Below are 110,595 nucleotides of genomic sequence, written 5' to 3'. Positions count from 1 at the left end.
TTGACCTCGCCGCAGTCGGGGCAGAAACGGTGCCCGTCCGGCACCTCGCGCCGGCGCTGCACCTCGCGCCCTTGCTTCTCCAGCAGGCGCTTGGCGTAGCTCGCTTTCGACCGGACGTTGTAGCAATCTTTGCAGTAACTTCCCCGACCGGACGGCCGCTTGCTGCTGGCACAGAAGAGGTCGAGCGGCTTCCACTCGCCGCAATCGCGACAGCGGCGCCGCCCGTCCTCATCATCGTTCGGAATAGGCATGTCCGTTTTGGCCGGATATGTCCTATTCTCCCCCTTTTTGTACATACCCGCGGACGAACTCTTCTGCGTTTTCTTCCAGAACAGAGTCGATTTCGTCCAGCAGATCGTCGACGTCCTCGGTGATCTCGGCGTGCCGCTCGGCTACCTCAGGGTTGGCCTCGGTGGTGGTTGCCTCGATCTCCTCGTCCTGCCGGCCCTTGCCGGATTGCGACTGTCCGCCGGTGTCCCGAGTTGCCATCAGGGTCCCCCTTCTCAGCCACCCGAAGCCCATGACATCGGGTTGGGAAAAACCTACCTCGTGGTTACGACAAAACCACTCAGCGACTGGTGATCACTTCGAGGAGATCCTTGGCGCTCTCGCACTTGTCGAACAGCGCGCCCACATGCTTCTTGGTTCCCCGCTCGGGCTCCATCATCGGGACCCGCACCAGGGATTCGCGGCCGACGTCGAAGATGACGGAGTCCCAGCTGGCCGCGACCACTTCGGACGCGTACTGCGCGAGGCAGCGCCCGCGGAAGTAGGCGCGCGTGTCCTCCGGCGGCTCGGCCATGGCCCGCTGCACGTCGTCGGGGTCGAGCAGGGTCTTCATCGAGCCGCGGGCGACGAGCCGGTGGTAGAGGCCTTTTTCGGGTCGCACGTCGGAGTACTGCAGGTCGACGAGTTGGAGCTTCGGCGACGACCATCCGAGGTTCTCGCGCTCGCGGTAGCCCTCGAGGAGCCGCAGTTTGGCGACCCAGTCGAGGGTGTCGGCGCATTCCATCGGGTCGCGGCCGAGTTTGTCGAGCATGTCTTCCCACCGGTCGAGCACGTCGAGTGTCTGTGCGTCGGCGTCGTCGCCTTCGCGTTGTTGCACGAACTCGCGGGCGCGTTCGTAGTAGGCCCATTGGAGGTCGAGGGCCGTCAGTTTGCGTCCGTCGCGCAGCCGGATGAGGTGTTTGAGGGATGGGTCGTGGCTGACCGCTTTGAGTTCGCTGACCGGGTCGGCGATGCCGAGGTCGCCGCTGAACACCTTTTCCTCGATCATGTTGAGCACCATCGAGGTGGTGCCCATCTTGAGGTAGGTGGCGATCTCGGACAGGTTGGCGTCGCCGATGATGACGTGCAGGCGGCGGTATTTGTCGGCGTCGGCGTGGGGTTCGTCGCGGGTGTTGATGATGGGCCGCTTCAGCGTGGTCTCGAGTCCGACTTCGACCTCGAAGAAGTCGGCGCGGGAGGAGATCTGGAAGCCGGCGCCGGAGCCGTCCTGGCCGAGGCCGACGCGTCCGACGCCGGTGAAGATCTGGCGGGTGACGAAGAACGGCGTGAGGTGGGCGACGATGTCGGCGAAGGGTGTCTGGCGCCGCATGAGGTAGTTCTCGTGGGAGCCGTACGAGGCGCCTTTGTTGTCGGTGTTGTTCTTGTAGAGCTGGATGCGGTGGGTGCCGGGGATCGTCGCCGCGCGCCGGGATGCTTCGGCCATGACGCGTTCGCCGGCTTTGTCCCACTTGACCACGTCGAGCGGGTTGGTGCATTCCGGCGTGCTGTATTCGGGGTGGGCGTGGTCGACGTAGAGGCGGGCGCCGTTGGTCAGTATGACGTTGGCCAGGCCGAGGTCTTCGTCGGCGAGGGCGTCGGCGGGGTCGTAGGCGGCGCCGCTGTAGGTGAAGCCGCGGGCGTCGCGCAGGGGTGATTCTTCTTCGTAGTCCCACCGGGCGCGGCCGCCGCGGTTGAGTTCGGGCCGGGCGCCGTACGCGTTGACCACCTGTGACGAGGTGACCATGGGGTTGGCGCCGGGCTGCCCGGGGACGGAGATGCCGTACTCGACCTCGGTGCCCATAATTCGTCGAACGCTCATGCGACCACCCCAACTGCCACGATGCCCCGGTAGCTCATGTATTGAGCCTAGACTCTCTCGCGCCGGTTCTCGCCCCGCCCTGTGCCCGCTGCGGCACTCTCGGTGGTCGGCGGCGGGTCGCCGGCCACCGAAATGTCGATCTTGCGGGTGAGCCGGCGGCCGAGGTTCACTCCTGGTTGTTCCACGATGCGGTACGAGAGGCCGGCGAGGGCGAGGACCGCGATGAGGTACGAGATGCCGGTCAGGACGCGGATGGCCACGGGTTGTGTCCCGAGGGCCGGGACGATGTGCGGCAGCAGGAAGAGCACGATCACGTGGAGCAGGTACAGCGAGTAGCTGACGCGGCCGAGCCAGGTGAGCGCCGCAGGGGTGTTCCGCTGCCGCAAAACGTACGCCAAAAGGAATGTGGCGGCCACGGCGGAAACGGTGATCGCGCCGAGTTCGGCGGCGAGGGCGACCGTGACGACGCTCAACGCGACGGCGGCCGGCCCGGGTCCGGTTTGCCGGTGTTGCCATCGGTAGATGACCGTCCCGGCGAACATGACGGCGAGCAGCAGCAGGCCTTGCCGTGACGAGGTGACCGTGCTGGCCGCCGCCGGGTGCCCGTTCAGCCCGGGGAACACGACGAATCCGATCCCGATCGCCCCGGCCACGAGTTCGAGCCGCCGCGTCAGATAAAGGATCAAGGTCAACCCCGCCAACCCCAGGAGTACGACCCCAAGCGCGCGACGATCGTGTCGGGAGTGCGCGATCAGCGCCGTGGGTGGCCCGCTCCAGGCGATCAGGGCGAGGCCGGCGGCGTACCAGGCGCTGTGGCGGTGGATCCGCCACGCGAAGAGCCCGGCCACGATCAGGTAGAACACCATCTCGTAGGTGAGGGTCCAGAAGACTCGCACGACGCCGCGCACGCCGAGCAGGTCGGGCATCATCGTGAGGTGCGCGAGCACCCCGGTCGCCGTCTCGGCCCGCAGGGACGCGTGCCAGTGCAGCAGCCCGGCGGCGGCGAGCACGGCGAACAGGGCGATGGTGGCGAGGTAGGCCGGGTAGACGCGGCAGAGCCGTCCGATCCAGAACCGGCGCAGGGAGCCGTGCCGTTCCAGCGACATCGGGATGACGTAGCCGCTGACCAGGAAGAACAGCAGCACGGCGTACTTGCCGAGGTTGATCTGCCGCATGATCGCCAGGTGCGTGTCGAGGCCGATGATCTGCGGGCTGAGGTGGAACAGGACAACCGTGAGCGCCGCGTAGCCCCGGAGCGCGTCGAGCCAGCCGAGCCGCATGCGTGGTCAACGAGAACGCGGGCCGGAGGAAACCCCCGGCCCGCGTCTTTCGATCGTTTTCTACAGGTACTGACCGGTGTTGCTGGCCGTTTCGATGGAGCGGCCGGCTTCGGCGCCCTTGCCGCCGGAGACGAGCGTGCGGATGTAGACGATCCGCTCGCCCTTCTTGCCGGAGATGCGGGCCCAGTCGTCGGGGTTGGTCGTGTTGGGCAGGTCCTCGTTCTCGCGGAACTCGTCGACGCAGCTGTCGAGCAGGTGCTGCAGGCGCAGCCCCTTCTTGCCGGAGGTGAGGAATTCCTTGATGGCCATCTTCTTGCCGCGGTCCACGATGTTCTGGATCATCGCGCCCGAGTTGAAGTCCTTGAAGTAGAGGACTTCCTTGTCGCCGTTGGCGTAGGTGACCTCGAGGAAGCGGTTCTCTTCGGACTCGGTGTACATGCGGAGCACGACTGCCTCGATCATGGCGGCGACCGTGACGTCACGGTCGTTGCCGTGCTCGTTGAGGTCGTCGGTGCTCAGCGGCAGGTTGGACAGGATGTACTTGCCGAAGATGTCCTTCGCGGCCTCGGCGTCCGGACGCTCGATCTTGATCTTCACGTCGAGACGGCCGGGGCGCAGGATCGCCGGGTCGATCATGTCTTCCCGGTTGGAGGCGCCGATCACGATCACGTTCTCCAGGCCCTCGACGCCGTCGATCTCGCTGAGGAGCTGGGGGACGATCGTGTTCTCCACGTCGCTGGAGACACCTGAGCCACGGGTGCGGAAGATCGAGTCCATCTCGTCGAAGAACACGATCACCGGCGTGCCCTCGCCGGCCTTTTCCCGGGCCCGCTGGAAGACCAGGCGGATGTGCCGCTCGGTCTCACCCACGTACTTGTTGAGCAGTTCCGGGCCCTTGATGTTGAGGAAGTAGCTGGTGTGCTTCTCCTCGCCGCGCCGCTCGGCGATCTTCTTCGCCAGCGAGTTGGCGACCGCCTTGGCGATCAGGGTCTTGCCACAGCCGGGCGGGCCGTAGAGCAGGATGCCCTTCGGCGGGCGCAGCTGGTGCTCCCGGAACAGGTCGGCGTGCAGGAAGGGCAGCTCGACCGCGTCGCGGATCTGCTCGATCTGCGAGTGCAGGCCGCCGATGTCGGTGTAGTCGACGTCGGGGACCTCCTCGAGAACGAGCTCTTCGACCTCGCTCTTGGGGATGCGCTCGTAGGCGTAGGCCGAGCGGGGCTCGATCATCAGCGAGTCGCCCGCGCGGAGCTTGCTGATCTCGAGCGAGTCGGCCAGCAGGACGATGCGTTCCTCGTCGGCGTGCGAGACGACCAGTGCACGGTCGCCACGCTGGCCGTCGGGGCCCGCGAGGACCTCCTTGAGGGTCACGACCTCGCCGCTGCGCTCGAAGCCGAACGCGTCGACGACGTTGAGCGCGTCGTTGAGCAGGACCTCCTGCCCGCGCTGCAGTTCCTCGACCTCGAGGGACGGGGAGACCGCCACGCGCAGCTTGCGGCCGCCGGTGAAGACATCGACGGTGCCGTCCTCGTGGGCCGACAGGAATACGCCGTAGCCGCTGGGCGGCTGGGCGAGCCGGTCAATCTCTTCCTTGAGAGTGACGATCTGGGCTCGGGCTTCCTTCAGGGTCGCCACGAGCCGGTCGTTGTTCTCGGTCAGTCGGGCCAGCTGCGCCTGCGTTGCCGCGAGCCGTTCCTCAAGCTGCCGGACGTGTCGTGGGCTCTCGGTCAACTTCCGCCTAACGAGGGCGAGTTCCTCTTGCAGGAACGCGACCTGGCTGGAGAGATCGTTGGCCTCTTTCTCCCAACGTGCGGCGCGTGAGTCCGCCTCGTCGCTACGTGCCACGTCCCACCTCCCCGGGGGCTCGAACGTCTTGGGATAACACTAGCCGCTGCGGGCCGGATTTCGACCCATGCAACACCCTCGTCACCGAGTCTTGATCCATTCGGCTGGTGCCCGCAAGGAGTTTGTCGGAGGCTTCCGGTACGGTCGGCCCGGGTCATCCATAGGAGGTAACAGGTGTCGGCACCGGCCGGAAGTGACGAGCTGCAGGTCTGGGTCGATCAGGACCTTTGCACCGGCGACGGCCTCTGTGTGCAGTACGCGCCCGAGGTGTTCGAGTTCGACGTCGACGGCCTCGCCTATGTCAAGGACGACGCCGGTGAGCTGCTGCTATCCCCCGGTGCGCGGGTGAGCGTGCCGGCCTCGCTGCGCCTCGAGGTGATCGATTCGGCCAAGGAGTGCCCGGGTGACTGCATCCATGTGGTGCGCTCCTCCGACAACGTCGAGGTGGCCGGTCCCGAGGCCGCGTGAATCCGTTCTCACGCAACGGCTGGAGCGTTCCGGGCACCCCTCGACGGCCGCTCTGAAACCACGAAAAAAGTCACACGCCGGAAACCCATCCGACCACCCCGCCCGCCGCCCTGAATCGGACTAAAGACGGCGTTTCCGGTGTGTCGCTGCCTACAGAGTGGGCCTGCCCACCAACGAGGCGACCACGCGGGAGAACTCCTCCAGGCGGGCGATCTGGCCGGGGCCGCCGTCGTCGAGGGTCTTGCCGAAGCGCAGCGCGTCGTGGCGGATCTGGGCGCGGGACTCGCCCTCGTCGAGGCCGGGCGGCGGGACGGCGTCGTCGACCGAGCTCAGCAGCAGGTAGACATCGATGCTGTCGACCCGGGCCTGGCCGTTGGAGGTGCGGGTCAGGCGGCGCCGGCAGCCGACCTCGGTGACCGTGGACAGCGGCACCACCCGCAGCGACGAGGTCATCGAGCCGACCGGGCCGTCCCCGGGCGCCACATCCTCCCCGTGCCAGAGCACGAGGCGGCTGCCGTCACAGATGACGACCTCCTGCCAGACGCCGTTGACCTCGTTGACGAAGCGTTCCAGGGTGAAACACAGCACGGAGGCGCCGCGGAGCACCCCGAACAGGGCGTCGAGGGCCACTTCGGGGTCGCGCAGGTAGGCGCGGGCGGCGGAGTCGAGGTCCTGGTAGGGCGACCAGTCGGGGAAGACCGCCGGCATCTCGTTGCTGCCGCCGAACGGCGGAGAACTCATCGCGCCCACCCGATCCTCCCCGAGCCGTGCCGCTGCCGAACTGGAAGCTACCCGACGGCTGCGCGCCGCGTCACATCTTGAGAGCCAAGAGGCGTCATTCGATCGGTGAGCGGTCCTGGTCGGCCTCGGCCGCCGCGGCCAGCGCCGCCTGAGCCGCGCGCCGCAGCGCGTACGCCTCGGCGCCCTTGCTGGGCTTGCGGCGCCGCGGCGGGGCGGTGACGCCGGGCGCGAGCTTGCGGGCCGAGACGAGGAACGCCGTGTGCGCGATCATGCGGTGGTCGGGGCGGACGGCCAGGCCCTCGGCGTGCCAGTCGCGCACCAGCGATTCCCAGGCGCGCGGCTCGGTCCAGCCCCCGCGTTCGCGCAGGGCCTCGACGAGCTCGGACAGCTGCGGGGTGGTGGCCACGTAGCCGATGAAGACACCGCCGGGCACGAGCGCCTTCTCGACCATGTCGAGGGTCTCCCACGGGGTCAGCATGTCGAGGACGATCCGGTCGAAACCGGTCTCGGGGTTCGAGGCGACGTCGCCGGAGTGCAGGTGCCACGCCGGGTGCGGGCCGCCGAAGAACGACTCGACGTTCTTGCGGGCGATAGCGGCGAAGTCGTCCCTCAACTCGTACGAGTGAAGCTCTCCGCTGGTGCCGACGGCGCGCAGCAGCGAGCAGGTCAGCGCGCCCGAGCCGACGCCGGCCTCGAGCACCTTCGCGCCCGGGAAGACGTCACCCATGGCGACGATCTGGGCGGCGTCCTTGGGGTAGATGACCTGGGCGCCGCGCGGCATGGACAGCACATAGTCGCTGAGCAGGGGGCGCAGGGCCAGGTAGGCGGTGCCGCCGGAGGAGGTGACGACGCTGCCGTCGGGCAGGCCGATGAGCGCGTCGTGGTCGAGGGCGCCGCGGTGGGTGTGGAACTGTTTGCCCGGCTCGAGGACGATCGTGTGCATCCGATTCTTGGGATCGGTGAGCTGGACGCGATCACCCGCCCGGAACGGCCCGCGGTGCGCGGGCTGCGATTCGTCGACGACAGGGGCAGGTGTAATGGTCACTACTTCTCTTTCTGCTTCGCTTCACGCTTTGGGTCGGTCCGGTTCGGGCCGGGCCGGCGCGGTTCGAGCACGTGAGCGACGTCGCCGACGCGCAGCACTCCCACCACATCCTCACCCGAGGTGATGACGTATTGCGCGGCAGGGTGGGCCTGCAGCGCGCGCACCACCTGCTCGCCGCTGAGCCCGAGCGCAAGCGCGGGCACCGCGTCGCGTGAGCGGGCCACGCTGTCGACGGCCACCCACGGGCGCCGGTCGACCGGGACGCGCTCGGCGGCGACCGGATCGACCAGTGCGGTGAGATTACCGGCCGAGTCCGACACGGCCAGCACCACGTTGGGTCGCGGGTCCTCCGAGCGGCGCCGCTGGGCCTCGCCGAGCGGGGTGCCGGCCGGCACGGTCAGCAGCGGGCGGGCCAGGGCGGCCAGGTCGACCAGCGGGAAACGGCGGGTCATGCGGGCCAGCCGGATCGACTGGCCGGCGCCCTGCCACAGGGTGAGCACGACCAGCAGCACGAACAGCAACCCGACCAGGGTGAGCGTGCCGGCCCGGTAGAACCAGATCGCGGTCATGGCGGTGCCGAACGCGATCAGCCGGCCCGCCCAGCCGGCCGCCTCGGTGGCCCGGTTGCGGTCCTTGAGCAGCGCCCACAGGCCCGCACGCAGGGCCCGGCCGCCGTCGAGCGGCAGGCCCGGCAGCACGTTGAAGATCGCCACGAGGACGTTGCTGGCGGCGAGCTGGAAGGCGATCTGGCCGGCCATCGTGCGGTCGGGCAGCACCACGAACGCCGCCGTGGCCAGGCCGCCGAGCACCAGGCTGACCGCCGGGCCGGCCAGGCTGACCAGGGCGTCGACGCGCGGGGTGGGGGCGTCGCGGTCCATCTCGGTGTAGCCGCCGAGCAGTTCCAGGGTGATGCCCCGTACCCCGATCTTGAAGCGGCGGGCGGTGAGGGCGTGGCCCAGCTCGTGCAGCAGCACCGAGCCGAGCAGGCAGACCACGAAACCGAAGCCCACCACGTACGCCAGGGGGCCGGGCAGGTCGAGCTGGCCTCGCACGTAGTTGCCGTAGACGACGGTCACGAGCACGGCCAGCAGGAGCATCGAGGAGTTCACGAAGATCGGGATGCCCAGCACCTGGCCGACCGGCCGGGCGGCACGCCCCGACCGGCGCCGCCGCCGCGCTCCGCTGCTGCCCGCCGCGCTGTCATTCACGTGCTAGATGCTACGGAAGCCGCCTGGGAACTCCCGGAGCACGTTTTGTCGTACCCCTGCCCTAGCCTTCTACCCATGACAGCACCGACGGTCTCGCCCGCTGACGCCGCGTCGCCCCATCAGGGTCCGTCGTTGTCGCCGTCGCGGGCGGCCGACTTCAAGACCTGCCCCCTGCTGTTCCGCTTCCGCACCATCGACCGCCTGCCCGAGCAGCCCAGCGCCGACCAGGTCCGCGGCACCCTGGTCCACGCGGTGCTCGAGAGCCTGTTCGACCTGCCGGCCGCCGAGCGCACCCCCGAGGCCGCGGCCGCCCTGGTCGCCCCGTCCTGGTCACGCCTGCTCGAGCAGGAACCGGCCCTGGCCGAGATCTTCGCCGCCGCCACCACCGGGGGCACCGCCGACCCGGCCGCCCCCGAGCTGCTGGCCGACGCCGCCGCGGCTGCCGGGCGCGCGGCCGACGCCGCCGGGCGCGCGGTCGACCCGGCGGCGGTCGCCGCCGAGGCCGACGCCACGGGCGGGGTCGTCGACGGCGACGACCAGGCCCGCCTCGCCGCGTTCCTCGCCAGCGCCCAGGCGCTGCTGCCCGGCTACTTCGCGGTCGAAGACCCGAGCCGCCTCGAACCGGCCGAGCGCGAGACGCTGATCTCCACGCTGGTCGACGACGAGTTGCTGATCCGCGGCTACATCGACCGGCTCGACGTCGCCCCCGGCGGTGACCTGCGCGTGGTCGACTACAAGACCGGCGGCGCGCCGCGCGAGGCGTTCGAGGGCCGCGCCCTGTTCCAGCTCAAGTTCTATGCCCTGGTGCTGTGGCGCACCCGCGGGGTGGTCCCCCGGGTTCTGCGCCTGGTCTACCTGAAAGACGCCGAGGTCTGCGACTACAGCCCCGACGCCGACGAGCTGCAACGCTTCGAACGCACCCTGGTCGCCCTGTCGCAGGCGATCGAACGGGCCAAGAAAGACCAGAACTTCCTGCCCAAGAAGAGCCGGCTGTGCGGCTGGTGCAGCCACCAGGCCCACTGCCCCGAGTTCGGCGGCACTCCCCCGCCCTACCCGGTCGCCCCGGCCGAACCGGTGCGGCTCGGCCCCGCCGACGACGACCGCCTGGCCTGACCCCTAGGGTTGCCGCCATGCGCTCACCGGCCGACGGCAGCCCGCCCCGCGACGGCAGCCCCGCGCGACCGCTGCGGGTGCTGCTGGCCGACGCGGCGCCCATGCAGCGCTCCGGTCTGCGCGCGATCCTGACCGCCGCGCCGCAGGACGGTCAGGCGCCCGAGATCGTCGTGGCGGCCGAGACCGGCGACGGCGGCGAGGCCGTCGACCTGGCCCGCCGCCTGCTGCCCGACGTCCTGATCACCGATCTGACCCTGCCCCGCACCGACGGTCTGGCCGTCACCCGGGCGGTCACCGAGGCCGGCCTGCCCGTGCGCGTGCTGATCCTGGCCGCCCACGACACCGACGAGGACGTGCTCGCCGCCATCACCGCGGGCGCCGCCGGCTTCCTGCGCAAGGACGCCCCCGCAGGCGAGCTGGTCACCGCCGTCCGCGCCGTGGCCGCCGGCGGCGCCGTCATCACCCCGCCCACCCTGGCCCGCATCCTCGCCCGCGTGGCCGAGGCCCTGCCGGCCCCCGAGACGACCACCACGTCCAAGCTGGACGCGCTGACCGACCGCGAACGCGAGGTCCTCGTGCACGTCGCCCGCGGCCACTCGAACGCCGAGATCGCGGCGGCCCTGCAGGTCAGCGAGACCACCATCAAGACCCACGTCGGCCACGTCCTGACCAAGCTGCGCCTGCGCGACCGAACCCAGGCGGTAGTGCTCGCCTACGAGACCGGCCTGGTCAAGCCCGGCGCGTGAAGCCGGTGCTCAGTGGTCGCGGCGGGGGTTGGGGACGGGGCCTCGGCTGTGGGGCCAGTCGGGCGGGGTGAAGCGGGTGCGCTTGCGGCGGGCTGACTGCTGGCGGCGGCGGGCGGAGTTCTCGAGGTTGAAGCGGTCGTCGGGGAGCATCAGGCGGCCTTCCGGTCGAGGATCGCGCGGTTGATCTCGATGTCGCCGCTGGCGGTGCGTACGCGCAGCTCGAGCAGCGGCTGGTCGGTCGTGGTGGCGGGGGCGGGCTGCGGGTTCAGGCCACTGATCGTGCGGCCGGAGGCCGTGTTCAGGTCGAGCCACACGTTGACGCCGGCGGCGATGCCGATCGACACGTCGCCGGAGGCGGTCTTGAGCTCGCTGCGGCCCTGGGTGAGGCGGCCGACCTCGACGTCGCCCGAGGCGGTCGAGACGCGCAGGCTGCGGCCGACGGCGCCGAGGCGGATGTCGCCGCTGGCCGACTTCACGCTGACGTCACCGGTGACGTCACCGACGCGCATGTCGCCCGACGAGCTCTCCAGGCTCGCCGAACCGCCGACCAGGCCGAGCCGGATGTCACCGCTGGCCGAGTCGATGTGGACGTCGGCGGCAGCCGAGTCGATCTGGACGTCGGCCGAGGCGACGTCGAGCGTGACGGCCGACCAGTCGCCGGTCGCGGTGAGGTCGGCCGAGGCGCTGCGGCCGGTCACCGAGCTGCCGGCGGGCGCGTGGACGGTGATGGCCAGCTTGGCCGAGCGCCGCCACATCCACGCGTTGTCGGCGCCCGGCACTTCGATGATCACGGTGTCGCCCTCGAGGACGACCCGGGTCTGTTCGGCGGCGTCGCGGGACGCGTCCTTGCCGTCCATCGGCTCGACCGTGACCAGCACGTCGTCGCGGGACTCGGCATACAGCCGGATCACGCCGGCGCGGACCTTGAGAGCGACGGTGACGGGGGTGGGGTGCTGGAACTCGTACATGAGGGGTCTCCAAAGAGGATGGGAAGGGATCAGGCCTGGAAGAAGCCGGTGACGCGCTTCGAGGAGCCCGAGGGGGAACCGGGCGGGTTGAAGGGGAACGACGGCGGCGCCGAGGCTTGGACCGCCGCGGTCACCGCCCGCACGAGCCAGGCGTTGACCGAGATGCCCTCGGCCGCCGCGGTCTGCTCCACGTGGGTCTTCAGCGATTCCGGCATGCGCAGGGTGAGCCGGGACAGGTCGCCGCTGTCAGGTGGCACCGGAGCGGCGGGCGGCGACGGCGGCACCGGCGGCGAGGGTGCGTGCTGGGTGACCACGAGGTCGGCCTCGCGGCCGCGCAGCCGCACCTCCACGCTCGCCTCGGGCAGCCGCGTGGTGATCTCGGCGGCCGCGTCGGACAGGGCTTCGAGCAGGGCGAGCCGGGCGGACGCCTCGAGCGCGTGCCCGAGCAGTTCGGCGGCCCGGGTCGTCTCGGGCCCGGCCGGTGCGGCGGCGGCCGCGAGGTCGCCCCGCAGGGTCTCGAGGTAGGGCGTCAAATCCATGACACCACTATGACGTCAACTCTGACGTCATGCAAGCGTCACCGTGACATCTCAGGGTCCACCCTGAGAACCCCCTGGGTGCTCCCCGGACGCCAATCTCCGCGTCCGTGTACGACCGTGGGCTGACGTCAGCGTGCCGTCACCCCGCAACGATGAAGCGGACGGGCCGGCACCGGCCCGCACGACCAGGGGGCAGCAGAATGATCGGGACGAAGGCGCCGGAGGCGCTCGCGGCGCGCGCCGACGATGTGTGGAAGGTCTACGGGTCGGCCGAGGCGCGTGTGGTCGCTCTGCGCGGGGTGAGCGCGAGCTTCGCACGCGGGAGGTTCACGGCCATCATGGGCCCCTCGGGCAGCGGCAAGTCGACGCTGATGCACTGCCTCGCCGGCCTCGACACGGTCACCCGCGGCTCCGTGCACATCGGCGGCACCGAGGTCACCGGCCTGGGCGACAAGGCCCTGACCCGGCTGCGACGCGACCGGGTCGGCTTCATCTTCCAGCAGTTCAACCTGCTGCCCACGCTGACCGCGGCCGAGAACATCCGGCTGCCGCTCGACATCGCCGGCAAGAAGCCCGACCCGCAGTGGTGGGACACCGTGATCGGCACCGTCGGCCTGGGTGACCGGCTCAACCACCGGCCGAGTCAGCTCTCCGGCGGCCAGCAGCAGCGGGTGGCGTGCGCGCGGGCGCTGATGAGCCGGCCCGACGTCATCTTCGCCGACGAGCCCACCGGCAACCTCGACTCCAAGGCCGGCGCCGAGATCCTGTCGTTCCTGCGCTCCAGCGTCATGGAGCACGGCCAGACGATCGTCATGGTCACCCACGACCCGGTCGCCGCCAGCTACACCGACCGTGTCGTCTTCCTCGCCGACGGCGCGATCGTCGCCGAGCTCGACAACCCGACCCCCGAGTCGGTGCTCGAGCAGATGAAGGCCGGGGAGGTGCTCGTCTGATGCTGCGCGCGACACTGAAGAGCCTGCTCGGCCGCAAACTACGGCTGGTGCTCTCCGGTCTGGCCGTCGTGCTGGGCGTCATGTTCGTCGCTGGGGCGTTCGTCACGACCGACACGCTGAGCCGCACCTTCGACAACCTGTTCACCGAGGGCTACGCGACGACCGACGTCGCCGTGAAGGCGAAACCCAGGATCGCGGTGTCCGAGATGGACGGCGAGCAGGTCGAGACGCCGCTGCCCGCGGCGCTGGCCACCACGATCGGCCAGGTGCCCGGGGTGGCGAAGGCGACCGGCGTGGTCGCCACCGACGGCGCCCGCGTGATCGGCTCCGACGGCAAGGTCGTCACCAGCTTCGGCCCGCCGCGCATCGGCATGAACTGGGTCGGCACCGACGAGCTGATGCAGCTGCGCCAGGGCCGCGGCCCCGAGAAGGACACCGAGATCGCCGTCAACGAGGCGGTCGCCAAGGCCGCCGGCATCAAGGTCGGCGACCAGGTGGCCGTGCTCACCCAGCTGCCGAAGAAGACGTTCACGCTGGTCGGCGTCTGGGGTTACACCGAGGGCCGCGACAGCATCGGCGGCGTCCAGGAGGTCGCCTTCACCACACCGGTCGCCCAGCGCTCCATGCTCGGCCAGGCCGGCGTCCTCACCCAGGTGACCGTGCGCGTCGCCGACGGCGAGAGCGCCACCGCCGTCCGGGACCGGATCGCCGCCCAGGTGGGCGCGGGTTACGACGTGAAGACCGGCAAGCAGCTCGCCGAGGAGAGCTCCGCTCAGTTCAAGGAGGCGCTCGGCTTCTTCAACAACATCCTGCTGGGCTTCGCCGGGGTGGCCCTGTTCGTCGGCACGTTCCTCATCCTCAACACGTTCTCGATCATCGTGGCCCAGCGCACCCGGGAACTCGCGCTGATGCGCGCGCTGGGCGCGGGGCGCCGTCAGGTGATCGGCTCGGTGCTGCTCGAGGCGGTCGTGATCGGTCTGGTCGCCGCCGCCCTCGGCCTCGGCGCCGGCGTCGGGGTGGGCGCGCTGCTGGTCACCCTGTTCGGCTCGATGAGCGGCGGGCTCGACCCGGCACCGGTCGGCGTCCCGCTCGCGGCGATCCTCAGCTCGCTGATCGTCGGGGTCGTGGTGACTGTCGTCGCCGCGGTGCTGCCGGCCCTGCGCGCCTCCCGCATCTCGCCGATCGCCGCCATGCAGGACGTCGCCACCCCCGACCGGCCGCTGACGCGGGTCACGGTCACCGGGGCGATCATCGGCGCGGCCGGCGCGGCCACGCTCGGCGTCGGGCTGTACGCGACAAACTCCCTGTGGCTGATCCTGACCGGGGTGCTGGTCACGTTCATCGGGGTCGCCCTGCTCACGCCGCTGATCTCCAAGCCGGTCGTGGGCGCGCTGGGCCGGCTGTTCTCGTGGTCGGTGCCGGGGCGTCTGGGCCGGCTCAATTCGGGCCGCAACCCGAGGCGTACGGCGATCACCGCGGCCGCCCTCATGGTCGGCATCGCACTGGTCACCGGCGTCACCGTGGTCATGGACTCGGCGAAGCAGAGCCTGGCCGCCCAGGCCGAGAACACGATCAAGGCCGAGATCGTGATCGGCGGCGACCAGAACGGGCCACGGCCGCCCACGTTCGACGAAGGCGTGCTCGCCCGGACGGCCGCGCTGCCCGGGGTGCGGGCCGCCGCGGGTGTCTGGAACGACCAGGCGGTCATCGACGGTGAACGCACCTATGTCAACGCCACCGACGACCTGGCCGAGCTCGCCGAGGCGTACGGATCACCGGCCCTGCCCGCCCTGACCAGCGGGCAACTGGCGGTCAGCAACCAGGAGGCGGCCGAACACGGCTGGGCCGTCGGCAGCGCGCTGACCGTGCAACTGCCGCGCGGCGAGCAGCACCGTTACACGATCGCCGCGACCTACGACGAGGACGCGATGCCCGGCAGCTATCTGTTGCCGGCCGCCGCGACCAGGGAGTTCGGCATCACCCAGCCGGTCTTCGGGTTCGTGCGGCTCGCCGAGGGCGCCACCGTCGCCCAGGTGCTGCCGCAGGTCAAGGCCCTGGTCGCGGACAGCCCCGAGGTCAACGCGACCGACCGCAGCAGCTTCATCAACCAGCAGACCGGCGACTTCGACACGGTCATCACGATGGTGCAGATCCTGCTCGGCCTGGCGATCCTCATCGCGGTACTCGGCGTGGTCAACACCCTCGCCCTGTCGGTGCTGGAACGCACCCGGGAGCTGGGGCTGCTGCGCGCCGTCGGCCTCGGCCGGGCCCAGACGATGCGCATGGTCACCGTCGAAGCCGTGGTGATCTCGGTCTTCGGCGCGCTGCTCGGCGTCGTGGTCGGCAGCGGCCTGGGCGCGGCCGTGGTGCGGGCCCTGGAGAGCGAGGGCATCACCGACCTGGTGCTCCCCTGGACCCAGATGGGGCTCTACCTCGGCCTGGCCGCCCTGGTCGGGGTCCTCGCGGCGGTGCTGCCGTCGATCAAGGCGGCCCGGCTCAACGTCCTGGCCGCCATCGCCCACGACTAGAACTAGAGAAACACGACCAGAGATCAGTGCTCGGGTTGCAGCAGACCCCGGTGCACGAGCAGGTCGGCCAGATAGGCGGGGTCCACCCCCACCAGCGAGGTGCGCAGGTGGACCCCGTCGGTCGGCGGCAGCTCGAGCTCGGAGGGCACGGCCAGCACGGCCGCGCCCGACGCGAGCGCGCTGGAGACGCCGGTCGGCGAGTCCTCGATCGCCACGCAGTCCTCGACCGGGACGCCGAGCAGCTTGGCGGCGGCCCGGTAGGGCTCCGGGTCGGGTTTGGGCATGGTCACCTCGTCGCCGCAGACCACGACGTCGAAGTTCTTGCGGCCGAGCGTGTCGAGGGCGGCCTCGACCAGCCGGCGGCCGGTCGAGGTGACCAGGGCGGTCGGCAGCCCGGCGAAACGCACCGCGTGCAGCAGCGCCTGAGCCCCAGGGCGCCACACCAGCCCCGCGCCGAACAGTTCGAGCACCCGGTCGGTGAGCCACCGCACGTCGGGCGCCTCGGGCCGGTCGGGCTGGCCCAGGTCGTCACGCAGGATCCGCATGCTGGCGGCCATGCTGCTGCCGATCATGGCGTGCCGGGCGGCCGGGGAGAGCGTGCCCCCGGCCCGCACCGCCAGCTCGTGCAGGGCGATCTCCCACACCTTCTCGCTGTCCACCAGCGTGCCGTCCATGTCGAAGAGCACCGCGGCCGGTCGTCGGGCGTTCAGGATGAGCCTCCAGGGTCACAAGGGTGTATGTCGTACCCATTCTCTCCCGCCGACCCGGCACCTCGTGGCCGTTAACTCCATCACTGTCCGACCACCCGCGCCGCGGCGTAGGTTCGCGGCATGAAGCGCGTATCGCTCGCCGGGCTCGACGTGTCCCGTCTCGGCCTGGGCTGCATGGGCATGTCGGCCTACTACACCGGCCGCGGCACCGACGACGCCGAGTCCGTCCGCACCATCCACCGCGCCCTCGAGCTGGGTGTCACCTTCTTCGACACCGCCGAGGTCTACGGGCCCTACGCGAACGAGGAACTCGTCGGCCGGGCGCTGGCCGGGCGGTGGGACCAGGTGCAGATCGCCACCAAGTTCGGGCTGGTCTCCCATCGGGGCGACGACGACGACGACCGCACCCGCACGATCGACAGCCACCCCGACAACATCCGGGCCGCCCTCGACGGGTCGCTGCGCCGCCTCGGCACCGACCACATCGACCTCTACTACCAGCACCGCGTCGACGAGAAGGTGCCGATCGAAGAGGTCGTGGGCACCCTCGCCGACCTCGTGCAGGCCGGCAAGATCCGGCACATCGGCCTGTCCGAGGCGGGCGCCGACACGATCCGCCGGGCCCACACCGTGCACCCGATCACCGCCGTGCAGTCGGAATACTCGCTGTGGACGCGCGACATCGAGGCCCGCATCCTGCCCACGCTGCGCGAGCTCGGCATCGGCCTGGTGCCCTACTCCCCGCTCGGCCGCGGCTTCCTCACCGGCGCCATCCGCGACACCAAGACCCTCGACCCCGACGATTTCCGGCTGTCCACCCCGCGCTTCGAGGGCGAGAACTTCGAGCAGAACCTGCGCATCGTCGACGAGGTCGAAGCCGTCGCCCGCGAGGCCGGCGCCACCCCGGCCCAGGTCGCGCTCACGTGGGTGCTCGCCCAGGGCGACGACATCGCCCCGATCCCCGGCACCAAACACGTGAAACGCCTCGAGGAGAACGCCGGCGCCGACGCGCTGCGGCTCACCGCCGACCAGTTGTCCCGGCTGACCGCCATCCAGCCGCCCGCCGGCGAGCGCTACGCCAACATGAACGAGATCGCCCGCTGAACGCCGAGGCCGTCACCGTCACGACGCCGCGCCCGGTGCGGCGCCCCCTGCTCGTGCAGCGGTGGACCGATCTGGCGTTCCTGCACTGGCCGGCCGACCCCGCGCTGGTCGCACCGCTGCTACCGGCCGGCACGGTCCCCGACACCCTCGACGGCGTCACCTACGTGGGCCTGATCGGCTTCCGCATGCGGGACGTCGGCTTCCTCAACGGCCCCGGCGTGCCCTACCTCGGCGACTTCTGCGAGACGAATGTCCGCCTCTACAGTGTGGACGAACAGGGCCGGCGGGCGGTCGTCTTCCGCTCCCTGGAAGCCGAACGGCTCGTCCCGGTGCTCGTCGCCCGCGCCTGGCTGCGCCTGCCCTACATGTGGGCCCGCATGCGCCTGACCCGCGACGGCGACGTGCTCACCTACAGTTCCCGCCGCCGCTGGCCGACCACGCCCGCCGCGACCAACGAGATGACCGTCCGCGTCGGCGCACCCGTCACCGAGCCGACACCCCTGGAGAACTTCCTCACCGCCCGCTGGGGCCTGCACACCACCACGTGGGGCCGCACCCGCCACCTGGCCAACGACCATCCGCCCTGGCCCCTGCACCGCGCCGAGCTGCTGTCCCTGTCGGACACGCTGATCGCCGCATCCGGCCTGTCCCAGCCGAACACACCCCCGGTGAGCGTCCTCTATTCACCCGGCGTAGCGGTCACCTTCGGAAAGACCACTTCAGACGTACGAGACTGACACCTGCGACAACCGCGCGACCGCCGCGAGACGTCGCTGCGGCCGGCGCCGTCGCCGGTCACGGCCGTCGCGACGCCGCGGGCCGGACGGTGGTCACGCGATGAGCGCTTCGGTGTACTGCTCGGCCACGGCCCCCGGGTCGGCCAGCTCGTCGCCGATCGCGGTCAGCCCGAAGTCGACGACGTCGGCGCCGAGCTCGCGCAGCAGCCGGGCCAGGAACGCCTCGGCCGTGTCGGCCTGCGGCTGCGTCTCGCCCGTGACGACCGGGACGGCCAGCACCCCGGCCAGCGCGTTGGCCGGCAACTGGTCGAGCAGCACCTTGAGCGCCCCCGAGAACGTGCCGCGGTAGGTGGGCGTCGCCACGATCAGCAGTGCGGCGTCCTGCACGTCGAGCAGCGCCTCGCCGGTGGCCGCGTCGGCCGGCACCAGCAGGCGCGGCCCCAGCTCGGCCACGTCGACGGTCACGAACCCCGCCTGCCCGCGGCTGAGCGCGATCCGCTCCCCCAGCGCCCGGGCCAGCGACAGCGTCCTGGACCCGGGACGTGGATGCCCGGAGATGACCACCACGTCCGGCATGGTGCCTCCTCGACACAAACGCGCTTGCCGTCATCATCGTGCGCGTCCGCGAAGATTGCCATACGTCGAAGCTGCGACTACTGTCCGCAACCCGGCCCGGCATTCTCACTGCCCGCCTTCAGCGTTCCCACAGGTGAGCGACGCACAGTAGAGGGGTCACTCCTTCCGGTTACTGGAGGTACCCGCGTTGATCCTGGCCCTCGTGAGCCTGGTTCTCCTGCTGCTGCAGATCCTGCTCGTGGCCCGCGCCGTGCTCGACTGGAGCACGGTTCTCGCCGGCCCCGCCACGGCGGGCGGTTTCCGCGCCCGCCTCATGTCGGGCGTCTACCGCGTCACCGAGCCGATCCTCGCGCCCGTGCGCCGTGTCGTTCCCCCGCTGCGCCTGGGCGGCGTCTCGATCGACCTGGCGTTCCTCATCGTCTTCTTCGGCATCGTGGTGATCCGCGCCATCATCTAGCCACCGGCGGGGGTGCTCGACCCACAGGTTCTCCTCGACGTAGACGCCACGGTCGCGTTCCACGTCGACGCGCACCAGGTTGAGCGCCTCCGGCACCACATAGTCCCGGCTCACCGGGAAAACCATCCCCGTCCACTCCTGCCACTCGGCCACGGTGCCCTCGATCACCATCGACGCGGGCGCCGGGCCGAGGATCCGAGCGCCCATCCGCTGGTGGGTGCGGATCCACGGGGCGATCGAAAGCCCGTCGGCGCGCTGCCACGTCGCGTACTCGGCCATCGGCACCGTCGGGTAGCGGTGCTTCCACGTCGGCCGCAGCGGAGCCACGACGTGCGACAGCCCCTCGGCGTAGGCCCGCACCCCGGCCTCGTGCCCCTCGACCGCCCGCACGAGCGCGCCGTCGTAGCCGGTCGGCAGGTCCTCGACCGTCCCGTCCCAGGCCATCGGCACGCCCCACCCGCCGGCCATGACCGCGCCGTCGTCGTCGAGCACGAGAATGTCGAACCGGCCGAAGTAGTGCCCGACCCGCTCGATGTGCCGCTTGGACACGTCGTCGTGAAAGATGAACTCGGGCCAGCGTTCCTTGAACGCCGCGCTCGGGTCGGGTCCCTCCGCCCGCGCAACGATGCGCACGTCAGGCCCCGGCGAGCAGCGCGTCCAGCTTCGTGAAGCTGCTTGCCCAGCCCTCGCGCGCGTTGCCCTCGATCTCCGCCGGGATCGGACCCTGGACCAGCTCGAGACGCGTACGGCCGTCGGGCTCGTCGTGGAACTCGAGCCGCACCCGCAGCACGACCCCGGCGAACTCCTCCTCGCCGACGAGCAGCTCGTTCTCGATCACCTCGACGAAGACCGCGTTCGTCGGAGACGTCAGCGACGGGTCGTCGTCGTTGACCATCGTGAACCGCTCGACCCCACCCGGCCGCGCGTCGATCTCGACCGTCTCCCGCGGCACCGACCACCCCACCGGCCCGAACCACGCGGCCAACTGGTCGGGATCGGTGAAGGCGCGGTACACCAGCGCGCGCGGGGCATCGAAGACTCGCGTGATTCTGAGCTCGGTCATGACCGCATAATCTAGACCTTGGTCGGCAGGCGGCGGTGAAGCTCCGCCAGCAGCACCTCGGGCGCCGGGGACATCAGGCCCACATCCACGAGGTACGTGTCGCCGCGCCGGCGCGGCGCTCGGCCGGGGCCGTCGCCGGGCTCGGCGAAATCGGCGTCGGCCGGGGTGATGACGAGCTCGGTGAACGGGCCGCGATAGCGCAGGGCCACCTCGGCGATGCCGGCCCACGGGATGTGCACGGGCCGGCGGCCGGTGGCGGCGAAGTCGAGCCCGCGCATCGAGCTGTGCAGCCAGCCCAGGCGGTTGCCGACGACCACGATGATCAGGGCGGAGAGCACCACCGGGACGATCAGGGCCAGCTCCAGGCCGACGATCAGGTCACCGGCCGTCGGCGGGTCACCGATCGCCACCCGCAGCAGCGCGAAAAGGCCCAGCGTCGTGACCCAGACCGCGGCGATCACCCAGAGCATCGTCACGTAGACCATCGCCCGGGGCTGGAAGAACGTCACCGTGTCGTCGTCGGGTCCGAGCACCTCGTCGATGTGCGCCACGTTGAAAATTATGCCCGCTTTATCGCGAGATAGAGGTGATTATGGGTGGATGACCGTGACGCGGTTGAGGGAGGACGGAACGGCGTCCTGGACGAGCGCCGCCCAGCTTCTCGACGAGTACCGCCAGCACTACGGGGCCAACCCGGCGCCCGAGGCCGTCACCGCCTGGCTGCGCGAACAGGTCGAGGCCGCCCGCACCCGCGTCTACCTGGCCGGTCCCGCCGAGGGAATCTGCACGGTGGCCGTCGTTCCGGCCGCACTGACCCTGCGCACCGTCTGGCTCGTGCGCGATCTCTACGTGCGGCCGGAAGCCCGGCGTCGCGGGGTGGCCCGGGCGCTGCTCGCCGCGGTCGCCGAGGAGGCCCTGGCCAGCGGGGCCCACCGGCTCTCGCTGCAGACCGAGTCGGCCAACGTACAGGCCATCGAACTCTACGGGCGGATCGGGTTCGAACCGCTCGCCGAGGTCACCCTGATGGACAACGTGCTCTAAACCTTGTTCTAGACAGCGACCGACTCGCGGGCGGCGAGAGCGGCGGCCTCGGCCTTGTTCTGCCGCTCCTTGCGCGTCGCGTACTTGTAGAGACGGAAGATCAGCAGCAGCTCGAACGCGATCATCAGCGCCGACGACAGGATCGCGACCGGGATCGTGAGCTTCAGGACCGGGCCGACGATGAACACGAACATCATGAACTCGATACCGCTGAACAGGTGCGGGCGCACGCGGTGACGTACGAGGAAGTTGCGCAGACGCCACACCGCCGACTCGTTGCCGGTGGGCTCGGGCGCGACGACCGGGCCGGACTCCGACTCCTCGTCGTCCACGATCACGCGCTCCTGGTTCAGACCGGCGCGGACCTTGCCCATCTGCAGGGCGTTCAGATAGCGGAACATGTCGAGGAACACGACGACCGCGCCGACCCACAGGTACGTCATGTTGTTCGTGGCCGCATACTGACCGCCGAACAGGCCGACGGCACAGATCGCCACCCGCAGCCGGTCGAACACGTAGTCGAGCCACGATCCGAACGCCGAACCCGTGCCGTTCAACCGGGCGATCTTGCCGTCCATGCAGTCCAGGACGAAGCTGAGGTGGAACAGCAGAGCGCCCACCAGAACCCAGACGTAGTCGGCCCGCCAGAACGAGTAGGCGCTGGCCAGGCCGACCACGAACGCCAGCGAGGTCAGCACGTTCGGCGTGATCGAGCGCCACGGTTGCACCAGCCACACCAGGCGGGAGGCGAGCGGGTCGACGAGACCGACGGTCCACCACGCGTCCCGCTGCTTGTACGTGCGATCGCGGATCACTTCAAGGGGATACCGCTGCGCCATTCCGCCACTCCTGAATGAACCAGAACATGAACTATTTGCCGCGCGGACCTTACTAGAAGAAGAACAGGTTCGACAGGCGACCCAGGGCGTGTCGACCAAAAGTGACAATCCGTGAACAAATCGGTACTAACCGGAGGGAATCGACATCCGTGGACGCCACTGACGTCGCGAACGATCTGGAAGCCGTACTCCTGACCGAGGACCAGATCCTCACCCGCGTCGGCACCCTCGCCCGGGAACTGCACGAACTCTACGGACCCCGAACCCCGATCCTGGTCGGCGTGCTCGGCGGCGCCGCGACCTTCACCGTCGACCTGGCCCGCGCCTACCCCGCCCAGCTCGAGATCGGCTGGATGGCCGTCAAGTCCTACAGCACCCACAACCGCGCCTCCGGCTCCGTACGCCTCCTCAAAGACTTGGACCTCGACATCACCGGCCGCGACATCGTCATCGTAGACAGCGTCATCGACACCGGCCTGACCATGAGCTGGCTCATCGCCAACCTGGCCCAGCGCTCCCCCGCCTCGGTCGCCGTCTGCGCCCTGCTCCGCAAACCCGAGACCGCCCGCTTCGCCGACACCCCGACCTACGTCGGCTTCGAGGTCGGCGAGGGACTGATCGTCGGCTACGGGATGGACCACAACGGCCTCTACCGGAACCTGCGCAGCGCGGCCCTGCTCTCGAAGGCGCGGTACACGTCCTGAGGCTCCGGACACGTCCTGAAGCTCCGACGACGCACCCCCGGCACCGGGACGGCCTTCGCCTGGAACGGCAGCCCGGGGCGCGGGGTCGTACCGGCGGGGAATTTGATCTTTGTCTTTGGAGCAAATGCCGGAATTGAGGGCCGCGGCTACTCGTCCGGGTGCGGCGCGGCCGCCGGGTGACCTCGCGCGGGCGCACGTAGGCTGTCACCCATGACTGAGTTCGACGGCCTCCCGCTGCTCCGATCCCCCGTGGCCATCGCCGCCTTCGAGGGCTGGAACGACGCAGCGGACGCATCGACCGCGGCCGTGGAACACCTCGAACAGGTGTGGCAGGCACGCGAGATCTCCACCATCGACCCGGAGGACTTCTACGACTTCCAGGTCAGCCGGCCGACGATCACGATGGCCGAGGGCGAGACCCGCAAGATCGAATGGCCCACGACGCGGTTCACGGTGGCCAGCCCGCCCGGCTCCGACCGCGACGTCGTGCTGATCCGCGGCATCGAACCGAGCATGCGCTGGCGCACCTTCTGCGAACAGGTGCTGGAGCTCTGCCACAGCCTCGAGGTCACCCGGATCGTGCTGCTCGGCGCGCTGCTCGCCGACGTGCCCTACACCCGCCCGCTGCCGATCAGCGGCTCGGCCACCGACCGTGACGCGGCCGAGAAGTTCAACGTCGTCCCGACCCGCTACGACGGCCCGACCGGCATCGTCGGCGTGCTGCACGAGGCGGCCGGGCGCGCCGACCTTGAGGCGTTGTCGTTCTGGGTGCACGTGCCGCACTACGCGAACAACCCGCCGTGCCCCAAAGCCACCCTCGCGCTGCTGAGCCGCCTCGAGGACGTGCTCGATCTCCCCGTGCCGGTCGGCGACCTCGCCGAGGAGGCCGACGAGTGGGAGAAGCGCGTCCGCGCCGCCGCCGAGCAGGACGCCGAGCTGGGCGAATACGTTCGCGAGCTGGAGGAGCGCGTCGGTGACGAGGGCATCCAGCCGCTCACCGGCGACGAGATCGCCAGCGAGTTCGAGAAGTACCTGCGCCGCCGTGGTGGCTCGGCCGGCCCCACCGCCGGCTCCTGGTAACCCCTGACACGCCCGGGCTCATGCCGTGACCCGGGCGTGTCGCTGCGACCTGCGACACATCGCTTGAGGCATCCTAGGAACCTAGGGTCAAGGAGGTCGTCATGACGATCAACCCGGGGGCGGCGGAGTTTCCGCATCGGCAGATCGCCGCCCAGCTCAAGGAACGCATCCGCCGCGGCGACTGGCAGCCGGGCGAACGCCTGCCGTCGATCCCCGCGATGGCCGAGATGTTCGGCGTCGCCAAGCAGACCGTCCAGCGCACCGTCGACCAGCTCCGCGTCGAAGGCATCCTGATCACCAAGCCGGGCTCGGGCACCTACGTCCGCGGCACCCGCCGACGGCTCAACCGGCTCTCCCGCGGCCGCTACGGCGCGCACCGGGGTTACCACGCCGATCTCGCCGCCCGCTATCGCCAACAGCTTGTTTCCGTACGCCGTGAGCCCGCCCCGCCCGAGGTCGCGGACGCGTTCGGCGTGCGCGACGGCACCGAGATGCTCGTACGACGTCACATCGTGCGCACCGACGACGTGGCCGTAGAGGTGGGCGCGTCCTGGTTCCGGGTCACCGACACGAACGGCACCTCGTTGGAGCGGGCCGAGGCGTTCGGACGGCCGCTCTACCAGGAGGCCGAAGAGGTGCTCGGCAAACGCTACGCGTCGGCGACAGACACGATCAGCGCCCGCCAGCCGAGCCGTGACGAGGCCGAGATCCTGCAGATCCGCCCCGACACGCCGGTGCTGCACCTGCTGCACGTGGCCTTCGACGAGTCCCGCAAGCCGATCGAGGTGGCCCAGGCGACGTGGCCGGGTCCGATGACGACCCTCACCGAGGAATACAAGATCCCGGCTCCGACGCCGGAACCAGACCCCGATCCGGGTCTGGCCCTCGCCTGACCGGCCGCGGCTGGGCCTTGGACAACGTCAACCCGTAGCGGTCCCCCGCCGCGCGCGACCGTCGCGCCGGCACAGGGCCGGGCGGGAGCGGCTTCGGGGTTGGTGGCGCCGGCGCCTCCGGATCCGGGCAACCCCAACTGTCCGAACCAGTATCCGAACCAGTACAGGTCCGGCCCGTACTGGGTGGGCAACCCTCAACGTGGCAATACGGACGGGCCAGCTCCGGCCGAACCAGATCTGGTTCTGACCCCGGACGGCAAAAACCCGGGGCGCCCCTCACGGAGCGTCCCGGGCTTCGAGTCAACGGCGTCGGACCGCCGGTGATTCAGGTATTGCCAGGTCAGCCGATGGGGCTGAGCAGGCCGAGGCCCTGGTTCCGCTCGCCGTTCGGGCTGAGCAGGTTCAGGAGGCTGACCTGCGTGTAGTTACGGTTGTCCTCCTGGTTCAGGCGGTAGTCCAGGTCGTAGTTGGTCGAGCGGTAGTCGAAGTCGTAGTCGAGGTCGTAGTCGTCCCCGTACGGGCCGTTGGCAACGGCGGCGGTGTGGCCGTCGTGCGAAACCGCAGCCTGCGCGGGGCCCGCCAGAACGAGGCTCGCGCCGGTAGCCAGGAGCAGACCCGCAAGGTACATAACCGGACGACGCATGACATATTTCCTTTCAAGTGGAAGTAGGACCGAAGAAAGTTTGACCGTTTCGCTACCAAAATGTGGCTGATTTTAGATAGGACCGACCATCTGCGTACAAATTCCTCAAACCGCCCAGTAACTCAAGATCACCGTCTAAAGTCCTCGCGGGGCGGCTCACGCCCCAGCCGCGACGGTGGCCCGGAACCCGGCTACACGCGCTCATCGCACGCTCGATCAGCGCCTGATCGCACGCCGAAGAGCCTCCAAAGCCCCGGCAATCGCACCAAAAACGCGACACGCCGAGAAAACCGCCCGCCACCCAGCCCACCGAACCGACACGCCGGGCAACACGGCACTACCCAGCCGCTTCGCCGTTGCCCACACGAGGTGCCGGCCGGGGACGCGAACTGTGGGCTGGAGGGCGGGGCCGCACACGGCGGGCGGCCTGACCGGCTGACCCGAAGTCCAGACGACCCGGAGACCGGGACGACGCGCGAAGACCAGAGGATCGGAAACCGGGCGACCCGGAGACCTGACGACCCGAACGGCGCGCAAACCCGAAGGGGGCCCGACGGCGCAAAGCTGGGCGGGGCGAAGGCCGGGGCCAGGTCGGGCGACGCGCCGGCCGGGCCGGGACCACCGGGCGACGCGAAGGCTGGGGCGGGACCGCCGGGCGACGCGAAGGCCGGGCCGGGACCACCGGGCGACGCGAAGGCTGGGGGCGGCACCGCCGGGCGACGCAACGGCCGGGACGGCGTAATCAGGGTCGAGTGGAAAGGGCTTGCTGGTGTGGTGACGAGGCGAGACGCATCCGTCCGGGCCGGCCGAACGATCAGCGGCATGCCGTGCGTGCGACGTGGTGGGAGGGCGTCACCAAGAAACGCCGCGCGGCGAGGAGCCGCGCGGCGTTGGTGGTGCGGAAGAGCGCCGGATCAGAGGCGGACGCCGAGGAGGGCGTCGACCGTCCGGGCCATGAGCGCCGGCGCGCCGTCGTCGTCGCCGATGCCGGCCAGGGCCGCCTCGGCCCACGCGTCGACGACCGCCAGAGCGGCCGGCGAGTCGAGATCGTTCGCCAGGGCCTCGCGGACGGCGGCCAGCAGGCCCTCGCCCGACGGGCCGGCCGACGCGGCGGCGGCCGAGCGCCAGCGGGCCAGGCGTTCCTCGCCGGTTTTGAGGACCTCGTCGGTCCACTCGCGGTCGGTGCGGTAGTGGCCTGACAGCAGACCCAGCCGCACCGCCATCGGGTCGACGCCGTCGCCGCGCAGGCGGGAGACGAAGACCAGGTTGCCCTTGGACTTCGACATCTTCTCGCCCTCGAGGCCGATCATGCCGGCGTGCACGTAGTGCGACGCGAACGGCGCCTCCCCGGTCAGCGTCTCGGCGTGCGCCGCGGAACACTCGTGGTGGGGGTAGAGCAGGTCGTTGCCGCCGCCCTGCACGTCGATGCGGTTGCCCAGGCGGCCGAGCGCGATCGTCGCGCACTCGATGTGCCAGCCCGGACGGCCGGGGCCCAGGTCGCCGCCCTCCCACGCCGGTTCGCCCTCGCGGGCCCCGCGCCACAGCAGCGGGTCGAGCGGGTCACGTTTGCCCGCACGCGACGGGTCGCCGCCGCGCTCGGCCGACAGGACCGTCATCTCTTCGCGCGACAGGTTCGACTCGTAGCCGAAGCGGGGTGCCGCGGCGATCGGGAAGTAGACGTCACCCGTACCGTCGTCGAGCTTGTAGGCCGCGCCCGCGGCCAGCAGCTCGCGCACGTGGGCCGCGATCTCGGGAATCGACTCGACGGCGCCGATGTAGTGGGCCGGCGGGATGATGCGCAGCGCCTCCATGTCCTCGCGGAACAGGGCGGTCTCGCGCATCGCCAGGACCACCCAGTCCTCCCCGTCACGGGTGGCCCGCTCGAGCAGCGGGTCGTCGATGTCGGTCACGTTCTGCACGTAGTCGACGTTCAGCCCGGCGTCGCGCCAGAGCCGGTTGACCAGGTCGAAGGTGATCATCGTGGCGGCGTGCCCGAGGTGGGTGGCGTCGTAGGGCGTGATGCCGCAGACGTACATCGTGGCCGTGGAGCCGGGCGTGGTCTCGGCCACCTCGCGGCGAGCCGAGTCGAAGAGGCGGGGCGGCTGCGCCGTTCCCGGCAGGTTCGGCACGTCGTGCCCGGTCCAAGCGTCCATGCCCAGAACCCTATCCAGCGCCCGATGCGCTCGGCCGGAGAGAGTGACCTTAATGACGGCGCGGGGCGGGCGGGCGGGCGGATAGCACGTTTACGCGGTCTCGATGGAGATCTCGGCGTGCAGAGTTGTTCCGAGGAACAGGGGGCGCACCGCATGACCGACCGGATCACGGCCGACACCGTCGCCGAGGCGGTCGGGCTGCTGCACGCCAACGGCGCCGAAACCGCCCGCACGCTGGAACGCGCCGCTCAGATCGGGCGCGCGGCCGGGGTGGGCCGGGTCACCTTCGAGCCGGGCTGGTCGTCCTCCTACCTGGAGGTCGACGGGCTCGGCCGGCATCTGGAGGTGGTGCCTGCGAATGTTGCCATGAACCGCGCCGCCGCCGCGGACGAGGCGATCGACGACCTTTCCGCACGACGCGCCACCGTTGAGCAGACCCTCGTACGGCTTCGGGCCGCGGCCGCGTTGCCTCCGGCCGGCACGGTTCTGTTCGCGGCCGCCTGCGCGGTCGGGGCGAGCGGACTGTCGATCATCCTCGGCGTGCGGCACGCCGAGACGGTGGCCGTGATCGCCGTGTCGGCCGCCGTCGGGGCCGTGATCCGCCGCCTCATCGGCCGGCTCGGCGGGAACAACTTCTGGCAGGCCGGCGCGGCCGCGCTCATCGCCGGGCTGATCGGCGCCGCGTGGGTCGTGCTCGGCGACAGTTCGGCGTTGCGGCTGGCCGCGGTGTGCCCGTGCATGGTGCTCGTGCCCGGCCCGCACCTGCTCAACGGCGCGCTCGACGTCGCGGCCAACCGGCTTCCGCTGGGCCTGGCCCGGCTCACCTTCGCCACCGTGACGCTGCTGTGCATCAGCACCGGTCTGCTGCTCGGCCTGGCCGCCGCCGGCGCCGATCTGGCCCTGGACGCGCCCGGTCGCGACATCCCGCTGCCGTTCGACGTCGTCGTGGCCGGGGTCGTGGCGGTCTGCTACGGCATCTTCTATTCCGCGCCGCTGCGCATGCTCTATTGGCCGCTGCTCGTCGGCGGCCTCGCGCACGGCGTGCACTGGGTGGCCCAGGAGAACCTGCACTGGAACGGCGCCAGCGCGTCGGGCCTGGCCGCACTGGTCGCCGGGGCCATTCTGGGCCCGGTCTCCCGCCGGTTCCGCATGCCGTTCGCGGCCATCGGGTTCGCCTCGGTCGTGTCGATGATGCCGGGCCTGCTGGTGTTCCGCGCGATGAGCGGCCTCGTGCAGCTTCAGCACGCCGACGGCGCTCGGGCCACGGCCCTGCTCGCCCAGGCGATAAACGACATCACCATGGCCACCGCCACCGTGTTCCTGCTGGCCCTCGGCCTGCTCATGCCGGCCGCCGTAGACCGCGTGATCCGTCGCAGGAGGACCCGGTGAGCGCGGAGCCTAGACCGGCGGCCACGGGATGGCGGGCCAGTCCTGCGGCGGGTCGGGGAATCGCCCGGCCCGCAGCAACCGGCGAGCACGCCGCCGCACCTGCTGCACCTCGGTGATGGTGAGGTGTTCCTCAAGGACCGGACCGAGGGCGGAGTCGAGCTGGGCGATCAGGTCGGTCAGCACGTCCTGCGCCTCGTCGATCAGCGGCTTGCCCGTCCAGCCCCACAACACCGTACGAAGCTTCTTCTCGACGTGGAAGGAGACACCGTGGTCGACGCCGTGGATCGAGCCGGTCGCCGGGTAGAGCACGTGCCCGCCCTTGCGATCCGCGTTGTTGATCACCGCGTCGAACACCGCGAGGCGGGCGAGACGCACGTCGTCGGCATGAGCCAGGGCGTACGCGTCCCCGTCCTCGTCACGTGCGTTGGCGACCGCCAGCCAATCCTCGGGCACGTCGTACGCCGGGACGAAGCCGATCAGGGACTCGGCGGTGTCAGGTTCGTCGATCCAAAGCTGCAGGGCGCCGACCCCGAGCGGCCCCTCGCGCAGGATCGTGGGCGGTACGACGTCCCACCCGGTGGCGCGTGAGACCAGGTAGGCCGACACCTCGCGCCCGGCCAGGGTGCCGTCGGGGAAGTCCCACAGCGGCCGCTCGCCCTGCACGGGCTTGTAAACGCAGCGACGGGTCAGCCCGTCGAGGGTGATCTCGGCCCGCAGGGTCGTGTTGGAGGCGTCGACGAGACGGCCCTCGATCTCGAGCCGGCCGCGGGCCAGCAGGTCGAGAGCGTCGGCCTCCGTGAGCACCGAAGCGGGCCCGTCTGTCACCGGTGGTAACCGTTGTGCCGGGGGCAGAGGTGGCCGGCCGGGTCGAGCGGCTGGCCGCAGAGCGGGCACGGCGGCCGGCCGGCGGCCACCACGCGACGGGCGCGGTCGATGAACGCGCGGGTCGCCTCGGGCGTCAGCCGCACGCGGAGCCGGTCGAGGTCGTCGTCGGGCTCGTCGTCCTCGGACTCGTCCTCCTCCTCGACGGCCGCGTCGTCGTCGGGGCCGAGCTCGATCTCGACCTCGGACTCGCCGGCCTCGATCGCTTCGATGACCACCGTGCTCGTGTCGACGTCGAAGGCCAGCCCGAGGGTGCCGACCCGGAACTCCTCGTCGACGGGCACGTCGAGCGGCTCGTTGTCGTGGCCGGTCAGCACGGGCGCCTCGGGCAGCGAGACACCGAAGCGTTTGTTCGCCTCGACGAGCAGTTCCTCGAGCTTCTCGGCGAGCAGCGACACCTGGACCTTCTCCAGCGCGACGCTGACCACCCGGCCGCCGCCGCGCGCCTGGAGGAAGAAAGTCCGGTCGCCCGGCTCGCCCACCGTCCCGGCGACGAACCGCTCCGGCGGCTCGAACGAGTGCACCTGGTGGGTCATGTCGTCAACCCTATCCGCGAACCCGCGAGGTCGCGCAGCCCCGCACAGCCGGGTTCGCCCACGGCGCAACGGCGGCCACCAGTCGTAACACGCCGATCACACTCCGGCGACCGCTCCCCCACCGACTACGGCGTCCGAGGACGTCGAGGCGGCCGGGGGCGGGACCAACGACGCAAGATCCGCGCCGTCGTTCAGTCGTACGACGAAAGGCCTGGTCGGGGTGTATCTGATGGCGCTGATCGAGGCCGGGTCGGCGACGATGCGCTGGAACTGGTCGAGGTGCAATCCCATCGCGTCGGCGACGATGGCCTTGATCACATCGCCGTGGCTGCACGCCACCCACAGCGCGTCCGGGCCGTGCGACTCGGTCACACGGGCGTCCCAGTGGCGGATCGTGGCGACCGCCCGCGCCGACATGGCCGCCATCGCCTCGCCGTTCGGGAAGACCGCGGCGCTGGGGTGCTGCTGCACGACCGGCCAGAGCGGGTCCTTGGCCAGCTCCTTGAGTGGACGGCCTTCCCAGTCGCCGTACCCGCACTCGGTCAGGCCCTCGTCGATCACCGGGGTGAGGCCGGGCAGGGCCAGCTCGACAGTCTGGCGGCAGCGGATCAGCGGGCTGGTGACCACGGCGGCGATCGGCAGCACACGCAGCCGCTCAGCGGCCCGCTTCGCCTGGTCGCGGCCGGTGTCGTCGAGCTCCACGGGACGACGGCCGGCCAGCTCACCGCTGGCGTTGGCCGTCGTGCGCCCGTGCCGGAGCAGCAGAACAGTAGCCACTACGACGCCACGCCGGATTCTTCGTACGCCTCGGCGATGATCCGCAGGGTGTCGATGCCGCTCTTCAGGTCGCCGACGTAGGGGCTGATCGACAGCGTGCCCACGCCCGCCGCGGCGTACTGCTTGATCCGCTCCTTGGCCTGGATCTTGTTGCCGAGGATCGAGGTGCGTTCGATGAAGTCCTGCGGCACGGCCTCGGCCGCCTCGGCCTTCTTGCCACTGAGATAAAGCTCCTGTACGCGGGCCGCCTCGTCGGCGTAGCCCATGCGCACGGCGAGCTGGTTGTAGAAGTTCTGCTCCTTGCTGCCCATGCCGCCCACGTAGAGCGCCGCGTAGGGCCGCACCACGTCGGCGCACCACGCGAGGTTGTCGCCGAGCACGACCGGGACGCTCGGGGCCACGTCGAAACCGGTCAGCCCGAGCTGGCGTTTGGCCCGGCCGCGCTCGATGTGCTGCAAGTATTCTCCGGCCGCGTCGGGCGCGAAGAAGATGGCCAGCCAACCGTCGGCGATCTCACCGGCGAGCTCGAGGTTCTTGGGGCCGACGGCGGCGAGGTAGATCGGGACGGCCTCGCGCGGCGGGTGGAAGCCGAGCCGCAGCGCCTTGCCGGGGCCGTCGGGCAGGGGCAGCGTGTAGTGCTCGCCGTCGTAGGCCACCGGCTGCCGCGCGACCGCCATCTTGACGATGTCGACGTACTCCCGGGTGCGGCCCAAGGGCTTGGCGAACCGTACGCCGTGCCAGCCCTCGGAGACCTGCGGGCCGCTGACGCCCAGGCCGAGCCGGAACCGGCCGCCGGAGAGGGCGTCGATGGTCGCGGCGGTCATCGCCGTCATCGCGGGCGTGCGGGCGGGGATCTGCATCACCGCCGCGCCCAGGTCGATCTGCTGGGTCTGACCGGCGATCCAGGAGAGCATGCTCACCGAGTCGGAGCCGTATGCCTCCGCGGCCCACACGACCGAGTAACCGAGTCTGTCCGCCTCCTGCGCCATCGCCAGGTGGTCGGCGGGCGTGGTCCACGCCGCCTGATAGCCGAGGTTGAGTCCGAGCCGCACGACGTATCCCCTCCCGCACATGAACAGTCACCTGAAGACTACTTATCGCTCCGAGTCGACCTTGCGTCCGGTAACCGACGGGCTTGACGAGCCCGTCGGCATTTCGCTATGGGCAGTCTCTGAATAAGGTTCACTCATGCTGCAACGACCGCTCGGCCGTAGCGGGCTGGCGGTTTCGCGGCTCGCTCTCGGCACCATGACCTGGGGGCGTGACACCGACCCCGACGACGCGGCCGCGCAGCTCAAGCTTTTCCTCGAGGCGGGCGGCACGCTGCTCGACACGGCCGACGTCTACGGCGAGGGTGACGCCGAGGCGGTGATCGGCTCGCTGCTCGACCATCTCGTCCCGCGCGACGAGGTGGTGATCGCCACCAAGGCCGGCCTCACCCCGCACGGCTACCGTCGCCGCGACGGCTCCCGGGGCAACCTGCTGCGCTCGCTCGACGCCTCGCTGCGCCGCCTCGGCACCGACTACGTCGACCTGTGGCAGGTGCACGGCGTCGACCCGATGACCCCGCTGGAAGAGACCCTGGGCGCGCTCGACCACGCGGTGAACAGCGGCCGCGTGCGCTATGTCGGGGTGTCGAACTTCGCCGCGTGGCAGACCGCGCGGGCCGCGACCTGGCAGGCGGCCTATCCGGGCCGGGCGCCGGTGGTGGCCGCCCAGATGGAATATTCGCTGCTCGAGCGGGGCATCGAGCGTGAGCTGCTGCCCGCCTCGGCCGCGCTCGGGCTCGGCGTGCTGGCCTGGTCGCCGCTGGGCCGGGGCGTGCTGACCGGCAAATACCGCAACGGCCGCCCGCTCGACTCGCGTGCCGCCACGCCCCATCTCGCGCCGTTCGTGCAGACCTACCTCGAACCGCGCAGCTCGAGCATCGTGCAGGCCGTCGTCACCGCCGCCTCCGGCCTGGGCGTCTCCCCGGTCGAGGTCGCCCTGGCCTGGATCCGCGACCGCCCCGGCGTGGCCGCGCCGATCCTGGGCGCCCGCACGTCGGGCCAGTTGCAGGGCGCGCTGCAGAGCGAAGACCTGACCCTGCCGGCCGAGATCGCGGCCGCCCTCGACGACGTCTCCGCGATCGACGTGGGCTATCCGGAACGCGAAGGGGTCGGCTACCCGGACGGCGAGGGCTGACCCGTCGTCCTGCTGCGCGCCGACACCTACCGGCGCGCCGTCTTCCTGCTGCTGGGCGCCTCGCGCTGGATGGTCGGCCTGAAGCCTGGCCCTGGCCGCCGCGACGCTCGGATATCACCTGCGCCGCCGCCCGGGCCGATCCTCCGGCGCGGGGGTGGTGCCCGTGCCGGAGAGCGCAGCGCGTTGACGTTGTCAGTCGCGGCGCGCCCGGCCGGTCATGCCGACCAGCCGGGTCGCGTCGGTGCGGCGCGGCCCGGCCGTCGTCGGTGGGGACATCGGGACCGCCAGCTCCTCGGGCAGGGTCACGACGGCGGTGATGCCCTGGACGGCCGACGGGCGCAGCTCGACCGCGATGCCGCGCTGACCGGCCAGCACCGCGACCACGAAAAGGCCGAGACGCGCGCTGGTGGCCGGGTCGAACTCGCCCGGCTGGGCGAGCCTGCGGTTGGTCTCGTCCAGCACCGACGCCGACATGCCGAGGCCCCGGTCCTCGACCTCGACCACGACGCCGCCCGGGACGGGCCGGGCCGACACCCGCACCGGCGTGCCCGGCGGGGAGAAGCCGGTGCCGTTCTCGAGCAGCTCGACGAGCACGTGCCCGAGGTCGGCGACGGCCGGCTCGGGCACCTCGACGTCGGCGATGTCGCCGATCTCGACGCGCTCGGCGTGTTCCACCTCGGTCGCCACCCGGTTGACCAGGGCCGGCAGCGGCTCGGGACCGCGCCCGCGGCGGCTGCGGGCCGAGCCGGAGAGGATGACGAGATGCTCGGCGTGCCGGCGCATCTGGACGGCGAGCTGCTCGGCCCGGAAGACCGAGGCCTCGGCGTCACCCGTGCGGCGCAGGGCGGCGAGCTGACGATCGATCAACGACTGGTTACGGCGCGCGATGTTGACCAGGACCCGGTTGATGTCCTGGCGCAGGGCGGCCTCGCCGGCCGCGGCGGCGACCGCGCTGCGCTGCACCTCGTTCAGCGCGGCGCCCACGTCGGCGATCTCGTCGTCGCCCATCGGGTCGCCGCGCCGTGACGGGCCGCCCGGGGAGCCGTCGCCGAGCGACCGGCCGAGCCCGTCGTCGTCCGCGTCGATGCGCTCCCCGGCGCGCAGCCGCGCGATCATCTCGGGGAGCCGGTGGTGGGCCAGGTCGATAGCCGCCGTCCGCAGCACGGCGAGCCGCCGTACCGCCGAACCGCCGAGGCGGACCGAGAGCACCAGTGCCGCCACGATGGCGAGCAGGCCGAGAACGCCCGAGGTGCCGAACCGGACCAGGATCCGGTCCCGTTCCACCTGCGCGAACTCGGCGGCCTTGTCGTAGCCGTTGGCGAGGAAGCCGTAGAACTGCATGACGGCCGGGTCGAAGGCGGCCTTCCAGACCTCGCGGGTGGCCGCCAACGGCCGCCCGGCGTCGCCGTCGCGCAGGATCCCGTCCTCGACCGCCCGCAGCCCCGCGAAGGTGCGGCTGCTGAGCATCGTCTTGAAGGCGGCCTGGTCCGGCGCGGGCAGGGTCGAGCCCGCGGTCGGGATCTGGAAGCGCAACGCCCCGACGATCTCGGTGAGCTGCCGATGCTCGCTCGCGTCCAGCCGGCCCGCCGTCGTCGCCGCGGTGACCAGGGCGTCCTCCTGCTGCAGCAGCTCGCCGGCCCGGCGCAGGCCGACCGAGGTGCGCATGATGCGTTCGACGACCGGGTCGCTGGCCGCGGCGGCCGCGCTGGACACGCTGAACGCGTAGCCGATGACGCTGGTGTACGAGCTGACGACCGCGGTCCGGTTGAAGTAGCGCGTGTCGACCTGCACCCGCACCGCGGCGACGGAGCCGACCGCCTTGTCCAGGTCGGCGATGCGGGCCCGGGTGATGTCGGCTGAGATCCCGCTGCCCCGGAAGCGCCGGGACAGCTCGCGGAACGTGGCGATCGCCTCGTCGGTGGCGGCCCGCGCGGTCCGCAGCGTGGTGCTCGACGGGCTGCCGCCGGCCAGCACCCAGGCCGACGCGGTGCGTTCGGTCTGCAGGGCGGCCACCAGCCGGTCGCAGGGCACGCTGACGTTGTCCCGGGTGTTGTAGCTCTCGCGCAGCGCCGAGGCCTCGCCGATCGCCGCGTTCACGTCGAAGGCCCACAACCCGGTCAGCGCGACGACGGGCACCGCCAGGGCCAGGATGATTTTGGAGCGGATCGACCTCGGTTTTCTGCGCATCGGACCTCCGCGAGATCGTCCACCGTGGATTGACCTCAGGCATGATCCCGCTGGCGGCCCTCGGTTCAAAGCCGGAGTCGTGTCGGGAAGACGACAAATCGATCCGGGCCGGTCGCCTGTGACGATTGCCGCAGCCGTCGGCCGACGGAGTCCGGCCCGACCGCCCTTACCTGGGCCGACGCCCGGCTGTCTCTGACCGGGGGTGAATACGCGCTGGTCAGAGCTTGTCGACCACCCGGGAACGGGTGCACCCTATGGGTCATGGATTACGAATACGCGCCCTTGCGGTTGCCCTCGAACGTCGATCGCTTGACCGCGATGGCGCAGTTGGCCATCCAGGCGGAGTTCTCGGGATGGGAGCTGGCCCGCGTCCAGCTCTTCCGGGACGGCACCCGCAAGGTGATGCTCCGCCGTCGTGTTCAGCCCACCCCGCAGCCGGGGCTGAGTTACTGAGAAGGGCCCGTCCTGACGGACAGGCCCTTCTTCAGTCACAACCGAATCTCAGTGCTGGTGACCAGCGTGATCGTGGTCGTGGTCGTCCTCGTCGGGCAGGAACGGGTGTTCGTCGAGCCGCCCGACCAGCAGATCGCCCTGCTTCGGCGCGAACGGGCCCTCACCGTCGGAGTCCTCGAACTCGTCGAGGTCGAGCGGCTCGGTGATCTCGGTGACCGTGAGCAGGCCGTCGAGCGGCTCCAGCTCGGGCACGTCGAGCGACGACAGCGACCCGTCACCGGCCTGCAGCAGCTCGAGCACGGCCTCCCCGACCGTCTCGACCGGCCCGGCGTCCTCGTCGTCGGGCACCGAACTGCGGCGCGCCTCCTCGGCCCGGCGCAGCAGCGCGGACACGCTGGGCACCCGGTAGTCGCGCCGCTGCCGCACCGAGAGCACCTGCGGGTAAGGGTCGGCCGACTCGGCGTCCTCGGTCCCGCCGACACCCAGGCCGAAGCGCTGGTCGGCCTCGTTCGGGTCGATCGCCTCCACGTCCCAGGGCGTCACCTCGCCGTACGCGTCGAGAAGCTTCTCGTCGTACGCGAAGGAGGTGTTGTTCAGGTTGACGTACGCCTGCCAGACGCCGTCGTCGTCGACACGGCCCTCGGCCGCCTTGACCGCCGCGAGGTGGGCGCGGGCGGCCTCGATCACCTGCTCGAGGGCAGCGTCGAGCTCCGCGTTCTGGTCGGTCATCGGTATGGGTCCTTCCACATATCAGCTGTTCCGCAGCAGTCGGTCGAGCACACGCACGCCGAACTTTAGTCCCTCGACCGGGACGCGCTCGTCGATGCCGTGGAACAGCGAGGCGAAGTTCAGGTCAGCGGGCAGCCGCAACGGGGCGAACCCGAAGCAACGGATGCCGAGGGTCGCGAACGCCTTCGCGTCCGTTCCCCCCGACATCAGGTAGGGCACGGTACGCGCCCCCGGGTCTTCGGCGCGCAGCGCCGCGCCCATCGCGTCGACCAGCTCGCCGCCGAACTCGGTCTCGACCGCCGGCTGCTGGTGCACGTGTTCGATCTCGATGCCGTCGCCGACCAGCTCGCGCAGCTCGGCCAGGAACTTGTCGGCCTCGCCGGGCAGCGTGCGGCAGTCGATGGTCGCGGACGCCCGGCCGGGGATGACGTTGTCCTTGTAGCCCGCCTCGAGCCGCGTCGGGTTGGCCGTGTTGCGGATCGTGGCGCCGATCAGGTTGGCGATCGGGCCGAGCTTGGCGATCGCCACCTCGGGGTCGGCCGGGTCGATGTCGATCTGCAGGGCGTCGCCGACCTGCTCGAGGAAGGCCTTGACGGTTGGCGTGACCACGGTCGGGAACCGGTGGCGGCCGACCCGCGCGACCGCCTCGGCCAGCGTGGTGACCGCGTTGTCGTCGTGGATGAACGAGCCGTGCCCGGGGCGGCCGGTCGCGTGCAGGCGCAGCCAGTCGAGGCCCTTCTCGGCGGTCTGCACCAGATAGAGGCGCAGATCGTCGTTCACCGTGTAGGAGTAGCCGCCGACCTCGCCGATCGCCTCGGTGCAGCCGTCGAACAGATCGCGGTGGTTCTCGACCAGCCACTGGGAGCCGAACTGCATGCCGGCTTCCTCGTCGGCGGTGTAGGCGAGCACGATGTCGCGCGGCGGCACGTAACCGGTGCGGGACCAGTCACGGACCACGGCGAGCATCATCGCGTCGAAGTCCTTCATGTCGATCGCGCCGCGGCCCCACAGGTAGCCGTCCTTCTCCTCGCCGGAGAACGGGTCGACCGACCACTCGCTCGCGTCGGCCGGGACGACGTCGAGGTGTCCGTGCACAAGCAGGGCGCCCCGGCTGCGGTCGGCGCCGGGGATGCGGGCGACCAGGTTGGCCCGGGTGGGCGCCGACTCGAGCAGCTCGACCTCGATGCCGGACTCGCCGAGCTGGGCGGCGACGTATTCGGCGGCGACCCGTTCACCGACGGTGGTGCGCGGGTCGCCGGTGTTGGTGGTGTCGATGCGCAGCAGGTCACGGCAGATGCCGGTGACCTCGTCGGCGGCGGTGAGCTCCATCCGCCATTCTTACCAGCAGATCATCGCAACGGTTCCCGGGGGTTTGCCACGCGACCGCGCTGGGGTATCAGCGCGCCGTGTCTTCCTTGAATCTTCCCCCGCTGCCGCCGGTGGGTGGCGAGACCACCGGCCGCAATGTCGTCGATGTCGTGACCCAGGAACACCGTGAACTGCTGGCGCTCTGCGACCAGCTGACCGCCGCCCCGGACGATCGGCGGCTGGTCGACGTCGTGGTGGCCGAGCTCTCCCGGCACCTGAGCGCCGAGGAGCAATACCTCTACCCCGCCGTACGCCGCACCGTCCCCGGCGGCGACGACCTGGCCGACCGTGAGCTGGCCGAGGACCACCAGTTGTTGATCACTCTGCAACAACTGGTGCGCGACGGCGGCGCCGACCGGGCGGCCGCGGTCGTCGAATCCGTGCGCCGGCACGTCGACGCGGACGCCGAGGAGCTGCTGCCCGTCCTCGTTCAGATGGTGCCGATCGAGGACCTGATCCGGGTCGGCAACCGGTTCGAGACCGCCCAGGAAGCAGCCCCGACCCGCCCGCATCCTGGCACTCCGTCCACTCCACCCTGGAACAAGGTGGTCGACCCGGCCGTGGCCGTCGTGGACAAACTTCGCGATGCCGTCACACGCCGAACCACGTACGCCAAGGATTTGTAGGGAAAACACCGGATTGGTTAACCCATTTGTCATAAGTGGAGGATCTATCGCCGCGCGATAGGGCTAGCCTTCGATGTCTTCTTGGTCCTACCGTCACGTTATGAACCTGGAGCTGCGCCATCTCAAGGTGGTCTGCGCCATCGCGGAGACCGGCAGCGTCACCAAGGCGGCATCGCAGCTCGGTCTGGCTCAACCGGCCCTGACCGCGCAGCTGCAGCGCATCGAACGCACTCTGGGCGGCCCGCTGTTCGAACGGGACCGTCGCGGCGCCCGGCCCACGGCGCTCGGTGAACTGGTGCTCGCCCGCGCGCGGGTGCTGCTGCCGGCGATGAAGGGCCTGCAGGACGAGGCGGCCCGGCTGGCCGGCGCGAGCGGGCACGACACCATGAGCCGCTACCGCATCGGGGCGTCGGGCGGCCCGATCATCGGCGGGATGGTCTCGCGCCTGGCCCAGGCCCAGCCGGACGCCCAGATCACCACGCAGGCCTCCTACTACGTCGACGACCTGGCCAACATGGTGCTCGCCGGCAAGCTCGACTACGCCCAGGTCGGGGTGTGCGGCGACGCCATCCCGTCAGCCGACTACGGGCTGGTCTGGCAGACCATCGCGGTCGACGGCATCTGCGCGCTGATGCCCGACGACCACGCGGGCACCAAGGGCGTCGACGTCGACCTGGCCGAGCTGGCCTCGGAGTCGTGGGTGGCCGGTCAGGGCGACGGCTGCTTCGGCGACTGCTTCGCGGCGGCCTGTTCCCGGGCCGGCTTCACACCGCGGCGCATGTTCGAGGCGGACATCCGCGGCTGCCTGGACATGGTCGAGTCGGGGATGGCGCTCGCCCTGTGCCAGGGCACGTTCCGCCCGCCGGCCGGGCTGACCTCACGGCCGCTGCGGGGCGCCCCATTGCGCTGGCGGCTGGTGCTGGGCTGGCATCCCGACTCGCTCGCGGCGCTCAGCGCGGACAAGCTGATGACGATGGCGCAGGAGGCCTACCAGGAGGTCGTCGAGCGAAACCCCGGTTTCGTCGAGTGGATGGCCGATTATCCGCAGCTGGGCGTCGTCGGCCGGAATCTGGCGACGGTCACCGACACGTAGGGCCCGGCGTTCGGAGACGCCGGGCCCGTTCACTTTGTATGCGTCAGACCTTGGCGGCCGAGGTGACCTCGAAGGTCAGCTTGCCGTCGGCCGCGTCCACCTTGACCGTCTGCCCGGGCGCCAGGTCGGCGGCGAGCAGCATCGTGGACAGCCGGTTGTCCAGCTCGCGCTGGATCACCCGGCGCAGCGGCCGGGCGCCGTACTCGGGCTGGAAGCCCTTCTCGGCCAGCCAGTCGATCGCCGGCGTGCTGATCTCCAGAAGGACGTCCTGGTTGTGCAGCCGGCGCCGCGTCTCGTCGAGCATCAGCTCGGTGATCTGCCGGACCTGCTCCTGCTCGAGCTGCCGGAAGACGATGATCTCGTCGATCCGGTTGATGAACTCGGGCCGCAGCTGCTCCTTGAGCCGGCGGTCGAGCCGGTCACGCAGCTCCTCATCGGGCGACGAGCCACCGGCCGAGCCGAACCCGACGCTGCGGCGGGTGCCACTGATCAGGTCGGAGCCGATGTTGCTGGTCATGATCAACACGGTGTTCTTGAAGCTCACCGTGCGGCCCTGGCTGTCGGTCAGCCGGCCGTCGTCGAGCACCTGCAGCAGGATGTTGAAGACGTCCGGGTGGGCCTTCTCGATCTCGTCGAGCAGAACCACGCTGTACGGGCGGCGGCGGACCGCCTCGGTGAGCTGCCCCGCCTCGTCGTAGCCGACGTAGCCGGGAGGCGCCCCGACCAGCCGCGACACGGTGTGCCGCTCCTGGTACTCGCTCATGTCGAGCCGGATCATCTTGTCCGAGTCGCCGAACAGCGCCTCGGCCAGCGAACGGGCCAGCTCCGTCTTGCCGACACCGGTCGGGCCGAGGAACAGGAAGCTGCCCACCGGCCGGTCCGGGTCGCCCAGTCCGGCGCGCGAACGGCGTACGGCCTCGGACACGGCCTCGACCGCGTCCTCCTGGCCGACGACCCGCTCGTGCAGCAGCTGGTCGAGGCGCAGCAGACGCTCGCGCTCCTCCTCGGTGAGCTGGGTGACCGGGATGCCGGTGGCGCGCGAGACGACCTCGGCGATGTCCGCCTCGGTCACCAGGGGCACGCCCTCGCCGGCCTCCGTACGCTCCTCGATCTGGGTCTTGAGGACCTTCATCTCGTCGCGCAGCGCGGACGCCTTCTCGTAGTTCTCGGCCGCCACCGCCTGGTCACGGTCGCGGGAGAGCTGCTCGAGCTTGCGCTCGTTCTCGCGGATACCGGCGTCGGGCGTCTTCACCCGCAGCCGCACCCGCGCCCCGGCCTGGTCGATCAGGTCGATCGCCTTGTCGGGCAGGAAACGGTCGGTGATGTAGCGGTCGGACAGCTCGGCCGCCGACTCGAGCGCCTCGTCGGTGATGCGTACCTGGTGGTGCGCCTCGTAGTTGTCGCGCAGGCCCCGCAGGATCTGCACGGTGTCGTCGACCGACGGCTCACCGACCAGCACCGGCTGGAAACGCCGGGCCAGCGCCGCGTCCTTCTCGATGTACTTGCGGTACTCGTCGAGCGTGGTCGCGCCGACCACCCTGAGCTGGCCCCGGGCGAGGGCCGGCTTGAGCATGTTGCTCGCGTCCATGCCACCGCCGTCGCCACCGCCACCACCGGCGCCGACCAGGGTGTGGATCTCGTCGAGGAAGACGATCAGGCCGTCGCCCTCGTTCTGGATCTCGTCGATGACCTTCTTCAGACGCTCCTCGAAGTCGCCGCGGTAGCGGGTGCCCGCCACCAGGCCGGCCAGGTCGAGCTGGATGACCCGCTTGTTCTCCAGGGTCAGCGGCACGTCGCCGTCCACGATGCGCTGGGCCAGGCCCTCGACGATCGCGGTCTTGCCGACGCCGGCCTCACCGATCAGCACCGGGTTGTTCTTGGTACGCCGGGAGAGGATCTCGACGGCCTGCTCGATCTCGTTCGCGCGGCCGATCACCGGGTCGATCTCGCCGCGCCGGGCGAGCTCGGTGAGGTCGACGCCGAACTGCTCGAGGGTGGGGGTGTTCGGGTTGCTCCCGCTGCTGCCACCGGGGCCGCCGCGGCCGCCGCGACCCGAGCTCGGCTGGGGGTCACCCTGCTGCGGCTGCAGGGCCTGCGGGTCGAGCTTGCCGGCGAGCAGACGCCCGGCGGCCGAGTCGGGGTTGAGGCCGAGCGCCATCAGCACGTGCTCGGGACCGACGTAGGAGGAGCCCAGGGCCCGCGAGATCTGCAGGCTGTCGAGCAGCGCGCGCTTCGCGGCGGGGGTCAGCGCGACCTGGTTCGGCATGTCCTCGCGCAGCCCGGCCGGACGGCCGAGCGCGGCGAGAAGCGCCTCCGGGTCGGCGCCCGCGCGGCGCACCGTCTGCTTCATGGGCTCCTGCTGCAGGACCGACCACAACAGGTGGTCGGTGTCCAGGTCGGCGACCGGACGATCCGGATCGGCTAGCTCGGCCGCGCGACGGGCGGCGCCGGAGAGAACCTCACGCGCGTCGCCACTCATGTACTTCGTGATGTCGATGCGCGCCGAACGGCGCGGGTCCGCCGCACCGAAGAAACGCGCGAAGAAGTCGTCCCACTGGCCGGGACCAGTCGGTCCGATCGGTCCGATGCTCATACGTCTTCTCTCTTCTGTTTATTGGCCCTCGTGCGGCGGTGTTACCCAGCGCGCACGACCCGTATCAGCGCTGTGGCGTAGCGAACCATTCCCATATCTGAGCGAAACTTGACTCGGGTAGGCTCAACTTCATGACCGTACCCTTGGTGGTCGTCGACGGGGCCAACGTCGTCGGTTCCGTCCCCGACGGCTGGTGGCGCGACCGGGCGGCCGCGGCGGCCCGACTCCGCGACGCATTGACCCCGGTCATCGCCGAGGGACTGCCCGACCTGCCCGGCCCGGTCGAAGTTGTGCTGGTCGTGGAGGGTAAAGCCCGCGACGTGCCGTCGAGGTCGAACGGTGTTCGCGTAGTCAGTGCGCCCGGCTCGGGCGACGACACCATCGCTGATCTCGTACGGATCTCGGCCGCGGACCGCCGCGTCGTGGTGATCACCGCCGACCGCGGGTTGCGCGACCGCGTGACGGCGTACGGGGCCGAGGTGAGGGGTCCCTCAAACGTGCCCCGGCGCTAGACTGTGACGGTGATCGCACGCTCAGCGGCCCGGTTCTGGGCCCCCTCCGCGAGCTGGATCACCCCTGCGTTGCCGCTCTACGGCGACGACCACGAGCGCCGCGACTTCGCGCCCGCCATCACACTCCGGGACCTGCCGCGCTGGACGCCTCCGCCACTGTTCCCTCCGTGGCCCCAGCGTCGCGCCTGACTCACCTCTGCTCTCAGCCGGGCATTGTCGCGCCTGCTTCTCACGCTTTTCTCCGCTTCTTCCCGGAGTGATACCTCATGTCTGCCTCAACCACGCCCGCCGAGCGGGTCGGGGCCCGCGCCGTGCTGCGCCGGCCCTACGTGCCCCTCGTCCTCGTCGCCAGCCAGGTCGGCCGGCTCCCCCTGGCCGCCGCGCCGATCGCCCTGCTGCTGTTCGCCCGTGAATCGCTCAGCCTCGTCGTGGCCGGCGCGCTCGTCGCCGTCTTCACCGCCGGCATGGCCATCGGCGCGCCGGTGCTCGCCCGCGCGGTCGACCGCTGGCGGCAGCCCCCGGTGCTCTACGGCTCGGCGGCCCTGTCGACCGTCGGCTACCTGATCGCCGCCCTCGCTCCCGGTCGTCCGCTCGTGATCGGGCTCGGCGCCGCGCTGGCCGGACTCGGCACCCCGCCGCTGGAGGCGTGCCTGCGCGCCCTCTGGCCGGCACTCGTCCCGCCGTCGACGGTCCACGCGGCGTACGCCCTCGACATCGCCCTGCAAGAGGTCATCTTCGTGGCCGGGCCGCTCGTGACGCTGGGCGCGGTCGCGCTGGGCGGGCCGGCCGCCGGCCTCTACACCGCCGCCCTGCTGCAGCTCGTGGGCGTGATCGCCTTCGTCCGCGCCCCGGCTGTGCGCCAGTGGCGGGGCACCACGGTGAAGCGGCACTGGCTGGGCCCGCTGCGCTCGCGGCGCCTGGCCGTCATGGTCGCCGGCGTCGCGTTCGCCGGGGCCGCCGTCGGCAGCATCCCGGTCGTGCTCACCGGCTATGCCGAGGCCGCCGGGAACCGCTCGCTGACCGGCTGGCTCCTGGCCGCGCAGGCCGGGGGCGCGCTGATCGGCGGCCTGCTCTACACCCGCGCGACGCCCGGCACGCCACGCCGGCTGCCGCTGCTGGCCACGGCTTTCGCCATCGGCTACCTGCCGCTGCTGATCGCCCCGGGCACGGGCGCCATGACCGTGCTGCTGATCCTGAGCGGAGTCATGCTGCCGCCGCTTCTGACCGCCGTCTTCCTCAACGCCGACCGTCTGGCCCCGCCGGGCACGGCCGTGGAGGCGTTCGCCTGGATCATGACCGCGTTCAGCGTCGGCAGCGCGCTGGGCGCCGCGGCGGCGGGGCCGCTGACCGACGCTGGCATCCGCACCGGCTTCGCCCTCGCACCGATCGCGGCCCTGCTGGCGATCGGTGCGATGCTGGCCACGGTGCGCACCGTCAGAACCTAGGCGAGCGCGTCCCGGAAGACCGCGCGCTCGGCCCGGCCCACGTGCATCGGGCGGCCGGCCGACGATCCGCCGTCGATCCCCAGGTCCTGGCCGGTGACCAGGCGGCTGCCGTCCTGCGCGAACCAGAGCACGGCCTGGGCGACGTCCTCGACGGTGACAGCCTCGGCGATCGGTTGCGACTTCGCCAGCAGCGGGGTGATGGCTTCGCGCACCTTCGCGGCCGTGTCGTCGGCGGCCGCCGCGTCGAGCCCGGCGCCCTTGCCGAAGATGCCGGTCGGCACCACGTCGGGCGAGACGCTGTTCACCCGTACGCCGTATTCGCCCAGATCGACGGCGGCCGTACGGGTGAAATGGATGACCGCGGCCTTGGCCGTCGAATAGTCGAGACCCGAGTATCCGGCGGCCTTGCCGACGCGGCTGGCCATGTTGACGATCGTCCCCGACCGCTGAGCCGCCATCTGCCGGCCGGCGTGCTTGGTGCCGAACAGCACGCCACCCACGTGCACGGCCATCGTCCGCGCGAAGACGTCGGCGTCGAAGTCGACCACCGGTGTCATGTTCCCCGGCGTCCCGGCGTTGTTCACCATGATGTCGAGCCGCCCGAAGCGCCGCACCGCCTCGTCCACGAGCGCGCTGACCTCCGCCTCGACCGTCACGTCGGCCTTCACGAACACGGCCCGTTCACCAAGGTCGGCCGCGCGTTTCTCGCCCTCCTCCAGGCGGCGCCCGGCCAGCACCACGCTCGCGCCTTCGGCGTGGAACTTCGCGGCGATCGCCGCTCCGATGCCGCTCGTCGCGCCGGTCACGATCGCGACCTTGCCGTCGAGGATTCCCATGGTGAACTCACTTCCGTCGTAGCTTGAGCTGGGGTTTCCCTAGCGAACGTCCTGGCTATAGCATCGACAAGTCAGAGTGGCGTGAGGTTCGACACGGCTTCCTCCGAAGAGTTCGTGATCCACTCCTGGGGTGGAATGTGGACGCCCGGGAGGCGGGCGTACGCTTCCGCCGAGTGCCGCCGACTGTCACTCTGAGGATTCATTCCTGTTCATTCAGGGTCGGATCCAGGACGCTCCGGCTGCGCTCGACCGCCGCCCGGGACCACGCTCTCCAACAGGGCCGGGAGACGCCTCGCAAATGGGGCGGCCCGCCCAGCGAGACAGGAACGGGGCAGTAGTCTGGGGTCAGTAGTCGGTTTCCAAACAGCGGGAGGCTGCACGGGTGGCCAGTGTCGCCGAGGTCAAAGCGGCTGTGGACGCTGCACTTCAGCAGGTCACCGAGGGGCAGCAGGCCATACAGGCAGCCCGCGAAAAGCTGGGTGAGGCGCAGCAGAGCCTCGCCGCGGCGCTCGACGGCAGCGGCAGCGACGCGGTGGGCGCCGCCCACGCCCAGCTCTCGCAGGCCGACCAGTCCCTCGAGGACTGCCTGGCAGCGACGCTGCTCGCGATCGACCAGGCCCAGCAATACACGGCGAACCTCTGACGACGAGATGTCTCTGATCCAGGACCTCGGCGCACAGCTTCGCTCGGCCTCGGACGAGTTGCCCACCGGCCAGGTCACCGTCGCTCTCGAGAAGCTGCGCAGCGCGACCGAGCTGCTCATGTGGGTGCGTGAGACGAGCGTCGACCCGGTCGGCGTCCCGCAGCTCGGCAACGCCACCGAGCACGCCGAGCGGGCCGCCGCCGCGCTGCGCCTCGCGCAGGACTCGATCGCCCGCTACCTGGCCGCCATCGGCCTGTCCGGTGACGCCGCGGCACCGCCCGACCGCGACTGGAGGGCCGGCCTCGAACAACAGCCCTCCCCGCAAAGCACGGCGCCGCGGGAGGAACAGCCCGAGCAGCTCGGCCCCTGGTGGCAGAAGCGCGTCACCGAGCTGACCGGCGAGCCGGCGCCGGCCAAGACCGACGAGCGCGAGCCCGACACCGCCGAACTGCTCAGGCGCGTCGCCACGGGCGTACGGGCCGGCGATCGGGCCCGCCTGGGCCGCGCGCTCCACAGTGTGCAGGCGAGCACGGGCCTGGCCCTGTCCGCGGTCAGCTCCCCGGTGCTGCACCGTCTGGCCGGCGACCTGCTCGGCCACGAACCCGGCCCCGAAGACGTCGCCCGGCTGCGCTCGGCGGCCGAGGGCCGGGTCCGCTCGCTGCTGCCGGGCACCTCCCCCGCCGTGTTCGAGACGCTGATCGCCCGCATCTGCCGCGTCCCCACGCAGGGCGGCCAGCCCCCGCATCCGGCCGACAGTGCCGTCACCGCGAGCGTGCTGACCGGTGTGCTGCTGGCCCGGCTGGGCCGCGACGCCGGGACGCTCGACCCGTCCACGCCCGAACCGGTGCGCCGTCCCGACGAGGCCGCCGAACGCCGATGACGCCGACGGGCAGGTGCTACAGCCATGACTGAGTCGACTGCACAGCAGGTGATGAACATCCGGGCCGGGTTGTCGCACGCGCTGGGCGCCGCGTCGACCGCCCTGGAGGCGGCGCGGGCCGAATACGCGCGCGCAGTGGACCGAAGACGACGGGTGACGGAGGCCGCCGACGCCCGCAAACACAAGATCGCCGCCGCCCGCGACGCCCGGCTGGCCGAGATCGACCAGCAACACAAAACCGACCTGGCCGCCTACGCCGAGGCCGCCGCGGGCGCGGCCGACCGCGCGGCGCCGGGCGCGGCCGGTGACCCGTGGGACGACTGGCAGCCGACCCCGCTCGACCGGGCCGCCGAGCTGCGGGTGGGCCGCCTGCTGCTGCCGCACCCCGAAGAGGTGCCGGCGCTGGTGCCGCTGCTCGATCGTGGACACGTGGTGGTGCGCGGCGACCGTGCGCTGGCCGACGAGGTGGTGGCCGGTCTGCTGCTGCGCGCCCTGGGCACGGCGCCGCCGGGCGCGGTGCACATCATCGGGTACGACCCCGAGCACCTCGGCGGTGGGCTGGCCCGGTTCGCGCCGCTCGCACCGTGCAACGTGCTCGAGTTCGTCGGTCCGGGCGGGCTCGGTTCACTGCTCGACGACCTGACCGACCAGGTACGCCGCATCAACGAGACGGTGCTGGCCGGCGAGTTCACGTCGCTGCGCGAGCTGAACGCGGCCACCCATCGGCGTCCCGAGCCGTGGCGCATCGCCGTGCTGCTGGGGGCGGGCGACCTGAGCCGCGCCGAGCAGGCCCAGCTCGTACGGCTGCTTCGCACCGGGGCGGCCTGCGGCGTGCACCTGGTGATTCAGGGGATGCCGGTGCCGGCGGGCGAGGGCATCGAGTTCATCACGGCGGCGCCGGGCGACCACGCGCGGATGAGCAGCGCGGGTGCTCTCCCCGTACGGCTGGACGGTGGTCCGCCGCAGGCGGTGGTGGCCGCGACCTGTCGCCGCATCGCCGAGGCCGTTGCCGCCGGGCCCGCCCCGGTGGCCCTGGACAGCCTGTTGCCGCAGGTGGAGTGGCAGGAGAGCTCGGCCACCGGGTTGACCGCGCCGCTCGGCGACAGCCCGCAGGGCATGCCGGTGCCGGTGACGCTGTCGGACTATCCGCCGCACGCGCTGATCGCCGGGCCGTCGGGCACCGGCAAGACCAACCTCATCTACGCCTGGATGGGCGCCCTGGCCGCCCGCTACTCCCCGGCCGAGCTGGCCTTCTATCTGCTCGACTTCAAAGAGGGCGTGTCGTTCGCCCGGTTCGCCCCGGGGCGGCGTGACCGCACGTGGCTGCCGCACGTCAAGCTGGTCGGGGTCAATGTGAACACCGACCGCGAGTTCGGGCTGGCCCTGCTGCGGTTCCTGGGCGAGGAGCTGCGCCGGCGGGCCGACGCGGCCAAGCGGTACGAGGTCACGAACCTCGCCGAGCTGCGGGCCGAGGATCCGCAAGGACACTGGCCGCGCATCGTCGCCGTGATCGACGAGTTCCAGGTGCTGCTGTCGGGCCGCGACGCGGTCGAGAAGGAGGCCGTCGACCTGCTCGAAGACCTGGCCCGCCGCGGCCGTTCGCAGGGCATCCACCTGATCATGGCGAGTCAGGACGTGTCCGGCATCGAGGCGCTGTGGGGCCGTCCGGCGCTGGTGGCCCAGTTCTCGCTGCGCATCGCGCTGCCCCGGGCCCGGCGGGTGCTGGCCGAGCAGAACACGGCGGCCGAGTCGCTGCCCCGCTATCACGCCCTGGTCAACGCCGACTCGGGTGCGGTCGAGGCCAACCGGGTCGTACGGGTCCCGGCCGCCGGCGACCGCGACCGGTGGAACGCGCTGCAGCACCGTCTGTGGCGGCAACGCCCGAGCGACGACCCGCCCCGGCTGTTCGACGGCGACGTGATCCCCCGGCTGGCCGACAGTCCCGACTTCGCGAAGCTCGCCCCGGCCGAGCCGACAGCCGCGCCCGTCGTGCTGCTCGGCGAGACGATCGACGTCGAGGCCCGTTCGGCCCGCACGGTGCTGCGCCGCGCCCCCGGCCGCAACCTGGCCGTACTCGGCACCCGGCTCGACGAGGCGTGCGCCGTGCTGGCCACGGCCGCGCGGTCGCTGGCCGCCCAGTTCCCGCCGGACGGCGCCCGGTTCTCGATCCTCTGCCTCGACCAGGACGCCCGCCCGGCCGCCGCCGCGCTCCGCGCCGAACTGCCCGAGTGCGGCTGGTACGAGCACGACAACGCCGACTGGGTCCTCGAGGACGCGGCGGCCGAGGCCGAGGCGTCCTGGCCTGCCGACCGGCCGCACTTCGTGCTCATCTACGCGGCCGACGCGCTGCCCGGCGGCAAGGGCGCGGCCGAGCAGCTGCGCACGATCCTGCGGCAGGGCCCCGAGCGGCGCATCCACGTGCTGGGCTGGTGGCGCGGCGCGGCCCTGCTGCGCGAGGCGTTGGGCGGCCCCGCGTCGCGCACCGACCCGATCGGCGCGTGGGTGGCCCTCGACGTGCACGGCAGCGAGCTGTCCCAGTTCTACCCGGGCACCGGGGCGCCGCCCTGGTATCCGCGTCCGTGGCGCGCGCTGCACTTCGACCGCTCGGTGCATCGCGGCGCCGAGGTGATCATCCCGTACGGAGTGTCCTGATGGCACAGGGTGGACTGCAGCCGGCCGACTTCGAGACCGCCGACTACCGCAGCGTGCTGCGAAGACTGACCACACTGGACGAGGAGGCCGCCGGCATGCGGGCCGAGGCGATCCACTGGTACGACACCAGGATCGCCGCGGCCGACGAGGCGGTTCGCAGTGCCGCCGAGGCCGTCGACGGGGCCAAGCGCGCCGTGGTGACGGCCCAGCGGACGGTCGAGCAGGTCGACGCGCGCGCGAGGCACCTCTGGGCGGAATATGTACATAAGGTCGGCCCGGTCGCCGAACGATACGGCCGCACCCCGCCACCCGCCACCATCCCCCGGCAGCGCAGCGAACGCGACGCTTCCGACTACCTCGACGAGGTGGCCACAAAGGTGGAATACACGGCTCCCGCTCGCCCGATCAACGGCGGCGTGAAAATCATGTTCGCGCTGTTCGGACTGGTCGGCGGCGTGGCCGGCGCGATCGGCAACCACCTGCTGCGCCAGACCGGCGGCGGCGCGACCGACGGCACCTGGCGCGACGCGCTGCCCGTGGTCGCCCTGCTGGTGCTGTTGGCCTGCCCGGTGCTGGCCGTGGTCGGCGCGAAGCGGGTCGCCGACCGCCGCGGCGCCGGCCTCGACGCCACGACGGTCGCCACCGTGCTGATCACCGGCCTGGTCACGGCGGGGGTGCTGGTCGCGGCGCTTCGGACGGCTTGAGGGCCGCACGCAGCGTACGCAGATCAGCCCTCAGGGCCGCCGCCCGATCCGTGCCGACGATCCCGGCCACCCACGCCTCCAGCTCGGGCACGAGCTGCTGGGCGATGCCGACCACCTCGCGGCCGCGGGCGGTCGGCCGCACCAGCTTGGCCCGGCGGTCGGCCGGGTCGGGTTCCCGGGTCAGGTAACCGTGCGCTTCGAGGTGGGCGACCAGCTCAGCCATCGCCTGCTTGGTCATGTTGGCCCGCTCGGCCAGGACGCTGACGGTGGTGCCCTCGTCGTCGAGGTGCTCGAAGACCGCGCTGTGCACCGGGCGCACGACGCCGTGCCCGCGCTCGGCCAGCCGCACCAGCACCCGGTCGTTGAGCAGCGCGAACACATCACGCAGGAGCACGGCGAGGTTCTCCGGCCGGGGCCGCCCGCCGGTCATGGGCCGCTCGGAGATTTTCTTTGACATCAGACAGGCCACCTGTCTACCTTCGGCATATGGACAAGCTACCTGTCGAACGCGATTCCTGCGAACGCATCTTCATGGGAACCGACGAGGTGACGATCCTCGCCTCGTCCCCCGCCCTGTTCGCCGTCGAGATCCTCATGCGCCCCGGCGGCGGCCCGCCGGTCATGCACCGGCACGACCCCGGCGAGATCTACCACGTGACCGCGGGCGAGTTCACTTTCTACGTCGGCGACGGCCCCGCCGTCCGCCGGATCACGGCCGCTGCCGGCGACGTCGTGCCCCTGGCCGGCGGCGTGCCACACACGGTCCGCAACGAGTCCGACGAGGACGCCACCGCTTTCGTCGTGCACGCCCCCGGCGGGCCGATGGAGGGCTTCACCCGGGCGCTGGCCGCCGCCGCTGCCGACGGCCCGCCGCCTATGGACGAGGCACTGCGGCTGGCCGCGCAGCACGGCATCACGATCCTGGGCCCGGCGCCCCTCCCCGCAAGGTAGAGGCTCGCCCTACGGGCTGTTGCTCGGGACCACCAGAGCCTCGTTGAGCAGGCGGCGCGAGAAGACCAGGCGGTCCTGGTCGTCGTCCAGGGGTAGGTCGCCTACCCGCACGACTTCGCCGCTCAGGGCCAGCCGCAGCGCCGGGGCGCAGAAGGACGGGAAGCGGATCGTGCGGCCGACCAGGCGCAGCACGACGTGGGTCGCGCCGTCCTCGGTGAGTTGCCAGCGCAGGCCCTCGCGGGCCCGCAAGCGCTCGTCGGGGCCCAGGCCGGATGCGAAGTCGAGCTGGGCCAGGGGGCTGACCGGCTCGGGGCGGGCCGAGGGCCAGTCGCGGGCGCGCAGCCGCTCGGCGACCTCGGAAGGCTCGACGGTGGTCAGCCAGTCGCGCAGGGCCTCAACCGTCTCGGTCAGTTCGGGTTCGATCGCCGAAGGGTCGGAGACGTCCACCCCGTACGGCAGGGTGGCCCGCAGCCGGGCGTCGCCGGCGGCCAGGGCGAGCAGTTCCTCGACCACGGCGTAGCGGGTCAGGGCCCGTACCCCGATGGTCAGGTGCAGGGAACGGCTGCCGAGCGCCTCGGCCGAGTGCAGCCAGCCGCGGGGCAGATAGAGCGCGTCGCCCGGGGAGAGCACGACGTCAAGGGCCGGTTCTCCGGCCGCGGTGGCGGAGACCTCGTCGGCGCGGCCGCCCCAGGCCTGCTTCTCCAGCGGGTCGGCCAGGACCGGTTCGTGCAGGCGCCAGCGTTTGGTGCCGTCGACCTGCAGCACGAAGACGTCGTGGGTGTCGTAGTGGGTGCTGAAGCCCTGGCTGCCGGGCGGGGTCAGATAGGCGTTGACCTGCAGCGGGCGGCGCAGTTCGGCGCCGAGGCGGCGGCTGTAGTCGATCAGCGGCGGCCACAGGCGGTGCAGGCCTTGGAGGACAAGCGTGGCGCCCTCCGCGTAGAGCCGCATCACCTGGTCGTCGAGGACCTGGTCGCTGATCTCGGCGCCGGCCCCGCCCCCGCCGGTGAACCGGTCGGCCGGCAGGACTTTGCCCTGCTGGGCGACCCGCAGGAACGGGGTGCGCAGGCCGCGGCGGCTGAGCAGTTCGTCGACGGCGTCCGGGGAGAGCAGGTCGGCGAAGCCGTCGGGGCCGGCCAGCTCACCGGCGCGGGAGAGCAGCGGGGCCTTCCCCCAGTAGGCGGCCGAGAACTTGCCCGGCTCGACGCCGACGGCCCGGGAGAGCGCCGGGCGGGTTGCGCCCGGCGTCTCGTTCGTCGTTCCGGGCATTGTCAGGCGCTGCCGTCGGCGCCGCCGTCGTGGCCGCCCGGGTTCGCGCCACCGTCGGCCGGGCCCTCGCCCGCGCTGCCGTCCGCGCCGCCGTCGTGGCCGCCCGGGTTCGCGCCACCGTCCGCGGGGCCCTCGCCCGCGCTGCCGTCCGCGCCGCCGTCGTGGCCGCCCGGGTTCGCGCCGCCGTCGGCCGGGCCCTCGCCCGCGCCGGGACCCGAGGTCGAGGTGATGTCGTCGTCGCTCAGTGACATGTCAGCTCCTTGGCGTCGGTGAATCGGCCGGTCACCCTTGACCGACCAGCGCCGAGGTACCCCGTGATCATCAGGTCTAACCGCAGGCGGGGCGGGTAACCCGGGTCACATGGTGCGGATCGGGACGTCGGGCTGGCAGTACCGCGACTGGCGCCCGGCCCGCGGCGCCGACGACACCGGCTATCTCTACCCCGGTGATCTTCCGCAGCGGCGGTGGCTGGAGCACTACGCCGAGCGGTTCGCGACCGTGGAGGTCAACAACGCGTTCTACCGTCTGCCCGAGCGCGCGACGTTCGAGCAGTGGCGCGAGCGAACCCCGCCGGACTTCTGCGTCGCGGTCAAGATGAGCCGCTACCTGACCCACATCAAGCGGCTGCGCGACCCCCGGGAGCCGGTGGCCCGGTTCTTCGAGCGGGCGACCGGCCTCGGCGACAAGCTGGGCCCGGTCCTGCTGCAGCTCCCGCCGAATCTGCGGGCCGATCTCGGCGCGCTGGGCGAGACCTTGAGTCTCATACCGGCCGGCGTACGGGTTGCGGTCGAACCGCGGCACGACACCTGGTTCACCGACGACTGCCGGCGGCTGCTCGAGAAGCACGGGGCCGCGCTGTGCTGGGCCGACCGGGGCAGCCGCGCGATCACGCCGTTGTGGGACACCGCCGACTTCGTCTACCTGCGTCTGCACGAGGGGCGGGCGCGACCGTGGCCCCGCTACGGCCGCCGCGCTCTGGCGTCGTGGGCCGAGCGCCTGACCGGCGTACGGGAAGCGTTTGTGTATTTCAACAACGACCCCGGGGGCGCGGCCGTGATCGACGCGGGGGTGCTGGCCGCGCGGGCCGAGGGGCGGGGGCTGTCGGTGACGCGCGTGCCCCGTCTTAAAGTGAGACCGTGCTGAACCTCGAAGTGAACGGCCGGGCGCCCGAACTCGCCGACACCCATCGGCTGGCCGGCGTCAATTATGGCCACTTCACCTCGATGCAGGTCCGAGACCGGGGCGTACGAGGTCTCGCGCTGCACTTCGCCCGTCTGGCCGACGCGAACGAGGAGTTCTTCGGCTGGCGCCCGGGGCTCGACGACGAGCATCGGCTGCGCGGGTTGATTCTGCAGGCGCTCGACGGCGAGAAGGACGCTTCCGTACGGGTGTCCTACGTGCCCGGCGCTGATCGGGCCGCCCCGCCCGACGTGGTGGTGGCGGTCAGCGACCCGTGGTCCGACGAGCCGGCCCCGCCGCGGCGGGTGCGCATCGACCCCGACTTCCGCCGTGAATGGCCGGAACACAAGCACGCGGCCACGATGGGTCTGATCCGCGCTCAGCGGCGGGCCGTCGAGGCCGGGTACGACGACGCGCTGTCGATCGGCCCCGACGGGCTGGTGCGTGAGGGCAGCGTGTGGAACGTCGCGTTCTTCACCGGCGATCAGGTGGTGTGGCCGCAGGCGCCGATGCTCAAGGGTGTCACGATGGTGCTGCTGCAGGTCGCGATGACCATGCAGGGCGTGCCGTGGACGATGCGGCCGGTGCCGATCGCCGAGCTGCTCGACTTCACGGCGGCGGTCGCGGTCAACTCGCGCACGGTCCGCCAGGAGATCGCCTCGATCGACGACCTCGTCTACCCGGCCGGCGACAAGCTGGCCGAGCTGATGGCCGACGTGTGGCGCTCAGTCCCCTTCGACGCCCTCTAGGAGTTCCAGCATCTCGGTGGCGTTGCGCTGGGCAAAATCGCGGTAGCAGTTGTTGAAGAGCACGTGGGTACGGTCGGCCGCGCCGGCCAGCTCGCGCAGGCGCGGGGTCCACTGGGAGAGCTCCGCGCGCGAGTACTCGTACCCGAACTTCTCGTGAATGTCCTTGCTGGTCCACTTGTCGCTGTGGCCGTGGAAGCGCACGACGGCCAGGCTCGCGGTGGCGGCCAGCACGGGCGGCACCGACGACTTGTGGCCCTGCGGCATGTCGACGCCGACGAAGGCCAGCTCGTGGTCGCGCAGGAAGCCGAGGGTCTCCTGCTGGTTCTCGCCCTCGAACCACGACGCGTTGCGGAACTCGAAGACCGGCGTCAACGGCTTGCAGCGCGCGGCCACTTCGAGCAGGTAGTCCTTGTTGGAGCGGCGGATGCCGAACCACGGCGGGAACTGGAACAGCAGCGCGCCGAGCTTGCCGGCCTGCGCGAGAGGGTCCAGGGCACTCAGGAAACGGCTCCAGACCTCCTCGTACGCCTGCGCGGGCAGGTCGCCGGGGTAGACGTTCTTCTTGTCGGTCTCGGGTCGCAGGTCCTTGTAGATCGCCGACACCCTGGTCGGATGGCCGGTGAGCAGGCTGAACGCCTTGATGTTGAAGGTGAACCCGTCGGGCGTGCGCTGGGCCCAGAGCTGGCTGGTCTGCTCGGCGGGAGGCCCGTAGTACGTCGAGTCGACCTCGACCACCGAATACTTCTTGGCGTAGTAGGCCAGCCGCTTCTCGGGGGTGTCGGCGCTCGCCGGGTACCAGCCCGAGGCGAGCAGCGTGCTGTCCGTCCAGGACGCCGTGCCGACCTCGATCGTGCCCATAGAGGCAGGCTAACCCCGAAAGAGCAGGTCCGCCGCGCTCGCCGGCGCGGCGGACCTCTCGCGTCCCTGGGTCAGCCGGCCCGGCGCTCCCGGTTCTGCTTGCAGTGCACGCAGGTGGTGGCCGACGGGAAGATCTCGAGCCGCTCCACCGGAATCGGGTTGTGGCAACCCTCGCAGTTGCCGTAGGTGCCCTCGTCGAGCCGGTGCATGGCGTGTTCGGCCTGGGTGCGCCGGTCGAGGAGGGTGCGCAGCAGCGACGTCGCCGCGTCGCGCTCGGCCGTCTTGGAGCCGCTGTCGGCCTGGTCGTCGCCGGCGCTGTCGCCGATCTCGACCAGCCGGAGCTTCTGGTTCTCGGCCACGGCCTGGTCGTACTCGGTGCTCAGGTCGTCGAACCGGCTGCGCAGGATCGTACGGATCTGGTCGATCTCCTCCGGCGTACGCCCCTTCGCGGCACCCTTACCCGTGATCACCGCTTGATTGACGAGCATGCGCTCCCCCTGCCCTTCCTCTGCCCCTGCCGTGGTCCCCCGCAGGCGGCCCCCGTCGCACCGTGGTGCCGCCTGATACCCACCGCCGAAGATCCCAAACGAGGCCTCCGCTGAAAAAGTAACCGGAGCATAACTGTCAGTGGTTGGTTGCGCTACAGACTCGCTTCATGAACGTTCGACGACGACCGCGGGACGGCGCGGATCATCGACGCGGACAACCACGTCGGCGAACGAGGCCGGCGCCACCTCCTCGGCATACCGATCGAAGGCCGGCAACGTCCAGGCGTCCTCGGGCGGGGTGCGCCGGACGAGCGCCGCAGCCGACATCTCGAGGTGCACACTGACGTCGAAGACGAGCCCGCCGCCGAGCAGCAACGGCCCGCTGACCAGCACGATCGCCCCCGGCGGGAGCTCGACGTAGGGCTCGCGGGCGGCGCGGTCGGTAGCGGCGTTCCAGAGCCTCGTGAGCACCCGGCCGGAGCCACCCGGACCGGCCGGGCCGAGCACCTCGCGTGCCAGTCCGGCCTCGTCGAACCAGCCGAGGTAGTACGAGTCGGAATTGTCCCGGCCGAACTCCAGCCGCAGTGACGCAGGTCGCAGGAAGTCGGCGGTGTCTATGCGCACCGCGGGACGCCCGAGGGCGCGCAGCGGGCCGATCAGCGCGTCGGCCAGGGCCCCGGGAGCGGCCGCCGGGGCGCCGTCGAGGGCGACCCGGAGGTGACTGTCGGGTTCCCGACAAATCAGAAGATCGGTAAGTTCCTGGACGAGATTCTCGACCGAGACAGGACGGACGCGCACCCGAAGAATTTACTCGTTGGGCTTGATCACGATGCCGGCCTCGTCGGAGAGGCGGTAGCCGACGCCGTAGACCGTGGTGATCAGCGGGGCCGCGCCGCCGAGCTTGAGACGAAGGCGCCGCACGTGCACGTCGACCGTACGTTCGCCGGTGTGGTCGTAGCCCCAGACGCCGGTCAGCAACTGGGCCCGGGTGAAGACCTGACGTGGCCGCTCGGCCAGGAAGAGCAGCAGGTCGAACTCGAGCCGGGTGAGCGGCAGCGGCTCGCCCTCGACGAGCACCTGGCGGGTGCCGAGCAGCAGGCGCACCTCGGGGCCGGACGTCTCGGGCTCCTCGCGGGGCGGGATGGCCGGCTCGACCGTGACAGTGCCCTGGCTGGCCTCGACCAGCTCGCGAACGGCCTCGATGAGCCGGTGGGCCTGGGGCGGGATGGCGTCGCCGGTGAGCGGGATGGCGACGGTGACGGTCAGAGCGGGTTCCGGCGGACGGCGGACGGCGGTCGAACCCCGACCCTGTCCGGTGGCGTGTCGGGCGAGCCGTGGTGACAGCGCTGTGGCCGGCATTTAGTTGATCCCCCTGAAATACGTTTCGGCGACCGAATAGGAACGATCACCCTCCGTAAAGCCGCGGTTGATATTTCCGTCAGCGCTGTTGCCGGGTCAACCCGCCAACCACACTGTGGGAAAATCGTTCCACGCTTGCCCGAACGTGCGGAAATGCATTCCGGTAACAGATTCTGTCAGACTGATTAAGCGTTGCCGAACCCATGTCTGCCTGCTGATATGTGCCGCGGACCACGTTTTTCCTGCTGAGGAGCGTAGGCGGCCCCGCCGTTTGAGACAAGCGCCACACCATTTGTTCGCCGGGGGTGCAAAAAGAATCCGGGCGCCCCGCTCGGGACGCCCGGATCGCTGTCTTTCAGGTTTTTACTCGCTGCGGCCGACGAGCCGGCGGCCGACGGCGGCGATGAGCCGGTCGAGCTCGGAACCGAACGGGTTGTCGTGCACCAGGTAGGTCCAGGTGGCGCTGGGGCGCACGATCTTGGCGTTGTCGGGCTCCCAGCCGTCGCTGAAGTCGGTCTCCTCGAACGTCTCGATCGTGCGGCTCTCGGTCTCGAGCAGCACCTTCTGGAACGCCGGGACGGCGGCCCGGTGGAACTCGTCGAGCGGGTCGAGCTTGCCCAACGCGCGCAGGTGCACGCCCTCACGCACCTCGGACAGCTCGGCCAGGTGCTCCACCCACAGGCGGTCGAGGTGGAAGAGCGCGATCGCGCGGGCCGCGTCGGACAGGACGTCCTCGTCGAGTTCCTTGGCCTTCTCGGGCGAGCGCTCGAGCAGCATGATCGTGGCGACCTCGGAGGTCAGCAGCCGCTCGCGGCGCTCGGCCAGGGCCACCCGCTGCTGCTCGATCACGACGCTGTAGCGCCAGGTGTTGCGGTGGATCTCGTGGTTGACGCCCTCGGCGACCCGCTGGGCGTGCTCGACCGCGTAGTCGACCTGGTCGTCGTGCACGACGCCGTCCATGTCCATGCGCGGCGAGGCCGGCAGGATGTCGCCCGCGTGCCGGGTGACCAGCTCGTCCTCAAGGCTGACGAAGAAGACCGAGCCACCGGGGTCGCCCTGGCGGCCGGCGCGGCCGCGCAGCTGGTCGTCGACGCGGCGGCTGTCGTGCCGGCCGGCGCCGATGACGTAGAGGCCGCCGAGCTCGACCACCTGGTCGCGGTCGGTCTCGGCGCTGCCGCCCAGGCGGATGTCGACGCCGCGACCGGCCATCTGGGTCGAGACGGTGACCGCGCCGAGCGCGCCCGCCTCGGCGATGATGCGCGCCTCTTCCGCGTCGTTCTTGGCGTTCAGCACGTTCGACGGGACGCCGACCGCGGCGAGCTGCTTGGCCAGCAGCTCGGACGCCTTCACGTCGAGGGTGCCGACGAGCACCGGGCGGCCCTTCTCGTGGGCCAGCTTGATCTCTTCGACCAGGGCCTCGTCGCGGGTCTCGTGGGCCGAGTAGATGCGGTCGGGCTCGTCGTCGCGGATGTTCTCGGCGTTCGACGGGATGACCGCGACCTCGAGCTTGAAGTATTCGCGGAGCTGCTCGCCGACGTGCACGGCGGTCGCGGTCATGCCGCAGACCGTCTTGTAGAGGGCGATGTAGGCCTGCACGGTGATCGTGTCGAGGACCTCGCCCTCGGCCGTCGCGTTCAGCCCCTCCTTCGCCTCGACGGCGGCCTGCAGGCCGTCGGGCCACCGGCGGCGCTGGGCGACCCGGCCGCGCATCTCGTCGATCAGCTCGACCGAGCCGTTGCGCACGATGTAGTCGACGTCACGGCGCAGCAGGGTCTCGGCGTGCAGCGCGACGTTGACCGCCGAGAGCTGCTGCACCTGGTCGTCGGCATAGAGGTCGATGCCGCCGAGCTTCTCCTCGATCTTCTTCAGGCCGGCCTCGGTGAAGGCGACGCTGCGCCCGTCCTCGGCCACCTCGTACTCCTTGCCGGCGCGCAGGTCGCGCACCAGCTCGGCGGCGTTGTGCACCGGGTCGGCCTCGGAGGAGATGCTGCCGGCCAGGACCATCGGGACGCGGGCCTCGTCGATCAGGATCGAGTCGGCCTCGTCGACGATCGCCGTGGCGAGCTCGCGCTGCACCCTGTCTTCGACGTCGGTGACCAGCTGGTCGCGCAGGTAGTCGAAGCCGGCCTCGCTGACCGAGACATAGGTGATGTCGGCCAGGTAGGCCTCGCGGCGCTCCTCGGGGGTCGACGCCTCGGTGACCCAGCCGACGGAGCGGCCGAGCAGCTTGTAGACCGGGGCCATCCACTCGGCGTCGCGGCGGGCCAGGTAGTCGTTGACGGTGAGCACGTGCACCGGGCCGTGGCCCAGGCGGACGTGCCCGTAGGCCGCGATCGCGGCGGTCAGGGTCTTGCCCTCACCGGTGGCCATCTCGGCGACCTTGCCCGAGAGCAGCGCCATCGCGCCGAGGAGCTGCACGTCGTAGGGCCGCTGCTCGAGCGCCCGCCAGGCGGCCTCGCGGCCGACGGCGCAGATCTCGGTGAAATCGGACGCCTCCTGGGCGGCCTTGGTCAGAGCCTCGTCGTCGAGCTCGCGCAACGCGTCCTCGCGAGCTTCGATGTCAGCCAGGCGCCGGCTGAACGGCGCTAGATCGACCGTCGTGCCCGGACGCTGCAAAAACTTGCGGAACCGGCTCTTCAGCCGCTGCGACACACCCATGGCGGGCAACGGTACTTCATTTTGCTGAGTGGTTGGTCACGACCATGGGCCCGTGAGCGTTTGTGTCGCCGTTACGCCGGGCACGTTGTCACGGCAGGGCGGAATGACGTGGGGAGACAGGGTGCCGAGTCAGCTCGTGTGCCGGCCGGAACGGGGGTTTCCGGTCGCCGTGCTGCACGTCAGCGGCGTCCTCGACCAGGTCACCGGCGACGCGCTGCAGCAGGCCGTCCGGCTGCGGCTCGCCGACCAGCCCACGGTCCTGCTGCTCGACGTGGCCCGGCTGCGCATCGGCGACCCGATCGGGCTGGCCGCCTTGAGCGCCGTCATCTGCCAGAGCCTCGAATGGCCCGACGCGCCGGTCGTGCTCTGCGGCGCCGACCCGCGGACGGCCGCCCTGATTGCCGCCGCGCCCGACTGCGCCGACGTGCGCTTCTCCGACGACTTCGCCGCCGCCCTCACCTCGGCCCGCGCCCAGACCGCCCCGCCGCGCATCCGGGTGCGGATGCGTCCCGTCCCCGAGGCCTGCCGGCAGGTGCGGCACCTCGTCACCCAGGCCTGCGGCGCGTGGCACCGGCCCGGCCTGGCCGCGACCGCCACGCTGATCGCGACCGAGCTGGTGGCCAACGTCGTACGGCACGCGCACACCAAGATGATCTTCACGCTGCGCCCGATCAACGGCGGGCAGCTCGGGATGACCGTGCGGGACCACTCCCGGCGCCTGCCCAAGCCGACCGACGCCGGGATCACCGACCCGGGCGGGCGCGGGCTGCGACTCGTACGGGATCTGACCGATGCCTGGGGCGTGCTGCCGGTGACCGATGGCAAGGTCGTCTGGACCCGGATCCAGGCGGACGTGGGTTAGCTTTCGAGCAGCCGGGACAGGCCGGTCACGGCCAGGACCCTCGCCACGCAGGGCTGGGCACGGGTCAGGGTCAGCGGGGTCCCGGCGACAGCGGCGGCCGAGGCGGCGTCGACCAGCACGGCGATGCCGGCCGCGGCGACCAGGGGCACGCCCGCCAGATCGATGACGACCGGATCACCTCCGGCCTGCGCGATCGCGCGGCGCAGCCCCAGGCGCAGCCGCTCGGCCGTGTCCCGGTCGACCTCGCCGTGCACGCGCGCGACCACCACGTCGCCGTCGCGCTGGATCTCGACCCGCACCGGGTACTGGTCGGGCCGCGACTCGGCGCCCTGCCATCGCGGCGCGACGTCGCACAGCATCGCCTCCCGCAACCAGGCCAGAGCCCGGCTGAGCAGCCGCGACACGTGCATCTGGGAGACACCCATGTCGGCGGCGATCTGCGCCTGCGTGCGGTTGCCGTAGAAGCGCATGGCCAGCATGCGGCGCTCCCGCGGAGGCAGCCGCAGCAGCAGGTCGGCCACGGTCACCCGGTCGTCGACCAGTTCCAGCCGGCCGTCGAGATCACCGATCAGGTCGCCGAACTCGGCGGCGCCCTCACCACCGACCGGCGCGTTCAGCGAGGAGGGCGAATAGCCGGCCGACGACTCCTGCGCCTCCAGCACGGCGGCCGAGCTCACGCCGAGCCGCTCCGCGATCTCGCCGACAGAAGGCGTACGGGAAAGGGTGCCGGTCATGGCCATGGTGGCGTGCCCGACCTCGAGGCTGAGGTCCTGCACCCGCCGGGGCACGTGGACACCCCAGGTCTTGTCCCGGAAGTGCCGCTTGATCTCGCCCGAGATGGTGATGACCGCGTACGCCGTGAAGGAGCCCCGCTCCGGGTCGTAGCGGTCGATCGCCTTGACCAGCCCGAGCCGGGCGACCTGCTCGATGTCCTCGAAGGACTCGCCGCGGCCCCGGTAGCGCCGGGCGAGCCGGCCGGCGAACGGCAGGCACAGCCGGGTCAGGGACTCCCGCAAGGCTTCGCGCCCGTCGTCGGTGGCGCTCGCGGACTGCACGAAACAGGCGATGGCGGCGGTGTCCAGGTCTTCCAGACCGCCGCGCTCCAGCAGGTCGCGCTCCGGCATCGGGGATCCCCCCTCGGCGGCTCCGGAGGCGACAGGGAGCTTTGCCGCTCAGCCGTGTCTGAGGCCGTTGAATCGTGGCGCCCGGCCGGGGCCGGTCGCCGAACAGAATCGCTACTGCCCGTGGTTCGCGTCGCTCAAACACCGTTCCCTTCGAGACTTCACCGTTCCGGTGAGCCGCCGTCGGCGGGCGGTTTGTTGACCTGTCCCATATTGGGTGCTTCCAGCTTGGGCCGCGGCGGGCGGAGGGCGGAATCGGCGGAGGGCCGGCCTGTGTCCGGTGCGGGCTGCGGCCCCGCGGGCGGGATCTGAGGGCCCGGCGCGGTGGGCGGCATTTGAGTGCTCGGCGCGGGGGGCGGCATTTGAGTGCCCGGCGCGGGGGGCGGGACTTGAGGATCCGGTGCGGTGGGACCACCCTCGAGCGGGCGGTTGACCTGGCCCATGTTGGGCACCTCGAGCGGGGCACGGGTCGGTGGCATCGCGGCGCGGGGCGCGGCGTTCTGCTCCGGACCGGATCCACCGAACCGGGCCGAGTTGTTGCCCAGTCCCGGCAAACCGCTCGTTCCCGTCGCGGCATCCCCGGGATGCGCCCGGCCGGAGGCTGCTTGGTTCGCCGTTGCCGGGCCGAGCGGTCCCTGAGCCGGAGCCGCCGGGACCGGGGCCGGACCTCCACGGCCTGACCTGCCGGGAAGGCCGGAAGGCCCCTGGTCGGACGGTGCCGCCGGTGGCTGAGCCGGGGCGAGCTTCGCGGTTGCGCCGGGGAGCCCCGACGGCTCGTCGTCCGACGGACCGGCGTGGTGACCGGACAGTCCCGAGGGCTCGCCACCCGGAACAGCCGGAACAGCCGGCGGACCGGTCGGCGTCGGGGTGACGGCTCGTCCCCGCAGGCCCGACGGTTCCGGTCCAGCCGGCGCGGCGGAGGGAACCCCGGCGTCGGCCGGCGACACCGCTTCGAGTCCTGTCGACGCGGGCACGTCCGGTGTGGATCCGGGTGGCAGCCCCTCGGTCGGTGATCCCTGCGGGCCGCCGGTCCCCACTGGCGTCCGCGGAACGGAGATCTGCGGCCGCGCCGCGTCGGAGAGCGGGGCCAACGGAGCCGGGCCCTTGGGCGCGGTACTGCCGGGAGGACGCGGCGGCACCGGTCGCGCCGGCACGAACCGGGGAGCGTCCAGCGGACGGTTCTGATGCCAGTTCGCGGGCAACGGCGGCATCGGCTTCGGCGGCGGCCCGGCTTCCTTGACCGCTTCGATCTCCGCCGTCGTGGAACCCGCCTCCGCTTCACCCTTCACGGGCACGGCGACCGGCGTCCTGGGCGGGATGTCGTCCGCGACCGGCCCCTGAGCAGCGACGATTTCCCCGGGCGCGGGCAGTACGGCCGGCTCCGGCAAACCGCCGCCGGAGATCGGCCTGGCTGTCTCCACCGGCGGACGCAGCCCGCTCGGCTCCCGCGCCACGTCGCTGCCGGGCGGCGAGGCCGAGGCGAACGACACGTCCACCGGCCCCGCCCGCAAGGCATCGCGATACCCCGGACCCACCGCCGGGCCGCCGTCCCGACCTCCCAGGCCGCTCGGCGGTTCGGCGTCGGATACAGCGCCCACGGCCGGACGCTGCCCCAGCCCGGTCGCCGCGTTCTCGCCGCCGTCGCCCCGATCCACCGGCAAGCTCTCGCTCGGGTCCTCCGGGGCGGCCCGCCGAGGCCGGTATTCGGATCGCACCGGCTCGTCCACGACCGGAGGCTCGACGGCGACAGCCCCGGATGGAACAGGCCCCTCGAGAACGATCGGCGACCCGAAGGCCGTCGGCGACACCAGCGAGTCAGGCGAAACCCGCGTGTCCGGCGGCACCCGCGTGTCCGGCGGCACCAGCGCATCAGCGGACCCGGGCGGCTCGAGCAGCTCGGCGGACCCGAAGGCCGTGGGCGAAGCAGGCGCATCGGACGAACCGAAAGCCGTCGCCGCGCCGAAGTCGAAGCCCGTCCCCGGCGCCCCGTACGGCTCCCCCAGCCCCTGGCGGGAAGCGGTGATCAGCCCGGAGTCGTCGGCGAGTCCCGCCGCCGTCACCACCTCGGCGGCGGCCCGCCCCCGGGCGCAGGGCAGTCGTTCCCCGCAGGTCGGGCAGTGCGTCATCGCGTCCGAAGGGCCGCGGCCTCCGGCATGGGCGACGAGCATCTCGCGAGCGGTGCGTGCGAGCACGCTGCCCGGATCCACATATGTCCTGCTCGATGCCACGTCAGCCGCCCCCGCTCCCGCTACCGAGGCGTGCGCCTCGACGAACACGAGACAAGTTCACCGCCGTTAGGTACCGTTTCGCGCGTTTTTCAGCATTTAGGCGACAGGGGTGGCCGGTGTGAAACCAGAAACGACTCTGCGACCTGCGCGAAGACCACCAAGACGGCCCGGAGGACCCCATCGAGCGCTTACGGTGCTCACGTATTCACTCACGGTGCGCATAAGTTAACTCTCCGTACGATGTGAGAATCCCTCAGGAGGTGATTGGCATGGACAATCTCGACCTCCACCGCGAGCAGATCCTCCGGCACGTCGGACCCGTCATCACCGGCCGCTTCGCGGGCTTCCGGACCTCGTACACCAGAGAGGTCAAAATCGGTCAGCCAGTGTTGATGGCCGTTTTCCTCGCCGCCGGTGTGACCCACCTGATCGGCTCGGCGCTGCGCATGAAGGGCAGCCGCCGCAGCTTCAAGGAGTTGAAGAAGGGCCCCGAGTTCCTCGTGACACCGGTGCGGGTGCGCGACGATCTGGGCCAGACCTACGAGGTCGAGATGCACGGCCAGCTTCCCCAGTCGGCCCTGCACCGCGGCGACCTCGTGCAGCTCACCACCGTCCCGCAGCGGGACACGACTCTCCCGGTCCGGCTGGTGCGCCTGGTCAACCTCACCACCATGCAGCCGCTCACCCCCCGGATCCCGACGATGTGGTCGCATCTGGGCCCCGCCTTGCTCATCCAGTCCCTGCTCGGCCTCGCCGTCATCGCCGCGCTGGCCGCGTTCTGGGCCGGAACCTGAAACAGAGCTGTTCGAGCGGCACCGCCGCCGCCAGAGCGAACATCCCCGCGTCGTTCGGGTGCAGATGGTCACCGCCGTCGAGGTCGGGACGCAGCCGCAACGGGTCGGCCGGGTCCCGCAGGGCCAGATCAAAATCGGCGAAGGCTTCCCGCGTACGGATCCACGCGTTGACCTGTCCCCGCACCCGCTCGGCCTCGGTGGTGTGCCCGCTCCACCCTCGGAACGGCGGAATCGTGCACACCACAACCCGTACGCCCCGGGCTTGACCTTGGTGAACGAGCCGGGTCAAGCCCTCGACCACGCGCGCCGGATCGGTCTGGCGCGGCGTCTGGATGATGTCGTTCACGCCCGCGAAGACGATCACCGTACGGACGCCGGCCGGTTCCAGCGCGTCGGCGGCGAAGCGCGACAGCCCGGACCGCCCCGCGATCGCGGTGCTCCGATAGCGAGGATGGCGCGCGTCCAGCAGGATCCGGTTGCCGCTGACGCCCGCGTTGGCCACCCCGAAGCCGACGACCGGCGATGTCGCGAGCCGAGCCGCCAGCAGGTCGGGCCACCGCTGGTTGCGCCCGGGTGTCGACGCGGCCCCGTTCGTGATCGAGTCGCCGAACGCGACGATCGTGCCGGGCGCACCGGTCACCTCGCCGAGCACCTCGGCGCCGGCCGCGACCACCGCCTCGGGTCGCCCGCCGAACGCCACGTCGCGCATCGAACCCGGAACCGCCGTACCGTCGCTGTGGTCGCCCGTGCCGTCGCGGCGAACGCCCGTCCGCGCCGAGAGCGCGACGGTGACGTGCCCGAAGCGCACCGGCTCGGATCCGAAGCGGTTGCTCAGGCGTACGCGGGCCCGGGGTCTTCCGATCGTGGTGTGAATGACATTGCGGACCGTGTGGCCGACCGCATTCGTGCGCGCCCCGGCCGAGGGCGACGCCGCCCACGCGGTCGACTACCCGAAGGCGGGAGCGGCGAGGACCGGACCGCCGGCCGCCGTCGCCCTGACTCCCAGAGCCGACGACAACGTCAGGGCCGCCACGACACCGGCCGGCGCGCGCCGCACGTTCATGATCTTGCCCTCCCCTGGGTGCTCCCTCGGATGAATTCCCGCACAACGGGGTACCGCTGCGATCTAGTTCCTCAGGGACGACGATCGGTCGTATCGACGGGCTTGAAAGGGACACGGAGTGCGATCTCATGCTTTGGTGTCGCCTGGCGCGTCGGACCGAGGTTGTGTGAATGTGATGGAAATCCAGAGAGGTGGTGTGCCGTGGGCGAGGACGTCGAGCAGGCCAACTTCACCCGTGAGGACCGTGCGAGATACCGGCACAAAATTCGCCGCAGCCTGGATGTGTTCGCGGCCATGCTGCGCGAGTCGCGATTCGACTTCGAGCGGCCGCTGACCGGCATGGAGATCGAGCTCAATCTGGTCGACGAGAACTGCGACCCGGCGATGCGCAACGCCGAGGTGCTGGGCGTGATCGCCGACCCCGATTTCCAGACCGAGCTGGGTCAGTTCAACATCGAGATAAACGTGCCGCCGCGGCGCCTGGCCGGTGACGAGAACGCCGATCTGGAACGCACCCTGCGGGCCAGTCTCAACAATGCCGAGAAACACGCCCGTACGGTCGGCGCGCACACGGTGATGATCGGCATTCTGCCCACCCTGAAACGCGAGCACATGACGGCCGAGGCGCTCTCGGCCAATCCGCGCTACAAACTGCTGAACGAGCAGATCTTCGCGGCCCGCGGCGAGGATCTCGACATCCGCATCGACGGCGTCGACCGGCTCGCCGTCACCACCGACACGATCGCGCCCGAGTCGGCCTGCACCAGCACCCAGTTCCACCTGCAGGTCAGTCCCGCGCAGTTCGCCGCGTACTGGAACGCGGCCCAGGTCATCGCCGGCATTCAGGTCGCCCTGGGCGCGAATTCGCCTCTGCTGTTCGGCCGCGAGCTGTGGCGGGAGACGCGCATCCCCCTTTTCGAACAGGCCACCGACACCCGGTCCGAGGAGATAAGAGCCCAGGGCGTACGGCCGAGGGTGTGGTTCGGCGAGCGGTGGATCACGAGCGTGTTCGACCTGTTCGAGGAGAACGTGCGCTACTTCCCCGCGCTGCTGCCGATCTGCGACGAGATGGACCCGTCCGAGATCCTCGAGCGCGGCGAGGTGCCCGAGCTCAGCGAGCTGCGCCTGCACAACGGCACGGTCTACCGCTGGAACCGGCCGATCTACGACGTGGTGCGCGGCCGGCCCCATCTGCGGGTCGAGAACCGGGTGCTGCCGGCCGGCCCGACAGTGGTCGACACGATGGCCAACGCCGCGTTCTACTACGGACTGATCCGCACGCTGGCCGAGGCCGAGCGGCCACTGTGGACGCAGATGAGCTTCAGCGCGGCCGAGGAGAACTTCCACACCTGCGCCCGGCACGGCATCGACGCCACCGTTTTCTGGCCCGGCCTGGGCTACATCCAGGTCACCGAACTGGTGCTGCGCCGGCTGCTGCCGATGGCCCACCAGGGCCTGGAGCGCTGGGGCGTCTCGACCGGCGAACGTGACCGGTTGCTCGGCATCATCGAGCAGCGCTGCCTGACCCACCGCAACGGCTCGGCCTGGCAGGTGCAGACCCTGCACGCCCTGGAGGCCGACGGCCACGACCGCCAGAGCGCGCTGCACGAGATGCTGCGGCAATACCTGCCACTCATGCACGGCAACGTACCCGTGCACGAGTGGCCCTATCCCGGCTGACGGGCGTGCCGGGGCCGGTAGTCCTGCAGCACCAGCGGCGTGACCACGTCGGCCGCGGCCGGAGCCCCGGGCCGGCGGCGCATCGCCATCAGCAGGGTACGTCTGGCTGCATAGCCTGACCACACGACCTGGTCGGGGCCGAAGCCCTCGCCGGCCGCGAGCCGATCGTGATCTCGCCGAGCGTCGCCCCAGCCGCGCTCCTCGGCCCGGCGGCCTGCTGTATCTCGCCCCGCAGCGCGTCACCGTTGACGGCTGGCTCCGTGCTGACCTCGGTCTGGGCGACAATTCGGCCGCTGACGGCCAAGTGGTTCAGCTCCGGGCAACCGCGACGGTGACTCGGGGGAAGATCCGCTTGGGCACGAGGAGCGTGCTCGAGGAGCCGGCCGCTATGAGGGCAGCAGATTCGGCCACGCTCGGCGTGCCCACCCGGTGCGCGACGAATTCGCTCGCATTCGGCGCTTCCCGTGCCGCCAGCTCGGCGGCGGTCAGGCCGGCGAGGGTCCACCCGCGATCATCAGCGATCTTCCGCAGGCCTTCGGCCCCTGACCGCCGGTCCACCGTCGCCAGCACCGTGACTTCACCCGCGGAGATCCCCGCCTCCGCGAGGACCTGGTCGACGGCCGCCGCGATCTCTTCGCCGCCAACGCCGTCCCGAGAGCCGAACCCTACCGCGATCACCACCCCGACCCCGTCTCCCCCTTGGCGATCACCGCTCTGACTCCCCACGGCGATCACCGGTCTGACTCCCCAACTCGATGATCGTCGTCGCGACATCGAGGGCTCGCCTGACTCGGCCGTCTCCTCCCCAGCCCCGCTCACCGAGAGCTCGCAGCCTCCATCAGCCGCCGGCAACCAGTCCAGCGAGTCGGAGGAGTTGACTCAGGCCACCGGAACGCTCGACCGGCAATCATTGGCGTCCGCTACTTCGCGGCGGTTCGGATCAGGCGTTCGGCGAAGGCGGGGTGGCCGGCCCAGTGCAGGTGCAGGTAGGAGGCGTGGATCGTCGGCGACGCGAAGCCCTCGGGGTCGGCCGACCGCCAGGCCCAGGCCGCCCCGCCCGCCGGGGACAGCAGCACCCCCGAGCGCGGATGCACCATCGTGCGGTGGAACTCGTGCCCGGTCACCCGGGTGCCCGCCGGAGCCAGAGGGCTGTCCGAGAGGGCGACCGCGTCCCGATATCCGAGCGTCAACGTCGGGGTCATGGACGCCTCAGCGTCGAGCACCCCGCACATCGGCGCGCCGTCCAGGGTGCGGCACAGCCACAGCAGCCCCGCGCATTCGGCCGCGATCGGCCCTCCGGCGGCCGCCAGCGCCGAAACCGACCGGCGCAGCGGCTCGTTCGCCGACAGCTCCGACGCGTACACCTCGGGGAAACCACCCCCGACGACCAGGGCCCGGACCCCGTCCGGCAGGGTCTCGTCCCGCAGCGGGTCGACGGTCACCACCTCGGCGCCCGCCCCGGCCAGCAGTTCGGCCGTCTCGGCGTACGCGAAAGAGAATGCGGGGCCGCCGGCCAGCGCCACCACCGGACGCCCGGGCACCGGGTCCGTGGCGAGCGGCGACCACGGCACCACGTCGAGCGGCGGGGCCGAGCGGGCGATCGCCATCACCTCGGCCAGGTCGACCGACGACTCGATCAGCGCGGCCAGGGCGTCGACCGACTCCTGAGCCTCGGCTCGGCGCTCCGCGGCGGGTACCAGGCCCAGGTGGCGCGACGGCGCGGCGACCGCGTCGGCCCGGCGCAGCGCGCCCAGCACCGGCGTGCCGACCTCTTCGCACGCCTCGCGCAGGATCGCCTCGTGCCGGTCCGAGCCGACCCGGTTGAGTATCACGCCGGCCATCCGTACGGTGCCGAAACTGCGGAAACCGTGCACCAGCGCGGCGATCGAGCGTCCCTGCGCCGCCGCGTCGACGACGAGGATCACCGGCGCGTCGAGCAGCCCGGCGACCTGTGCGGTCGAACCCGTCTCGCCGGCTCCCGTCCGCCCGTCGTAGAGCCCCATCACGCCCTCGACCACCGCGAGCGACGCCCCTTCGGACCCGTGCGCGAAGAGCGGCCTGATCAGGTCCTCCCCGACCAGCACGGGGTCCAGGTTGCGGCCCGGCCGGCCCGCGGCCAGCGCGTGATAGCCCGGGTCGATGTAGTCGGGCCCGACCTTGAACGGCGCCACCGGCAGCCCTCGCCGCGCGAAGGCCGCGAGCAGCCCGGTAGCCACGGTCGTCTTGCCGTGCCCCGAGGCGGGCGCGCCGATCACCACCCGCGGGATCGTCACCATTCGATGCCCTGCTGTCCCTTGCGCCCCGCGTCCATCGGGTGTTTCACCTTCGTCATCTCGGTGACCAGGTCGGCCGCCTCCAGCAGGGCTGGTGCCGCGTCCCGCCCGGTGATCACCACATGCTGTGTGCCGGGCCGCTCGGCCAGCGTCGCCACGACGTCGTCGACGTCGACCCAGCCCCACTTCATCGGGTACGTGAACTCATCGAGCACATAGAACCTGTAGGTCTCGGCGGCGAGATCGCGTTTGATCTGCGCCCACCCCTCGGCGGCTTCAGCGGCGTGGTCGCGTTCGCGGCCGGGCCGCTGGATCCACGACCAGCCCTCGCCCATCTTGTGCCAGGTCACCGGGGCTCCCCCGGCCGCGCCGAGCGCCTTGAGGCCCGACTCCTCGCCGACCTTCCACTTCTCCGACTTCACGAACTGGAACACGCCGATCGGCCAGCCCGCGCTCCACGCCCGCAGTGCCATGCCGAACGCGGCCGTCGACTTGCCCTTGCCCTGACCGGTGTGCACGGCGAGCACGGCCTGCCGCCGGCGCTGGCGGGTGGTGAGACCGTCGGCCGGGACAGCGGTGACTTTTCCTTGCGGCATCAGACTGCCCTCGCCATCTCGAGACCCTCCAGGGGCATCAGGTCGGCGTCGAGCGCCCGGGCGAGCCGCCCCGCGAGGCCGAGCCGGATCGGTCCCGACTCACAGTCGACGACCACGGTGGACACGCCGCTGAGGGCCGGTGCGACCAGCACGGGGTCGGGTCCGCTGGTGGCCCGCCCGTCGGTCACGACGATCAGCAACGGCCGGCGCCGAGGGTCGCGGCGACGTTCGGTGGCGATGGTCGCGGCCGCCGCTTTGAGGCCTTCGGCCAGGGGCGTACGTCCCCCCGTGCGCAGACTCGCCAGCCGGAGCACTCCCACCTCGTGGCTGGACGTGGGTGGCAGCACCACCTCGGCCGCATGCCCGCGGAACGTGATCATCCCGATCCGGTCCCGCCGCTGATAGGCATCGCGCAGCAACGACAGCACAGCCGTCTTGACCACGGTCATGCGCCGCCGCGCGGCCATCGACCCGGAAGCGTCCACCACGAACAGAACCAGGTTCGACTCCCGCCCGACGTGGACGGCCTCCCGCAGATCCCGAGGCGCGACCTCCCGTACGCCCCGGTGCAGCGCGGCCCGCAACGTAGCCGGCAGGTGCGGCGCACCGTGAAGCTTCCCGGCCGGCACCCGCGCCCCGATCACCCGCCCACGACGCGACAGCGAGGGCGACCGCCGCCCGGCATGCCCGCCCTCACCCTGCCGGGCGATGCTCAAAGTCCGCGTGCGGTAGGCGGAGCCGGGCGCGACCGCAGCCCCCTTCGCGCCCGCTGGGCCGTCAGCACCCGCTCGGCCGTCACCACCCGCTGGGCCGTCGGCACCCGCTGGGCCGTCAGCACCCGCCGGGCCGTCAGCGCGCTGCACGTCCGCCGCGCCGTCGGCGCCTGCCGTGCCGGCTCCCCCCGCGCTTCCGCCTTGCCCGCTCCCCGTTCTGCCCGATTTGTCAGATAAATCGGGACTTGGAGAGGGAGGCGGATTGTCGGGGCCACGACCGTCAATGGCTCCGCCGTCAGAGCCTCCCGCGTCCGGTCCTCGATCGTCAGGTCCGCCGCCGTCCGGCCCCGAGCCGCCCCCGTCGGGCGGTGTGTCGTCCGGGTCCTCGTCCTGCCGCGCGTCCGCCTCGGCCAGCGCGTCGTCGAGCCGCTGCTCGTCCGTTCCCGGCGGGTCCAGCGGATCCTTGCGCCGCCGGTGCGGCAGCGCCAAGCGGGCGGCATCCCGTACGTCGTCGGAAGTGACCCGGTCCCGCCCGTGCCACGCCGCCAGGGCCACCGCGCAGCGAGCGACGACGATGTCCGCGCGCATGCCGTCCACCCCGTACGCCAGGCTGATGCGGGCGATCCGGTCGAGCTCCCGGTCCGGCAGCACCACCCGGGGCAGCACCGATCGAGCCTGCGCGATGCGACCCGCGAGCTCCTCCTCCTCGCCGGCGAAGCGCGCCGCGAAGCCGTCCGGATCGAGCTCGTACGCCAGCCGCCGCCGCACCACCTCGGCCCGCTGTTTCGCCTCGCGCGGCGCCGCCACCGTCACGACCAGCCCGAACCGGTCGACGAGCTGGGGCCGAGGCTCACCCTCCTCCGGGTTCATCGTGCCGACCAGCAGGAACCGGGCCGCGTGCTTGACCGACACCCCGTCCCGCTCGACGTGGGCGCGTCCCATCGCCGCCGCGTCGAGCAGCAGGTCGACCAGGTGGTCGGGCAGCAGGTTGACCTCGTCGACGTAGAGCACCCCGCGGTGCGCCGCCGCGAGCAGCCCCGGCTCGTACGCCTTGACCCCGTCGGCCAGCGCGCGGTGGATGTCGAGCGTGCCCACGACGCGGTCCTCGGTCGCCCCGACCGGCAGCTCGACCAGCGTGGCCGGCCGGTGCAGTGCGGGGGTGTCCATGGGGTGCGGGCCGTCCGGGCATTGCGGGTCGGGCGCGGCCGGGTCACAGGCGAACCGGCAGCCGCGCACGACGGCCACCGAGGGCAGCAGAGTGGCGAGAGCACGCACGACGGTGCTCTTCGCGGTGCCCTTCTCGCCGCGCACCAGCACCCCGCCCACGGCGGGCGAGACGGCGGTCAACAGCAGGGCAAGGCGCAGGTCGGTCAGGCCGACCACGGCCGAGAACGGGTACGGCGTCACGTGGATCCCCTTCTGCGCGGGTGTCCACGCCCACGCGGCGAGTACTGCGAGCGGCCGGAGTCTCCTGACTCCCGGATCGTCGCTCGCCGCGCGCCTTCCAGCCTGTCGAGGCCGTGGCCCGGTGACGGTTCGCTCCCCGGTCACAGTGGCGGGACCGTCCCGGATTACGCACCGGGTTCCTCCGCGACCGCTCGCCGCCATGCTTTCCTACGCCGGCCCGCAGAGTCAACGCGGGGTGATCTGAGCCTCCGTCAAGATCGCACCGCTTTCTCGGTCGTGAGGAGCGGCTGCGGCGCGAGCGCGTCGAGCTCGGTCACCACGTCGAGCACGGCCAGGGCCGACTTCTCGATCAGCGGGCGCAACCGGGCATAGAGCTCGGCGTCCGCCGCGTCGGGCACCGTCGGCTCCCCGACCGGCACCAGTGCCGCCGCCTCGTCGAGATCGGGCAGTTCGCCCAGCGCGTGCCGGGCCAGCAGGCAGGCCCCGAGCGCGGTCCCCTCCGGCGTGTCCGGGATCGTGACCGGCAGGTTCAGCGCCGCGGCCAGCACGCCAACCCAGAGCTCCGACGCGACCGCGCCGCCGGTGGCCCGTACCTCGGTGACCTCATTGCCGGAAGCCGTGAACGAGTCGCGGACCAGGGCGAGCTGCTGGCAGACGCCCTCGACCGCGGAACGCACCAGATGGGCCCGCCCGTGCTCGCGCCGCAACCCGAGGTAGGCCCCGCGCAGACCCGGCCGCCACCAGGGCGCCCGCTCGCCGAGCAGGTAGGGCAGGCAGAGCAGCCCGTCACTTCCGGCCGGCGCTCCCTGTGCCTCCATGAGCAGCGCCGCGTCGCGCTCGTCGGCGTCCTCCCCCTCGGCGCCGGGACGCTCGAACCCGGCCGCGAAGCTCTGCCCGGCCCAGCGCACGACCGATCCCGCGTTGTTGACCGCCCCGCCGATCACCCAGCGGTCCTCGGTCAGCGCGTAGCAGAACAGCCGCCCCGCCTCGTCGCCCGTGGGCCGGTCGACGACCGTCCGCAACGCCCCGCTGGTGCCGAGCGACACCGCCGCCACCCCCGCCGGCGTGGCCCCCACACCCAGGTTGGCCAGCGGCCCGTCGGCGGCCCCGATGATCAACGGCGTCGACGGGTCGATCCCGGCGGCCCGCGCGATGCCGGGCCGCAGCCGCAGACGGGTCGTGGTCGGCAGCACCTCGGCGAGCTGCCCCGCCCGCACCCCGGCCAGCTCGAGCGCCTCCGGATCCCAGCGGCGCTGGTGAATGTCGTACAGCCCGGTCCCACTGGCAATGGAGAGATCCACCGCGTACGGGCCCTCGGCGAGCGCGGCCACGACGAGCTCTTTCACCCCGCCCCAGCGTGGCGTCGCGCGCAACCGCTCGGGGTCGTTCTCGCGCCACCAGGCCAGCTTGGCCAGCGGTGACATCGGATGGACCGGCGTACCCGTGCGGGCCTGCAACCGCCGCCCGCGCCCGTCGGCCGCGATGTGCCGGCTCTGCTCGCCGGCCCGCCCGTCGGCCCAGGTGACCAGCGGCCCGAGCGGCGCACCGTCGGCGTCCATCGGCACCAGCCCGTGCAGGAATCCGCTCAGCCCGATGCCGGTGACCCGGTCGCCGTTCTGCCGGCAGGCGGTCGCGACCTCGATCAGCGCCTTGACGGCCGCGTCGCGCAGGGCCAGCGCGTCGAGCTCGGCCCGGCCCGCGCCCGGCACCGACAGCGGATAGTGGACGCTGGCCAGCGCACGGATGGTCCCGTCGGGCCCGGCCGCCACCCCCTTGGTAGCGGTGGTTCCGGTATCGATCCCGATCACGACATCCATGCGCGCCTCCGTCCGTTTTCTGCCCCCCAACCTAGTGGCAGGCCCACGTCAGAGCATTTCCGCGTACGCCTCCCGAAGCGCGGCGAACCCGTGGTCGAGGGCGTCCCGCCCGCGAATGACCCCGTGCGGATCCCCATCGAGCAGCCGCTGGAGAGCAGCGACACAGAGGTGCCAGCCCGTCGCGACAGAGGCGGGGTCCGTGGGTTCGACGAGGGTGTGGCGCAACGTCAGCCGGGTGCCTTCCCCGTACGCCTCCAGCTCCCACCGCAGCAGGTCGGCCCCCCACGAGTATTCGAGCACCGCGGGCGGCTCGACCACGCGCACCTCGGCCGGCAGATCGACCCGCTCGTCCCCGTCGTCCATCGTGAGCACGGTCGCCCCCGGCTGGTCGAGATCGCGCGCCGCACTGAACGGCGCCCATTGTTCGAGCTCGACCGGATCGGTGAGCGCCTCCCACACGACCGCGGGCGGGTGCCGCAACTCCCGCACGAAGATCAGCGTCCACGGCTCCCCGCCCCCGGTCAGGCTCGCGCCGCCGGGCGCCCCCACGTCAAGACTCATGCTCTCTTCCCTTCGTTTCCGACAGACCGCCACTCCCTCAGCGGGCCGCATCCTCGCTCCCCGGCCCGCTGTCATGCGGTCGCGTCCTGCTGTCCAGGTGGCGCTCCAACTCGGCCAGATGGTGTGTCCACATGCGCCGGTAGGGCGCCAGCCAGGCGTCCAGCTCGCGGAACGGCGCCGGGTCGAGCCGGTAGATCCGCTGCTGGGCCCGGACCTCGACGGTCACGACGCCGGCCTCCCGCAGCACGCGCAGGTGCTTCGACACCGCGGGCTGGCTCATCCCCAGCCCGGCCACCAGCTCCGACACCGTGCACGCCCGCATCCGCAAAGCATCGACGATGCGCCGCCGAGTCGGCTCCGCAATGGCCACCAATGCGTCCATGGGTCCACCATGCCATCCCGGTTATATAACCGTCAAGGCATGCATGACGTCGAGGTTGGACGGCGCGGGCGAAGTGAGCACAAGGAGAGGACGAAGCGAGGACGGAGGGAGAGGGAAGGCCGGGCGCGGAGAGGAGGGCGCCGAGCGGGGAAAGCAGCAGCGCGGGACAAAGCCACTGCGCGCCGCTCAAGTCGCGGGCACGGAAAACGCAGCGCAAGAAATCGCAGCACGGGAAACCGCGATCAATACGCGAGGGGCAGGACGTCGAGGCGGGCTGGAAGTCAGGGTGTGGCGCAGCCTGGGCCGGCCGCGCGGCCGGCGACGATGCGGTAGGCCGTGATGTCGCCGTCGACGTAGCCGGACAGGGCGGCGACCGAGTCGGGAGCGTCCCCGTTGACCCCCGCGTAGGCGAGAATCGCCGTGTCGACCGTGCGGCAGGTGGCCCGATCGGCGACCGTCTGCGCCTGCTCCGCGGCCGCCCCCGGATCTAACTGTGAGTAAGAGATTGCGGCGACACTCAAGGTGACCGCCGCCCCGACCGCCACATGAGTGAGATGCACTTGAGCAGCCTAAACAGTCTGACCATGAGCCCTGACCTGGCCGATCAGGCGAGTCTCACGAGCCACGGGTATCACTCTGGGTAGGACCGTCACAGGTCCGGCGAACCGGGACCGGTCAGACGACGGGTACGTGAGCGGTGAGGAAGGCCAGAATTTGCCCGCTCACCCGCGCGTACCGAGCGTCACCCGGCCTCAGGAACTCGCCGTGACGAGCCCCGTGCAGGGTCACGAACTGTTTGGGTGACGGCGCCATCGCGTACGCCTGGCGCCCGGCCCTGATCGGCACCACCCGGTCGCCGTCCCCGTGCACGAGGAGCAGCGGCGCCGGAAGGCCCCCGAATCCGCCCGGCGGCCGGCGCCCGCTGATCGACACCCCGGCCCGCAGGAATGCGGCGTGCCCCGGCCCGAACAGCCCGAGCGTCGTCGTCCCGCCCGCCGAGAATCCGACCGCCGCCACCCGGTCGACGTCGAGATGCCCGGCCAGTACGTCCCCGGGCGTGTGATCGAGCGCCCGCACCGCCGCGATCACGAACGCCGCGTCGGCGGGCTGATTGACGATGTCGCGACGGTCGACGCGCACCCGGCCGTTCGTCCGCGGATAGGCCGGCGCCGCCACCACGTAGCCCGCCCGGGCCCACCCCGCCGCGAGCCCTTCGAACTGCCGGGGCAGCCCGCCGAGCCCGTGGCTGAACAGGATGATCGGGTGGCGGCGGGTGGGCCGGGCCGGATGCCAAAGGGTGGTCGGCAGAGGTCGGTCGGCACCGCGCGCGAGCTGCAGCGTCCGCGAGACGACGGTTTCGCGGGCCGAGGCGGGCCGGGCCGGGCCGAAGCCGTCGAGCAGCAGCGCCAGGACCACCAGCACCACCCCGAGTCTGCGCACGCCGGAAGCTTATGAACGTCACGCAACGACGACGATCGCCGTTGTGGGTGACGATGAGACGACGAACATTCCTGGCCCTCGGCGCAACCGTCGGCGCGGTCGCCGGTTTGGCGGGTTATAACAGCCGATCGGGCGAATCGAGCCCCCTCGTTCCCCACGCCCCGGTGGGTGACGAACGTCTGGAGCGCCGCGACTCGGCCACCCGGGGCCGGCTCGTGGACTTCTACACCGCCGTGCCGGCCGGTCACGGCGACGGTCGCGGCCTGCCCGTCTGCGTCGTGCTGCACGGCGCCTCGACGACCGCCGCCGACTTCCCCCGGCTGGGCCTGGGCCGGTTCCTGACCGACGCCGTACGCCGGGGCGCGCCCCCGTTCGTGCTGGCCGGCGCGACCGGCGACCGCCTCGCGTGGCGGCCCTCCGGCGGCGACGATCCCCAGCGGATGGTGCACGAGGAGCTCCCGCGCTGGTGTGCCAAGCGTGGGTTCGACATTTCGCGAATGGCGTTGCTCGGCTGGTCGATGGGCGGCTACGGTTCGCTGCTGCTGGCCGAGGCCTATCCGGGGTTCGCCCGCGCGGTCGCCGCCTTCTCCCCGGCGGTGCGTCCGGGCGACGACGTCTTCACCGCCGCGCGGCAGCTCCGGGGCGTTTCGATCGGTCTCTGGTGCGGCCGTCAGGACGGTCTGCTCAACGAGGTCCGAGCCTTGGCGAAAGCCCTCCCCGAGCCGCCCGCGACGATGCGTTTCGAGGACGGCCGGCACAACTTCGCGTACTGGTCGAGGTGCCTCCCCGCAGGGCTGGACTTCGTGGCGAGGGCTTTACGGCATTGACGTCCGTTCCGTACCGTGGTGACTCAGAGCAACGGTCCCATCACGCTGGAGGATCCCATGCGTCGTGCCGCCGCCGTACTCGCCCTCGTCCTCGCCGGTCTCTGGATCGCCGCACCGGCGCAGGCCTTCGCCCACAACGCGGTTCACAACTCCGCCATGCACGCCCTGCTCGACGCGCTCACCCTGGTCGTGGTGTCGTCCCCGGTCTGGACGGCACTGCTGTGGAGCGGCGGCAACCGGTGGTGGCTGGCCGCCCTCGTCGCCGTGGTGCAGATACCGGTCGCCGTGATCGGTTTCGTGCCGATCGCCGATCCGTGGCTGCACCTGGCCCTGTTCGCCGTGGCCATCACCCTGACCGGCGTTTCGCTGCGAGTCGTGCGCCGTCAGGCCCGGGCGACGGCGACCGCCCCGGCGCGACCCTGATCCATTCCCCCTCCGGAGTGCGCACGGCCAGGCCCGCCACGGCCTGGCCGTCGCGCATGAGCTCCACCTCGGGGCAGCCGTCCACCGCCTCGTGCCATCCGCCGTCCGCGGCCCGTACGGCGTGGTGCCGGCAGTGCTCCTCGTCCACATAGCCCCACGCCATCAGCAGCTCGCGGCCGGCCATCGCGTAGCGGCCGGCGGTCGCGACGCGGTCGCCCTCGGGCCGCCGGAAGTAGTCGGCGCGCAGACCGGGCACCGGCTCGCCCTCGAAAGGGGCGTCGAGAACGGTCCGGTGCGGAGTCCAACCGCTCAGATCTGGCAGCACCGGCACATCCAACCACGCAAAAGGGACACCGACCCGATGATTTAACCTGCGTGTCAAGGGTGATGCCCGACAATGAGCAGATGGTGACCGAGACGATGGTGCCGGTCGACGGCATCGAGCTCTGCGTCGAGACGTTCGGGGAGACCGGCGATCCCGCCCTGCTGCTCATCGGCGGCGCGGCCAGCTCGATGGACTGGTGGGACGACGAATTCTGCCGGCGTCTGGCCGCCGACGGGCGCCTCGTCGTGCGCTACGACCACCGTGACACCGGCCGCTCGACGTCGTTCCCCCCGGGCGACCCGCCGTACTCCGATGTGGATCTGGCCCATGACGCGCTCGGCGTGCTCGACGCGCTCAGCCTGCACCGCGCCCACCTGGTCGGCCTGTCGATGGGCGGCGGCCTGGCCCAGCGCATCGCGATCGAGCGGCCCCACAGGGTGCTCTCGCTGACGCTGATGTCCACCAGCACCGTCCCGCCGGCGCACGACGTGACGGCGCCCGGGGGTGGAGAAGCGCCCGACTGGACCGACCGCCGGTCCGCGATCGACGCCCTGGTTTCCGGCGTACGCCGGCTCGGGGGCCCGTTCACCGCCGACGAACACCATCTGCGCCGCCTCGCCGCCCGCGTCTTCGACCGCACGCGTGACATGGCCGCGTCGCAGACCAACCACTTCAGCTGTGCCGGCGGCCCGCCGACCCGCGACAGACTCGGCGCGATCACCGCCCCGACGCTGGTCATGCACGGCACGCTCGACCCGTTCTTCCCGCCCGAGCACGCGCGCACGCTGGCCGCCGAGATCCCCGGCGCCCGGCTCGTCTGGCTCGACGGGGTCGGCCACGAGTTCCCGCCCGCGGCGGTGTGGACCCGGGTGATCGACGAGATCATCGATCAGGCCGGCCGCCGTACACAGCCGGCCTGAACGGGGTCAGCGGTGGCGCACCCGGTCGAGCAGGCGCATCCCCGCGAAGACCCCGCCGCCGGCCGCGGCCAGGTAGCAGAACAGCATGACGGCGGCGCCGCCCGCCCCGGCCAGGGCGAAGATGAAGCCGATGGCGAGGGCCGCGGCGCCCGAGCCGAGCACGACGAACCAGGCGAGGGCCTTCTCGGCCGGGGTCCAGTGCGGCGAGGCGCTGGCCATCAGCATCCCGGCGACCGGCGCGACGCCCGGCAGCACGAACGAGCCGGCCGTCATCAGGCCGACCGCCGTGAACTCGGCCGCTCCCCCGGTGATCGTGGCCGGCGCGGGCGGCGGCGGGACCAGGGCGGGCAGCCGCAGGTGCGGGGGCAGGTGGCCGCGTCTGGCCGCCGCGACGAGCGACTCCGGCGGCCCTAAGCGGTTCACGATCTCGGCGGCGTCCTCGAGCGGCGACGCCGAGGTGCGCCGCATGGCGACGTAGTCGGCGACGGTGGTCATCAGCTCGTCGCGCAGCTCGGGTGAGAGGTCCTCGCTCTGCGACCAGAGCGCGGCCAGATAGTCCAGGACGATCACGTCCGTGTGCGCGAGCGGTGCCGTCGTCATCGGTGTCCCCCTGTTCGGCGCGGTGAGAGCGCGATGGGACCAGCATCGCGGCGCGGCGCCGCCGGAACATCGGCCACCGGACCGGATCCCGTACCCGGCCTATGACTTTCGGCCGATGCCCCGGGGCAGGATGGTGGCATGCGCCTGGTTTCCCTGCTGCCGTCGGCCACCGAGATCGTCTACGCCCTCGGGCTGGGCGACGACCTGGTCGGCGTGACCTTCGAGTGCGACGAGCCGCCCTCGGCCCGTACGGAGAAGACCGTCGTGGTGGGCGGCCGTGACACGCGCGGCATGACGCCGGGCGAGATCGACGCGTACGTCCGAGGACGGCTGGAGGAGGGCGGCGACCTCTACACGTTGCACGCCGACGCGCTCGCCGGCCTGGCTCCCGACCTGATCCTGACGCAGGACCTGTGCCGCGTCTGTGCCCTGCCGTCGGGTCACGTCACCGATGCGCTCGACCATCTCGGCTGCCGCGCCGACGTCGTCTCGCTCGACCCGTACTCGCTCGACGAGGTGCTGGGCACGATCCGCGAGGTGGGCATCGCCGCCGGGGTTCCCGAGCGCGCCGAGAAGTTGATCAGCGAGTTGCGGGCCCGCCTGGATCGAGTGGCCACCGCCGTCGCGGGGCGGGCCCGGCCGCGGGTCACGGTCGTCGAGTGGGTCGACCCACCGTTCAGCGCCGGCCACTGGGTTCCCGACCTGGTGACCGCGGCCGGCGGCGATCCGGTCGCGGCGAACGGGGGAAAGAGATCGGTCCAGACCACGTACGAGGACATGGCCGCCCCCGCGCCCGAGATCGTGCTGGTCACGCCGTGCGGCTTCCACCTCGACGGGGCGATCGAGCAGGCCCGCCGGGTCGTGCCGCACTTCCCGGACGCCCAGGTGTGGGCGCTCGACGCCGACGGTCTGATCGTGCGTCCCGGCCCGCGGCTGGTCGACGGCGTCGAGGCGATCGCGGCGATCCTGCACCCGGATGTCGTTCCGTCCCCGCCGGGCGCGGCGGCCCGCGTCAATTGAGCGGGGACACCACGCCCACCGCGCGGGACCGTGCGCGGCGGGCGTGGCTCGGGGGCGGGATGGAGGCGCGGGGCGGGCGGCGACGCGGAGCAGCCACCACCCGGCGGGATCAGTGCGCGAGGGCGGGGCGGCGCTGCGGGGCCGCCCAGCGGGTGCGGGCCGCCGCGCGGATGCGCGAGGCGCGGAAGAGCCACTGGATGTCGGAGCCGAACGACCAGGTCAGCGACCCGAGCGCGACGGCCAGCGCGACCTGTGTCAGCGGCGGGGGCAGCAGGTCGGCCGTGGCCAGGGCCAGGATGACGCCCTGCAGCGCGGCGACGACCTTCCGGGAGAAGCGGGGCGGCAACGCGGCGTTGAGCCACGGCAGCGCCCAGGCGGCGGCCACGAAGGCGTACCGGAAGACGCCGATCGCCACCCACCACCAGCCGAACCGGTCACCGGCGTAGACGCTCAGGACCAGGATCAGGAACGCGTCGATCTCCATGTCGAAGCGGGCGCCGAGCGCCGTCGTGGTGCCGGTGCGCCGGGCCACCTGACCGTCCACGCCGTCGAGGGCGAGCGCCACACCGGCGATCGCGACCAGGACGGGCATGCTGACCGGCTGGCTGAACGAGGTGATCACCATCGCGGTCACGCCGCCGACGAGGATCGCGCGGGCCAGGGTCACCGCGTTGGCCGCGCCGATGGTGTGCAGACCGGCGCGGCCGAGCCCGGCGCCGAGCAGACCGCAGAGGACCAGACCGTACGCCGCGCCGCCGATCAGGCCGGTCGCGGTGAGCCCCAAAGTGCTGCCGAGCAGGGCCAGCAGGGCGAGTTGAGCAGCCAGGCCGACCACCGGGGCGCGAGAAGAGTCGCTGCTCGGTGCGGTTACTGAAGTCACCGTGGCCTCCATGTGCAAGATCGGCCGCCGCGTATGGTTGCCGTCGTCAGGGCATTACACGGCCGTGACGCGCGATCGGTTCAGTGGGCGGAGGGAACAACCCCATGACGAGTGACGGCTTCGCCTTCTGGCTGGCCGAGCCGGGCCGGGGTGAGATCCGCCCGGTCGAGGTGCCCGAGCCGGGGCCCGGCGAGGTTCTCGTCCGCACCCTTCACACGGGCGTGAGCAGGGGAACCGAGACTCTCGTGTTCACCGGCCGGGTGCCCGAGAGCCAGTGGTCGGCCATGCGTGCTCCCTTCCAGGAGGGCGAGTTCCCCGCCCCGGTCAAGTACGGCTATCTCAATGTCGGCGTGGTCGAACAGGGGCCGCCCGAACTGCTCGGGCGCACCGTCTTCAGCCTCTATACCCACCAGACCCGCTTTATCGCACCGGCCCACATGGTCACTGTCGTGCCCGACGGCGTGCCGGCGCACCGGGCCGTCCTCGCCGGGACGGTCGAGACCGCGGTCAACGCCCTGTGGGACGCGCGTCCGCTGGTCGGTGACCGCATCGCCGTGGTCGGCGCGGGCATGGTGGGTGGGTCCGCCGCTGCGATTCTCGCGCGGTTTCCCGGCGTACGCCTGCAGCTCGTCGACGTCGACGCGGGGCGCGCCGCCCTGGCTGCCCGTCTGGGCGCGGAGTTTGCCCTTCCGGACGACGCTCTCGGCGGCTGTGACCTGGTGATTCACGCCAGCGCGACGTCGGCCGGGCTGACCCGGTCGCTGGAGCTGCTGGCCACCGAGGGCACCGTCGTCGAGCTGAGCTGGTACGGCGACAAGCAGGTCAGCGTGCCGCTCGGTGAGTTCTTCCACTCGCGCCGGCTGACCGTGCGCGGCAGCCAGGTCGGCGGCATCGTGCCCGGCCGCAACCGCTCGTACGCCGAACGTCTCGCCCTGTCTCTCGAACTGCTGAAGGACGAGCGGTTCGAGGCGCTCGTCACCGGGCATTCGCCCTTCGCCGAGCTTCCCGAGGTGCTGCCCCGCCTGGCCGACGGCAGCCTCCCGGCCCTCTGCCACGTGATCGACTATCCCGAGGAGTAGAGCTCTTGTTCAGCATCACCGTCCGCGACCACATCATGATCGCGCACAGCTTCTCCGGCGAGGTCTTCGGACCGGCGCAGAAGCTGCACGGCGCGACCTTCGTGGTGGACGCCACCTTCCGCCGGCCCGAGCTCGACGAGGACAACATCGTCGTCGACATCGGCCTCGCGAGCCAGGAGCTGCACGCGATCTGCGGCGGGCTGAGCTACCGCAACCTCGACGACGAGCCCGACTTCCTGGGCATCAACACGTCGACGGAGTACCTGGCCAAGGTCATCGCCGACCGGCTGGCCGACAAGATCGCCAAGGGCGACCTGGGTCCGGGCGCGAGCGGGCTGACCGGGCTGACGCTCACCCTGCACGAGTCGCACATCGCCTGGGCCTCGTACGAGCGCGATCTGTGACGTTTCCGCTGTGGGCCGTGCTGCCGGGCGGCATCGACGACCCGGCCACGCCCAGCGGCGGCAACCGCTACGACCGTACGGTGCTGGGCCTGCTCCCGGACGTGCACGAGCTCGCGGTCAACGGCTCCTGGCCCGTTCCGGACGAATCGGCGCGCCGGGCACTAGTCGCGGCGTTGTCCGGCATTCCGGATAATGCCACCGTGCTGGTGGACGGACTCGTGGGCTGCGGGGTGCCGGAGATCCTCGAGCCGCACGCCCACCGGCTGCGGTTCGCGGTCCTCGTGCACCTGCCCCTGAGCGACGAGACGGGACTCGACCCCGCGGTGGCGACGTCGTTGCGTGCCCGGGAGCGGAAGACCCTGCACCTGGCCTCGGCGGTGATCGCGACCAGCGACGCGGCGGCGGCCCGAGTGCGCGAGATGCACGATTTGCCGCATGTGGCGGTGGCCGCGCCAGGGGTCTCGCCGGCTCCGGTCGCCGTTCCCGACCCCAGCGGGCGACGGCTGCTCTGCGTGGCCTCGGTCAGTCCCCGCAAGGGGCAGGACCTGCTGGTCGGAGCGCTCGAGAACGACCTGACCGGGCTCGACTGGGAGTGCGTGTTCGCCGGGGCGCTGACACGGCCCGTCCCGCACGCCGACCCCCGCCTGCGGTTCGTGGGCCCCCTGGGCGGCGACGCGCTCGAGGCCGCGTACGCGGGCAGTGATCTCTTTGTTCTGCCCTCGCGGGCCGAGACCTACGGCATGGTAGTGACCGAGGCGCTCGCCCGCGGGGTCCCGGTGCTGGCCACGGACGTCGGCGGGGTGCCCGAGGCGCTGGGGACGGCGCCGGACGGCACAGTGCCCGGCATGTTGATCCCGCCCGACGACCAGGCCGCCCTCGCCACCGCGCTGCGGGCCTGGCTCACCGACCCGGCGCTGCGCGAACGCCTGCGCGCCGCCGCCCGTGCCCGGCGGGAAACCCTCCCGACGTGGGACGAGACCGCACGAAGGCTGTCCACCGCCGTCCGTGAAGGAGACCCCCAATGACCGGAGAGTTCAGCGAGTCCTGGCTCGGCCTGCGCGAACCCGCCGACGCCGCGGCCCGCGCCGCCGACCTGGTCGACCTGGTGCCGAGGCCGGTGCACGTGGTGCGTGACCTGGGGTGCGGCACCGGCTCGATGGCCCGATGGCTCGCCCCACGGCTGGAGACCCCGCAGCACTGGATCCTGGCCGACCGCGACCCGAAGCTGCTGCACTACGCGACCTCGCACGTGCGGATCCCGGGGGTCAGCGTCGAGGGCGCACTCGGTGATGTGACCGCGCTCAGGGTGGCCGACCTGGACGGCACCGACCTGGTGACCTGCTCGGCGCTGCTCGACCTGCTCACCGAGGGCGAGATCGACGCGCTGGCCGGAGTGCTCGCCACGGCGGGGGTGGCGGCGCTGTTCACGCTCTCGGTCGCCGGGGAGGTCACGCTCGACCCGGCCCGGCCGGAAGACTCGACGGTCGCCGCCGCGTTCGACGCCCACCAGCGACGTACGGTGGGAGAGCGTCGGCTGCTCGGTCCGGACGCTCCGGCGTACGCGGTCAAGGCCTTCGAGAAGGCGGGCGCGACGGTGGTGACCCGGCCGAGCCCGTGGCAGCTCGGGCCCGCGTTGCCCGAGTTGACCGCGGAATGGCTGCGCGGCTGGGTGGGTGCGGCCCAGCAACAGGACCCCTCCCTCGCGCTCGACGGCTATCTGAGCGGGCGGCTGGAGCACCTGCCGAGCGTGTCGGTCGGACATGTCGATCTTTTGGCGGTCTTCGGCTGAACCCTTTGTGCCTGTCCTGGCGTACTAGGGGAAGGACGGGCACAACGAAGGGAACGGCAACGTGGCGCGAATCTGGGCTTGGGCAAGGATCCTGGGTGGAGCCGGGATCCTGGCTTTCCTTCTGTGGCGGCTCGGGACCGGCGCCTTCCTCGACGGCCTGCGGGTGATCTCGTGGCCCGCCCTGTCGCTGGCTTTCGGCATCGGCGTGGTCACGACGGTGTTCAGCGCGTGGCGGTGGTGCCTGGTGGCCCGCGGGCTCGGCCTGCGACTCTCGTTCCGCGCGGCGGTGGCCGACTACTACAAGGCGCTGTTCCTCAACGCGGCGCTGCCCGGCGGGGTGCTCGGCGACGTCGACCGGGCCGTCCAGCACGGGCGCGACGAGGGTGACGTGGCCAAGAGCGTACGAGCGGTGGTGCTCGAACGGACCGCCGGTCAGCTCGTTCTCCTCGGCGTCGGCGTGACCGTGCTGCTCACGGTGCCCTCCCCCGTGCTGACCGTGCTGCAACGGCACGGCCTCACCGTCGCCATCGTCGTTTCCGCTGTTCTGGCCGGCGTCGTGCTGGTGCTGCTGGCCTGCCGTCAGCTGCGCCAGGGCGGCTCGCGGGTCGCGGCCGCCGTCCGCACGGGGGCCGCGGAGATCCGCACCGGCCTGCTGTCGCGCCGCAACTGGCCCGGGGTCACGCTGGCCTCGGTGGTCGTGCTGGCCGGGCACCTGGCGACCTTTGTGGTCGCGGCCCGCGCGGCCGGCTCGTCGGCGTCCCTGACCCGGCTCGCGCCGCTGATGCTGCTCGCGCTGCTGGCCATGTCGCTGCCCCTGAACGTGGGCGGCTGGGGTCCCCGTGAGGCGGTGACCGCGTGGGCGTTCGGCGCGGCCGGCCTGAGCGCGACGCAGGGCCTGACCATCGCGGTCGTCTACGGCGTGTTCGCCTTCGTCGCGGCGCTGCCCGGCGCGGTCGTCCTGCTGGCCCGAGGTGCTGCCCGGGTGCGGGTGGCGCTGGCGCTGCGCTTCACCGCCCCGACTTCCCCGGCCCCCTACGGTGTGCTGCCCGCGCTTCCTGCCGCACTGCCCATCGTCCCGGTCTCGCCCGCCCCGGCGGGTGCGGCGCAGTGGCCGCTGGACCGCGAACTGGCGCGTGCCGGCGCATAACGGATGCCCCACCATTCACGCCGCGACGTAGCGGCTCTCCACCGGCCCGGAGCCGCGACTCCGGGCCGGGAATGCTCAGCCCGCGTCGAAGCGGTCGGTCAGGGCGTAGCGCAGCAGCACCACGTCGCCGATCTGACGGACCTCGGCCAGGGTGGCCCGGCTGCTCGGGCCCCACGGGAAGTCGCCGTCGCTGACGAAGCGCGGCGCCCGCGAGTCGCCCACGAAGAACGGCGCCACCACCAGTTGCAGCTCGTCGGCCAGACCCTCGGTCAGGAACTGCGTGTGCATCGTTCCGCCGCCCTCGACCATGAGCCGGCGCACGCCGCGTGCGGACAGGTCGTCCATGACCAGGTGCAGGTCGATCGGGTCGCCGCCGTCGACGACCGTGGCGACCTGGCCGAGCCGTTCGCGCGCCGAGTCGTAGGACGCCGACGTGCAGTAGACGAGCTTGTCGACGTCGCCCACGCTGAAGAACCGCGCCTCGGGGTCGATGTCGCAGCGCGCGGTCACGGTGACCTTGAGCGGGTTGGGCGCTTCGCCGCGGGCGACGCGGGCCGCACGCCGCTCGGCCGAGCGCACCTGCAGCCGCGGGTTGTCCTGCCGGATGGTGGCCGCGCCGACCAGGATCGCGTCACAACCGCTACGAACTGCGTCGACGCGGTCGAAATCCGCATCGTTCGAAAGCAGCAGTCGCTCCTGCTCGGCGTCGTCCAAGTATCCATCGATGGACATGCCGCAGCTCAGCAAGGTGTAAGGACGCTGAACCACCGATGACGCCTCCGTATGAGCGACGATCGTCACCCTGGTCGAACAGTTGCGTCCAAGATAATCCGCGACACGATTACTGGCACGTTCGCGGGCCTGATTGCGGTGCGGTGGGTATAGCGGATCAGCGGGGAACCAACGAGGAGGACCGATGTTGAAAGCCACGGTGCGGCAGCAGGTGACCGTCCCCCTGCGTTTCGGGGACGGTTTCACCACGACCGCTCGTGTGATGACCTTCGACGGGCTCGTCGACGGCAAGGAGCATCTGGCCCTCGGCCTGGGCGACTGGCAGCGGGCGCTGAAGAAGTCCGCCGCCGGGGGCCGGCCGTTGATGGTCCGGCCGCACAGCGAGTGCCTGACCGGCGACGTCTTCGGCAGCCAGCGCTGCGACTGCGGGCCGCAACTGCGCGAGGCCGCCGAGCGCATCGCGGAGCAGGGCGGGTTCCTGCTCTACCTGCGCCAGGAGGGACGCGGCATCGGGCTCTACGCCAAGCTCGACGCCTACGCCCTGCAGGACGCCGGGCTCGACACCTACGAGGCGAACGTGGCGCTGGGCCGCGGCGAGGACGAACGCGACTACACCGCCGCCGCCCAGATGCTGCTCGCGCTCGGCGCCGACCGCATCAGGCTGCTGAGCAACAACCCCGACAAGGCCGTCCAGCTCGAGAAGTGCGGCATCGAGGTCGCTCAGCGCGTGCCGACCGGCGTGCACATGTCGGCGGCGAACGTGCGTTACCTGGCCACCAAGGCGTCGCACACCGCTCACACTATCGAGTTACCCCTGGCTGAGTGACGCTCGGCGCCCGGCGTCGGGCAGGATGAGCTGCATGGAGGACGACACCCCGCTGGTGCTCACCGCGGTCGACCAGGTGCCTTTCATCCTGGCCGTGTGCGAGGGCCCTGAGCTGCGGGTGCTCACGCTGAGCGCGGCCACCCGGTCGGTGCTGGCCGGTCGCGAGTTTCGCGGCCGGCCCATCCGCGAGGTGCTCAACGACCTGGCCGGGCAGCAGTTCGTCGACGCCTACCACGACGTCTACCGCACCGGCGAGCCGATCAACGGGCGCGAGTGGCGGGCCCACATCACCGCGCCGGACGGCTCGGTGCACGAGATGTTCGCGAACTTCACGATCACCCCCTGGATGGTCGACGGCGTGCGGCGCGGCGTCATCGGGGTCGGATTCGACGTCACCGACATGGTGCGCCAACGGCAGGCGGCGGCCGAACAGACGGCGCGCCTGAAGCGCCGTTACGACCAGACCCGCGAAGTGATCACGGCCCTGCAGCGCGAGCTGCTGCCGGCGGGGTTGCCGGTGCTGCCGGGGGCGCAGGTCGCGGCGAGCTATCTGCTGGCCGAGGCGGACACGGCCGCGGGCGGCGACTGGTTCGACGCGGTCGCGCAACGCGACGGGCGGGTCGCGCTGATCGTCGGCGACGTGGTCGGTCACGGCGTCACCGCCTCGGGCGTCATGGGGCAGCTGCGCGCGGTGCTGCAGGACCGGCTCGAGGAGGGCGCGGGGATCGTCGAGGCGCTGACCGCCGCCGACCGCTTCGCCACCCGGTTGCCGGCCGCGCACGCGACGACGGTCGTGCTGGTCGCGCTCGACCCGGTGAGCGGCGAGCTCGCCTATTGCACGGCCGGGCACCCGGCGCCGCTGCTGGTCAGCCGCTCGGGCGAGACCCGCTATCTGCCGCCGACCGGCGGCGCGCCGCTCGGGACCGGCGGCGCCTTCCCCGTGCGCTCCGACCGGCTCGACGAGGGCGAACTGCTGCTGCTCTTCAGCGACGGGATCCTCGAGCGGCCCGGCCGCGACCACACGTCGAGCGCGGCCGACCTGGCCCACGTGGCCGCCGACAGCGCCGCCGGACGGGCCCTGCACGACCCCGTCTCGACCCCGGCCGAGCGGGTCTGCTCGCAGACGGTCGAACTGCTGGTGCGGGCGGCCGGGCACACCGACGACATCACCATGCTGGCTGTCCAGCGCGTGCCGGTCGTACCCGATCTGGCCCTGGAACTGCCGGCCGAACCGGCCGAACTGCGCGACGCCCGGCACCGGCTCGGTGATTGGCTCGGGCGCGTGGGCGCAACCGGCGAGGACGTCTTCGCTCTGCAGCACGCGATCGGCGAGCTGCTGGCCAACGCCGTGGAACACGCGGGCACCACCGACGGCGCGACGGTCAAGCTGAACGCGACGCTGAACCCGGCCGGGTCGGTGCTCGTCTCGGTCACCGACGACGGACGCTGGCAGGAGCCGCGACGCCAGGCCAACCGGGGCCGCGGGCTGGCGCTGGCGGCCCAGCTCGTGGCGGAGCTGAAGGTCGACCACTCCGAGGCGGGCACGGTCGCGCGGGTGGCGAAACCGTTGAGCCGCCCGGCCCGGCTGCTCGACCTGTCGGCCGCCGACCGGCAACCGCCCCAGCCGGACGACCGGGTCGAGTTCCGGATCGTCGAGCAGACCGGTGACGACGAGGCCCGTGTGCGGGTGGAGGGGCCGCTCGACGTGACGACGGCGGCCCTGGCCCGTCAGGAGCTGCTGCGGCGCAGCCGGGGCGGCACCGTGCGGATGACCGTGGACCTCTCGGGTGTTACTCATCTGTCCAGCGCGGGAGTGTCCGCGCTGCACCACGTGGCGGGTCAACATGCGACTCAGGACGCTCCTCTCGTGCTGCACGCCGAGCCGGGCACACCCGCACAGGTGATTCTGGCTCTGGTGGCGCTGTTGCCTTCATTGCCTTCGCTGCCTTCGCTGCCTTCGCTGCCTTCGCGCTGAGAAGTCTGCCGGGCGCGCGGGCCGGCTGGGAGTTATCCACATTTCGACGTTGTCCACAGGGCTTCGCACGAAGGCCGCGTTCCTCTGTACTGTCGCGGAGTGACTTCGGCATCCCAGGTTCCCGCTCAAGGCTCGGCGGCCGTCGACGTCCTCAACAGGGTGTTCGGCTATCCCTCCTTCCGCGGTCAGCAACACGAGATCATCGAGCACGTGGCCGGCGGCGGCGACGCGCTCGTGCTGATGCCGACCGGCGGCGGCAAGTCGCTGTGCTACCAGATCCCGGCGCTGGTGCGCCCGGGCACGGGCGTGGTGATCTCGCCGCTGATCGCGCTGATGCAGGATCAGGTCGACGCGCTGCGCACCGCCGGCGTGCGGGCCAACTTCATCAACTCCGCGCTCGACTACGACGAGCGCCGCCTGGTCGAGGCCGAGTTCGTCAACGGCGACCTCGACCTGCTCTACGTGGCGCCCGAGGGTCTGGGCGTGCCGGCCACCCAGCGGCTGCTCGACCGCGGCAAGATCTCGTTGTTCGCGATCGACGAGGCCCACTGCGTGTCCCAGTGGGGCCACGACTTCCGGCCCGACTATCTCAACCTGTCGATGCTGCACGAGCGCTGGCCCGACGTGCCGCGCATAGCGCTCACCGCCACGGCGACGACGGCCACGCGCGACGAGATCGCCACCCGGCTGCAGCTCACCGACGCGCGCCACTTCACGGCCAGCTTCGACCGGCCCAACATCCAATACCGCATCGTCGGCAAGAACGAGCCGCGCAAGCAGCTGCTCGACCTGCTGCGCACCGAGCACCCCGGTGACTCCGGCATCGTCTACTGCCTGTCCCGCGCCTCGGTCGAGCGCACAGCCGAGTTCCTCGTCCAGAACGGGGTCAACGCCCTGCCCTACCACGCGGGCCTCGACAACCGGGTGCGCGCGGCCAACCAGTCCCGCTTCCTGCGCGAGGACGGGCTGGTCATGGTGGCGACGATCGCTTTCGGCATGGGCATCGACAAGCCCGACGTACGGTTCGTGGCCCACCTCGACCTGCCGAAATCCGTCGAGGGCTACTACCAGGAGACGGGACGCGCCGGCCGCGACGGGCTGCCGTCCACGGCCTGGCTGGCCTACGGGCTGCAAGACGTCGTGCAGCAGCGCAAGATGATCGAGAGCTCCGACGGCGACCTGGCCCACCGCCGCAACGCCGGCCAGCACCTCGACGCGATGCTCGCCCTCTGCGAGACGGTGACGTGCCGGCGGTCCCAACTGCTCAACTACTTCGGCCAGACCGCGTCCGAGGCCAACTGCGGCAACTGCGACACGTGCCTCGCCCCGCCCGAGTCGTGGGACGGCACGGTCCCCGCGCAGAAACTCCTGTCGACCGTGCTGCGGCTGCAACGCGAGCGGGGTCAGAAGTTCGGCGCGGGCCAGTCGATCGACATCCTGCTCGGCAAGGAGACCGACAAGGTCCAGCGCTTCCGCCACCACGAGCTCTCGGTCTTCGGCATCGGCACCGAGCTGCGCGACGCCGAGTGGCGCGGGGTGGTCCGCAAGCTGCTGGCCGCGGGTCTGCTGGCCGTCGAGGGCGAATACAGCACCCTGGTCCTCACCGACGCCAGCTCGAGCGTCCTGCGCGGCGAGACCAAGGTGATGATGCGCCGCGAGGCTCCCAAGACGAAGATCAAGGCCCCGAGGCAGCGCGCCACCACGGCCGGGGGCGCGCCCGCTGTCGCCGCCGGCGACCTGTCCCCCGCCGCCACCTCGGTCTTCGAGCGTCTGCGGGCGTGGCGGGCCGGCGTGGCCAAGGAACAGGGCATGCCCGCCTACGTGATCTTCCACGACGCCACCCTGCGGGCGATCGCCACCCTCAACCCGAAAACCCTGGCCGAGCTGGGCACGGTGAGCGGCGTCGGCCAGGGCAAGCTCACCAAGTTCGGCCAGCAGGTGCTCGACACCCTCAACGGCGCCGACCCCGCAGGGTCGGCCGCAGCCCCGGCCGCCCCCGCAGCCCGCGCCGCCGCGACGCAGCCCTCGCGGGCCTCGGCCCCGGCGCCGGCTACTCGGCGCCCCGCCGTCACGTCCCGCTCCGCCGAGCCGGAGCCGGCACCACCGGCCCACACCTTCGACGAGGAGCCGCCCGACTACGACTGGGACGCCGAACCCCCATCACCCGACTACGACTGACAGCTCATGACCCTTCGCTTGTAAGGCGAGTGCTCGGCCGGCTCATGACCCTTCGCTTGTAAGGCGAGTGCTCGGCCGGCCGCACGTCCAGGCCCGGGGCCTGGCCGCGCGGGGGCGGCCGGTGTCCGTCCCGGGGGTGACTGTCGCCCGATTGGCGGAGAATGTCGGCTTGCTGTCGGTAGTGGGCCGGGGCGTGTGGACCGTAGCGTCCTCAGCGGTGCGGGCGGCGAAGATCGCTTCCTGGGAGCGAGGGGACGCCGTATGAGGGCACGTCTGGTCGTTACAGGTGCGATGGCGCTCGCGCTGGGCTGCTTCGGCGCGCTCGCCGGTTGCTCAGCGGGAAACTCCGGGGGCGGCGAGCCGGGCATCGGCACGGGGGACGTCGCCGCCGTTGCCGGCGAAAGCCCGTCGGCCGGTCCGCCAGTGGCTGACGAGGCGACATATATCAACGCGCTGCGCAATCTGGATGCCGGGCTTGTGACAGATGAGAAGGCCGCGCTCGACAACGGTTACGAGCTGTGCCGGGGCGCCGAGCAGGGCGCGTCGACGAGTGACCAGGTCGGCGGCGCGATCGAGCTCTTCGAGGTGGACGGCCGCACGGGACAGCGCATTGTCGCCATCGCCACGACGAATCTGTGCCGTGCCCCGGCCTGAGTAATCGCCGCGAGCCGGCCGCCCGGGTCACCAGGAGGGCGTCCGGAGGCGGTCGGCCAGTTCACTACGAGGACGGCCGGCCGAAGAGCTGATCGCCGGCCAGGGCGACCGGCGGCCGGCGGCTTACTGAGCGGAAACGACGTCGACCATCCACGGGGTGCCGAACTTGTCGATCAGTTGGCCGTAGAGGTCGCCCCACATCTGCTTCTCGAACGGCATTGTGACGGTGGCGCCGTCAGCGAGCTTTTCCCAGACGTCTTCCAGGCCCTCGCCAGGGTCGCCGGAGAGGCTGACGGTGATCGTGTTGCCAGGGTTGAAGGGCATGCCGGGGGCGGTGTCGGAGGCCATCAACAGGTAGCCCTTGGGCGTGGTCAGGGCGGCGTGCATGACCTTGTCGGCCAGGGCGGGGTCGGGGGCACCGAAGTCGCCGAAGGTGTTGACCGTGAGCTCGCCACCGAGGACGGAGCGGTAGAACTCCATCGCCTCGCGCGCGTTGCCGTTGAAAGTCAGGTAGGGGTTGAGCTGGGACGCCATCGCAGGCTCCTTTGGCTGGGAACGGGTACGACTGCTGAACGAACCCGACGCTAAACCCACCCACTGACAGTTTTGGCTCCTCGCTCGGATCGGTGCCCGAAAGGAGGCGCCGCATCGGGCGAAGCCGACGAAACGCCGCGCAAACGAACCCGGCGGCTCACGCGGTTCGCGTGAGCCGCCGGGAAGGCGCGGGGGAAGGGGTGGAGGAACAGCGGGCCGATCAGCGGTGGTCGGAGCCGACCGACTCGATCGCGGCCCGGCCGGCCTCCAGACGCGCGACCGGTACTCGGAACGGCGAGCAGGAGACGTAGTCGAGGCCCACCTCGTGGAAGAAGTGCACCGACTCCGGGTCGCCGCCGTGTTCGCCGCAGACGCCGAGCTTCAGGCCCGGCCTGGCCGCCCGCCCCTCCTCGCTGGCGATCCGCACGAGGCGCCCGACCCCGTCACGGTCGATGGACTCGAACGGTGAGATGCCGAAGATGCCCAGCTCCAGGTAGCGCCAGAAGAACGCGCCCTCCACGTCGTCGCGGGAGAAGCCCCACCCCATCTGCGTCAGGTCGTTCGTGCCGAAGGAGAAGAACTCGGCCGCCTCCGCGATCTGTCCCGCGGTCAGCGCCGCCCGCGGCACCTCGATCATGGTGCCGATCAGGACCTCGACCCCGGAATCCCCGACCACTTCGGAGATGATCTTCTCGGCCTCGGCCCGTACGGTCTCGAGCTCTTGGACGGCCCCGACGAGGGGAACCATGATCTCGGGCCGCGGCGACCCGCCCTCAGCCGCCAAAGCGACCGCCGCCTCCGCGATCGCCCGCACCTGCATGGCGAACAGACCGGGAATGACCAGCCCCAGCCGTACGCCCCGCAGGCCGAGCATCGGGTTCTGCTCGTGCATGCGCCGCACGGCCGCCAGCATCCGCTCGTCGCGGGCCGACTCCTCGCCGCGCGCCTTGGCCACCGCCACCTGCACCGCCAGTTCTTCGAGCGACGGCAGGAACTCGTGCAGCGGCGGGTCGATCAACCGCACCGTGACCGGCAGCCCGTTCATCTCGCGGAAGATCTCGAGGAAGTCGGCCCGCTGCAGCGGCTGCAGCCGGGCCAGGGCGTCGTCGCGCTCGACCGCGGTGCGGGCCAGGATCAGCTTCTCGACCAGTTCGCGCCGATCGCCGAGGAACATGTGTTCCGTACGGCAGAGTCCGATGCCGCGCGCCCCGAACCGACGCGCCCGGGCCGCGTCGGCGCCGGTGTCCGCGTTGGCCCGCACCCGCAGGCGAGAGACGGAGTCGGCGTGCGTCATGAGCTGGTGCACCGCGGCGACCAGCGGTTCGTTGGCCAGCGCCGGGTCGAGATCGCCCTCGAAGTACTGCACCACTTCGGACGGTCGCACCGGCACCTCGCCGAGGTAGACCCGGCCGGTCGTGCCGTCGATCGAGATCACGTCGCCCTCGTGCACGACCTGCCCGTTGACCGTGAACTGGTCGTGCCCGACCTCGACCTCGTCGGCGCCGCACACGCACGTCTTGCCCATCCCGCGGGCGACGACGGCGGCGTGTGAGGTCTTGCCGCCGCGGGACGTGAGGATCCCCTGCGCCGCGATCATGCCGGGCAGGTCGTCGGGGTTCGTCTCGCGGCGTACGAGAATCACCGATTCACCGGCGGCCGCGTGCGATACGGCGTCGGCCGACGTGAATACGACGGACCCGAATGCGGCCCCCGGTGACGCCCCCACACCGCGGGTCAGCGGTGTCGGCTCCCCGGCGAGGTCGAAGCGCGGGAACATGAGTTGCGCCAATTGCGCGCCATTGACCCGCGTCACCGCCTCATCGAGGTCGATCATGCCTTCTTCGACCAGTTGCGCCGCGATCGTGAAGGCCGCCGCCGCGGTGCGCTTGCCGACCCGCGTCTGCAGCATCCACAGTTTGCCGCGCTCGATCGTGAACTCGATGTCGCACAGGTCGTGGTAATGCCCCTCGAGGGTCGCCATGATTTGCAGCAATTCGTCGTACGACTTCTTGTCGATCTTCTCCAGGTCGGCCAGCGGCAGCGTGTTGCGGATGCCCGCCACCACGTCCTCGCCCTGCGCGTTCTGCAGATAGTCGCCGTAGATCCCGCTCTCGCCGGTCGCCGGGTCCCGCGTGAACGCGACGCCCGTACCGGAATCAGGCCCGAGATTGCCGAAGACCATCGCCACCACATTGACCGCCGTGCCCAGGTCAGCCGGAATGCGTTCCTGCCGGCGATAGAGCACCGCCCGCTCGGCGTTCCACGACTTGAAGACCGCCTCGATCGCCAGGTCGAGCTGCTGCCGCGGGTCCTGCGGGAAGTCGTGCCCGACATGCTTGACAAAGACCTTCTTGTACGCCGAGACCAAGGCGCGCAGGTCTTCCGCGTCGAGCTGCACGTCGTCCTTGACGCCCTTCGCGACCTTGGCCTGGTGAAGCGCGTCCTCGAACGAGGCGCCCGGCACGTCGCACACGGTCTTGCCGAACATCTGGATCAGCCGCCGGTACGAGTCCCATGCGAAGCGGTCGTTCCCGCCCGCCTGCCGCGACAGGCCCACGACCGATACGTCGTTGAGCCCGACGTTGAGCACGGTCTCCATCATCCCCGGCATCGAGAACTTGGCTCCCGAGCGCACCGACACGAGCAGCGGGTCGGCCGGGTCGCCCAGCTTCCGCCCCATCGCGTCTTCCAGGGCGGCCAGGTGCGCGTCGATCTCGGTGTCGAGACCGTCGATGTGCGCGCCGGCGGCGAGGAAGCGCTGGCACGCCTCGGTGGTGATGGTGAAGCCGGCCGGCACCGGCAGGCCCAGGTTGGTCATCTCCGCGAGGTTGGCACCTTTGCCACCAAGAAGGTCTTTCAGATCCCTGTTTCCCTCGGCGAAGTCGTAGACGTACTTCTCCATCGCCAGCCACCTCCGGTTTCGATTCCGCGGCCGAACTGGTTCCTGCCCCAAGTTTCGTAAGGCTATGCAGATGTTGGCCGAATAGTTAACCGTCGCGTGGGGTTTTCCACAGGCCCCCGACACCCTCTGTTCGGTAAGCGCTTTCTCCGCGCAGTTCCGCGCAGCGAACCGGGCGAGTAGCGTGGCCGCGGTGGAGGGACTGCGGCGGCGCTGCGAGGCGAGACTGCGGGGCCTGCGCGTGCCCGACCCCTTCGACCTCGACGATTTCTGCGACGAGGTGGCCGCGTTACGGGCCCGCCCGCTGATCCGGCGGGCCGTGCCCGGGCTCAGCGCCGAGGCACCCTGCGGCCTGTGGATCGGCACCGAGCGGGCCGACCACGTCTTCTACGACCCCGGCACGTCGCCGCTGCACGCCGAGCACATCGTGCTGCACGAGCTCTCGCACATCCTCTGCGGACACTCCGGCGCCGACGCCGCGATCGGCCGGCTCTTCCCCGACCTCGACCCGGGGGCGGTGCGGCGCATGCTCGGCCGCGTCGGCTACACCGACGCGCAGGAGCGCGAGGCCGAGATGATGGCCTCCCTCATCCGGGGCCGATCCGCCCGCGGACCGAGCACCACTCTGGGACGGTTCGCCGACGCCCTGGGCTTCGAGTGATCCTCGCCGTCGCGCTGCTGGTGCTGCTGTGGGGCGCGACCATCGTACGGCTGCCGACGCTCTGGCGTGACCGGCGTCAGCGCGCGTTGTGGACCGCCGTGTGCGCGATCGCGCTGGCCAAGACCGTGTCGTTCCCGCCGGTGGCGGCCCACATCGAGACCCCGATCCTGCCTCACCTGCTCGGCGTCACCTCGGCCTATTTCCTGCTGCGCTTCATCGCGTTGGTGACCCACACCGGCGTACGGGCCCGGCAGCTCGCCCTGCTCCTGTCGGTGCTCGCCGCGCTGATCGCGTTCGACGTGGTCGCGGGCGGCATCGACACCGAGGCCGAACTGCTCGCCGGTGAGCAGGGCTGGGGCGTGGTGGCGTACTGGGTGGTGCTGGAGGCCTACCTGGGCACGGTGCTGGTCACGACGTCGGCGCTGTTCTGGCGGATCAGTCGCGAGGCGCCGGGCGGCCTGCCGCGGGTCGGGCTGCGGGTCACGTCGTGCGGCACCGCCCTGGTCGCCTGCTATGCGGCACTGAAGGGGTCGCTGATCCTCGCGAACAACCTCGGGGCGTCGGTCGCCTTCTCGGTCGTCGAACCGATCGGCATGTCGGTGCAGACCGGCGGCCTGATCCTGACCGTCGCCGGGCTGCTCGTCCCGGCCACCCGCCGCGCGCGGGCGGCGTACGCGGCCTATCGGTCCTTGATCGTGCTGCGACCGCTGTGGAAGGCCATGCAGAGCGCGTTCCCCGAGGTCATTCTGTTCACGCCGCGGCGGGCGGTGATCGAGCTCGCCGGGGTCGACGACGTGCACCTGCGGCTCTACCGGCGGGTGATCGAGATCCGCGACGGCATGCTGGCGCTGCGGCCGTTCACGGCACCGCACGGCCCGTCCCCGCCCGAGGAGGCGGCCGCCATCGTGGAAGCGCTCCATCGTCGCGCCGACGGGCAGCCGCCGCTGGACGAGCCGGGCGTGTGGGCCGAGGTCGGGCCGTCGATGGCCGAGGAGGTCGCGTGGCTCAGCCGGGTGAGCCGGGCTCTCGGGACTCCCGCTCGGACTCCCACACTTTCCGGATCAGCTCGCTGATCGTGTCGCGGCCGCGTGGCGAGACGTCGGCCGCGCGCAACGCGAGCTCGGTGACGCCCGCGTCGCGGATGGTGCGCAGCATGTCGAGCTGCGAGTCGATGCGGGTGGTGTGCTCGTCGTCGAGGAAATAGGCGACCGGCACGCCGAAGTAGATGGCGAGCGCGGTCAGGTGCTGAATCGTCGGGTTGTCGCGGCGGCCGGTGCGCAGCTGCCAGATGTAGGTGTGGGAGATCGAGACGCCCTGGTCGGAGCGCACAGCCTCGGCCACGGCCATGTAGCTGGGCTCCGGCCGCAGTTGTTTGAACAACCTGTCCAGTTTTCCCGCGATGGAGAAGGCGCCCACCCACGCCTCCCTGAGATCACCTCGGAGCCGATGACGCCATGAGCAGGGACGCGAGGCTCGCATCCATGCACATCCCCCGATGCAGGCGTCATAAACTGTGGTTGACGAACCCGGTGAAGCCTAGAACACGACGTTCCACGGCTCAAGCCCCAGCTTGTATGGTCAAGTCGTGGCGAGCATTGTGGAAGGTCGCGAGGTTACGACCCTGTTGGAAGAGCTCACCACCATGGCCGGGCGCGAGGACCCCTACGGTCACTACACCCGGCTGCGTGAGATGGGTCCTCTGTTGCGCGAGGACGACGGCACCCTGATCGTCACCCGGTTCGCCGACTGCACGGCCGTCTCGCGCGATCATCACCTCGGCAAGATGCCGGTCGACCTGCTGCCGCACGCCGGCCTGGCCGACTGGGCCGAGCACCCCGCCCTCTACGGCTATTTCACCAGCCTGCTCGGCATCAACCCGCCCGACCACACCCGGCTGCGGCGGCTGGTCGCGTCGAGTTTCACCGCTCGCCGGGTGCGCGACCTGCGGCCCGCGACGACGCGGATGATCGACGATCTGATCGACGACCTGGCCGCGCGCGCGTCCGAGGGCCCGGCCGATTTCGTGCCGGCGTTCGCGTTCCCGCTGCCGTTGAACGTGATCGGAGAGCTGCTCGGCATCCCGCACGCCGACCGCGCCCAGTTCCAGCACCTGGTGCAGGACTGGTCGGCGGTCCTCGACGAGATCACGCCCGAGGTGCTGCTCAAGGCCGACCCCGCGGCGCGGGCGGTGCGCGACTATCTGGCCGGGCTCGCGGCCGAGCGGCGCCGGCGGCCGCGGGAAGACCTGATGAGCGCGCTGGTCGGCCACGAGGAGGCGGGCGACCGGCTCACCGAGGACGAGCTTCTGACCATGGCCGGGCTGCTGTTCGCGGCCGGCTTCGAGACCACCACGAACCTGCTCTCGAACGGCCTCGCAGCTTTGCTCGAACATCCTTCGCAGTTGCCCGATCTGCACGCCGACCCCGCCGCCGCGGTCGAGGAACTGCTGCGTTTCGACTCGCCGGTGCAGAACATCGACCGTACGGTCCTGGAGCCGACGACCGCGGCCGGGGTGCGGCTCGAACCGGGTCAGCGCATCGTCGCCTACACCGGGGCGGCGAACCGTGATCCGCGTCGTTTCACCGATCCCGACCGGCTCGACCTGCGGCGCGGCGACAACGCGTCACTGTCGTTCGGCGGTGGGATGCACTATTGCCTGGGCGCTCCGATGGCGCGTCTGGAGGCGCAGATCGCCTTCCCGCGGCTCTTCGAACGGATGCCGGGGATGCGGCTCACGGACGGAGCTCAGCGGCGCAACAGTCTGACGATCCGAGGGTTCGATCACCTGTGGATCACCTGGGAGCCGTGATGCCTGACAAACATAAAGACGCCGCTGCGAATTCCACGGGGGAAGAACTCGCAACGGCGCACTCGGAACATTAGACGACTACCGGCCGTCGTGTCTATCCCGCCGGGCTATCCGACGCGCTTGACGACAGACCCGACAAGCTTCTGCCAGTCGGCGTCAAAGCTCGTGGCCGGGCTCGTGTTACCGATGCGGTAAAGCGCGTACTGGTCCACAAGCACGACATTCCGGCTGTTCAGGACGGCGACGGCGGTGTCGGCCGAACCGGGGTGCGCCTTTTCGTACTGCTTGTGGCGGATGACGACGAAGCCCTTCCATCCGGCCTCGTCCAAAGTCTTGATCTCGGTGGTCTCGGTGTAGGCCGGCTCGGACTTCTCGTCGTTGACGGTGGCCGGCATCGAGATGTCCGGCTTGCACCCGTCGGCGACCGCCCGCAGCGCGGTCTGGGCCGCGCCGGCCAGGGTGACGTCGCCGTAGACGAGCGCGGTCTGGTCGAGCGTCTGTGCGCCCTTGGTCCCCTCGTCCACGAAGGACGAGGCGACGACCTCGCCGCCGGGTGGCACGCTCGGCGTGGTCGCGGCGCCGCCGCAGAGGCTGACCAGCTTGTTCGGGTCGCCGGGCTGGGCGGGTGGCGTCCAGGTGGGCCCGATCTCGGCGGCCTGCAGCAGCGCGCCGCGCATGGTGGTGGCGGCGATGAGCCCGGCCGGCTCGGGCGAGGGCTCGTCGTCCGACGAGCATCCGGCCGCCACGAGCAGGGCACACACCCCGGTCACGGTCATGCGGGCGACTCTTCCGGTCACGAACATCGGGACATCCTTCCAGACCGCTCCGCGCGGCCGAGCGCGGTGCCGGAACCGCTACCGAGACGGCACGGGATCCGACTCTGAGTGACGAAATGTCCGCGACGGGATAGGTTGGCGCGAGCGGGACAGGCGAGGAGGCCGGCATGGCAGACATCGATGCGCTTGCCCAGCGGCTGCGGGCCGAGCTCGGCGCCGAGCAGGTCGTCACCGACCGGCAGGAGCTGCGGACGTACGAGTGTGACGGCCTCGCCCACTACAAGGTCATCCCGGCCCTGGTCGTGCTGCCGCACACCGCCACCCAGGTCGCCACTGTCGTCCGGGCATGCTCCGAGGCCGGGGTTCCGTTTGTGGCCCGCGGCTCCGGCACGGGCCTGTCCGGTGGCGCGCTCCCCCACGCCGAGGGCGTGCTGATCGTGACGGCCCAGATGCGGCGCATCGTCGAGATCGCGGCGGCCGACGAGCGGGCCGTGGTGGAGCCCGGCGTCATCAACCTGCAGGTGACCAAGGCCGCCACACCGTACGGCTACTACTACGCGCCCGACCCGTCCAGCCAGCAGATCTGCTCGATCGGCGGCAACGTGGCCGAGAACTCGGGCGGCGCCCACTGCCTCAAGTACGGCTTCACCACCAACCACGTCACCGGTCTGCAGATCGTCACGCCGTCCGGCGATCTCGTGCGGCTCGGCGGGCGGGCGCTCGACCCGCCGGGGTACGACCTGATCGGCGCGTTCGTCGGGTCGGAGGGCACGCTCGGCATCGCCACCGAGGTGACCGTTCGCCTGACCCGGCTGCCCGAGTCGGTGCGCACGCTGCTGGCCGCCTTCCCGAGCATCGACCAGGCCGGCGCGGCCACGTCGGCGATCATCGCGGCGGGGGTCGTGCCGGCCGCGATCGAGATGATGGACGCGCTCGCCATCGAGGCCGCCGAGGCCGCGGTCGCCTGCGATTATCCGCCCGGCGCGGCCGCCGTGCTGATCGTCGAGCTCGACGGGCCGACGGCCGAGGTCGAGGCCCAGTTCGATCAGGTCACCGCACTCTGCCGAGACTCCGGCGCCTTCGAGATCCGCATCGCGGCCGACGACGCCGAGCGGGCACTGTTCTGGAAGGGCCGCAAGTCGGCCTTCGCCGCCGTGGGCCGCATCAGCCCCGATTACATCGTGCAGGACGGCGTGATCCCCCGCACCGCGCTGCCCGAGGTGCTGCGACGCATCACCGAGGTGGCTTCCGACCACGGCGTACGGGTCGCCAACGTCTTCCACGCGGGCGACGGCAACCTGCATCCGCTGGTGCTCTTCGACGCGCGGGTGCCCGGCGAGGCCGAGCGGGCCGAGACGGTGTCGGGCGCGATCATCGACCTGTGCATCGAGTACGGCGGCTCGATCACCGGGGAGCACGGCGTCGGCATGGACAAGGCGAAATACATGCCGCGCATGTTCACCGACGACGATCTCGACACGATGCAGCTCGTGCGCTGCGCTTTCGACCCGGCGTCGCTGTCGAACCCGGGCAAGGTCTTCCCGACGCCCCGGCTCTGCGGCGAGCGGCCCGGCGGCAAGATCGCGGAACGGTTTCCCGGGGTGGAGGTCTACTGATGGGCGCGCTCGACGAGCTGACCCGGCCCGCGGGCGACGACGATCACGTGGGTGGGGTGCCGGCCCGGCTGGTCGCCTCGCCGGCGTCGACCGAGGAGGCGGCCGCGGTGGTCGCGGCGAGCAAAGGGCTGGCCGTGGTGGTCCGCGGCGGCGGAACGAAGATCCACTGGGGAGTGCAGCCCCGGGCCCTTGACCTGATCATCGACACGCGGCGGCTGGCGGGGATGGTCGAGCACGCGGCCGGCGATCTGATCACGGTGCTCAAGGCGGGGACCTCTCTGGGCGATCTCAAGCTGGGTGATCAACAACTGGCGATCGACGCGCCCGCCGGGGCCACGGTCGGGGGGACGGTGGCGACCGGGGCGAGCGGGCCGCGGCGGCTGCATTACGGGACGGCGCGCGACCTGCTGATCGGCATCACCGTGGTGCGGCCCGACGGCAAAGTCGCGAAGTCCGGGGGCAAGGTCGTCAAGAACGTGGCGGGCTACGACCTCGGGAAGATCTACACCGGTTCGTACGGGACTCTGGGGCTGATCACCGAGTGCGTGTTCCGGCTGCATCCGCGGCCCGGGGCTTCCGCGTACGTGAGGTCGACCGCTCCCGTGCAGGCGGTGCCCGCGATCCTGGCCGCCCGGGTGGCGCCGACGGCGATCGAGGTCGACACGGCGACGGGTGAGCTGGCCGTGCTGCTCGAGGGCACGCCTGAGGGCGTACGGGAAAGGTCGGCTCTGGTCGGGAAACTGCTGGCCGGCGAGGTCAGCGAGAAGGCGCCGCGCTGGTGGGCGCGTTATCCGTGGGCCGGGGACGAGATCGGGATGAAGCTGTCGGTGCCGTTGTCGAAGGTGCCGGCGTTGATCTCGTCGGGGTCGGCGGTGCGGGGGTCGGCGGCGACGGGGGTGCTCTATGCGGCGGCTCGGGACATCACCGAGGTGGAGCGGTTGCGGGCTCATTGCGTACGCAGTGGCGGGCACGCGGTCGTGCTGACGGCGCCTTCCAGCATCCGCGACATTTTGGACATGTGGGGGCCGGTGCCGGGGCTCGCTTTGATGCGCCAGATCAAGGACCGGTTCGATCCGGAACACCGTTTTGCACCGGGGCGATTCGTGGGAGGCATCTGATGATCGACGCGACGTGGGGCACCGGGGAGCCGCCTCGAGATGTGCTCGGATCGGCTGTCTCCGCGTTTGACGATCAACACCCGCCGTCGGCCGCGCTGATCGCCGACTGTGTGCACTGTGGATTCTGCCTGCCGAGCTGCCCGACGTACGTCTTGTGGGGTGCGGAGGCCGACTCGCCGCGCGGACGCATCTACCTGATGAACGAAGGCGTGAACGGGGAGCCGCTCAGCGACTCGATGGTCGAGCACTTCGACCGCTGCCTCGGCTGCATGTCGTGCGTGTCGGCGTGCCCGTCGGGGGTCAAGTACGACCGGCTGATCGAGGACACGCGCGCTCAGGTCGAACGACGGCACACCCGGCCGTCCCGCGACCGGGCCCTGCGTGCGGCGATCTTCGCGCTCTTCCCCTATCCCCGGCGGCTCCGGTTGCTGCGGGGGCCGCTGCGGGCATACCAGAGCTCGGGCCTGCAAGGGCTGATCGCGCGTTCGGGACTGCTCGCCCGGCTCGGGCCGACGCTGGCCACGCTCGAATCGCTGGCGCCCCGTCTGCGCAAGGTGCCGCCGCCACCGCGCCGCGTCGCCGCCAAGGGAACGCGGCGGGCCGTCGTGGGGATGCTGACGGGCTGCGTTCAGGGCGCCTTCTTCCCCGAGGTCAATTCCGCGACCGTACGGATCCTCGCCGCGGAGGGGTGCGACGTGGTGATCCCGGCCGGGCAGGGGTGTTGCGGGGCGCTGAGCGTCCACAACGGACGACGTGCGGAGGCCGAACGGTTCGCCCGGCGCATGATCGACACGTTCGAGAACACGGGTATGGACTACTTCGTGGTCAACGCGGCCGGCTGCGGGTCGTCGCTGAAGGAGTACGGCGAACTGCTCGCCGACGACCCGGTCTACGCGGCTCGGGCGCGCCACTTCGCGGCCAAGGTACGCGATCTGACCGAGCTGCTGGTCGAGCTGGGGCCGGTCGCGCCGCGCCATCCGCTGCCGGTCACGGTGGCCTATCACGACGCCTGCCATCTCGGGCACGCTCAGGGCGTGCGGGCGCAGCCCCGCTCGCTGCTGCGCGACATTCCCGGCCTGACCCTGCGCGAGATCGCCGACCCCGAGCTGTGCTGCGGCTCGGCCGGCATCTGGAACATCCTCAACCCCGTGCCCGCCGCCGAACTCGGCGATCGTAAGGCGGCCAACGTGCTGGCCACCGGCGCCTCGCTGCTGGTGACCTCCAACCCGGGCTGCCTCATGCAGGTCGCCGCGTCCCTGCGCCGTCAGGGCGGCACGATCGGGCTCGCCCACACGGCGCAGGTTCTCGACGCCTCCATCCGGGGGGTCGCGCTTCAGGACTTGACTTTCGCCACCAGGTCGCTCAGGTGACGCAGTTGTTCACCCTCTCGCTGGGCATCCCGGGCCGGGCCGGCCTGAGCGGTCGCGGCGACGACGTTGCCCTCGCCCTGGACGAAAACGCCGATGTTGGGATGGATCGGCCGGTACAGGCTCTTGTCGGCCGTCGGGTCGTCAAGCCGGGCGCCCGGCTTTCGAGTCGGCGGAGGCTCGCCCTGCCAGCGCAGCAGCCATACGCCCGGGTTCTCGGGCAGCCGCTCCCGCATGGAGGCGGCCGTCGCCTCGATCGACGCGGGCCGCCAAACCGAGGGGAACTCGACCCGGACCACTCCGTTCAGCTCGGGCCGCAGCGCACCCCGCAGCACCTGTTTCACCCGCAGCTCCACTTCCACATGCTGCAGGTCGCCGATGCTGCGACCGGCCCGCACACCGGCGACCTCGGCCACCACCGTGACGGTGGCTTCGGCGAAGGCCGCCTCGAGAGTGACCGGCTGCGGGACCAGCAGCGAAGCCTGGCCCGGCCGGAACGGCTGGTAGAACCGCAGATCCGAGGCGGTGTAGCGGTCGAGGGCCGAGCCGGCGGCGGAAGCCGTGGCAACCGCCGCGGTGGCGTCCGGAGTGGTTGTCTCCGAGCCGCCCGCGGTCAGGACCCACGGAACCCCGGCGGCCACCACCACAACGACACCAGCCGCGACCAGCACCAGCCGTCCCCGGCCCGGCCGCCGCACGACCTCGGCGGCAGGTCCCCGTAGGTCACCGTCGTCAAGCATCACGTGCCGGCTTCCCGCCCTGGCCGCCCGGTCGTCGTCGCTGGGCCCGGGAGGCCGGGCATCGAATCCGGCCGGCCGTTCGCCGCTCTCCCGCACCATTCCTCGCGCCTCCTGCGCCGCAGATCGCCGAACGCCTTCCAGCACCGAACGCCGCGTTTCCGAGTCGATCAGCCGGGCGACGTCTCCGGGCGACAGCTCAACGGCCCGGCGCACCAGTTCGTCAACGCGTTGCTTCTCTTCCCGACGCACGGCGCCGCCTCCTCGAAATGGCGTGTGACTCTCGCAGCGGTTCATGTCCGGCCACCAGCCGAGCGTTACATCGGCCGTTCACGTCCGGTCGGTCGCGGACAGCATCTGAGCGAACCGGGCTCGCGCTCGGTGCAGGCGCACGCGGACCGAGACCGCGCTGCAGCCGAGCACGACGGCGGCCTCGGCCGGACTGAGCCCCTCGACCGCGATCAGGATGAGGATCTCCCGATCGCCGGGCTTCATCCGGTTCAGAACGTCCGAGGTTCCGTTCACGCCGCTGTCGGCTGCCGCGGCCGGCGCAGGCTCCGACCGGAGCCGAGCGATCAGATATTCCTGTCGCCGCCCGCCGCGCACATGATTGGCCACCACGCGGCGAGCAATGCCGTAGAGCCACAGCCGGACCGCGTCCCCCTCAGGCGCCTGCTCTCGCCGTCGCCACGCGATCAGCAACGTCTCGGCCGCCACGTCAGCCGCGTCCTCCCATCCCCCGGTCCGCCGCAACGCGTACCGAGCGACAAGCTCGTAGTGCTCGGCGAACACCCGCTCGAACCACGACGACGCCGCCCGATCCTCCTGCCGCGCCTGCCGCATCCGACCTCCGCTCGCCCACACCCCACCGCCGTCACCATGACGATGTCCGGCTGCCCCTCCTCCGTTACAGACTCAGGCCAACAATTCCGTTCACCGACGCCGAATCGCCGCGGGCCCAACCGCCGAGCGCCGAACCGCCCACCCAGTAGCAGCGCCCAGCTGCCCGCAACGCCAGCGCCCGCAACGCCCAGCCGACCGCAACGCCAGGGCCGCAACGCCCAGCCGCCCGCAACGCCCAGCCGCCCGCAACGCCAAGGCCCGCAACGCCAAGGCCTGGCGGGGCGCACAGCGATCGTGAGCCGCCCGCTCGCCCCGTCTTATGGGGCGCGCCTCACGCTTCCGCTGGGCTCGGCCGGGGTTTCGCCGAAGGCGTCGCCCAGCAGAACGCGCAGCGCGTGAGCGTGATCGTTCAGCGCGCTGCGACCCGTGCCGGTGAGCCGCACGGTCGCGCGCCGCCCGGTGCGACGGACTTCGACGTAGCCGGATTCCTGCAGCGTGGTCAGCTGTTTGCTCAGCGCCGAGTCGCTCAGACCGGTCGCCTCGCGCAGATAGCTGAACTCGACCTGCGCCGCGGGCGCGAGCAGGGCCACGATGGAGAGCCGGACCGGGAAGTGCATCACCTCGTTGAAGCCCGGCGGCCGCGGGCTGGTCATGCCGGATGCGGCTTGGTGGCCGCGGCGGCCTGCGCGGGCCCTATGCCGATCACCCACACGAGAGCGGCCACGAGCCCGCCGATGGTGTTGGCCACCGGCACGTCGAGCAGCCGCATCACGGACCCGACCACGATGGCGGTGATCAGCATGGCCGCGGTGAGCAGAACCAGCGGAGTCCAGCGGAGCGCGCGCATCCGCAACCGCACGCCGGTGACGCGTTCCAGACCGGTGGTCAACGCCGCGATCAGAAGAACACCGACGCCGGAGACGACCCCGGCGACCCACCCGGTCAGGTCTGAGCCGGCCCAGACAAGCGTCAGCGCGGCAGCGGTGCCGTACGTGAACCAGGCCGGGAAGCGGCGAGGACTGCCCTGCGACAGGGTCTGCTGGTTGCGCCGGTGCATTTCAGCGAGGGCTTCGTCAGCACGCACGTCGACCACCTTCCTCGGGGGCAAATGTTTCCGTGCAGGAAACATACGCCCACTCTTTCCTCGGGGGCAAGAGTGGGGTGTGCCAGGTTCAGGCGCGTTCGCGCGTGCTCCGCTCCACGCAGAACTCGTTGCCCTCCGGGTCCTGCATGGTCACCCAGCCGAGGCCGTCCGGGGTGCGGTGGTCCTCGAAAAGCTTGGCGCCCAGCGCGGTCAGCCGGTCGACCTCCTCGTCGCGGGTGCGCTCGTCGGGCATCCAGTCGATGTGGAGACGGTTCTTGACCGACTTCGCCTCGGGCACCCGGATGAACAGCAGACCGGGGATCGGCGCCGGCGCGTCGACCAGCACCTCGTCGTCACCGGGCCCGTCGCCGTCGCCCAGGGGCCAGCCGGTGGCCTCGCTCCAGAAGCGAGCAAGCTCGTAAGGTTCCGAGCTGTCGACCGTCACGTGTCGAAGAATCATGGCAAGGATCGTAGAGGGGAGCCAGCGTTGACGTTCGATACACGGCGAGGCACGCGCGGGACCCGTCAGCCGGGCGGGTGGCTGCTGCGGTTCGGGAACAGGCTGATGGCGAAGCGGGTTCGCCGCAGCGGGGACGGCAGGATGGCGGGCTTCAACGTCCTGCTTCTCACCACCGTGGGGCGGCGCAGCGGGCAGGCGCGGACGAGCCCGGTCGGCTGGTTCCCCGCCCCGGACGGCAGCCGGCTCATCGTGGCCTCGGCGAACGGCGCGGCCGACAACCCGGCCTGGTATTACAACCTCGCCGCCCGCCCGGACGCGCAGGTCGCGCTCGGCGACCACGTCGAAGAGGTCACCGCCGTGCAACTGCACGGCGACGAGCGTACGCGGGCCTGGGAATTGATTCTTGCCGCCGCACCCCGGTTCGGGCGCTATCAGGCCAAGACCGACCGGGAGATGCCGATCATCCGGTTGACGCCCCGGACCGGCGGGGAGCGTGAACCGGCGTAGGAAGGTCTCGATCACTGAACGCTGCGGTCGATCTGGTCGCAGCGGCAAGGCCCGGATACGTCGAGCATGCGCGAGCTCGCCCCGCAGGGCGATCCAGTTGCTTTCCGGCTTCCCGCTGGTGCACCGGCTCCGATCGACGGCCGATAATGTTGTGGCGTGAGCAAACCCAGCGGCCTCGCCCTCTTCGCCGGCGTCGTTCTCGGAGGTTTCGCGGCGCTGCTGGCGCTCGGCGCCCTGCTGCTGGCCAGCCCGGCGTCGTTCGTCAGCCTGCTGCCCGACTCCTTCGCCGACGACGAATCAGGACGGGCCCTCGCCTGGATCGTCGCCGGCCTCTGCGCCGCCGCGGCCGCCGCGCTGACCCTGCGGCGCGGCCGGTCGTCCCGGTTCCGGGCCGGGCTGGTCACCGTGCTGTTGCTGCTGGTGGCCGGCTACGGGATTCAGGCCCTCGCCGACCTGAAGGCGCGCACCGATCCCACCCCGGAGAACACCTGCGTCGCCTACAGCGGCGGCCATCAGACGTGCCCGGGCGGCTGAGACTCGTCCGGATCCGCCGAACAATGCTCAGTGACTTACGACAGGGCGAAGCTCGGGTGCGGAGGCTGGTTGTAAGCCGTGTTCTGCCAGGCCAGGGCCTCGCGGTACTGGATGTCGTGCAGGAGGGTGACCACACGGCGGTCGGTCGGTGTCGGGGTTGAGTAGATGCGCAGGGCGGTGTTGTCCGAGGTGGGCCAGATGACCTCCTCGCGCCAGTCGCCCAGCAGGTCGCCGCTCAACGACGGGGTCGATTTGGTGCCGTTGTTGGAGTGGACGCCGGAGGCGGTCAGCAGGCGGGTGTCGGCGGACGTGCCGTACTTGTCGATTCGGGTGGCGTCGAGGAGTTCCCGCTGAGCGTCGCCGTCCCACCAGATCACGAAGTTCGTCGAGCTGGGCTTGCGGCCGGCGACTACCGCACCCGAAGGACTGCGTACGCCGGAGGGCGCGGACGACCACGACTCGGCCCCGGGGCTGCCCGACCAGATGTCGGCGGACACGCCTCGGCCGTTGTCGCCGCTCGCGGGGGTGCTCCACAAGATCTGGCCGGTTCGGGCGTCGGCGAACCACGATGACGGCTTGCTCGAGTCCTCCGAGACTTTGAAGACCTCCAGCCCCGTACGGGATGGGTCGAGGTCTCCGACGTGGAGGGTGTCGCCGTGGCCGAGGCCCGTGTTCCAGAGCTTGGCTCCGTTGTCGTCGATGGCGAGTGAGCCGTAGACGATTTCGTCGCGGCCGTCGCGGTCCACGTCGGCGATCGAGAGCTGATGGTTGCCCTGTCCGGCGGTGCCGCTGTTGGTGGAGCTGTTGCTGTCGAACGTCCAACGGCGGGTCAGGGCGCCGTTGCGGAAGTCCCAGGCGACGATGACGCTGCGGGTGTAATAGCCACGGGCCATGATCAGGCTCGGCCGGGCGCCGTCGAGATAGGCGGTGCCGGCGAGGAAACGGTCGACCCGGTTGCCGTAGGAATCGCCCCAGGAGGAGACGGTGCCACGGGCGGGCTCGTAGTTCACTGTGGACAGAGCGGCACCCGTACGGCCGTCGAACATCGTCAGGTATTCGGGACCGCTCAATACGTAGCCGGACGAATTGCGGTAGTCGGCGCTCGAACTTCCGATGACCTGGCCGGTGCCGGAGACGGTCGCGTCGGCGGTTTTCATGGCTACTTCGGCATCGCCGTCGCCGTCGTAGTCGTACACCTGGAACTGGGTGTAATGCGCCCCGGCCCGGATGTTGCGGCCGAGGTTGACGCGCCACAGCCGGGTTCCGTCGAGGCGGTAACCGTCGACGTAGACCACGTCGGTCACGCCGGACTGCGAATTGTCCTTGGCGTTCAGCGGCTCCCACTTGAGCACCAGGTCGAGCTTTCCGTCGCCGTCGAGGTCGCCTGTGGACGCGTCGTTGGCGGCGTACAGGGAACTGTTCGGGTTCTGGATCGGCACGTCCAGATAGCCGTTGCCGAACGTCATTGCCGACGAGGCGGCCTGCTCCACCCCACCTAGAACAGGGCGTACGGTGTACGCGGCGTTCGCGGCCCCGCCGGAGTCGAGGTAGTTGGTCGAACCGGTGATCGGCGACGCGGTGAGCCTGGTCGTGCCGCGATAGACGTTGAACGCGATGCCGGACGGGTCGGTGGCCAGCCAGCGCCAGCTCACCAGGTTGGCCGAGCCGGAGCGCACGCTGATCACGCCGCGGTCGAGGGCCTCGCGCTGCTTGCCGTCGGCCGGCGCGACAGTCGTGGGCGGCGAAGTGGCCGGCGGCGGAGTGGTCGGTGGCGTGGTCGGCGGGGGCGTCGGCGGCGTGGACGGTGGGGGCGTTGTCGGCTGGGTTGTGCCGGTGCAGGCGACACCGTTGAGGGTGAACCCGGCCGGTGTCACCGACGCACCGTCGGCGTTGAAGCCGAAACCGGCGCTGCCGTTCGTGGCCAGCGCGGCGTTCCAGCCGGCGTCGCGCACCGACACGGCCGTACCCGACTGGGTGAGCGACCCGTTCCAGAGCTGCGTGATCGTCTGATCGCCGGTCAGGGCGAAGGCGAGCGTCCAGCCGTTGATCGGGTCGCCGAGGTTGGTGACGTCCACGGTGGCCCCGAAGCCGCCCGGCCACGAGCTCGCGATCGTGTAGCGCACCTGGCATCCGGCGGCCGCCTCGGCCCGGGTCGCCACCAGGACACCCGCGCCGACGGCGGCGACGGCGAGGACCGCTGCGATCTTGCCTCTTCTGGCCACGGGAGGATCCTTAGATCGATATACGTAAATGGAAACGTTCTCAGGGTGCCGCGTTCCACGGCGAAGGTCAAGCTTGGGCTGGGAGCGCTCCCATGTCATAGTGCGGGAATCCACTGCCATCGATACCCGTCGGAGAGGCCCATGCATCGACGAGGACTGACCGCCCTCGCGGCGGCCACCGCCCTGTTCACCACCACC

General features: G+C 71.3%; 113 protein-coding genes, 1 pseudogene and 1 riboswitch (2 of these 115 cut by a window edge). Of the genes and pseudogenes, 53 read left to right on the top strand and 61 right to left on the bottom strand.

All coding sequences use genetic code 11. The annotated features are described in order from the left end of the window. From EER30_RS27410 to arc, 5 genes are all read right to left on the bottom strand, one after another. Window positions 1-251 carry the beginning of an endonuclease VII domain-containing protein gene (locus EER30_RS27410; protein ID WP_127503488.1) on the bottom strand. The gene continues 436 nt to the left of window position 1, outside the view, so 251 of the gene's 687 nt are visible here — the first part of the coding sequence; the start codon lies at window positions 249-251; its stop codon lies beyond the left edge, outside the window. A gap of 22 nt (window positions 252-273) precedes the next feature. Then, a complete protein-coding gene (locus EER30_RS27405) occupies window positions 274-489 on the bottom strand; it encodes a ubiquitin-like protein Pup (protein ID WP_127503487.1) in 216 nt (71 codons plus the stop codon). Window positions 490-568: 79 nt separating this feature from the next. Beyond that, the gene (gene dop / locus EER30_RS27400) at window positions 569-2,086 is read right to left on the bottom strand and encodes a depupylase/deamidase Dop (protein ID WP_127503486.1); all 1,518 of its coding nucleotides are present in this window, start codon (window positions 2,084-2,086) and stop codon (window positions 569-571) included. Between the two features lie 47 nt (window positions 2,087-2,133). Next, window positions 2,134-3,366: an acyltransferase family protein gene (locus EER30_RS27395; RefSeq protein ID WP_127503485.1), complete on the bottom strand. Its 1,233-nt coding sequence runs from the start codon at window positions 3,364-3,366 to the stop codon at window positions 2,134-2,136. Window positions 3,367-3,426: 60 nt separating this feature from the next. Continuing rightward, window positions 3,427-5,208 carry a proteasome ATPase gene (gene arc, locus EER30_RS27390; RefSeq protein WP_127503484.1) on the bottom strand — a complete coding sequence of 594 codons (1,782 nt, stop codon included), beginning with the start codon at window positions 5,206-5,208 and terminating at the stop codon, window positions 3,427-3,429. A 174-nt stretch (window positions 5,209-5,382) separates the two neighbouring features. Between arc and EER30_RS27385 the strand changes: the two genes are divergently transcribed. Next, window positions 5,383-5,676, top strand: a complete 294-nt coding sequence (locus tag EER30_RS27385; RefSeq protein WP_127503483.1) for a ferredoxin — start codon at window positions 5,383-5,385, stop codon at window positions 5,674-5,676. 150 nt (window positions 5,677-5,826) lie between these two features. On the opposite strand, the gene EER30_RS27380 is transcribed toward EER30_RS27385, so the two are convergent. The 3 genes from EER30_RS27380 to EER30_RS27370 form a co-directional block, all read right to left on the bottom strand. Further along, entirely contained in the window at window positions 5,827-6,417 is a 591-nt protein-coding gene (locus tag EER30_RS27380; RefSeq protein WP_164842499.1) for a hypothetical protein, read from the bottom strand. Window positions 6,418-6,511: 94 nt separating this feature from the next. Then, entirely contained in the window at window positions 6,512-7,462 is a 951-nt protein-coding gene (locus EER30_RS27375) for a tRNA (adenine-N1)-methyltransferase (RefSeq protein WP_432417569.1), read from the bottom strand. Further along, on the bottom strand, window positions 7,462-8,559 hold the full coding sequence (locus tag EER30_RS27370) for a site-2 protease family protein (protein ID WP_127503575.1): 1,098 nt from the start codon (window positions 8,557-8,559) through the stop codon (window positions 7,462-7,464). The genes EER30_RS27375 and EER30_RS27370 overlap by 1 nt, the downstream gene beginning before the upstream one ends. 240 nt (window positions 8,560-8,799) lie before the next feature. Between EER30_RS27370 and EER30_RS27365 the strand changes: the two are divergent. Continuing rightward, window positions 8,800-9,783, top strand: a pseudogene (locus EER30_RS27365) (RecB family exonuclease); the annotation flags it as partial. Window positions 9,784-9,800: 17 nt separating this feature from the next. Continuing rightward, entirely contained in the window at window positions 9,801-10,529 is a 729-nt protein-coding gene (locus EER30_RS27360; RefSeq protein WP_127503480.1) for a LuxR C-terminal-related transcriptional regulator, read from the top strand. A 9-nt stretch (window positions 10,530-10,538) separates the two neighbouring features. On the opposite strand, the gene EER30_RS47335 is transcribed toward EER30_RS27360, so the two are convergent. From EER30_RS47335 to EER30_RS27350, 3 genes are read right to left on the bottom strand one after another with little or no spacing between them, the layout of a single operon-like run. After that, window positions 10,539-10,679 (bottom strand): hypothetical protein, encoded by a 141-nt coding sequence (locus tag EER30_RS47335; RefSeq protein ID WP_164842498.1) that lies wholly within the window; start codon window positions 10,677-10,679, stop codon window positions 10,539-10,541. Beyond that, the gene (locus EER30_RS27355) at window positions 10,679-11,497 is read right to left on the bottom strand and encodes a DUF4097 family beta strand repeat-containing protein (protein WP_127503479.1); all 819 of its coding nucleotides are present in this window, start codon (window positions 11,495-11,497) and stop codon (window positions 10,679-10,681) included. Before EER30_RS27355 ends, EER30_RS47335 begins: the two co-directional genes overlap by 1 nt. Before the next feature lie 29 nt (window positions 11,498-11,526). Further along, window positions 11,527-12,036, bottom strand: a complete 510-nt coding sequence (locus tag EER30_RS27350; RefSeq protein ID WP_127503478.1) for a hypothetical protein — start codon at window positions 12,034-12,036, stop codon at window positions 11,527-11,529. Window positions 12,037-12,236: 200 nt separating this feature from the next. Between EER30_RS27350 and EER30_RS27345 the strand changes: the two genes are divergently transcribed. After that, the gene (locus tag EER30_RS27345) at window positions 12,237-12,989 is read left to right on the top strand and encodes an ABC transporter ATP-binding protein (protein ID WP_127503477.1); all 753 of its coding nucleotides are present in this window, start codon (window positions 12,237-12,239) and stop codon (window positions 12,987-12,989) included. Then, window positions 12,989-15,517 carry an ABC transporter permease gene (locus EER30_RS27340; protein ID WP_127503476.1) on the top strand — a complete coding sequence of 843 codons (2,529 nt, stop codon included), beginning with the start codon at window positions 12,989-12,991 and terminating at the stop codon, window positions 15,515-15,517. The genes EER30_RS27345 and EER30_RS27340 overlap by 1 nt, the downstream gene beginning before the upstream one ends. A 23-nt stretch (window positions 15,518-15,540) precedes the next feature. Here the strand turns inward: EER30_RS27340 and EER30_RS27335 are convergent, their stop codons facing one another. After that, window positions 15,541-16,203, bottom strand: a complete 663-nt coding sequence (locus tag EER30_RS27335) for an HAD family hydrolase (protein ID WP_127503475.1) — start codon at window positions 16,201-16,203, stop codon at window positions 15,541-15,543. A gap of 144 nt (window positions 16,204-16,347) precedes the next feature. Between EER30_RS27335 and EER30_RS27330 the strand changes: the two genes are divergently transcribed. Next, on the top strand, window positions 16,348-17,331 hold the full coding sequence (locus tag EER30_RS27330) for an aldo/keto reductase (protein ID WP_127503474.1): 984 nt from the start codon (window positions 16,348-16,350) through the stop codon (window positions 17,329-17,331). Then, entirely contained in the window at window positions 17,328-18,068 is a 741-nt protein-coding gene (locus EER30_RS27325; RefSeq protein WP_127503574.1) for a YqjF family protein, read from the top strand. The genes EER30_RS27330 and EER30_RS27325 overlap by 4 nt, the downstream gene beginning before the upstream one ends. 93 nt (window positions 18,069-18,161) lie before the next feature. Here the strand turns inward: EER30_RS27325 and EER30_RS27320 are convergent, their stop codons facing one another. Continuing rightward, window positions 18,162-18,644 carry an NADPH-dependent FMN reductase gene (locus EER30_RS27320; protein ID WP_127503473.1) on the bottom strand — a complete coding sequence of 161 codons (483 nt, stop codon included), beginning with the start codon at window positions 18,642-18,644 and terminating at the stop codon, window positions 18,162-18,164. Window positions 18,645-18,846: 202 nt separating this feature from the next. On the opposite strand from EER30_RS27320, the gene EER30_RS27315 reads away from it, so the two are divergent. Continuing rightward, window positions 18,847-19,101, top strand: a complete 255-nt coding sequence (locus EER30_RS27315; RefSeq protein ID WP_349290890.1) for a YggT family protein — start codon at window positions 18,847-18,849, stop codon at window positions 19,099-19,101. Between the two features lie 634 nt (window positions 19,102-19,735). On the opposite strand, the gene EER30_RS27305 is transcribed toward EER30_RS27315, so the two are convergent. Both EER30_RS27305 and EER30_RS27300 read right to left on the bottom strand, forming a co-directional pair. Next, complete coding sequence (locus tag EER30_RS27305) at window positions 19,736-20,164, bottom strand: SRPBCC family protein (RefSeq protein WP_127503472.1); 429 nt, start codon at window positions 20,162-20,164, stop codon at window positions 19,736-19,738. A gap of 11 nt (window positions 20,165-20,175) precedes the next feature. After that, window positions 20,176-20,715 (bottom strand): hypothetical protein, encoded by a 540-nt coding sequence (locus EER30_RS27300; RefSeq protein ID WP_127503471.1) that lies wholly within the window; start codon window positions 20,713-20,715, stop codon window positions 20,176-20,178. A gap of 49 nt (window positions 20,716-20,764) precedes the next feature. Here EER30_RS27300 and EER30_RS27295 point away from each other — a divergent pair, with 49 nt between their 5' ends. Continuing rightward, a complete protein-coding gene (locus EER30_RS27295; protein WP_164842497.1) occupies window positions 20,765-21,205 on the top strand; it encodes a GNAT family N-acetyltransferase in 441 nt (146 codons plus the stop codon). Window positions 21,206-21,213: 8 nt separating this feature from the next. On the opposite strand, the gene EER30_RS27290 is transcribed toward EER30_RS27295, so the two are convergent. Further along, window positions 21,214-22,044 (bottom strand): CDP-alcohol phosphatidyltransferase family protein, encoded by an 831-nt coding sequence (locus EER30_RS27290; RefSeq protein ID WP_127503469.1) that lies wholly within the window; start codon window positions 22,042-22,044, stop codon window positions 21,214-21,216. A 149-nt stretch (window positions 22,045-22,193) separates the two neighbouring features. Between EER30_RS27290 and EER30_RS27285 the strand changes: the two genes are divergently transcribed. The 3 genes from EER30_RS27285 to EER30_RS27275 all read left to right on the top strand — a co-directional run bounded on the left by EER30_RS27285 (window position 22,194) and on the right by EER30_RS27275 (window position 24,721). Continuing rightward, a complete protein-coding gene (locus tag EER30_RS27285; protein WP_127503468.1) occupies window positions 22,194-22,748 on the top strand; it encodes a phosphoribosyltransferase in 555 nt (184 codons plus the stop codon). Window positions 22,749-22,958: 210 nt separating this feature from the next. Further along, window positions 22,959-23,828: a PAC2 family protein gene (locus EER30_RS27280; protein ID WP_127503467.1), complete on the top strand. Its 870-nt coding sequence runs from the start codon at window positions 22,959-22,961 to the stop codon at window positions 23,826-23,828. Between the two features lie 101 nt (window positions 23,829-23,929). Continuing rightward, a complete protein-coding gene (locus tag EER30_RS27275) occupies window positions 23,930-24,721 on the top strand; it encodes a GntR family transcriptional regulator (protein ID WP_127503466.1) in 792 nt (263 codons plus the stop codon). Between the two features lie 340 nt (window positions 24,722-25,061). Here EER30_RS27275 and EER30_RS47330 read toward each other — a convergent pair whose 3' ends face one another. Together EER30_RS47330 and mshC are read right to left on the bottom strand one after the other, a co-directional pair. Further along, entirely contained in the window at window positions 25,062-25,364 is a 303-nt protein-coding gene (locus tag EER30_RS47330) for a hypothetical protein (RefSeq protein ID WP_164842496.1), read from the bottom strand. Window positions 25,365-26,278: 914 nt separating this feature from the next. Beyond that, window positions 26,279-27,517: a cysteine--1-D-myo-inosityl 2-amino-2-deoxy-alpha-D-glucopyranoside ligase gene (gene mshC / locus EER30_RS27265; RefSeq protein ID WP_127503465.1), complete on the bottom strand. Its 1,239-nt coding sequence runs from the start codon at window positions 27,515-27,517 to the stop codon at window positions 26,279-26,281. Window positions 27,518-27,670: 153 nt separating this feature from the next. On the opposite strand from mshC, the gene EER30_RS27260 reads away from it, so the two are divergent. Next, entirely contained in the window at window positions 27,671-28,906 is a 1,236-nt protein-coding gene (locus tag EER30_RS27260) for a threonine/serine exporter family protein (RefSeq protein ID WP_164842495.1), read from the top strand. A gap of 9 nt (window positions 28,907-28,915) precedes the next feature. Here EER30_RS27260 and EER30_RS27255 read toward each other — a convergent pair whose 3' ends face one another. From EER30_RS27255 to EER30_RS27240, 4 genes are all read right to left on the bottom strand, one after another. Further along, window positions 28,916-29,731 (bottom strand): SCO1664 family protein, encoded by an 816-nt coding sequence (locus EER30_RS27255; protein ID WP_127503463.1) that lies wholly within the window; start codon window positions 29,729-29,731, stop codon window positions 28,916-28,918. Beyond that, window positions 29,728-30,324 (bottom strand): DUF3090 domain-containing protein, encoded by a 597-nt coding sequence (locus EER30_RS27250; protein ID WP_127503462.1) that lies wholly within the window; start codon window positions 30,322-30,324, stop codon window positions 29,728-29,730. Before EER30_RS27250 ends, EER30_RS27255 begins: the two co-directional genes overlap by 4 nt. A 96-nt stretch (window positions 30,325-30,420) precedes the next feature. Next, window positions 30,421-31,101, bottom strand: a complete 681-nt coding sequence (locus EER30_RS27245) for a histidine phosphatase family protein (protein ID WP_127503461.1) — start codon at window positions 31,099-31,101, stop codon at window positions 30,421-30,423. Next, entirely contained in the window at window positions 31,101-32,153 is a 1,053-nt protein-coding gene (locus EER30_RS27240) for an LLM class F420-dependent oxidoreductase (protein WP_127503460.1), read from the bottom strand. Before EER30_RS27240 ends, EER30_RS27245 begins: the two co-directional genes overlap by 1 nt. Window positions 32,154-32,289: 136 nt before the next feature. Between EER30_RS27240 and EER30_RS27235 the strand changes: the two genes are divergently transcribed. After that, window positions 32,290-33,285 carry an aldo/keto reductase gene (locus EER30_RS27235; RefSeq protein ID WP_127503459.1) on the top strand — a complete coding sequence of 332 codons (996 nt, stop codon included), beginning with the start codon at window positions 32,290-32,292 and terminating at the stop codon, window positions 33,283-33,285. Between the two features lie 192 nt (window positions 33,286-33,477). On the opposite strand, the gene EER30_RS27230 is transcribed toward EER30_RS27235, so the two are convergent. Continuing rightward, the gene (locus EER30_RS27230; RefSeq protein WP_127503458.1) at window positions 33,478-35,472 is read right to left on the bottom strand and encodes a sensor histidine kinase; all 1,995 of its coding nucleotides are present in this window, start codon (window positions 35,470-35,472) and stop codon (window positions 33,478-33,480) included. A 261-nt stretch (window positions 35,473-35,733) separates the two neighbouring features. Between EER30_RS27230 and EER30_RS27225 the strand changes: the two genes are divergently transcribed. Then, a complete protein-coding gene (locus EER30_RS27225) occupies window positions 35,734-35,925 on the top strand; it encodes a DUF5703 family protein (RefSeq protein ID WP_127503457.1) in 192 nt (63 codons plus the stop codon). Between the two features lie 48 nt (window positions 35,926-35,973). Here the strand turns inward: EER30_RS27225 and EER30_RS27220 are convergent, their stop codons facing one another. Beyond that, the gene (locus tag EER30_RS27220) at window positions 35,974-36,654 is read right to left on the bottom strand and encodes a hypothetical protein (RefSeq protein WP_127503456.1); all 681 of its coding nucleotides are present in this window, start codon (window positions 36,652-36,654) and stop codon (window positions 35,974-35,976) included. Window positions 36,655-36,675: 21 nt separating this feature from the next. After that, the gene (locus tag EER30_RS27215) at window positions 36,676-37,983 is read right to left on the bottom strand and encodes a M20/M25/M40 family metallo-hydrolase (protein WP_127503455.1); all 1,308 of its coding nucleotides are present in this window, start codon (window positions 37,981-37,983) and stop codon (window positions 36,676-36,678) included. An 86-nt stretch (window positions 37,984-38,069) separates the two neighbouring features. Here EER30_RS27215 and EER30_RS27210 point away from each other — a divergent pair, with 86 nt between their 5' ends. Both EER30_RS27210 and EER30_RS27205 read left to right on the top strand, forming a co-directional pair. Next, window positions 38,070-38,648 (top strand): hemerythrin domain-containing protein, encoded by a 579-nt coding sequence (locus EER30_RS27210; protein WP_127503572.1) that lies wholly within the window; start codon window positions 38,070-38,072, stop codon window positions 38,646-38,648. 100 nt (window positions 38,649-38,748) lie between these two features. Beyond that, complete coding sequence (locus EER30_RS27205) at window positions 38,749-39,741, top strand: LysR family transcriptional regulator (RefSeq protein WP_127503454.1); 993 nt, start codon at window positions 38,749-38,751, stop codon at window positions 39,739-39,741. 43 nt (window positions 39,742-39,784) lie between these two features. Here EER30_RS27205 and EER30_RS27200 read toward each other — a convergent pair whose 3' ends face one another. After that, on the bottom strand, window positions 39,785-42,328 hold the full coding sequence (locus tag EER30_RS27200; protein ID WP_432417572.1) for an ATP-dependent Clp protease ATP-binding subunit: 2,544 nt from the start codon (window positions 42,326-42,328) through the stop codon (window positions 39,785-39,787). A 137-nt stretch (window positions 42,329-42,465) separates the two neighbouring features. Between EER30_RS27200 and EER30_RS27195 the strand changes: the two genes are divergently transcribed. The 3 genes from EER30_RS27195 to EER30_RS27185 all read left to right on the top strand — a co-directional run bounded on the left by EER30_RS27195 (window position 42,466) and on the right by EER30_RS27185 (window position 44,291). Beyond that, the gene (locus EER30_RS27195; protein WP_127503452.1) at window positions 42,466-42,846 is read left to right on the top strand and encodes a hypothetical protein; all 381 of its coding nucleotides are present in this window, start codon (window positions 42,466-42,468) and stop codon (window positions 42,844-42,846) included. A gap of 9 nt (window positions 42,847-42,855) precedes the next feature. Next, window positions 42,856-43,035 carry a hypothetical protein gene (locus tag EER30_RS27190; RefSeq protein ID WP_127503451.1) on the top strand — a complete coding sequence of 60 codons (180 nt, stop codon included), beginning with the start codon at window positions 42,856-42,858 and terminating at the stop codon, window positions 43,033-43,035. Between the two features lie 77 nt (window positions 43,036-43,112). Then, window positions 43,113-44,291, top strand: coding sequence for an MFS transporter (locus EER30_RS27185; RefSeq protein ID WP_240670327.1), 1,179 nt, complete (start codon window positions 43,113-43,115; stop codon window positions 44,289-44,291). On the opposite strand, the gene EER30_RS27180 is transcribed toward EER30_RS27185, so the two are convergent. Then, window positions 44,288-45,127, bottom strand: coding sequence for an SDR family NAD(P)-dependent oxidoreductase (locus EER30_RS27180; RefSeq protein WP_127503450.1), 840 nt, complete (start codon window positions 45,125-45,127; stop codon window positions 44,288-44,290). The two genes, EER30_RS27185 and EER30_RS27180, sit on opposite strands and share 4 nt — an antisense overlap. A gap of 382 nt (window positions 45,128-45,509) precedes the next feature. On the opposite strand from EER30_RS27180, the gene EER30_RS27175 reads away from it, so the two are divergent. The 4 genes from EER30_RS27175 to EER30_RS27160 are packed head-to-tail and all read left to right on the top strand — an operon-like array spanning window position 45,510 to window position 50,006. Beyond that, complete coding sequence (locus EER30_RS27175) at window positions 45,510-45,770, top strand: hypothetical protein (protein ID WP_127503449.1); 261 nt, start codon at window positions 45,510-45,512, stop codon at window positions 45,768-45,770. A 7-nt stretch (window positions 45,771-45,777) separates the two neighbouring features. Continuing rightward, window positions 45,778-46,650 (top strand): hypothetical protein, encoded by an 873-nt coding sequence (locus EER30_RS27170; RefSeq protein WP_127503448.1) that lies wholly within the window; start codon window positions 45,778-45,780, stop codon window positions 46,648-46,650. Between the two features lie 24 nt (window positions 46,651-46,674). Beyond that, complete coding sequence (locus EER30_RS27165; protein ID WP_127503447.1) at window positions 46,675-49,302, top strand: FtsK/SpoIIIE domain-containing protein; 2,628 nt, start codon at window positions 46,675-46,677, stop codon at window positions 49,300-49,302. Beyond that, window positions 49,302-50,006 carry a hypothetical protein gene (locus tag EER30_RS27160; protein ID WP_127503446.1) on the top strand — a complete coding sequence of 235 codons (705 nt, stop codon included), beginning with the start codon at window positions 49,302-49,304 and terminating at the stop codon, window positions 50,004-50,006. Before EER30_RS27165 ends, EER30_RS27160 begins: the two co-directional genes overlap by 1 nt. Here the strand turns inward: EER30_RS27160 and EER30_RS27155 are convergent. Beyond that, window positions 49,966-50,463 (bottom strand): MarR family winged helix-turn-helix transcriptional regulator, encoded by a 498-nt coding sequence (locus EER30_RS27155; RefSeq protein ID WP_127503445.1) that lies wholly within the window; start codon window positions 50,461-50,463, stop codon window positions 49,966-49,968. The genes EER30_RS27160 and EER30_RS27155 overlap by 41 nt on opposite strands. A 29-nt stretch (window positions 50,464-50,492) precedes the next feature. Between EER30_RS27155 and EER30_RS27150 the strand changes: the two genes are divergently transcribed. Next, on the top strand, window positions 50,493-50,957 hold the full coding sequence (locus EER30_RS27150; protein ID WP_127503444.1) for a cupin domain-containing protein: 465 nt from the start codon (window positions 50,493-50,495) through the stop codon (window positions 50,955-50,957). Window positions 50,958-50,966: 9 nt separating this feature from the next. Here the strand turns inward: EER30_RS27150 and EER30_RS27145 are convergent, their stop codons facing one another. Continuing rightward, complete coding sequence (locus tag EER30_RS27145; RefSeq protein ID WP_127503443.1) at window positions 50,967-52,223, bottom strand: cupin domain-containing protein; 1,257 nt, start codon at window positions 52,221-52,223, stop codon at window positions 50,967-50,969. Window positions 52,224-52,225: 2 nt separating this feature from the next. Then, entirely contained in the window at window positions 52,226-52,474 is a 249-nt protein-coding gene (locus tag EER30_RS27140) for a BatC protein (RefSeq protein WP_127503442.1), read from the bottom strand. A 109-nt stretch (window positions 52,475-52,583) separates the two neighbouring features. Between EER30_RS27140 and EER30_RS27135 the strand changes: the two genes are divergently transcribed. After that, window positions 52,584-53,366: a DUF72 domain-containing protein gene (locus tag EER30_RS27135; RefSeq protein WP_127503441.1), complete on the top strand. Its 783-nt coding sequence runs from the start codon at window positions 52,584-52,586 to the stop codon at window positions 53,364-53,366. Next, on the top strand, window positions 53,360-54,151 hold the full coding sequence (locus tag EER30_RS27130; protein ID WP_127503440.1) for an aminotransferase class IV: 792 nt from the start codon (window positions 53,360-53,362) through the stop codon (window positions 54,149-54,151). Before EER30_RS27135 ends, EER30_RS27130 begins: the two co-directional genes overlap by 7 nt. Here the strand turns inward: EER30_RS27130 and EER30_RS27125 are convergent. The 5 genes from EER30_RS27125 to secA2 form a co-directional block, all read right to left on the bottom strand. Further along, window positions 54,128-55,009: a DUF72 domain-containing protein gene (locus tag EER30_RS27125; protein WP_127503439.1), complete on the bottom strand. Its 882-nt coding sequence runs from the start codon at window positions 55,007-55,009 to the stop codon at window positions 54,128-54,130. The two genes, EER30_RS27130 and EER30_RS27125, sit on opposite strands and share 24 nt — an antisense overlap. 71 nt (window positions 55,010-55,080) lie before the next feature. Further along, the gene (locus EER30_RS27120) at window positions 55,081-55,497 is read right to left on the bottom strand and encodes a TraR/DksA family transcriptional regulator (protein ID WP_127503438.1); all 417 of its coding nucleotides are present in this window, start codon (window positions 55,495-55,497) and stop codon (window positions 55,081-55,083) included. 165 nt (window positions 55,498-55,662) lie between these two features. Then, entirely contained in the window at window positions 55,663-56,295 is a 633-nt protein-coding gene (locus EER30_RS27115) for a nucleoside/nucleotide kinase family protein (protein ID WP_127503437.1), read from the bottom strand. Between the two features lie 9 nt (window positions 56,296-56,304). Continuing rightward, window positions 56,305-56,856, bottom strand: a complete 552-nt coding sequence (locus EER30_RS27110; protein WP_127503436.1) for a winged helix-turn-helix domain-containing protein — start codon at window positions 56,854-56,856, stop codon at window positions 56,305-56,307. Between the two features lie 363 nt (window positions 56,857-57,219). Continuing rightward, window positions 57,220-59,514 (bottom strand): accessory Sec system translocase SecA2, encoded by a 2,295-nt coding sequence (gene secA2 / locus EER30_RS27105; RefSeq protein ID WP_127503435.1) that lies wholly within the window; start codon window positions 59,512-59,514, stop codon window positions 57,220-57,222. Between the two features lie 121 nt (window positions 59,515-59,635). Between secA2 and EER30_RS27100 the strand changes: the two genes are divergently transcribed. After that, on the top strand, window positions 59,636-60,376 hold the full coding sequence (locus EER30_RS27100; RefSeq protein ID WP_127503434.1) for an ATP-binding protein: 741 nt from the start codon (window positions 59,636-59,638) through the stop codon (window positions 60,374-60,376). Here the strand turns inward: EER30_RS27100 and EER30_RS27095 are convergent. Continuing rightward, the gene (locus EER30_RS27095) at window positions 60,373-61,500 is read right to left on the bottom strand and encodes a SigB/SigF/SigG family RNA polymerase sigma factor (protein ID WP_127503433.1); all 1,128 of its coding nucleotides are present in this window, start codon (window positions 61,498-61,500) and stop codon (window positions 60,373-60,375) included. The two genes, EER30_RS27100 and EER30_RS27095, sit on opposite strands and share 4 nt — an antisense overlap. Window positions 61,501-61,658: 158 nt before the next feature. Then, a complete protein-coding gene (locus EER30_RS27090; protein ID WP_127503432.1) occupies window positions 61,659-63,773 on the bottom strand; it encodes a hypothetical protein in 2,115 nt (704 codons plus the stop codon). 221 nt (window positions 63,774-63,994) lie between these two features. On the opposite strand from EER30_RS27090, the gene EER30_RS27085 reads away from it, so the two are divergent. Next, window positions 63,995-64,519 carry a hypothetical protein gene (locus EER30_RS27085; RefSeq protein ID WP_127503431.1) on the top strand — a complete coding sequence of 175 codons (525 nt, stop codon included), beginning with the start codon at window positions 63,995-63,997 and terminating at the stop codon, window positions 64,517-64,519. On the opposite strand, the gene EER30_RS27080 is transcribed toward EER30_RS27085, so the two are convergent. Next, window positions 64,482-65,327: a GDSL-type esterase/lipase family protein gene (locus EER30_RS27080; protein WP_205650435.1), complete on the bottom strand. Its 846-nt coding sequence runs from the start codon at window positions 65,325-65,327 to the stop codon at window positions 64,482-64,484. The genes EER30_RS27085 and EER30_RS27080 overlap by 38 nt on opposite strands. Window positions 65,328-65,391: 64 nt before the next feature. Here EER30_RS27080 and EER30_RS48045 point away from each other — a divergent pair, with 64 nt between their 5' ends. Both EER30_RS48045 and EER30_RS27075 read left to right on the top strand, forming a co-directional pair. Further along, window positions 65,392-65,616 (top strand): hypothetical protein, encoded by a 225-nt coding sequence (locus EER30_RS48045; RefSeq protein ID WP_205650434.1) that lies wholly within the window; start codon window positions 65,392-65,394, stop codon window positions 65,614-65,616. 167 nt (window positions 65,617-65,783) lie between these two features. After that, the gene (locus EER30_RS27075) at window positions 65,784-67,262 is read left to right on the top strand and encodes a glutamate-cysteine ligase family protein (RefSeq protein ID WP_127503430.1); all 1,479 of its coding nucleotides are present in this window, start codon (window positions 65,784-65,786) and stop codon (window positions 67,260-67,262) included. A gap of 309 nt (window positions 67,263-67,571) precedes the next feature. Here EER30_RS27075 and EER30_RS27070 read toward each other — a convergent pair whose 3' ends face one another. The 9 genes from EER30_RS27070 to EER30_RS27030 form a co-directional block, all read right to left on the bottom strand. Beyond that, window positions 67,572-67,997 (bottom strand): cobalamin biosynthesis protein, encoded by a 426-nt coding sequence (locus EER30_RS27070; protein WP_164842494.1) that lies wholly within the window; start codon window positions 67,995-67,997, stop codon window positions 67,572-67,574. A 185-nt stretch (window positions 67,998-68,182) separates the two neighbouring features. Continuing rightward, entirely contained in the window at window positions 68,183-69,538 is a 1,356-nt protein-coding gene (locus tag EER30_RS27065; RefSeq protein ID WP_127503428.1) for a cobyrinic acid a,c-diamide synthase CobB, read from the bottom strand. Next, window positions 69,532-70,131: a cob(I)yrinic acid a,c-diamide adenosyltransferase gene (gene cobO, locus EER30_RS27060; RefSeq protein WP_127503427.1), complete on the bottom strand. Its 600-nt coding sequence runs from the start codon at window positions 70,129-70,131 to the stop codon at window positions 69,532-69,534. The genes EER30_RS27065 and cobO overlap by 7 nt, the downstream gene beginning before the upstream one ends. After that, window positions 70,131-72,251, bottom strand: a complete 2,121-nt coding sequence (locus EER30_RS27055) for a VWA domain-containing protein (protein WP_127503426.1) — start codon at window positions 72,249-72,251, stop codon at window positions 70,131-70,133. The genes cobO and EER30_RS27055 overlap by 1 nt, the downstream gene beginning before the upstream one ends. Before the next feature lie 57 nt (window positions 72,252-72,308). After that, a riboswitch (cobalamin riboswitch) is annotated at window positions 72,309-72,433 on the bottom strand. Between the two features lie 69 nt (window positions 72,434-72,502). Beyond that, on the bottom strand, window positions 72,503-74,068 hold the full coding sequence (locus EER30_RS27050; protein ID WP_127503425.1) for a gluconokinase: 1,566 nt from the start codon (window positions 74,066-74,068) through the stop codon (window positions 72,503-72,505). Between the two features lie 48 nt (window positions 74,069-74,116). Then, window positions 74,117-74,629, bottom strand: coding sequence for an SRPBCC domain-containing protein (locus EER30_RS27045; protein WP_127503424.1), 513 nt, complete (start codon window positions 74,627-74,629; stop codon window positions 74,117-74,119). Window positions 74,630-74,666: 37 nt separating this feature from the next. Further along, complete coding sequence (locus EER30_RS27040) at window positions 74,667-75,011, bottom strand: ArsR/SmtB family transcription factor (protein WP_127503423.1); 345 nt, start codon at window positions 75,009-75,011, stop codon at window positions 74,667-74,669. Between the two features lie 281 nt (window positions 75,012-75,292). Continuing rightward, on the bottom strand, window positions 75,293-75,571 hold the full coding sequence (locus EER30_RS27035; protein ID WP_127503422.1) for a hypothetical protein: 279 nt from the start codon (window positions 75,569-75,571) through the stop codon (window positions 75,293-75,295). Window positions 75,572-75,686: 115 nt separating this feature from the next. Further along, window positions 75,687-76,451, bottom strand: coding sequence for an alpha/beta hydrolase family protein (locus tag EER30_RS27030; RefSeq protein ID WP_127503421.1), 765 nt, complete (start codon window positions 76,449-76,451; stop codon window positions 75,687-75,689). A 53-nt stretch (window positions 76,452-76,504) separates the two neighbouring features. On the opposite strand from EER30_RS27030, the gene EER30_RS27025 reads away from it, so the two are divergent. Further along, entirely contained in the window at window positions 76,505-77,278 is a 774-nt protein-coding gene (locus tag EER30_RS27025; RefSeq protein ID WP_127503420.1) for an alpha/beta hydrolase, read from the top strand. Between the two features lie 57 nt (window positions 77,279-77,335). Continuing rightward, the gene (locus tag EER30_RS27020; protein ID WP_127503419.1) at window positions 77,336-77,701 is read left to right on the top strand and encodes a hypothetical protein; all 366 of its coding nucleotides are present in this window, start codon (window positions 77,336-77,338) and stop codon (window positions 77,699-77,701) included. Here EER30_RS27020 and EER30_RS27015 read toward each other — a convergent pair. Then, the gene (locus tag EER30_RS27015; protein ID WP_127503418.1) at window positions 77,625-78,026 is read right to left on the bottom strand and encodes a hypothetical protein; all 402 of its coding nucleotides are present in this window, start codon (window positions 78,024-78,026) and stop codon (window positions 77,625-77,627) included. The genes EER30_RS27020 and EER30_RS27015 overlap by 77 nt on opposite strands. Before the next feature lie 80 nt (window positions 78,027-78,106). Between EER30_RS27015 and EER30_RS27010 the strand changes: the two genes are divergently transcribed. Beyond that, window positions 78,107-78,946: an alpha/beta fold hydrolase gene (locus EER30_RS27010; RefSeq protein WP_240670326.1), complete on the top strand. Its 840-nt coding sequence runs from the start codon at window positions 78,107-78,109 to the stop codon at window positions 78,944-78,946. 6 nt (window positions 78,947-78,952) lie between these two features. On the opposite strand, the gene EER30_RS27005 is transcribed toward EER30_RS27010, so the two are convergent. Beyond that, window positions 78,953-79,546, bottom strand: coding sequence for an HAAS signaling domain-containing protein (locus tag EER30_RS27005; RefSeq protein ID WP_127503416.1), 594 nt, complete (start codon window positions 79,544-79,546; stop codon window positions 78,953-78,955). A gap of 138 nt (window positions 79,547-79,684) precedes the next feature. Here EER30_RS27005 and EER30_RS27000 point away from each other — a divergent pair, with 138 nt between their 5' ends. Then, window positions 79,685-80,566 (top strand): ABC transporter substrate-binding protein, encoded by an 882-nt coding sequence (locus EER30_RS27000; protein ID WP_127503415.1) that lies wholly within the window; start codon window positions 79,685-79,687, stop codon window positions 80,564-80,566. Window positions 80,567-80,675: 109 nt separating this feature from the next. Here the strand turns inward: EER30_RS27000 and EER30_RS26995 are convergent, their stop codons facing one another. After that, window positions 80,676-81,446, bottom strand: coding sequence for a CDP-alcohol phosphatidyltransferase family protein (locus tag EER30_RS26995; RefSeq protein ID WP_240670325.1), 771 nt, complete (start codon window positions 81,444-81,446; stop codon window positions 80,676-80,678). Between the two features lie 104 nt (window positions 81,447-81,550). On the opposite strand from EER30_RS26995, the gene EER30_RS26990 reads away from it, so the two are divergent. From EER30_RS26990 to EER30_RS26970, 5 genes are all read left to right on the top strand, one after another. Further along, window positions 81,551-82,525: a zinc-dependent alcohol dehydrogenase gene (locus EER30_RS26990; RefSeq protein ID WP_127503413.1), complete on the top strand. Its 975-nt coding sequence runs from the start codon at window positions 81,551-81,553 to the stop codon at window positions 82,523-82,525. A gap of 5 nt (window positions 82,526-82,530) precedes the next feature. Next, window positions 82,531-82,929: a 6-pyruvoyl trahydropterin synthase family protein gene (locus tag EER30_RS26985; protein ID WP_127503412.1), complete on the top strand. Its 399-nt coding sequence runs from the start codon at window positions 82,531-82,533 to the stop codon at window positions 82,927-82,929. Beyond that, on the top strand, window positions 82,926-83,954 hold the full coding sequence (locus EER30_RS26980; protein WP_127503411.1) for a glycosyltransferase family 4 protein: 1,029 nt from the start codon (window positions 82,926-82,928) through the stop codon (window positions 83,952-83,954). The genes EER30_RS26985 and EER30_RS26980 overlap by 4 nt, the downstream gene beginning before the upstream one ends. Beyond that, entirely contained in the window at window positions 83,951-84,718 is a 768-nt protein-coding gene (locus EER30_RS26975) for a class I SAM-dependent methyltransferase (protein ID WP_127503410.1), read from the top strand. The genes EER30_RS26980 and EER30_RS26975 overlap by 4 nt, the downstream gene beginning before the upstream one ends. A 61-nt stretch (window positions 84,719-84,779) precedes the next feature. After that, window positions 84,780-85,865: a lysylphosphatidylglycerol synthase transmembrane domain-containing protein gene (locus EER30_RS26970; protein WP_240670324.1), complete on the top strand. Its 1,086-nt coding sequence runs from the start codon at window positions 84,780-84,782 to the stop codon at window positions 85,863-85,865. Window positions 85,866-85,940: 75 nt separating this feature from the next. Here EER30_RS26970 and EER30_RS26965 read toward each other — a convergent pair whose 3' ends face one another. After that, on the bottom strand, window positions 85,941-86,633 hold the full coding sequence (locus EER30_RS26965) for a RibD family protein (protein ID WP_127503409.1): 693 nt from the start codon (window positions 86,631-86,633) through the stop codon (window positions 85,941-85,943). Between the two features lie 148 nt (window positions 86,634-86,781). On the opposite strand from EER30_RS26965, the gene EER30_RS26960 reads away from it, so the two are divergent. From EER30_RS26960 to EER30_RS26945, 4 genes are all read left to right on the top strand, one after another. Continuing rightward, window positions 86,782-87,423: a GTP cyclohydrolase II gene (locus EER30_RS26960; RefSeq protein ID WP_127503408.1), complete on the top strand. Its 642-nt coding sequence runs from the start codon at window positions 86,782-86,784 to the stop codon at window positions 87,421-87,423. Between the two features lie 34 nt (window positions 87,424-87,457). After that, window positions 87,458-89,398, top strand: coding sequence for a SpoIIE family protein phosphatase (locus EER30_RS26955; protein ID WP_127503407.1), 1,941 nt, complete (start codon window positions 87,458-87,460; stop codon window positions 89,396-89,398). 99 nt (window positions 89,399-89,497) lie between these two features. After that, window positions 89,498-91,576, top strand: coding sequence for a DNA helicase RecQ (recQ, locus tag EER30_RS26950; protein WP_127503406.1), 2,079 nt, complete (start codon window positions 89,498-89,500; stop codon window positions 91,574-91,576). A gap of 291 nt (window positions 91,577-91,867) precedes the next feature. Next, window positions 91,868-92,230: a hypothetical protein gene (locus EER30_RS26945; protein ID WP_127503405.1), complete on the top strand. Its 363-nt coding sequence runs from the start codon at window positions 91,868-91,870 to the stop codon at window positions 92,228-92,230. 123 nt (window positions 92,231-92,353) lie between these two features. Here the strand turns inward: EER30_RS26945 and EER30_RS26940 are convergent, their stop codons facing one another. Next, window positions 92,354-92,764 (bottom strand): VOC family protein, encoded by a 411-nt coding sequence (locus tag EER30_RS26940; RefSeq protein WP_127503404.1) that lies wholly within the window; start codon window positions 92,762-92,764, stop codon window positions 92,354-92,356. A gap of 220 nt (window positions 92,765-92,984) precedes the next feature. After that, complete coding sequence (ppdK, locus tag EER30_RS26935; RefSeq protein ID WP_127503403.1) at window positions 92,985-95,666, bottom strand: pyruvate, phosphate dikinase; 2,682 nt, start codon at window positions 95,664-95,666, stop codon at window positions 92,985-92,987. 190 nt (window positions 95,667-95,856) lie between these two features. On the opposite strand from ppdK, the gene EER30_RS26930 reads away from it, so the two are divergent. Continuing rightward, a complete protein-coding gene (locus EER30_RS26930) occupies window positions 95,857-96,324 on the top strand; it encodes a hypothetical protein (protein WP_240670323.1) in 468 nt (155 codons plus the stop codon). Then, entirely contained in the window at window positions 96,321-97,397 is a 1,077-nt protein-coding gene (locus EER30_RS26925; protein ID WP_127503402.1) for an MAB_1171c family putative transporter, read from the top strand. The genes EER30_RS26930 and EER30_RS26925 overlap by 4 nt, the downstream gene beginning before the upstream one ends. Here the strand turns inward: EER30_RS26925 and EER30_RS26920 are convergent. Continuing rightward, window positions 97,330-97,740 (bottom strand): helix-turn-helix domain-containing protein, encoded by a 411-nt coding sequence (locus EER30_RS26920; RefSeq protein ID WP_127503401.1) that lies wholly within the window; start codon window positions 97,738-97,740, stop codon window positions 97,330-97,332. The genes EER30_RS26925 and EER30_RS26920 overlap by 68 nt on opposite strands. 169 nt (window positions 97,741-97,909) lie before the next feature. Here EER30_RS26920 and EER30_RS26915 point away from each other — a divergent pair, with 169 nt between their 5' ends. Beyond that, complete coding sequence (locus EER30_RS26915) at window positions 97,910-99,133, top strand: cytochrome P450 (RefSeq protein ID WP_240670322.1); 1,224 nt, start codon at window positions 97,910-97,912, stop codon at window positions 99,131-99,133. A gap of 107 nt (window positions 99,134-99,240) precedes the next feature. Here the strand turns inward: EER30_RS26915 and EER30_RS26910 are convergent, their stop codons facing one another. Continuing rightward, the gene (locus tag EER30_RS26910) at window positions 99,241-99,936 is read right to left on the bottom strand and encodes a hypothetical protein (protein ID WP_127503400.1); all 696 of its coding nucleotides are present in this window, start codon (window positions 99,934-99,936) and stop codon (window positions 99,241-99,243) included. A 140-nt stretch (window positions 99,937-100,076) separates the two neighbouring features. On the opposite strand from EER30_RS26910, the gene EER30_RS26905 reads away from it, so the two are divergent. From EER30_RS26905 to EER30_RS26895, 3 genes are read left to right on the top strand one after another with little or no spacing between them, the layout of a single operon-like run. Further along, window positions 100,077-101,525 (top strand): FAD-linked oxidase C-terminal domain-containing protein, encoded by a 1,449-nt coding sequence (locus EER30_RS26905; protein WP_127503399.1) that lies wholly within the window; start codon window positions 100,077-100,079, stop codon window positions 101,523-101,525. Further along, complete coding sequence (locus EER30_RS26900) at window positions 101,525-102,643, top strand: FAD-binding oxidoreductase (RefSeq protein ID WP_127503398.1); 1,119 nt, start codon at window positions 101,525-101,527, stop codon at window positions 102,641-102,643. Before EER30_RS26905 ends, EER30_RS26900 begins: the two co-directional genes overlap by 1 nt. Then, window positions 102,643-104,013 carry a (Fe-S)-binding protein gene (locus EER30_RS26895; protein ID WP_127503397.1) on the top strand — a complete coding sequence of 457 codons (1,371 nt, stop codon included), beginning with the start codon at window positions 102,643-102,645 and terminating at the stop codon, window positions 104,011-104,013. Before EER30_RS26900 ends, EER30_RS26895 begins: the two co-directional genes overlap by 1 nt. Here EER30_RS26895 and EER30_RS26890 read toward each other — a convergent pair. From EER30_RS26890 to EER30_RS26870, 5 genes are all read right to left on the bottom strand, one after another. After that, window positions 103,977-104,999, bottom strand: coding sequence for a hypothetical protein (locus tag EER30_RS26890; protein ID WP_127503396.1), 1,023 nt, complete (start codon window positions 104,997-104,999; stop codon window positions 103,977-103,979). The genes EER30_RS26895 and EER30_RS26890 overlap by 37 nt on opposite strands. A gap of 78 nt (window positions 105,000-105,077) precedes the next feature. After that, a complete protein-coding gene (locus EER30_RS26885; protein WP_127503395.1) occupies window positions 105,078-105,590 on the bottom strand; it encodes an RNA polymerase sigma factor in 513 nt (170 codons plus the stop codon). Between the two features lie 317 nt (window positions 105,591-105,907). Next, complete coding sequence (locus tag EER30_RS26880; protein WP_127503394.1) at window positions 105,908-106,243, bottom strand: transcriptional regulator; 336 nt, start codon at window positions 106,241-106,243, stop codon at window positions 105,908-105,910. Then, window positions 106,240-106,674: a hypothetical protein gene (locus tag EER30_RS26875; RefSeq protein WP_127503393.1), complete on the bottom strand. Its 435-nt coding sequence runs from the start codon at window positions 106,672-106,674 to the stop codon at window positions 106,240-106,242. Before EER30_RS26875 ends, EER30_RS26880 begins: the two co-directional genes overlap by 4 nt. An 88-nt stretch (window positions 106,675-106,762) precedes the next feature. Further along, the gene (locus EER30_RS26870) at window positions 106,763-107,134 is read right to left on the bottom strand and encodes a VOC family protein (protein ID WP_127503392.1); all 372 of its coding nucleotides are present in this window, start codon (window positions 107,132-107,134) and stop codon (window positions 106,763-106,765) included. A gap of 105 nt (window positions 107,135-107,239) precedes the next feature. Between EER30_RS26870 and EER30_RS26865 the strand changes: the two genes are divergently transcribed. Continuing rightward, window positions 107,240-107,641: a nitroreductase/quinone reductase family protein gene (locus EER30_RS26865; RefSeq protein WP_240670321.1), complete on the top strand. Its 402-nt coding sequence runs from the start codon at window positions 107,240-107,242 to the stop codon at window positions 107,639-107,641. Window positions 107,642-107,797: 156 nt separating this feature from the next. Next, on the top strand, window positions 107,798-108,175 hold the full coding sequence (locus EER30_RS26860; protein ID WP_127503390.1) for a hypothetical protein: 378 nt from the start codon (window positions 107,798-107,800) through the stop codon (window positions 108,173-108,175). A 35-nt stretch (window positions 108,176-108,210) separates the two neighbouring features. On the opposite strand, the gene EER30_RS26855 is transcribed toward EER30_RS26860, so the two are convergent. Further along, the gene (locus tag EER30_RS26855) at window positions 108,211-110,397 is read right to left on the bottom strand and encodes a rhamnogalacturonan lyase family protein (RefSeq protein WP_240670320.1); all 2,187 of its coding nucleotides are present in this window, start codon (window positions 110,395-110,397) and stop codon (window positions 108,211-108,213) included. Between the two features lie 141 nt (window positions 110,398-110,538). Between EER30_RS26855 and EER30_RS49765 the strand changes: the two genes are divergently transcribed. Beyond that, window positions 110,539-110,595 carry the start of a cellulose binding domain-containing protein gene (locus EER30_RS49765; protein ID WP_127503388.1) on the top strand. The gene runs 987 nt beyond the window's last position, so only the first 57 of its 1,044 coding nucleotides appear in the window; its start codon is at window positions 110,539-110,541; the stop codon falls past the right edge of the window.

The sequence above is a fragment of the Actinoplanes solisilvae genome (assembly GCF_003999975.1).
GTDB lineage: Bacteria > Actinomycetota > Actinomycetes > Mycobacteriales > Micromonosporaceae > Actinoplanes > Actinoplanes solisilvae.
This window is presented reverse-complemented; position numbering and strand designations above follow the sequence as displayed.

What these genes read in the sequence shown, in the direction of transcription:
- EER30_RS27345 (WP_127503477.1), top strand. Translation starts at nt 12,237, where the DNA reads ATGATCGGGACGAAGGCGCCGGAGGCGCTCGCGGCGCGCGCCGACGAT.
- EER30_RS26910 (WP_127503400.1), bottom strand. Translation starts at nt 99,936, where the DNA reads ATGTTCGTGACCGGAAGAGTCGCCCGCATGACCGTGACCGGGGTGTGT.
- EER30_RS47330 (WP_164842496.1), bottom strand. Translation starts at nt 25,364, where the DNA reads ATGCGTCGTCCGGTTATGTACCTTGCGGGTCTGCTCCTGGCTACCGGC.
- EER30_RS27110 (WP_127503436.1), bottom strand. Translation starts at nt 56,856, where the DNA reads ATGCCGGCCACAGCGCTGTCACCACGGCTCGCCCGACACGCCACCGGA.
- EER30_RS27355 (WP_127503479.1), bottom strand. Translation starts at nt 11,497, where the DNA reads ATGTACGAGTTCCAGCACCCCACCCCCGTCACCGTCGCTCTCAAGGTC.
- EER30_RS26895 (WP_127503397.1), top strand. Translation starts at nt 102,643, where the DNA reads ATGATCGACGCGACGTGGGGCACCGGGGAGCCGCCTCGAGATGTGCTC.
- EER30_RS27195 (WP_127503452.1), top strand. Translation starts at nt 42,466, where the DNA reads ATGACCGTACCCTTGGTGGTCGTCGACGGGGCCAACGTCGTCGGTTCC.
- EER30_RS27340 (WP_127503476.1), top strand. Translation starts at nt 12,989, where the DNA reads ATGCTGCGCGCGACACTGAAGAGCCTGCTCGGCCGCAAACTACGGCTG.
- EER30_RS26870 (WP_127503392.1), bottom strand. Translation starts at nt 107,134, where the DNA reads ATGATTCTTCGACACGTGACGGTCGACAGCTCGGAACCTTACGAGCTT.
- secA2 (WP_127503435.1), bottom strand. Translation starts at nt 59,514, where the DNA reads ATGGGTGTGTCGCAGCGGCTGAAGAGCCGGTTCCGCAAGTTTTTGCAG.
- EER30_RS26900 (WP_127503398.1), top strand. Translation starts at nt 101,525, where the DNA reads ATGGGCGCGCTCGACGAGCTGACCCGGCCCGCGGGCGACGACGATCAC.
- EER30_RS27170 (WP_127503448.1), top strand. Translation starts at nt 45,778, where the DNA reads ATGTCTCTGATCCAGGACCTCGGCGCACAGCTTCGCTCGGCCTCGGAC.
- EER30_RS27275 (WP_127503466.1), top strand. Translation starts at nt 23,930, where the DNA reads ATGACGATCAACCCGGGGGCGGCGGAGTTTCCGCATCGGCAGATCGCC.
- EER30_RS27380 (WP_164842499.1), bottom strand. Translation starts at nt 6,417, where the DNA reads ATGAGTTCTCCGCCGTTCGGCGGCAGCAACGAGATGCCGGCGGTCTTC.
- EER30_RS26885 (WP_127503395.1), bottom strand. Translation starts at nt 105,590, where the DNA reads ATGCGGCAGGCGCGGCAGGAGGATCGGGCGGCGTCGTCGTGGTTCGAG.
- EER30_RS26945 (WP_127503405.1), top strand. Translation starts at nt 91,868, where the DNA reads ATGGCGCTCGCGCTGGGCTGCTTCGGCGCGCTCGCCGGTTGCTCAGCG.
- EER30_RS27215 (WP_127503455.1), bottom strand. Translation starts at nt 37,983, where the DNA reads ATGGAGCTCACCGCCGCCGACGAGGTCACCGGCATCTGCCGTGACCTG.
- EER30_RS27165 (WP_127503447.1), top strand. Translation starts at nt 46,675, where the DNA reads ATGACTGAGTCGACTGCACAGCAGGTGATGAACATCCGGGCCGGGTTG.
- EER30_RS27250 (WP_127503462.1), bottom strand. Translation starts at nt 30,324, where the DNA reads ATGACCCACCAGGTGCACTCGTTCGAGCCGCCGGAGCGGTTCGTCGCC.
- EER30_RS27145 (WP_127503443.1), bottom strand. Translation starts at nt 52,223, where the DNA reads ATGCCCGGAACGACGAACGAGACGCCGGGCGCAACCCGCCCGGCGCTC.
- cobO (WP_127503427.1), bottom strand. Translation starts at nt 70,131, where the DNA reads ATGCCGCAAGGAAAAGTCACCGCTGTCCCGGCCGACGGTCTCACCACC.
- EER30_RS27040 (WP_127503423.1), bottom strand. Translation starts at nt 75,011, where the DNA reads ATGGACGCATTGGTGGCCATTGCGGAGCCGACTCGGCGGCGCATCGTC.
- EER30_RS27010 (WP_240670326.1), top strand. Translation starts at nt 78,107, where the DNA reads ATGGTGACCGAGACGATGGTGCCGGTCGACGGCATCGAGCTCTGCGTC.
- EER30_RS26940 (WP_127503404.1), bottom strand. Translation starts at nt 92,764, where the DNA reads ATGGCGTCCCAGCTCAACCCCTACCTGACTTTCAACGGCAACGCGCGC.
- EER30_RS26880 (WP_127503394.1), bottom strand. Translation starts at nt 106,243, where the DNA reads ATGACCAGCCCGCGGCCGCCGGGCTTCAACGAGGTGATGCACTTCCCG.
- EER30_RS27230 (WP_127503458.1), bottom strand. Translation starts at nt 35,472, where the DNA reads ATGCGCAGAAAACCGAGGTCGATCCGCTCCAAAATCATCCTGGCCCTG.
- EER30_RS27155 (WP_127503445.1), bottom strand. Translation starts at nt 50,463, where the DNA reads ATGTCAAAGAAAATCTCCGAGCGGCCCATGACCGGCGGGCGGCCCCGG.
- EER30_RS26865 (WP_240670321.1), top strand. Translation starts at nt 107,240, where the DNA reads ATGGCGAAGCGGGTTCGCCGCAGCGGGGACGGCAGGATGGCGGGCTTC.
- EER30_RS27205 (WP_127503454.1), top strand. Translation starts at nt 38,749, where the DNA reads ATGAACCTGGAGCTGCGCCATCTCAAGGTGGTCTGCGCCATCGCGGAG.
- EER30_RS27000 (WP_127503415.1), top strand. Translation starts at nt 79,685, where the DNA reads ATGCGCCTGGTTTCCCTGCTGCCGTCGGCCACCGAGATCGTCTACGCC.
- EER30_RS27280 (WP_127503467.1), top strand. Translation starts at nt 22,959, where the DNA reads ATGACTGAGTTCGACGGCCTCCCGCTGCTCCGATCCCCCGTGGCCATC.
- EER30_RS27125 (WP_127503439.1), bottom strand. Translation starts at nt 55,009, where the DNA reads ATGGGCACGATCGAGGTCGGCACGGCGTCCTGGACGGACAGCACGCTG.
- EER30_RS26990 (WP_127503413.1), top strand. Translation starts at nt 81,551, where the DNA reads ATGACGAGTGACGGCTTCGCCTTCTGGCTGGCCGAGCCGGGCCGGGGT.
- EER30_RS27120 (WP_127503438.1), bottom strand. Translation starts at nt 55,497, where the DNA reads ATGCTCGTCAATCAAGCGGTGATCACGGGTAAGGGTGCCGCGAAGGGG.
- EER30_RS27135 (WP_127503441.1), top strand. Translation starts at nt 52,584, where the DNA reads ATGGTGCGGATCGGGACGTCGGGCTGGCAGTACCGCGACTGGCGCCCG.
- EER30_RS27025 (WP_127503420.1), top strand. Translation starts at nt 76,505, where the DNA reads ATGAGACGACGAACATTCCTGGCCCTCGGCGCAACCGTCGGCGCGGTC.
- EER30_RS48045 (WP_205650434.1), top strand. Translation starts at nt 65,392, where the DNA reads ATGACATTGCGGACCGTGTGGCCGACCGCATTCGTGCGCGCCCCGGCC.
- EER30_RS27395 (WP_127503485.1), bottom strand. Translation starts at nt 3,366, where the DNA reads ATGCGGCTCGGCTGGCTCGACGCGCTCCGGGGCTACGCGGCGCTCACG.
- EER30_RS27220 (WP_127503456.1), bottom strand. Translation starts at nt 36,654, where the DNA reads ATGACCGACCAGAACGCGGAGCTCGACGCTGCCCTCGAGCAGGTGATC.
- EER30_RS27405 (WP_127503487.1), bottom strand. Translation starts at nt 489, where the DNA reads ATGGCAACTCGGGACACCGGCGGACAGTCGCAATCCGGCAAGGGCCGG.
- EER30_RS27290 (WP_127503469.1), bottom strand. Translation starts at nt 22,044, where the DNA reads ATGGCGCAGCGGTATCCCCTTGAAGTGATCCGCGATCGCACGTACAAG.
- EER30_RS26975 (WP_127503410.1), top strand. Translation starts at nt 83,951, where the DNA reads ATGACCGGAGAGTTCAGCGAGTCCTGGCTCGGCCTGCGCGAACCCGCC.
- EER30_RS26960 (WP_127503408.1), top strand. Translation starts at nt 86,782, where the DNA reads ATGTTGAAAGCCACGGTGCGGCAGCAGGTGACCGTCCCCCTGCGTTTC.
- EER30_RS27185 (WP_240670327.1), top strand. Translation starts at nt 43,113, where the DNA reads ATGTCTGCCTCAACCACGCCCGCCGAGCGGGTCGGGGCCCGCGCCGTG.
- EER30_RS27020 (WP_127503419.1), top strand. Translation starts at nt 77,336, where the DNA reads ATGCGTCGTGCCGCCGCCGTACTCGCCCTCGTCCTCGCCGGTCTCTGG.
- EER30_RS27360 (WP_127503480.1), top strand. Translation starts at nt 9,801, where the DNA reads ATGCGCTCACCGGCCGACGGCAGCCCGCCCCGCGACGGCAGCCCCGCG.
- EER30_RS27160 (WP_127503446.1), top strand. Translation starts at nt 49,302, where the DNA reads ATGGCACAGGGTGGACTGCAGCCGGCCGACTTCGAGACCGCCGACTAC.
- EER30_RS27370 (WP_127503575.1), bottom strand. Translation starts at nt 8,559, where the DNA reads ATGCTCCTGCTGGCCGTGCTCGTGACCGTCGTCTACGGCAACTACGTG.
- EER30_RS27005 (WP_127503416.1), bottom strand. Translation starts at nt 79,546, where the DNA reads ATGACGACGGCACCGCTCGCGCACACGGACGTGATCGTCCTGGACTAT.
- EER30_RS27150 (WP_127503444.1), top strand. Translation starts at nt 50,493, where the DNA reads ATGGACAAGCTACCTGTCGAACGCGATTCCTGCGAACGCATCTTCATG.
- mshC (WP_127503465.1), bottom strand. Translation starts at nt 27,517, where the DNA reads ATGGACGCTTGGACCGGGCACGACGTGCCGAACCTGCCGGGAACGGCG.
- dop (WP_127503486.1), bottom strand. Translation starts at nt 2,086, where the DNA reads ATGAGCGTTCGACGAATTATGGGCACCGAGGTCGAGTACGGCATCTCC.
- EER30_RS27260 (WP_164842495.1), top strand. Translation starts at nt 27,671, where the DNA reads ATGACCGACCGGATCACGGCCGACACCGTCGCCGAGGCGGTCGGGCTG.
- EER30_RS27045 (WP_127503424.1), bottom strand. Translation starts at nt 74,629, where the DNA reads ATGAGTCTTGACGTGGGGGCGCCCGGCGGCGCGAGCCTGACCGGGGGC.
- EER30_RS27320 (WP_127503473.1), bottom strand. Translation starts at nt 18,644, where the DNA reads ATGCCGGACGTGGTGGTCATCTCCGGGCATCCACGTCCCGGGTCCAGG.
- EER30_RS27085 (WP_127503431.1), top strand. Translation starts at nt 63,995, where the DNA reads ATGGACAATCTCGACCTCCACCGCGAGCAGATCCTCCGGCACGTCGGA.
- EER30_RS27305 (WP_127503472.1), bottom strand. Translation starts at nt 20,164, where the DNA reads ATGACCGAGCTCAGAATCACGCGAGTCTTCGATGCCCCGCGCGCGCTG.
- EER30_RS27350 (WP_127503478.1), bottom strand. Translation starts at nt 12,036, where the DNA reads ATGGATTTGACGCCCTACCTCGAGACCCTGCGGGGCGACCTCGCGGCC.
- EER30_RS47335 (WP_164842498.1), bottom strand. Translation starts at nt 10,679, where the DNA reads ATGCTCCCCGACGACCGCTTCAACCTCGAGAACTCCGCCCGCCGCCGC.
- EER30_RS27140 (WP_127503442.1), bottom strand. Translation starts at nt 52,474, where the DNA reads ATGTCACTGAGCGACGACGACATCACCTCGACCTCGGGTCCCGGCGCG.
- EER30_RS26905 (WP_127503399.1), top strand. Translation starts at nt 100,077, where the DNA reads ATGGCAGACATCGATGCGCTTGCCCAGCGGCTGCGGGCCGAGCTCGGC.
- EER30_RS27065 (WP_127503428.1), bottom strand. Translation starts at nt 69,538, where the DNA reads ATGGTGACGATCCCGCGGGTGGTGATCGGCGCGCCCGCCTCGGGGCAC.
- EER30_RS27235 (WP_127503459.1), top strand. Translation starts at nt 32,290, where the DNA reads ATGCTGCAACGACCGCTCGGCCGTAGCGGGCTGGCGGTTTCGCGGCTC.
- EER30_RS27330 (WP_127503474.1), top strand. Translation starts at nt 16,348, where the DNA reads ATGAAGCGCGTATCGCTCGCCGGGCTCGACGTGTCCCGTCTCGGCCTG.
- EER30_RS27225 (WP_127503457.1), top strand. Translation starts at nt 35,734, where the DNA reads ATGGATTACGAATACGCGCCCTTGCGGTTGCCCTCGAACGTCGATCGC.
- EER30_RS27050 (WP_127503425.1), bottom strand. Translation starts at nt 74,068, where the DNA reads ATGGATGTCGTGATCGGGATCGATACCGGAACCACCGCTACCAAGGGG.
- EER30_RS27095 (WP_127503433.1), bottom strand. Translation starts at nt 61,500, where the DNA reads ATGCCGGAGCGCGACCTGCTGGAGCGCGGCGGTCTGGAAGACCTGGAC.
- EER30_RS27180 (WP_127503450.1), bottom strand. Translation starts at nt 45,127, where the DNA reads ATGGGAATCCTCGACGGCAAGGTCGCGATCGTGACCGGCGCGACGAGC.
- EER30_RS27295 (WP_164842497.1), top strand. Translation starts at nt 20,765, where the DNA reads ATGACCGTGACGCGGTTGAGGGAGGACGGAACGGCGTCCTGGACGAGC.
- EER30_RS26955 (WP_127503407.1), top strand. Translation starts at nt 87,458, where the DNA reads ATGGAGGACGACACCCCGCTGGTGCTCACCGCGGTCGACCAGGTGCCT.
- ppdK (WP_127503403.1), bottom strand. Translation starts at nt 95,666, where the DNA reads ATGGAGAAGTACGTCTACGACTTCGCCGAGGGAAACAGGGATCTGAAA.